Source organism: Kitasatospora sp. NPDC056184, assembly GCF_042268405.1.
Classification (GTDB): domain Bacteria; phylum Actinomycetota; class Actinomycetes; order Streptomycetales; family Streptomycetaceae; genus Kitasatospora.
Genome location: NZ_JBHJUI010000007.1, coordinates 226,092 through 337,752 on the forward strand (window position 1 = coordinate 226,092; position 111,661 = coordinate 337,752).

General features: G+C 74.4%; 101 protein-coding genes, 7 tRNA genes and 1 riboswitch (1 of these 109 running past the window's edge). Of the genes, 61 read left to right on the forward strand and 47 right to left on the reverse strand.

The window, feature by feature from the left end; all coding sequences use genetic code 11:
* The first annotated feature begins 537 nt into the window (after positions 1-537).
* On the forward strand, positions 538-744 hold the full coding sequence (bldC, locus tag ACFC0B_RS16890; protein WP_014137253.1) for a developmental transcriptional regulator BldC: 207 nt from the start codon (positions 538-540) through the stop codon (positions 742-744).
* 399 nt (positions 745-1,143) lie between these two features.
* Here the strand turns inward: bldC and ACFC0B_RS16895 are convergent.
* From ACFC0B_RS16895 to ACFC0B_RS16915, 5 genes are all read right to left on the reverse strand, one after another.
* Positions 1,144-1,217, reverse strand: a tRNA-Asp gene (locus tag ACFC0B_RS16895).
* A gap of 117 nt (positions 1,218-1,334) precedes the next feature.
* Positions 1,335-5,336, reverse strand: a complete 4,002-nt coding sequence (gene hrpA / locus ACFC0B_RS16900) for an ATP-dependent RNA helicase HrpA (protein ID WP_376086580.1) — start codon at positions 5,334-5,336, stop codon at positions 1,335-1,337.
* Positions 5,337-5,663: 327 nt separating this feature from the next.
* Positions 5,664-7,094, reverse strand: coding sequence for a lyase family protein (locus tag ACFC0B_RS16905; RefSeq protein WP_376086581.1), 1,431 nt, complete (start codon positions 7,092-7,094; stop codon positions 5,664-5,666).
* Positions 7,091-9,139 carry an FAD/NAD(P)-binding protein gene (locus tag ACFC0B_RS16910; protein ID WP_376086582.1) on the reverse strand — a complete coding sequence of 683 codons (2,049 nt, stop codon included), beginning with the start codon at positions 9,137-9,139 and terminating at the stop codon, positions 7,091-7,093. The genes ACFC0B_RS16905 and ACFC0B_RS16910 overlap by 4 nt, the downstream gene beginning before the upstream one ends.
* A 151-nt stretch (positions 9,140-9,290) precedes the next feature.
* Positions 9,291-9,725 carry a GNAT family N-acetyltransferase gene (locus ACFC0B_RS16915; protein WP_376086583.1) on the reverse strand — a complete coding sequence of 145 codons (435 nt, stop codon included), beginning with the start codon at positions 9,723-9,725 and terminating at the stop codon, positions 9,291-9,293.
* Positions 9,726-9,967: 242 nt separating this feature from the next.
* On the opposite strand from ACFC0B_RS16915, the gene ACFC0B_RS16920 reads away from it, so the two are divergent.
* The 3 genes from ACFC0B_RS16920 to ACFC0B_RS16930 all read left to right on the forward strand — a co-directional run bounded on the left by ACFC0B_RS16920 (position 9,968) and on the right by ACFC0B_RS16930 (position 11,974).
* Complete coding sequence (locus ACFC0B_RS16920) at positions 9,968-10,351, forward strand: VOC family protein (protein WP_376086584.1); 384 nt, start codon at positions 9,968-9,970, stop codon at positions 10,349-10,351.
* Positions 10,352-10,523: 172 nt separating this feature from the next.
* On the forward strand, positions 10,524-11,045 hold the full coding sequence (locus tag ACFC0B_RS16925) for a SigE family RNA polymerase sigma factor (protein ID WP_376086585.1): 522 nt from the start codon (positions 10,524-10,526) through the stop codon (positions 11,043-11,045).
* On the forward strand, positions 11,042-11,974 hold the full coding sequence (locus tag ACFC0B_RS16930; protein WP_376086586.1) for a hypothetical protein: 933 nt from the start codon (positions 11,042-11,044) through the stop codon (positions 11,972-11,974). Before ACFC0B_RS16925 ends, ACFC0B_RS16930 begins: the two co-directional genes overlap by 4 nt.
* A 43-nt stretch (positions 11,975-12,017) precedes the next feature.
* Here ACFC0B_RS16930 and ACFC0B_RS16935 read toward each other — a convergent pair whose 3' ends face one another.
* Positions 12,018-15,152, reverse strand: a complete 3,135-nt coding sequence (locus tag ACFC0B_RS16935; RefSeq protein ID WP_376086587.1) for a BTAD domain-containing putative transcriptional regulator — start codon at positions 15,150-15,152, stop codon at positions 12,018-12,020.
* Positions 15,153-15,546: 394 nt separating this feature from the next.
* Here ACFC0B_RS16935 and ACFC0B_RS16940 point away from each other — a divergent pair, with 394 nt between their 5' ends.
* The 7 genes from ACFC0B_RS16940 to ACFC0B_RS16970 all read left to right on the forward strand — a co-directional run bounded on the left by ACFC0B_RS16940 (position 15,547) and on the right by ACFC0B_RS16970 (position 25,874).
* A complete protein-coding gene (locus ACFC0B_RS16940; RefSeq protein WP_376086588.1) occupies positions 15,547-16,584 on the forward strand; it encodes a ScbA/BarX family gamma-butyrolactone biosynthesis protein in 1,038 nt (345 codons plus the stop codon).
* Positions 16,575-17,318 carry an HAD family hydrolase gene (locus ACFC0B_RS16945; RefSeq protein ID WP_376086589.1) on the forward strand — a complete coding sequence of 248 codons (744 nt, stop codon included), beginning with the start codon at positions 16,575-16,577 and terminating at the stop codon, positions 17,316-17,318. The genes ACFC0B_RS16940 and ACFC0B_RS16945 overlap by 10 nt, the downstream gene beginning before the upstream one ends.
* The gene (locus ACFC0B_RS16950; protein ID WP_376086590.1) at positions 17,315-18,940 is read left to right on the forward strand and encodes an FAD-dependent monooxygenase; all 1,626 of its coding nucleotides are present in this window, start codon (positions 17,315-17,317) and stop codon (positions 18,938-18,940) included. Before ACFC0B_RS16945 ends, ACFC0B_RS16950 begins: the two co-directional genes overlap by 4 nt.
* 8 nt (positions 18,941-18,948) lie before the next feature.
* The gene (locus ACFC0B_RS16955; RefSeq protein ID WP_376086591.1) at positions 18,949-21,309 is read left to right on the forward strand and encodes an MMPL family transporter; all 2,361 of its coding nucleotides are present in this window, start codon (positions 18,949-18,951) and stop codon (positions 21,307-21,309) included.
* Positions 21,309-22,343, forward strand: coding sequence for an NAD-dependent epimerase/dehydratase family protein (locus ACFC0B_RS16960; RefSeq protein WP_376086592.1), 1,035 nt, complete (start codon positions 21,309-21,311; stop codon positions 22,341-22,343). The genes ACFC0B_RS16955 and ACFC0B_RS16960 overlap by 1 nt, the downstream gene beginning before the upstream one ends.
* A 74-nt stretch (positions 22,344-22,417) precedes the next feature.
* The gene (locus ACFC0B_RS16965) at positions 22,418-23,599 is read left to right on the forward strand and encodes an alpha/beta hydrolase (protein WP_376086593.1); all 1,182 of its coding nucleotides are present in this window, start codon (positions 22,418-22,420) and stop codon (positions 23,597-23,599) included.
* A gap of 61 nt (positions 23,600-23,660) precedes the next feature.
* Entirely contained in the window at positions 23,661-25,874 is a 2,214-nt protein-coding gene (locus ACFC0B_RS16970) for an MMPL family transporter (protein WP_376086594.1), read from the forward strand.
* 105 nt (positions 25,875-25,979) lie between these two features.
* Here ACFC0B_RS16970 and ACFC0B_RS16975 read toward each other — a convergent pair.
* The 4 genes from ACFC0B_RS16975 to ACFC0B_RS16990 form a co-directional block, all read right to left on the reverse strand.
* Positions 25,980-26,053, reverse strand: a tRNA-Phe gene (locus ACFC0B_RS16975).
* Between the two features lie 27 nt (positions 26,054-26,080).
* Positions 26,081-26,154 (reverse strand) — tRNA-Asp (locus ACFC0B_RS16980).
* 55 nt (positions 26,155-26,209) lie between these two features.
* A tRNA-Glu gene (locus ACFC0B_RS16985) sits at positions 26,210-26,282 on the reverse strand.
* 114 nt (positions 26,283-26,396) lie between these two features.
* On the reverse strand, positions 26,397-26,738 hold the full coding sequence (locus ACFC0B_RS16990) for a metallopeptidase family protein (protein WP_376086595.1): 342 nt from the start codon (positions 26,736-26,738) through the stop codon (positions 26,397-26,399).
* 70 nt (positions 26,739-26,808) lie between these two features.
* On the opposite strand from ACFC0B_RS16990, the gene crcB (ACFC0B_RS16995) reads away from it, so the two are divergent.
* The 6 genes from crcB (ACFC0B_RS16995) to ACFC0B_RS17020 all read left to right on the forward strand — a co-directional run bounded on the left by crcB (ACFC0B_RS16995) (position 26,809) and on the right by ACFC0B_RS17020 (position 32,472).
* Positions 26,809-27,288, forward strand: a complete 480-nt coding sequence (gene crcB / locus ACFC0B_RS16995; RefSeq protein WP_376086596.1) for a fluoride efflux transporter CrcB — start codon at positions 26,809-26,811, stop codon at positions 27,286-27,288.
* Complete coding sequence (locus ACFC0B_RS17000) at positions 27,285-27,668, forward strand: DUF190 domain-containing protein (protein ID WP_376086597.1); 384 nt, start codon at positions 27,285-27,287, stop codon at positions 27,666-27,668. The genes crcB (ACFC0B_RS16995) and ACFC0B_RS17000 overlap by 4 nt, the downstream gene beginning before the upstream one ends.
* Positions 27,665-28,039, forward strand: coding sequence for a fluoride efflux transporter CrcB (crcB, locus tag ACFC0B_RS17005; protein ID WP_376086598.1), 375 nt, complete (start codon positions 27,665-27,667; stop codon positions 28,037-28,039). Before ACFC0B_RS17000 ends, crcB (ACFC0B_RS17005) begins: the two co-directional genes overlap by 4 nt.
* Before the next feature lie 164 nt (positions 28,040-28,203).
* Positions 28,204-28,989 (forward strand): hypothetical protein, encoded by a 786-nt coding sequence (locus ACFC0B_RS17010; RefSeq protein ID WP_376086599.1) that lies wholly within the window; start codon positions 28,204-28,206, stop codon positions 28,987-28,989.
* Between the two features lie 206 nt (positions 28,990-29,195).
* A complete protein-coding gene (locus ACFC0B_RS17015; RefSeq protein ID WP_376086600.1) occupies positions 29,196-31,490 on the forward strand; it encodes a DEAD/DEAH box helicase in 2,295 nt (764 codons plus the stop codon).
* Between the two features lie 160 nt (positions 31,491-31,650).
* Positions 31,651-32,472 carry a TIGR02452 family protein gene (locus ACFC0B_RS17020; RefSeq protein ID WP_376086601.1) on the forward strand — a complete coding sequence of 274 codons (822 nt, stop codon included), beginning with the start codon at positions 31,651-31,653 and terminating at the stop codon, positions 32,470-32,472.
* A 52-nt stretch (positions 32,473-32,524) separates the two neighbouring features.
* On the opposite strand, the gene ACFC0B_RS17025 is transcribed toward ACFC0B_RS17020, so the two are convergent.
* Positions 32,525-32,860: a hypothetical protein gene (locus ACFC0B_RS17025; RefSeq protein ID WP_376086602.1), complete on the reverse strand. Its 336-nt coding sequence runs from the start codon at positions 32,858-32,860 to the stop codon at positions 32,525-32,527.
* Between the two features lie 153 nt (positions 32,861-33,013).
* Positions 33,014-34,159, reverse strand: a complete 1,146-nt coding sequence (locus ACFC0B_RS17030) for a hypothetical protein (protein ID WP_376086603.1) — start codon at positions 34,157-34,159, stop codon at positions 33,014-33,016.
* Between the two features lie 57 nt (positions 34,160-34,216).
* Between ACFC0B_RS17030 and ACFC0B_RS17035 the strand changes: the two genes are divergently transcribed.
* Positions 34,217-34,669, forward strand: coding sequence for an RICIN domain-containing protein (locus ACFC0B_RS17035; protein ID WP_376086604.1), 453 nt, complete (start codon positions 34,217-34,219; stop codon positions 34,667-34,669).
* Positions 34,670-34,683: 14 nt separating this feature from the next.
* Here ACFC0B_RS17035 and ACFC0B_RS17040 read toward each other — a convergent pair whose 3' ends face one another.
* From ACFC0B_RS17040 to ACFC0B_RS17050, 3 genes are all read right to left on the reverse strand, one after another.
* Positions 34,684-35,682, reverse strand: a complete 999-nt coding sequence (locus ACFC0B_RS17040; protein ID WP_376086605.1) for a phosphorothioated DNA-binding restriction endonuclease — start codon at positions 35,680-35,682, stop codon at positions 34,684-34,686.
* A gap of 29 nt (positions 35,683-35,711) precedes the next feature.
* Positions 35,712-36,419 carry a tyrosine-protein phosphatase gene (locus tag ACFC0B_RS17045; protein ID WP_376086606.1) on the reverse strand — a complete coding sequence of 236 codons (708 nt, stop codon included), beginning with the start codon at positions 36,417-36,419 and terminating at the stop codon, positions 35,712-35,714.
* Between the two features lie 93 nt (positions 36,420-36,512).
* Positions 36,513-37,283 (reverse strand): SDR family oxidoreductase, encoded by a 771-nt coding sequence (locus ACFC0B_RS17050; protein ID WP_376086607.1) that lies wholly within the window; start codon positions 37,281-37,283, stop codon positions 36,513-36,515.
* Between the two features lie 97 nt (positions 37,284-37,380).
* Here ACFC0B_RS17050 and ACFC0B_RS17055 point away from each other — a divergent pair, with 97 nt between their 5' ends.
* Entirely contained in the window at positions 37,381-38,070 is a 690-nt protein-coding gene (locus tag ACFC0B_RS17055) for a DNA polymerase beta superfamily protein (RefSeq protein ID WP_376086608.1), read from the forward strand.
* A 58-nt stretch (positions 38,071-38,128) separates the two neighbouring features.
* Positions 38,129-38,201 (forward strand) — tRNA-Lys (locus tag ACFC0B_RS17060).
* A 60-nt stretch (positions 38,202-38,261) separates the two neighbouring features.
* Here the strand turns inward: ACFC0B_RS17060 and ACFC0B_RS17065 are convergent.
* Positions 38,262-39,983 carry an ATP-binding protein gene (locus tag ACFC0B_RS17065; protein ID WP_376086609.1) on the reverse strand — a complete coding sequence of 574 codons (1,722 nt, stop codon included), beginning with the start codon at positions 39,981-39,983 and terminating at the stop codon, positions 38,262-38,264.
* A gap of 178 nt (positions 39,984-40,161) precedes the next feature.
* Here ACFC0B_RS17065 and ACFC0B_RS17070 point away from each other — a divergent pair, with 178 nt between their 5' ends.
* Positions 40,162-40,383, forward strand: coding sequence for a hypothetical protein (locus ACFC0B_RS17070; protein WP_376086610.1), 222 nt, complete (start codon positions 40,162-40,164; stop codon positions 40,381-40,383).
* A 37-nt stretch (positions 40,384-40,420) separates the two neighbouring features.
* Here ACFC0B_RS17070 and cydC read toward each other — a convergent pair whose 3' ends face one another.
* The 4 genes from cydC to ACFC0B_RS17090 form a co-directional block, all read right to left on the reverse strand.
* Positions 40,421-42,097: a thiol reductant ABC exporter subunit CydC gene (cydC, locus tag ACFC0B_RS17075; RefSeq protein WP_376086611.1), complete on the reverse strand. Its 1,677-nt coding sequence runs from the start codon at positions 42,095-42,097 to the stop codon at positions 40,421-40,423.
* The gene (gene cydD, locus ACFC0B_RS17080; protein ID WP_376086612.1) at positions 42,094-43,791 is read right to left on the reverse strand and encodes a thiol reductant ABC exporter subunit CydD; all 1,698 of its coding nucleotides are present in this window, start codon (positions 43,789-43,791) and stop codon (positions 42,094-42,096) included. Before cydD ends, cydC begins: the two co-directional genes overlap by 4 nt.
* Positions 43,792-43,936: 145 nt before the next feature.
* The gene (gene cydB, locus ACFC0B_RS17085; RefSeq protein ID WP_376086613.1) at positions 43,937-44,977 is read right to left on the reverse strand and encodes a cytochrome d ubiquinol oxidase subunit II; all 1,041 of its coding nucleotides are present in this window, start codon (positions 44,975-44,977) and stop codon (positions 43,937-43,939) included.
* A gap of 60 nt (positions 44,978-45,037) precedes the next feature.
* Positions 45,038-46,333 (reverse strand): cytochrome ubiquinol oxidase subunit I, encoded by a 1,296-nt coding sequence (locus tag ACFC0B_RS17090; RefSeq protein ID WP_376086614.1) that lies wholly within the window; start codon positions 46,331-46,333, stop codon positions 45,038-45,040.
* 242 nt (positions 46,334-46,575) lie between these two features.
* Between ACFC0B_RS17090 and ACFC0B_RS17095 the strand changes: the two genes are divergently transcribed.
* The 12 genes from ACFC0B_RS17095 to ACFC0B_RS17150 all read left to right on the forward strand — a co-directional run bounded on the left by ACFC0B_RS17095 (position 46,576) and on the right by ACFC0B_RS17150 (position 57,172).
* Positions 46,576-47,499 (forward strand): LysR family transcriptional regulator, encoded by a 924-nt coding sequence (locus tag ACFC0B_RS17095; RefSeq protein ID WP_376086615.1) that lies wholly within the window; start codon positions 46,576-46,578, stop codon positions 47,497-47,499.
* A gap of 249 nt (positions 47,500-47,748) precedes the next feature.
* Complete coding sequence (locus ACFC0B_RS17100) at positions 47,749-48,072, forward strand: 2Fe-2S iron-sulfur cluster-binding protein (RefSeq protein ID WP_376086616.1); 324 nt, start codon at positions 47,749-47,751, stop codon at positions 48,070-48,072.
* On the forward strand, positions 48,072-49,367 hold the full coding sequence (locus ACFC0B_RS17105) for an NAD(P)/FAD-dependent oxidoreductase (protein WP_376086617.1): 1,296 nt from the start codon (positions 48,072-48,074) through the stop codon (positions 49,365-49,367). Before ACFC0B_RS17100 ends, ACFC0B_RS17105 begins: the two co-directional genes overlap by 1 nt.
* Before the next feature lie 333 nt (positions 49,368-49,700).
* A complete protein-coding gene (locus ACFC0B_RS17110; RefSeq protein ID WP_376086618.1) occupies positions 49,701-50,189 on the forward strand; it encodes a PhzA/PhzB family protein in 489 nt (162 codons plus the stop codon).
* Between the two features lie 36 nt (positions 50,190-50,225).
* Complete coding sequence (locus ACFC0B_RS17115; RefSeq protein ID WP_376086619.1) at positions 50,226-51,401, forward strand: 3-deoxy-7-phosphoheptulonate synthase; 1,176 nt, start codon at positions 50,226-50,228, stop codon at positions 51,399-51,401.
* 147 nt (positions 51,402-51,548) lie between these two features.
* Positions 51,549-52,172: an isochorismatase family protein gene (locus ACFC0B_RS17120; protein WP_376086700.1), complete on the forward strand. Its 624-nt coding sequence runs from the start codon at positions 51,549-51,551 to the stop codon at positions 52,170-52,172.
* A complete protein-coding gene (locus tag ACFC0B_RS17125; protein ID WP_376086620.1) occupies positions 52,169-54,115 on the forward strand; it encodes an anthranilate synthase family protein in 1,947 nt (648 codons plus the stop codon). The genes ACFC0B_RS17120 and ACFC0B_RS17125 overlap by 4 nt, the downstream gene beginning before the upstream one ends.
* A 158-nt stretch (positions 54,116-54,273) precedes the next feature.
* A complete protein-coding gene (locus tag ACFC0B_RS17130) occupies positions 54,274-55,110 on the forward strand; it encodes a PhzF family phenazine biosynthesis protein (protein WP_376086621.1) in 837 nt (278 codons plus the stop codon).
* On the forward strand, positions 55,103-55,768 hold the full coding sequence (gene phzG, locus ACFC0B_RS17135; RefSeq protein WP_376086622.1) for a phenazine biosynthesis FMN-dependent oxidase PhzG: 666 nt from the start codon (positions 55,103-55,105) through the stop codon (positions 55,766-55,768). The genes ACFC0B_RS17130 and phzG overlap by 8 nt, the downstream gene beginning before the upstream one ends.
* A 53-nt stretch (positions 55,769-55,821) precedes the next feature.
* Positions 55,822-56,313 (forward strand): PhzA/PhzB family protein, encoded by a 492-nt coding sequence (locus ACFC0B_RS17140; protein ID WP_376086623.1) that lies wholly within the window; start codon positions 55,822-55,824, stop codon positions 56,311-56,313.
* Between the two features lie 134 nt (positions 56,314-56,447).
* A complete protein-coding gene (locus tag ACFC0B_RS17145) occupies positions 56,448-56,993 on the forward strand; it encodes a hypothetical protein (protein WP_376086624.1) in 546 nt (181 codons plus the stop codon).
* A 23-nt stretch (positions 56,994-57,016) separates the two neighbouring features.
* On the forward strand, positions 57,017-57,172 hold the full coding sequence (locus tag ACFC0B_RS17150) for a hypothetical protein (protein ID WP_376086625.1): 156 nt from the start codon (positions 57,017-57,019) through the stop codon (positions 57,170-57,172).
* Between the two features lie 146 nt (positions 57,173-57,318).
* Here the strand turns inward: ACFC0B_RS17150 and ACFC0B_RS17155 are convergent, their stop codons facing one another.
* From ACFC0B_RS17155 to ACFC0B_RS17185, 7 genes are all read right to left on the reverse strand, one after another.
* Positions 57,319-58,521, reverse strand: a complete 1,203-nt coding sequence (locus ACFC0B_RS17155; RefSeq protein WP_376086626.1) for a hydroxymethylglutaryl-CoA synthase — start codon at positions 58,519-58,521, stop codon at positions 57,319-57,321.
* Between the two features lie 3 nt (positions 58,522-58,524).
* Positions 58,525-59,586: a hydroxymethylglutaryl-CoA reductase gene (locus ACFC0B_RS17160; RefSeq protein ID WP_376086627.1), complete on the reverse strand. Its 1,062-nt coding sequence runs from the start codon at positions 59,584-59,586 to the stop codon at positions 58,525-58,527.
* Complete coding sequence (fni, locus tag ACFC0B_RS17165) at positions 59,583-60,668, reverse strand: type 2 isopentenyl-diphosphate Delta-isomerase (RefSeq protein WP_376086628.1); 1,086 nt, start codon at positions 60,666-60,668, stop codon at positions 59,583-59,585. Before fni ends, ACFC0B_RS17160 begins: the two co-directional genes overlap by 4 nt.
* The gene (locus ACFC0B_RS17170) at positions 60,665-61,810 is read right to left on the reverse strand and encodes a phosphomevalonate kinase (RefSeq protein WP_376086629.1); all 1,146 of its coding nucleotides are present in this window, start codon (positions 61,808-61,810) and stop codon (positions 60,665-60,667) included. The genes fni and ACFC0B_RS17170 overlap by 4 nt, the downstream gene beginning before the upstream one ends.
* A complete protein-coding gene (gene mvaD, locus ACFC0B_RS17175) occupies positions 61,807-62,889 on the reverse strand; it encodes a diphosphomevalonate decarboxylase (RefSeq protein ID WP_376086630.1) in 1,083 nt (360 codons plus the stop codon). Before mvaD ends, ACFC0B_RS17170 begins: the two co-directional genes overlap by 4 nt.
* The gene (gene mvk, locus ACFC0B_RS17180; protein ID WP_376086631.1) at positions 62,879-63,916 is read right to left on the reverse strand and encodes a mevalonate kinase; all 1,038 of its coding nucleotides are present in this window, start codon (positions 63,914-63,916) and stop codon (positions 62,879-62,881) included. The genes mvaD and mvk overlap by 11 nt, the downstream gene beginning before the upstream one ends.
* Positions 63,917-64,045: 129 nt before the next feature.
* On the reverse strand, positions 64,046-64,957 hold the full coding sequence (locus ACFC0B_RS17185) for an aromatic prenyltransferase (protein ID WP_376086632.1): 912 nt from the start codon (positions 64,955-64,957) through the stop codon (positions 64,046-64,048).
* Between the two features lie 365 nt (positions 64,958-65,322).
* Between ACFC0B_RS17185 and ACFC0B_RS17190 the strand changes: the two genes are divergently transcribed.
* The 9 genes from ACFC0B_RS17190 (at position 65,323) to ACFC0B_RS17230 (ending at position 75,108) form a co-directional block, all read left to right on the forward strand.
* A tRNA-Lys gene (locus ACFC0B_RS17190) sits at positions 65,323-65,395 on the forward strand.
* 290 nt (positions 65,396-65,685) lie between these two features.
* Positions 65,686-67,446, forward strand: a complete 1,761-nt coding sequence (locus ACFC0B_RS17195; RefSeq protein WP_376086633.1) for an LCP family protein — start codon at positions 65,686-65,688, stop codon at positions 67,444-67,446.
* 98 nt (positions 67,447-67,544) lie between these two features.
* Positions 67,545-68,006, forward strand: a complete 462-nt coding sequence (locus tag ACFC0B_RS17200; RefSeq protein ID WP_376086634.1) for an SRPBCC domain-containing protein — start codon at positions 67,545-67,547, stop codon at positions 68,004-68,006.
* 177 nt (positions 68,007-68,183) lie between these two features.
* Entirely contained in the window at positions 68,184-68,969 is a 786-nt protein-coding gene (locus ACFC0B_RS17205; RefSeq protein WP_376086635.1) for a VOC family protein, read from the forward strand.
* 112 nt (positions 68,970-69,081) lie between these two features.
* Positions 69,082-69,852 carry an HAD family hydrolase gene (locus tag ACFC0B_RS17210; RefSeq protein ID WP_376086636.1) on the forward strand — a complete coding sequence of 257 codons (771 nt, stop codon included), beginning with the start codon at positions 69,082-69,084 and terminating at the stop codon, positions 69,850-69,852.
* Positions 69,852-72,263, forward strand: a complete 2,412-nt coding sequence (locus tag ACFC0B_RS17215) for a glycoside hydrolase family 65 protein (RefSeq protein ID WP_376086637.1) — start codon at positions 69,852-69,854, stop codon at positions 72,261-72,263. Before ACFC0B_RS17210 ends, ACFC0B_RS17215 begins: the two co-directional genes overlap by 1 nt.
* 137 nt (positions 72,264-72,400) lie before the next feature.
* The gene (locus tag ACFC0B_RS17220; protein ID WP_376086638.1) at positions 72,401-74,134 is read left to right on the forward strand and encodes a pyruvate dehydrogenase; all 1,734 of its coding nucleotides are present in this window, start codon (positions 72,401-72,403) and stop codon (positions 74,132-74,134) included.
* Between the two features lie 72 nt (positions 74,135-74,206).
* Positions 74,207-74,875, forward strand: coding sequence for a helix-turn-helix domain-containing protein (locus tag ACFC0B_RS17225; RefSeq protein ID WP_376086639.1), 669 nt, complete (start codon positions 74,207-74,209; stop codon positions 74,873-74,875).
* A 32-nt stretch (positions 74,876-74,907) separates the two neighbouring features.
* Positions 74,908-75,108 carry a DUF6126 family protein gene (locus ACFC0B_RS17230; protein ID WP_376086640.1) on the forward strand — a complete coding sequence of 67 codons (201 nt, stop codon included), beginning with the start codon at positions 74,908-74,910 and terminating at the stop codon, positions 75,106-75,108.
* A gap of 60 nt (positions 75,109-75,168) precedes the next feature.
* Here ACFC0B_RS17230 and ACFC0B_RS17235 read toward each other — a convergent pair whose 3' ends face one another.
* Entirely contained in the window at positions 75,169-76,689 is a 1,521-nt protein-coding gene (locus ACFC0B_RS17235; protein ID WP_376086641.1) for a PLP-dependent aminotransferase family protein, read from the reverse strand.
* 165 nt (positions 76,690-76,854) lie between these two features.
* On the opposite strand from ACFC0B_RS17235, the gene ACFC0B_RS17240 reads away from it, so the two are divergent.
* The 8 genes from ACFC0B_RS17240 to ACFC0B_RS17275 all read left to right on the forward strand — a co-directional run bounded on the left by ACFC0B_RS17240 (position 76,855) and on the right by ACFC0B_RS17275 (position 85,418).
* Positions 76,855-77,706 (forward strand): hypothetical protein, encoded by an 852-nt coding sequence (locus tag ACFC0B_RS17240; RefSeq protein ID WP_376086642.1) that lies wholly within the window; start codon positions 76,855-76,857, stop codon positions 77,704-77,706.
* A 91-nt stretch (positions 77,707-77,797) separates the two neighbouring features.
* On the forward strand, positions 77,798-78,691 hold the full coding sequence (locus tag ACFC0B_RS17245) for a sigma-70 family RNA polymerase sigma factor (protein WP_376086643.1): 894 nt from the start codon (positions 77,798-77,800) through the stop codon (positions 78,689-78,691).
* 265 nt (positions 78,692-78,956) lie between these two features.
* Entirely contained in the window at positions 78,957-79,331 is a 375-nt protein-coding gene (locus ACFC0B_RS17250) for a YciI family protein (RefSeq protein ID WP_376086644.1), read from the forward strand.
* A gap of 29 nt (positions 79,332-79,360) precedes the next feature.
* Complete coding sequence (locus ACFC0B_RS17255) at positions 79,361-80,596, forward strand: RNA polymerase sigma factor (protein WP_376086645.1); 1,236 nt, start codon at positions 79,361-79,363, stop codon at positions 80,594-80,596.
* The gene (locus tag ACFC0B_RS17260) at positions 80,593-81,243 is read left to right on the forward strand and encodes a dihydrofolate reductase family protein (RefSeq protein ID WP_376086646.1); all 651 of its coding nucleotides are present in this window, start codon (positions 80,593-80,595) and stop codon (positions 81,241-81,243) included. The genes ACFC0B_RS17255 and ACFC0B_RS17260 overlap by 4 nt, the downstream gene beginning before the upstream one ends.
* 119 nt (positions 81,244-81,362) lie before the next feature.
* Positions 81,363-83,576 carry an MMPL family transporter gene (locus ACFC0B_RS17265; RefSeq protein ID WP_376086647.1) on the forward strand — a complete coding sequence of 738 codons (2,214 nt, stop codon included), beginning with the start codon at positions 81,363-81,365 and terminating at the stop codon, positions 83,574-83,576.
* Positions 83,577-83,581: 5 nt separating this feature from the next.
* Positions 83,582-84,769 (forward strand): sensor histidine kinase, encoded by a 1,188-nt coding sequence (locus ACFC0B_RS17270; RefSeq protein ID WP_376086648.1) that lies wholly within the window; start codon positions 83,582-83,584, stop codon positions 84,767-84,769.
* A gap of 4 nt (positions 84,770-84,773) precedes the next feature.
* Positions 84,774-85,418: a response regulator gene (locus ACFC0B_RS17275; RefSeq protein WP_376086649.1), complete on the forward strand. Its 645-nt coding sequence runs from the start codon at positions 84,774-84,776 to the stop codon at positions 85,416-85,418.
* A 34-nt stretch (positions 85,419-85,452) separates the two neighbouring features.
* Here the strand turns inward: ACFC0B_RS17275 and ACFC0B_RS17280 are convergent, their stop codons facing one another.
* Positions 85,453-85,995 carry a GNAT family N-acetyltransferase gene (locus tag ACFC0B_RS17280; RefSeq protein ID WP_376086650.1) on the reverse strand — a complete coding sequence of 181 codons (543 nt, stop codon included), beginning with the start codon at positions 85,993-85,995 and terminating at the stop codon, positions 85,453-85,455.
* 181 nt (positions 85,996-86,176) lie between these two features.
* Positions 86,177-86,965, reverse strand: coding sequence for an NRDE family protein (locus tag ACFC0B_RS17285; RefSeq protein WP_376086651.1), 789 nt, complete (start codon positions 86,963-86,965; stop codon positions 86,177-86,179).
* 224 nt (positions 86,966-87,189) lie between these two features.
* On the opposite strand from ACFC0B_RS17285, the gene ACFC0B_RS17290 reads away from it, so the two are divergent.
* Positions 87,190-87,681, forward strand: coding sequence for a carboxymuconolactone decarboxylase family protein (locus ACFC0B_RS17290; RefSeq protein ID WP_376086652.1), 492 nt, complete (start codon positions 87,190-87,192; stop codon positions 87,679-87,681).
* An 11-nt stretch (positions 87,682-87,692) separates the two neighbouring features.
* Complete coding sequence (locus ACFC0B_RS17295; RefSeq protein ID WP_376086653.1) at positions 87,693-88,511, forward strand: isocitrate lyase/phosphoenolpyruvate mutase family protein; 819 nt, start codon at positions 87,693-87,695, stop codon at positions 88,509-88,511.
* Here the strand turns inward: ACFC0B_RS17295 and ACFC0B_RS17300 are convergent.
* The 9 genes from ACFC0B_RS17300 to ACFC0B_RS17340 all read right to left on the reverse strand — a co-directional run bounded on the left by ACFC0B_RS17300 (position 88,501) and on the right by ACFC0B_RS17340 (position 97,207).
* Positions 88,501-88,764: a hypothetical protein gene (locus ACFC0B_RS17300; protein ID WP_376086654.1), complete on the reverse strand. Its 264-nt coding sequence runs from the start codon at positions 88,762-88,764 to the stop codon at positions 88,501-88,503. The two genes, ACFC0B_RS17295 and ACFC0B_RS17300, sit on opposite strands and share 11 nt — an antisense overlap.
* Complete coding sequence (locus tag ACFC0B_RS17305; protein WP_376086655.1) at positions 88,761-89,027, reverse strand: hypothetical protein; 267 nt, start codon at positions 89,025-89,027, stop codon at positions 88,761-88,763. The genes ACFC0B_RS17300 and ACFC0B_RS17305 overlap by 4 nt, the downstream gene beginning before the upstream one ends.
* A 30-nt stretch (positions 89,028-89,057) precedes the next feature.
* Positions 89,058-90,155, reverse strand: a complete 1,098-nt coding sequence (locus ACFC0B_RS17310) for a cytochrome P450 (RefSeq protein WP_376086656.1) — start codon at positions 90,153-90,155, stop codon at positions 89,058-89,060.
* The gene (locus tag ACFC0B_RS17315; protein ID WP_376086657.1) at positions 90,152-91,741 is read right to left on the reverse strand and encodes a cytochrome P450; all 1,590 of its coding nucleotides are present in this window, start codon (positions 91,739-91,741) and stop codon (positions 90,152-90,154) included. Before ACFC0B_RS17315 ends, ACFC0B_RS17310 begins: the two co-directional genes overlap by 4 nt.
* Entirely contained in the window at positions 91,738-92,349 is a 612-nt protein-coding gene (locus tag ACFC0B_RS17320; RefSeq protein ID WP_376086701.1) for an ATP/GTP-binding protein, read from the reverse strand. Before ACFC0B_RS17320 ends, ACFC0B_RS17315 begins: the two co-directional genes overlap by 4 nt.
* A 16-nt stretch (positions 92,350-92,365) precedes the next feature.
* Positions 92,366-92,716 (reverse strand): DUF742 domain-containing protein, encoded by a 351-nt coding sequence (locus ACFC0B_RS17325; protein WP_376086658.1) that lies wholly within the window; start codon positions 92,714-92,716, stop codon positions 92,366-92,368.
* Positions 92,713-93,126, reverse strand: coding sequence for a roadblock/LC7 domain-containing protein (locus tag ACFC0B_RS17330; protein ID WP_376086659.1), 414 nt, complete (start codon positions 93,124-93,126; stop codon positions 92,713-92,715). The genes ACFC0B_RS17325 and ACFC0B_RS17330 overlap by 4 nt, the downstream gene beginning before the upstream one ends.
* Complete coding sequence (locus ACFC0B_RS17335; protein WP_376086702.1) at positions 93,110-94,729, reverse strand: ATP-binding protein; 1,620 nt, start codon at positions 94,727-94,729, stop codon at positions 93,110-93,112. The genes ACFC0B_RS17330 and ACFC0B_RS17335 overlap by 17 nt, the downstream gene beginning before the upstream one ends.
* Before the next feature lie 162 nt (positions 94,730-94,891).
* Positions 94,892-97,207 (reverse strand): SpoIIE family protein phosphatase, encoded by a 2,316-nt coding sequence (locus tag ACFC0B_RS17340; RefSeq protein ID WP_376086660.1) that lies wholly within the window; start codon positions 97,205-97,207, stop codon positions 94,892-94,894.
* Between the two features lie 188 nt (positions 97,208-97,395).
* Here ACFC0B_RS17340 and ACFC0B_RS17345 point away from each other — a divergent pair.
* Positions 97,396-97,469 (forward strand) — tRNA-Ile (locus tag ACFC0B_RS17345).
* Between the two features lie 72 nt (positions 97,470-97,541).
* Here the strand turns inward: ACFC0B_RS17345 and ACFC0B_RS17350 are convergent.
* The 4 genes from ACFC0B_RS17350 to ACFC0B_RS17365 all read right to left on the reverse strand — a co-directional run bounded on the left by ACFC0B_RS17350 (position 97,542) and on the right by ACFC0B_RS17365 (position 99,376).
* The gene (locus ACFC0B_RS17350) at positions 97,542-98,111 is read right to left on the reverse strand and encodes a TetR/AcrR family transcriptional regulator (protein ID WP_376086661.1); all 570 of its coding nucleotides are present in this window, start codon (positions 98,109-98,111) and stop codon (positions 97,542-97,544) included.
* A gap of 46 nt (positions 98,112-98,157) precedes the next feature.
* A complete protein-coding gene (locus ACFC0B_RS17355) occupies positions 98,158-98,802 on the reverse strand; it encodes an alpha/beta fold hydrolase (RefSeq protein ID WP_376086662.1) in 645 nt (214 codons plus the stop codon).
* Between the two features lie 5 nt (positions 98,803-98,807).
* Positions 98,808-98,975, reverse strand: coding sequence for an alpha/beta fold hydrolase (locus ACFC0B_RS17360; protein WP_376086663.1), 168 nt, complete (start codon positions 98,973-98,975; stop codon positions 98,808-98,810).
* Between the two features lie 110 nt (positions 98,976-99,085).
* On the reverse strand, positions 99,086-99,376 hold the full coding sequence (locus tag ACFC0B_RS17365; RefSeq protein ID WP_376086664.1) for a YiaA/YiaB family inner membrane protein: 291 nt from the start codon (positions 99,374-99,376) through the stop codon (positions 99,086-99,088).
* 246 nt (positions 99,377-99,622) lie between these two features.
* Positions 99,623-99,791: riboswitch (cyclic di-AMP (ydaO/yuaA leader) on the forward strand.
* Positions 99,792-99,803: 12 nt separating this feature from the next.
* Between ACFC0B_RS17365 and ACFC0B_RS17370 the strand changes: the two genes are divergently transcribed.
* Positions 99,804-100,673 (forward strand): M23 family metallopeptidase, encoded by an 870-nt coding sequence (locus ACFC0B_RS17370; protein ID WP_376086665.1) that lies wholly within the window; start codon positions 99,804-99,806, stop codon positions 100,671-100,673.
* Between the two features lie 55 nt (positions 100,674-100,728).
* On the opposite strand, the gene ACFC0B_RS17375 is transcribed toward ACFC0B_RS17370, so the two are convergent.
* Positions 100,729-101,646: a hypothetical protein gene (locus ACFC0B_RS17375; RefSeq protein WP_376086666.1), complete on the reverse strand. Its 918-nt coding sequence runs from the start codon at positions 101,644-101,646 to the stop codon at positions 100,729-100,731.
* A 43-nt stretch (positions 101,647-101,689) separates the two neighbouring features.
* On the opposite strand from ACFC0B_RS17375, the gene ACFC0B_RS17380 reads away from it, so the two are divergent.
* The 4 genes from ACFC0B_RS17380 (at position 101,690) to ACFC0B_RS17395 (ending at position 104,461) form a co-directional block, all read left to right on the forward strand.
* Complete coding sequence (locus ACFC0B_RS17380; RefSeq protein ID WP_376086667.1) at positions 101,690-102,289, forward strand: GNAT family N-acetyltransferase; 600 nt, start codon at positions 101,690-101,692, stop codon at positions 102,287-102,289.
* Positions 102,290-102,413: 124 nt separating this feature from the next.
* Positions 102,414-103,142: a sensor domain-containing protein gene (locus ACFC0B_RS17385; RefSeq protein WP_376086668.1), complete on the forward strand. Its 729-nt coding sequence runs from the start codon at positions 102,414-102,416 to the stop codon at positions 103,140-103,142.
* 100 nt (positions 103,143-103,242) lie between these two features.
* On the forward strand, positions 103,243-103,974 hold the full coding sequence (locus ACFC0B_RS17390; RefSeq protein ID WP_376086669.1) for a class I SAM-dependent methyltransferase: 732 nt from the start codon (positions 103,243-103,245) through the stop codon (positions 103,972-103,974).
* A gap of 37 nt (positions 103,975-104,011) precedes the next feature.
* Positions 104,012-104,461: a GNAT family N-acetyltransferase gene (locus ACFC0B_RS17395; protein WP_376086670.1), complete on the forward strand. Its 450-nt coding sequence runs from the start codon at positions 104,012-104,014 to the stop codon at positions 104,459-104,461.
* Here the strand turns inward: ACFC0B_RS17395 and ACFC0B_RS17400 are convergent.
* Positions 104,458-105,639 carry a hypothetical protein gene (locus ACFC0B_RS17400; RefSeq protein ID WP_376086671.1) on the reverse strand — a complete coding sequence of 394 codons (1,182 nt, stop codon included), beginning with the start codon at positions 105,637-105,639 and terminating at the stop codon, positions 104,458-104,460. The genes ACFC0B_RS17395 and ACFC0B_RS17400 overlap by 4 nt on opposite strands.
* Before the next feature lie 349 nt (positions 105,640-105,988).
* Here ACFC0B_RS17400 and ACFC0B_RS17405 point away from each other — a divergent pair, with 349 nt between their 5' ends.
* The 3 genes from ACFC0B_RS17405 to ACFC0B_RS17415 all read left to right on the forward strand — a co-directional run bounded on the left by ACFC0B_RS17405 (position 105,989) and on the right by ACFC0B_RS17415 (position 109,682).
* A complete protein-coding gene (locus ACFC0B_RS17405) occupies positions 105,989-107,758 on the forward strand; it encodes a recombinase family protein (protein ID WP_376086672.1) in 1,770 nt (589 codons plus the stop codon).
* A 738-nt stretch (positions 107,759-108,496) separates the two neighbouring features.
* Positions 108,497-108,868 carry a hypothetical protein gene (locus ACFC0B_RS17410; RefSeq protein ID WP_376086673.1) on the forward strand — a complete coding sequence of 124 codons (372 nt, stop codon included), beginning with the start codon at positions 108,497-108,499 and terminating at the stop codon, positions 108,866-108,868.
* A 160-nt stretch (positions 108,869-109,028) separates the two neighbouring features.
* A complete protein-coding gene (locus tag ACFC0B_RS17415; protein WP_376086674.1) occupies positions 109,029-109,682 on the forward strand; it encodes a hypothetical protein in 654 nt (217 codons plus the stop codon).
* 1,409 nt (positions 109,683-111,091) lie between these two features.
* On the opposite strand, the gene ACFC0B_RS17420 is transcribed toward ACFC0B_RS17415, so the two are convergent.
* Together ACFC0B_RS17420 and ACFC0B_RS17425 are read right to left on the reverse strand one after the other, a co-directional pair.
* On the reverse strand, positions 111,092-111,562 hold the full coding sequence (locus ACFC0B_RS17420) for an NUDIX domain-containing protein (protein WP_376086675.1): 471 nt from the start codon (positions 111,560-111,562) through the stop codon (positions 111,092-111,094).
* A 3-nt stretch (positions 111,563-111,565) separates the two neighbouring features.
* Positions 111,566-111,661: the 3' end of an XRE family transcriptional regulator gene (locus ACFC0B_RS17425; RefSeq protein ID WP_376086676.1), read on the reverse strand. It continues 648 nt past the right edge of the window; only the last 96 of its 744 coding nucleotides appear in the window; its start codon lies beyond the right edge, outside the window; its stop codon occupies positions 111,566-111,568.

The window sequence follows — 111,661 nt, forward strand, 5'->3', positions numbered from 1 at the left end:
CCGAGGGCCGGCCGCGGGCCGGGCTGAGGGGGCGTCACCGCTGGCCGGGGCGGGTGTCGGTGGTACCTGTAAGACGGTAAGAGTCCTATGGCCCGAGCCGTATGACCAAGGTCCTGGTTCGGGTCAATAGCTGTCGAACGTGACACTACTCACTGTTGACGCGAACTCACCCCTATGTGCAAAAATGGGACAACCAGCCCAAGTTCACGTGAGCGTGCCCACTTTTGGGTGGTTCTGGAGTCGATGCGTGCTTTGCGGGGAAACAGCGGGTCTGGTCCCCTCGTAACCTAATGTCACTATAGGGTGACCGCCCGTTATGGGGTGGTCCATCGCCATCCGTCGGGCTTGAACCCGTGAGGGGTCAATTTTGGCGGTTTGGTCGATAGGGCTGGACGGATGGTGTAGTTGTAGACACCAGGACAAGCCGTTCGTCCTATAACCGACTCGGCCCGTCTATGCCATTTCGGGCATCGCGGGCCAAGGTGCAGAATTTGAAGGATAGAACCGCCCTGGTTCGGTTCTCCGAGGAGGCCGCTCATGACCGCTCGTACCCCCGATGCCGAGCCCCTGCTGACTCCGGCAGAGGTCGCCACCATGTTCCGTGTGGATCCCAAGACCGTGACCCGCTGGGCTAAGGCCGGCAAGCTCACGTCGATCCGCACCCTGGGCGGCCACCGCCGTTACCGTGAGGCGGAGGTGCGCGCCCTGCTGGCCGGTATTCCGGCCCAGCGAACCGAGGCCTGACGGGCCGAACGTTCAAGGCTCTTTCGAAGGGGCTGCTTACCGGACTCCGCCGGGTCCGGTAAGCAGCCCCTTTGGTTTGTCCCGGACCTTGTTCCCCGCTGCCCCGCAGAGTTCGTCTACAGGCTTGTCGTACTCGCGCGATCCGCCCGGAATGTTGAACTCCGGATAACGATTTGAGGGGGAAGGGGTGGGGGGGATTTACTGTGAATAGCAGTACAATTTTACATATTAAATTAAGCCCTTCCGGGAAGGGCCCCCGAACGGCCGGTTCCCGGGAAACACGGGTGACGACCATCACACGCATAGTCACTTGTGGTCTAGACCTAGTCCGGGTAAAAGGGCCGGCCCGGCAAACGCGAAAGGCCCGGAACCAAACGGTTCCGGGCCTCTCGACTACGGCGATCCCGACGGGACTTGAACCCGCGACCTCCACCTTGACAGGGTGGCGAGCTAACCAACTGCTCCACGGGACCAGAGTGTTCCTGATCCGTCCGCTCCGCTTTCCTTCCGGGCTGCGCTGCGAACAAGACAGATCGTAGCCCATGTGGGGCCCCCAGGTCGAACCGGCTCCCGAGGGCCCCCGGCGCAGCTCAGAGCGTGGCCCTGGCCGCCTCCATGGCCTTGGCGATCCGCTTCTCCGAGACCGGTGACGGCGTGCCCAGCGACTGGGCGAAGAAGCTGACCCGCAGCTCCTCGATCATCCAGCGGACCGCCCGCACCTCGGGCGAGGGCTGCCGCCCGGCCGGCACGGCCGCCAGCAGCTCCCCGTAGGCCTGCTGGACCTGCTGCACCTTCAGCAGCTGCTGGGTGTCCCGCTGCGGATGGTTGGGCAGCGCCTCCAGCCGGCGGTCCACCGCCAGCAGGTAGCGCTTGAGGTCCGGCAGCCGCTGCCAGCCGGTCGCGGTGACGAAGCCCGGGTGCACCAGTGAGGCCAGGTGCAGCCGGATGTCGTTCACCGCGTTCAGCAGCACCGGGCTGCTCACCGACTTCAGCCGGGTCGAGGCCTTGTGGAAGGCGATCAGCGCGGTGGCCGTCTTCAGCGTGGTGTCCGCCGCGAGGTCGTACAGGTCGGCCCGGACCTTGTCGCGCAGCGCGGCGAAGGCCGGCTCGTCCCAGGCCGGACCGCCGGCCAGCGTCATCAGCCGGTCCGCGGCGCAGGCCACCACGTCCTCGAACAGGGCCGGGATCGAGCCGTGCGGGTTGTAGGACAGCGCGAGCTTGGCCTGGTTGCCCAGCCGGCCCTGGATCGACTTGGCGGGCGAGGTGGTGGAGAGCATCAGCAGCCGCCGGGTGCCCTCCCACATCGCCTTCTCCTGGGCCTCCGGGGTGTCGAACAGCCGGATGCCGACCGTCTCCCCCTCGTCCACCAGCGCCGGGTAGGCGCGCAGCGCGTGGCCGCGGGAGCGCTGCTCGAAGGTGCGCTGCAGCACCGGCAGGTCCTCCGGCCAGGCGGTCAGCCCGGACCGCTCGATGCCCCGGCCGGAGGCGGCCGAGGAGAGCGTCTCCTTGAGCTTCGGGTTGAGCCGCTGCCGCAGCTCCTCCAGGTCCTTGGACTCCGCGAGCTTCTTGCGGCCGTCCACGACCCGGAAGGTCACCTTGAGGTGCTCCGGGACCCGTTCGCCGTCCCAGGCCTCCGGAGGCACGGTGACCGCCGTCAGCCGCTTCAGGGCGTGCTCCAGGGCCGGGAGCAGCGGCTCCTGGCGCTCCTGGTGGTCCCTCAGCCCGCGCAGCGCGGCCCGGGCGAAGTCCGGGGCGGGCACGAAGTTGCGCCGCACCGCCTTCGGCAGCGACTTGATCCAGGCGGTGACCAGTTCCTCGCGCAGGCCCGGGATCTGCCAGTCGAAGCCCTCCGCGGTGACCTGGTTGAGCACCGGCAGCGGGATGTGCACGGTCACGCCGTCCGCGTCGCTGCCCGGCTCGAACTGGTAGGTGAGCGTGAAGCGGAGCGCGCCCTGCTGCCAGTGGTCGGGGTAGTCGGCCTCGGTGACGCCGTCGGCGGCGTCGTTGATCAGCATCGACTTCTCGAAGTTGAGCAGGTCGGGCTGGTCCCGGCGGGCCTGCTTCCACCAGGAGTCGAAGTGCCGGGCGGAGACGATGTCGTCGGGCAGCCGGCCGTCGTAGAACTCGAACAGGGTCTGGTCGTCGACCAGGATGTCCCGGCGGCGGGCCCGGTTCTCCAGCTCCTCGACCTCGTTGAGCAGCTTGCGGTTCTCGGCGAAGAAGCGGTGGTGGGTCTCCCAGTCGCCCTCGACCAGGGCGTTGCGGATGAACAGCTCGCGGCAGAGCTCCGGGTCGATCCGGCCGTAGTTGACCTTCCGCTGGGAGACCACCGGCACCCCGTAGAGGGTGACCTTCTCGTACGCCAGGACGGCCCCGGCCTTCTTCTCCCAGTGCGGCTCGCTGTAGCTGCGCTTCACCAGGTGGCCGGCCAGCGGCTCGACCCACTCGGGCTCGATCTTCGCGTTGATCCGGGCCCAGAGCCGGGAGGTCTCCACCAGCTCGGCGGACATCACCCAGCGCGGCGGCTTCTTGAACAGGCCCGAGCCGGGGAAGACCGCGAACCGGGCGCCGCGCGCGCCGCCGTACTCGCGCTTCTCCACGTCGTACAGGCCGAGGTGGGAGAGCAGGCCGGCCAGCAGCGACTGGTGGATCCGGTCGGCGTCCGGCTCGGCGTCGTCGTGCGCCTCCTCGATGGTGACGCCGAGCTGCTTGGCGACCGTGCGCAGCTGGGAGTAGATGTCCTGCCACTCCCGTATCCGCAGGTAGTTGAGGAACTCGGCCTTGCACATCCGGCGGAACGCGGAGGAGGAGAGCTCGCGCTGCTGCTCCCGCACGTAGCGCCACATCGACAGGAAGGAGAGGAAGTCGGAGGTCTCCGAGGTGAACCGGCGGTGCCGCTCGTCGGCGGCCTGGCGCTTCTCGGCGGGGCGCTCGCGCGGGTCCTGGATGGAGAGCGCGGCGGCGATCACCATGACGTCGCGCACGCAGCCGTTCCGGTCGGCCTCCAGGACCATCCGGGCCATCCGCGGGTCCACCGGGAGCTGGGCCAGCTTGCGGCCGAGCGGGGTGAGCCGCTTGCGGACGTCCTTCTCCTCCGGGTCGAGCGCGCCCAGCTCGTGCAGGAGGTTGACGCCGTCCTTGATGTTGCGGGAGTCCGGCGGGTCGAGGAACGGGAAGGCGGCGATGTCGCCGAGGCCGGCGGCGGTCATCTGGAGGATGACCGAGGCCAGGTTGGTGCGCAGGATCTCGGCGTCGGTGAACTCGGGGCGGGAGAGGAAGTCCTCCTCCGAGTAGAGCCGGATGCAGATGCCGTCCGAGGTGCGGCCGCAGCGGCCCTTGCGCTGGTTGGCGCTGGCCTGGCTGATCGCCTCGATCGGCAGCCGCTGGACCTTGGTGCGGTGGCTGTAGCGGGAGATCCGGGCGGTGCCGGGGTCGATCACGTACTTGATGCCGGGGACGGTGAGGCTGGTCTCGGCGACGTTGGTGGCCAGCACGATCCGGCGGGAGTTCGAGCGCTGGAAGACCCGGTGCTGCTCGGCGGAGCTCAGCCGGGCGTAGAGCGGCAGGATCTCGGTGCTCCTGAGCTTCAGCTTGGTGAGCGCGTCGGCGGTGTCCCGGATCTCGCGCTCGCCGGAGAGGAAGACCAGGATGTCGCCCGGGCCCTCGGCCTGGAGCTCCTCGGCGGCCTCGCAGATCGCCTGGATCTGGTCGCGGTCGCGGTCCGCCTCGTCGGCGTCGCCGTCCTCGTCGTTCTCGTCCACGATCGGGCGGTAGCGGACCTCGACCGGGTAGGTGCGGCCGGAGACCTCGACGATCGGGGCGTCCTCGAAGTGCCGGGAGAACCGCTCCGGGTCGATGGTCGCCGAGGTGATGATCACCTTGAGGTCGGGGCGGCGGGGCAGCAGCTGCTTGAGGTAGCCGAGCAGGAAGTCGATGTTGAGGCTGCGCTCGTGCGCCTCGTCGATGATCAGGGTGTCGTACTGGCGCAGCTCGCGGTCGGTCTGGATCTCCGCGAGCAGGATGCCGTCGGTCATCAGCTTGACCAGGGTGTCCGGGCCGACCTGGTCGGTGAACCGGACCTTCCAGCCGACCGCCTCGCCGAGCGGGCTGCGCAGCTCCTCGGCGACCCGCTCGGCGACCGTGCGGGCGGCGATCCGGCGGGGCTGGGTGTGGCCGACCAGGCCGCGCACGCCGCGGCCCAGCTCCAGGCAGATCTTCGGGATCTGGGTGGTCTTGCCGGAGCCGGTCTCGCCCGCCACGATCACCACCTGGTGGTCGCGGACGGCTTCGAGGATCTCGTCCTTCTTCTGGCTGACCGGCAGCTCGGCGGGGTAGTCGATGGCGGGCACGGCGGCGCGGCGGCGCTCGACCAGCAGCTCGGCCCTGGCGACCTCGGAGGCGAGCTCGGCGGCGATCTTCGCGCGGGCCTCGGGCTTGCGGACCCGGCGCGCGCCGTCCAGCCGGCGGCCGATCCGCACCTGGTCGCGCAGGGTCAGCTCGGGCAGGCGCGCGGCCAGCTCGCCGATGCCGGGCCCGTCGCTCCGGGCGGACTCGGCGGCGGACTGGACTGCGGGAGAACTCACGGCGGGCATCCCTCTAGGTTCGCAAGGAGATGCGGCGGAGCGCACCTCGGTTTTCGAGCGTCTCCAGTGTCACAGGGGACGGCCGTCCGCTGCCAACGGCGGTCCGCGGCGCCGACGGCACCGTCCGGGGCCGGGGGGTCGCTCTGCGTGAGAAAGGGGGTGGGCCGCCCCGCCACCGCCGGTCGTCCGGTGGGCGGCCGGCGCACCGGGCCCCGCCCGGCATCGGGCCGAGGAAGTCGCGGGCCGTCGGGACCGGGACACAGGACCAGGACCGTCATCCGCCGAGCGGGGCCGGGTCCCGGGGGCGGCCGGCCCCGGGACCCGGGGAGTCCGGGTTCAGGACCGCAGCGCCCGGTCCACCAGGGCGCCGGCCGCGCCGGTGTACCCGGCCGGGTCGCACAGCGCGGTGATCTCCTCGCGGGTGAAGCGCCCGGCCAGCTCGGCCTGTTCGCCGAGCACCTCGGCCAGCGTCCGGCCCTCCCGGTCGGCGGTCAGCGAGACCTCGGTCAGCAGCTGCTTCGCGACCGCCTTGCCCAGCTCGGGCGCCAGCCGGGCGGCGATCCGCTCGGAGACCAGCTGCCCGCCGGTGAACTCCAGGTTGGCCGCCATCCGCTCCGGGCGGACCAGCAGGCCCTCGGCCAGCTCCACCGAGGTGTGCGCGGCGCCGCCGGCCAGCCGCAGGCACTCGCGCAGCAGCAGCCACTCGGCGTGCCAGGCGCCGCCGGAGCGCTCGTCCTCGGTGACCAGGCACTGGGTCAGCCCGGCGGCGAGCACCGGCACCTGGAGCGCGGCGCTGCGCAGCAGGGTGGAGAGCACCGGGTTGCGCTTGTGCGGCATCGCCGAGGAGGCGCCGCGCCCGGCGACGGCCGGCTCGACCACCTCGCCGACCTCGGTGCGGGTCAGCGACTGCACGTCCACCGCGATCTTGCCGAGCGCCCCGGCGGTGAAGGCCAGCGCGGCGGCCAGATCGGCCATCGGGGTGCGCAGCGCGTGCCAGGGCAGCGCCGGGCGGGCCAGGCCGGTCTCCGCCGCGAAGGCGTCCACCAGCCGGTCCAGGTAGGCGCCGGCGTCGGCGTCCGGGTCCGGGCCGTCCAGCCGGGCGTACTCCAGGTAGCCGGCCAGGGTGCCGGCGGCGCCGCCGAGGGAGACCGGCAGCCCGTCCGCCAGCACGGCGGCGAGCCGGCGGTCGGCGTCCAGCACCAGCTGCCGCCAGCCGGCCGCCTTGAGGCCGAAGGTGGTGGGCACCGCCTGGAGGGCCAGGGTGCGGCCGGCCAGCACGGTGTCCCGGTGCCCGGCGGCCAGGTCGGCGAGCGCGCGGGCGGTGCGCTCCAGGTCGGCGCGGATCAGCCGCAGGGCCCGGGCGGCGACCAGCATCGCACCGGTGTCCAGGATGTCCTGGCTGGTGGAGCCGCGGTGCACGTACTCGGCGGCGGCCGGGTCCTCGGCGGCCACCACCCGGGCCAGCGCCTGGACCAGGCCGACCACCGGGTTGGCGGTCTCCCGGGAGGCCAGCGCGAGGGCGCGGGCGTCGATGTGCTCGGCGCGGGCGGCCCGGGTGATCGCGGCGGCCGCGGCGGGGGGCACCGTGCCGAGCCCGGCCTGGGCGCGGGCCAGCGCGGCCTCGGCGTCCAGCATGGCCTGGATCCAGGCGCGGTCGGCGACGGCCGCCTCGACCGGGGTGCCGGCCCGGACGGGCGAGAGCAGCCCGGAGTCGGTGTCCGCCCCGGCGGGGGCGGGCTGCTGGTCGGCCATACGGCGATCGGTCATACGACGACGCCTCTCGGTTCGGTCTCGTCGGTCTCGTCGGTCTCGCTCGGGGTGAACGTCCCGGGGGCTCCGCCGGTGCCGGCGGTCCCGTCGGCACGGGTGCGCGGCGGGAGGGGCGCGGTGGGCCACTCGGGCGCCGGGGAGAGCGCCAGCACCGCGCGGGCGATGGCGTCGGAGTCGCCCAGCGTCACCGAGTCGACGCCGGGGCGGATCCCGGCCGCGGTCACCCAGTGCACGGACTCGGTGGGGATCCCGTAGGCGAAGCGGCGCGGGTGGGCCCGGCCGCGGGCGTCCAGCAGCCGGTACGGCCGCTCCGTGACGGCGAGGCCGCCGGTCTGGTAGCCGCCGTGCTCGCCGGGTATCCGGTAGGGGGCGCACTGCTCGGTGTCCAGCAGGTGGCGCAGCAGGGGGTCCTCGGTGCGGCGCAGGTCGGGCTCGGGCAGCCGGGCCTCGACCAGCACCGAGGCCCGGACCGGCGGGCCGGGGACGGCGGTGGAGTGCGCGGTGAACGCCGGGTCGACCGGGTCGATCCGGATCTCGGTGCCGGGGCCGAGGAGTTCGACCACCCCGGCCTCGATCAGCGCGATCAGCTGCTCGATCCGCTCGGTCGGCGGGCCGATGGACAGGAAGGCGTTCAGCGGGGTGTACCAGGCGTCCAGGTCGTCCCGGTAGGAGGTGCCCTCGATGCCGCCGTGGTCGACCGCCAGCCGGATCTCGTTGCGCAGGTCGCGCAGCACGTCCAGGGCGGCCTTCAGCGGGCCGCTGAGATTGCCGGCCCGGGCCTCGGCGACGTCCTGGCGCAGGTGGCCGAGCAGCCAGCCGCGGAAGTCCGCGCGGTCGGTGAACTCCCGTCCGGCGTACGGGCGGGAGAGCCGCTCCCAGCTCCACCGCTCGTTCTCCGGGAGGCCGTACGCGTCGAGCACCGCGGCCGGGTCCCCGGCGGTCAGGAACCGGTCGGTGAACTCCGCGCGCTCGGTGCCGCGGGCCTTGGCGGTGAGCAGCGCGCCGTAGTAGACGGCCTCCACCTCGCGGGCGACCAGCGGCCAGAGGTCGGTGGCGAAGCGCACCGGCTCGCCCCGGCGGACCCGCTCGCGCAGCGCGGCGACCACCTCGGTGGTGAGCAGGCGCGGCAGGTGGCGCCCGTAGGCGCCCTTCTCGTTCTCGCCGCGCGCGTGGTACGGGATGCCGCGCCGGGAGGTGGCGTAGAGCTTCGGCTCGGTGCCGGAGGGGCGGTAGACCAGCGCGCCGTCCACCCGCTCGAAGTGGCCGCCGCGGCCGAGCGTGAACAGCGCCATGTGGTCGAAGAAGTTGAGGCCCAGGCCGCGCAGCAGGACGCTCTGGCCGGGCCGGGTGGTGATGCGGACGTCGGCGGGGTTGGCCGGGGTGACGTAGTCGAGGTGGTGGATCCGGGCCAGGCTGGCGGTGCGCGCCTCGCGCGGGGTGAGCCGGGTGGGGACGTGTCCCTGGGCGAGCACGATGGCGTCCAGCCGGTTCAGCCGGGTGCCGTCCTCCAGGCGGACGCCCTGCGGGCCGCCGGGGAGGCCGTGCGCGTCGGCCATCGCGACCGCCCGGGAGCGGTGCACCCGGACGGTCACGCTGGGCGGTGCGGCGGCGACCACGGCCCGGAAGGCGTCGTGCAGGTACTGCCCGTAGAAGGCGCGGGTCGGGTAGGTGTTCGGGCCGAGGTCGGCGGCCTCGGCCAGGGTCTGGTCGTCGTGGCGGGCCGGACGGCCGGGAGAACTGCCCTCCTGGACCAGGGAGGTGGCCCATTCGTACAGGCTGGGGCCGGGTTCGACCGGCCCCTCGATCCGTACGCTGTCGTCGGTGTACACGGTGATCTGCGAGGCCACCGTGTTCATCAGGAGGTGCCGGGACTGGTCCGGGCGCCAGACCCGGCCCGCGCCGGGGGGCGCCGGGTCGACCACGTGCACGGTGACGGTGGCCCCGGCGGGCCCGGTTCGTTCGTTGGCGCAGAGCCGTTCCAGTACCGAGAGGCCGCGCGGACCTGCGCCGATGACGCAGATCTGGAGATGACGATCGATCATGCCCACGGCTCGGTATCGTAGTTGTGGTGATCTGATGATGAATAGGTCTTGACACCGTGCATCCGGGCCACCCGCTCGGGCGGCCCGCCCTCGGAGGGCCCGCGGAGCGGCCGTTGCGGTCCGGTCGCGGACCTGGCGGATCGGCGGGCGGCTACTTCAGTTCCAGGCCGAAGTGCAGGGCGGTGACCGCCATCCGGTGCGCGTGGTAGAAGCGGTGCGCGCCGTGGTTGGCCGTTCCCGAGTCCAGCTCGATCCGTACGCAGCCGGCCGCCCGGGCGCGCTCCCGGAGCACCGCGAAGAGCCGCCCGCCGACCCCCGCCGAGCGGGCCGTCGGCGCGGTCACCAGGTCGTCGACGAAGAGCAGCCGCCCCCGGCTGGTGGCCAGCACCCGGTGGGTGGCCACCGCGAGGCAGCGCCCCCGGTCGTCGTAGGCGGCCGTGAAGACCAGCCCCTGGGTGTGCGCCTCGGCGGCGAAGGCGGCGAAGCCGTCCGCCCCGAGCGCCGGGCGCAGCGTCCGGATCAGCGGGGCGACGTCCCGGTGCAGCGCGGGCGTGTCCGGTCCGATGTCGACGACGGTCAGTTCCATGTCCCGGTCCCCCCACGGGTCGTGGCCGCCCGGGCACCCGGGCGCTCCCCGGGAGGCTACTGCGCGGCGCCGTGCACCGCGAGGAACGCCGGCACGGCGTCGCCCGCGATGTCGGCGACCCGCTCGCCCGGCACCGGGAGCGCGCCGTGGAAGGCGGGCCGGACGGCGGCGCACTTGACGTGAAGCGGGCTTGAAGTCCTACGCTCGAAGGACGTCCGCAGGCCTCAGGAGGGAAGCGTTCCATGGCCGTTCAGCTGAACCACACGATCGTCCCGGCGCGGGACGACGAGGAGACCGCCCGCTTCCTCACCGAGGTCCTGGGCCTCGCCGACCCGGTGCGCAACGAGCCCTTCCTGGTGGTCCGGCTCTCCAACGGCGTCGCCCTGGACGTGCTGGGGACCGGCGGACCGGTTCCCACCGGGCACTACGCCTTCCTGGTCGACGACGAGGAGTTCGACGCCATCCTCGGGCGTGTCGAGGAGCGCGGACTCACCTACTGGGCCGACCCGTTCCACCGCCACGCCGGGCGGGTCAACGACTGGTCCGGCGGCCGCGGCGCCTATTTCGAGGACCCGAGCGGCCACAACCTGGAGATCATGACCCGGGCCTCCGACGACAGCCGCTGACCCGGAGCCGGTGCACCGGCGGCCCGCCGGGCCCAGGGCGGTGGACGACCCCGCCCTCCTGCGGCCCCGACCTCCTGTTCTGCCCGTTCGGCCGGTCCTTCGGGGCCGGCCGTCGGCGTTCCCGGCAACGGTTCGGGCCCGGTCCGGGCTCTGGTCGGGTGAGGAGGTACTCATGAGAGCGAAGAAGGCCGAGCGGGACGCGGAGTTCAACGCGTTCGTGACCGGCGCCTGGCCGCGCCTGCTGCGGACGGCGTTCCTGCTGACCGGTGACCGCTACCTGGCGGAGGACGTGGTCCAGACCGCGCTGGAACGGACCTACGCCGCCTGGGGGCGGGTCACCCGGGCCGACGAGCCGTACGCCTACGTGCGCCGGATCGTGGTCAACGAGCACGCCCGGCGGTTCCGCCGCCGGGTGCCGGAGCACCTGGTCACCGCCGTCCCGGAGCGGAGCGGCCCGGACGGCTTCGCGCGGCTGGACGACCGCGCCGCCCTGCTGGAGGCCCTCGGCACGCTGCCGCCCGGGCAGCGCCAGGCGGTGGTGCTGCGGTACTGGGAGGACCTGAGCGAGTCCCAGGCCGCCGCCGCCATGGGCTGCTCGGTGGGAACCGTCAAGAGCCAGGCGTCGAAGGGCATCGCCCGGCTGCGCGGGCTCTCCTCACTCATCACCGTGACGAGCATCGGAGGTACGGCATGAAGCGCGACGGAACGCCCGGGGACACGGCGCTCGGGGGCGGCGAGGAGGTGGCCCGGGCGCTGTCCGGACTGGCGCGGACGGTGGAGCCCGGACCGGCGCCGTACTCCGCCGTGCTGGCCGGCGGCCGCCGGAGGGTGGTCCGGCGCCGGGCGTCCCTGGGCGGCGCCCTGGCCCTGGCCCTGGTCGCCGCGGCCGGCGGCGTCGCGGCGGTGAACGGCGGGGTGGGCCGGCCGGCGGCCGGCAGCGCGACGGTGGCGGTCTCGACCGCCGACGCCTCGGCCGTCCTGCTCCCGGGCGCCGCCCCGAGCGGGTCCCGGGGCCCCCGCGACCCGCTCGTCCCGACCCGGATCCAGGTGCTCGCGGGCACCGAGGACGGCAGGCCGTGGAGCGTCTGGGCGGCCCTGTGGCCGGCCCCGGGCAAGGAGCGGATCCTCGAACAGTCCCGGATGATCTGGGCCGAGGACGCCGCCGCCGGCTACCCCTGGCCCGCGCCGACCGAGGAGTTCGTCACCCGGTACGGGACCCCGGACGCGGACCACGTGGTCTTCTACTACGAGCTGGACGGCAAGCGCCTGGCGACTCCCGCCGAGGCCTTCGTCGCACCGCCGGGCGCCCCGGTGGGCCTCACCTCCGCGAGGGCGTCCGACGACCGCTTCTCCAAGGTCTGGCTGGGCCGGCAGGCCAAGAACGGCGAGGACGACCCGCTGTTCCACGTCCCGAAGGCCCAGGCCGGACTGATCGGCCCGGACGTCGCCCGCGCCGAGGTGCGGTGGACCGACGGCGTGTCCGCCGAGCCCGCCGTCCTCGCGCTCGGCGACTCCGAGGCCCGCTGGATCGCCGTCGCCAAGCGGGGGATCCCCGCCGAGCTCCGCCTCTACGCCGCCGACGGCTCGCTGATCGCCGCCGACGGCGCGTGGCTGGACAGCTGACGGTCCGCCGCGGCCGCGGTCCCGGAGGTCCGCGGCGGCCCGGTCAGTGCACGCCGAGCCCGGTCGGCCGCGCGGTGCGGTCCGGCACGGCCGGCAGCCGGCGCCGGATGCGCTGGGCGGCGAGCGCGAGCGGCCGGTAGCCGAGCGCCGAGGCCGAGGCGTGCGCCCGGTCGGCGTAGTCGGCGGCCCGTCCGAACCCGCCCTGCTGGAGCGCGGCCTCGGCGAGCCCGACCAGCGCGTGCAGTTCGGCCCGCCGGTAGCCGAGCCGGCCGGCCAGGGTGAGCGCGGCGCCGTACCGGGCGGCGGCGGTGGCCGGACAGTCCGTGGCCAGCGCGGCGGCGCCGGTGGCGTTGAGGCACTCGGCCTCCGTCCAGCGGTCGCCGTGCGACTCGGCCGCGTGCAGGGCCTCGCGGGCCGCGGTGTGGGCCTCGTCGGTGCGCCCGGCCTCGCCGTGCAGCTGGCTGAGGATGGCCAGGACCAGCGCCTCGGCCCGCCGGTGGTTGCCGGTGCGGCCGAGCGAGAGCGCCGCCCGCAGCGACTGGAGGGCGTTCCCGGGCCGGCCCAGCGCGGCGTGCGCCATGCCGAGTTCGACCAGCGCCATGGTCTCCAGGGCGCCCGAGCCGGTGGTGCGGGCCAGCCGCAGGCAGCGGGTGTAGTGGCGGTAGGCCTCGGGCCGGTCGCCCGAGTCGAACTCGGTCCGGGCGAGCGCGGCGAGCGAGACGGCGAGGCCGAGCGGGTCGCCGTTGCGGGTGTGCAGTTCGACGGCCGTGGTGAGCAGCGACCGGGCCTCGCCCAGGGTGCCGCGGATCCAGGCGGCGCGGCCCAGCTGGTCGAGCGCCGCCGCCTCGATCTGCGGCCGGCCCAGTTCGTGGCCGAGCGCCAGGGCCAGCCGGGCGTAGTCCTCGCCGGCCGTGATCAGGCCGGAGTTGTGCTTGGCGTCGCTGAGGTTGAGCAGCATGCCCGCCTCGGCGCCGCGGTCCCCGGCCTGCCGGGCGGCGGCCAGGCCGGACTCGGCCAGCCGGCACCACTGGGTGAGCCGGGCGTGCTGCTTGCAGAACGGCCGCAGCGCGTCGGCGAGCTGCCAGGCGACCGGGAGCGGCCCGTGCTCGGCGGCGTACCGGACGGCGGCGGTCAGGTTGGCGAACTCCGCGTGCAGGTCCCCGCCCCCCGTCCGGGAGGCGGATCCCGGCTCGGGGGTGACGACGCCCGCCTGGTCGACGCTGCGGCGCGGGGCCGGGCCGCTGACCGCCGCGGCGGCGGTCGCCACGTACCAGCCGAACAGCCGGCCCAGCGCGGTGGTCCGCTCGCCGGCCGTCAGCCGCTGGTGGGCGCGCTCGTGGGCGAAGAGCTGCAGCAGCTCGTGCGGGAACCGGTAGCGGTCGTCGACCCGCTCCAGCAGGTTGGCGACCTCCAGTTCGCGCAGCTGCCGCTCGGCCGCGGCCGGCGCCGAACCGGCCATCGTGGCGGCGGCGTCCACGGTGAAGTCCGGCCCGGGGACGAGCCCGAGCAGGCAGAAGAAGGTGCGCACACGGGTGCGCAGCAGGTCGTAGGAGAGGCCGAGCGAGCCGGCCAGCGCGGTCTGCGCCTCGTCCGGCGCGGAGAGCGCGGCCACCCGGTCGACGGCGAGTTCCCGGGCGATCCGGCCGAGCGGTACGTCGGAGCGGTAGGCCGCGTTGGCGGCGACGATCCGCAGGGCCAGCGGCAGCCCGGCGCAGAGCCGGACGATCTCGTCCACGGCGGCCGTGTCGTCGCCCTGCCCGGGCTGCAGCAGCGCGCCCACCAGCCGGTGCGCCTCGGCGGCGGGCAGCACCGGGACGACCAGCCGGTGCGCGCCCTCCCGGACGGTCAGGCTGACCAGCCGCCGGCGGCTGGTGACCAGCACGGCGCTGGCACCGCCCCCGGGCAGCAGCGGGCGGACCTGGTCGGCGTCCCGGGCGTTGTCCAGCACCACCAGCACGCTGCGGCCGGCCAGCAGGGAGCGGTAGAGGCCGATCCGCTCGTTGACGCCCTGCGGCACCCGCTCGGCGGGCACCCCGAGGGCTCGCAGGAAGCCGCCGAGGACCTCGGCGGGGCCGGACGGGGCGGCCCGCCCGTGGCCGCGCAGGTCGACGAAGAGCTGGCCGTCGGGGAACAGCGGCGAGACCCGGTGGGCGACGTACAGGGCGAGCGCGGTCTTGCCGACCCCGGCGGTGCCCTCCAGACAGACCAGCGGCAGGGTGTCGCCGGTGGGGCGCAGCAGCTCGGCGAGCCGGTCGAGCTGCTCCCGGCGTCCGGTGAAACCCCTGGGGCCGGGCGGAAGTTGGGCCGGTCTCGGCACGTCCGGCGGGTGCGTCCGGGGCCCCGGCGGGGCGGGCGGTGCGGGCGGCGGCACCGGGCCGGCCGCGGCGGCCTCCGGTGCCGGAGTCCGGTCCCGGCCCCCGGCGGGCGCGGGCGGCTCCGCCGGAGCCAGGCGCAGGACCCGCTCCTGGGCGGCGCGCAGGTGCGGCCCCGGGTCCAGGCCGTGCTCGTCGGCGAGCAGCCGGCGGACCCGCTCGTACACCTCCAGCGACTCCGCCTGCCGCCCGGACTGGGCCAGTGCCAGGACGAGTTGGGCCTGGAACCGCTCGCGCAGCGGGTGGTCGTCCGCCAGCCGGCGCAGTTCCGGGATCCGGCCGGCCAGCCGGCCCAGCTCCAGTTCCAGGTCGAAGAGGTCCTCCAGCGCGCCCAGCCTGGCCTCGGCCAGCCGCAGCCGCAGCGGCTCGATCCCCGGCCCGTCCACGCCCTGGGCGAGCGGCCCGCGCCAGAGCGCCACCGCCTCGGTGAGCGCCTCCGCGCCGCCGGCCGCGTCACCGGCGGTCCGCCGCGCCCGCCCGTCGGCGACCAGTTCCCCGAACCGCTCGACGTCCACCGTGCCGGACGCCGCGAGGACGTACCCGGCGTCCGTCCAGGCCAGGGTGGCCAGTCCGGCGAGCGCCCGGCGCAGGCCGGAGACGTACTTCTGCACCAGGTTGACGCTGCGCCCGGGGGCGTCGGCGCCCCAGACCAGTTGGACGATCCGTTCGGTGCGCACCGGGTGCCCGCTGTTGAGCAGCAGGACCGCCAGCACCGCCCGTTGCCGGGGCGGGCCGAGGTCCGCCGCGAGCTGTCCCCGTCTGACCCGTACTGGTCCGAGCACCTCGAACCACACGTCGTCAGCCAACGCTCCCCCCAAAGCCGTTGTGACGTCTCGCCCCCACGCGGACGTTACCACCGGACGTGGGCGGGCCTCCGGATCGTTACCGCATCGTTTGTGTGAGCTCCGTCCGATCCGGGCAGGGACATGACCGGTACCGGTTCCCGCCGCCCCGCCCGGCCGGCCGCCCCTCCCGCGGCCCCTCCCGCAGCCCTTCCCGGGGCCCCTTCCCGCCGCTTCCCGAACCCTTCCCGGCGCCTTCAGCGGACGGTCAGCGCGCGGCCGGACAGTGAGCCGCAGGCCGGGAGCCGCAGGGACCCCGGGTGGAGCCGGTGAGGTGACCGGACCGCCGTGCCGAGGCCGTACCGCCTCGTCGCGCCTTCCGTCCGGGAAACCGATGTCGCCCACGGGGGGATCCACCATGAACGCCACACCCGAGCTGCTGAGACTGCGGGACAGCGGGGAGTCCCGGCACGCCGGGCCCGTCGCGGAGTTGAGCTTCGACTCCACCGTGCCACGCGCCCTGGTGCACCGCACCGCCATCGCCGAGGTGTTCGTCACCGACTCGGCCCGGGTCGGCGACCCCGCCCCGGAGAGCGACGAGCACACCTTCGAGGTCGCGGCCCAGCTGCCGCGCGGCCACGTGGTCGGCGAGCGCGGCGGGAGCTACGACTTCCTGCTGCTGGTCGAGGTCCTGCGCCAGTCCGGCGTCCTGGTCGCGCACCAGTACCTGGAGGTGCCGCTGGACCGCGCCTTCATCTTCAGCGCGCTGAACCTCACCATCTCCGGCCTGGAGGCCCTGCGGATCGGGCCGCGCCCGGCGCACGCCGTGCTCTCCACCACCGTCCGCCCCAAGCGCAACCCGGCCGGCCGGGTGCTCGGCTTCGACTTCACCGGCACCTTCTGGCTGGACGGCGTCCCGGCCATCACCGGATCGGGCGCGCTGACCTTCGTCACCAACCGGGCCTTCCAGATGCTGCGGGCCGGCAACCGCAAGAAGCTGGACGGGCGTTCGCCGCGCCACCCGCAGCTGCTGCGCTCCGCGCCGTCCCTGGTCGGCCGGCGGGACGCCTTCAACATCGTGCTCACCGAGCCCTCCGTCAGCGAGTCCGGCACCGCCTCGGCGCTGCTGGTGGTGGACACCGGCCACCCCCACCTGTTCGACCACCAGCTGGACCACGTGCCCGGCAACCTCCAGCTGGAGGCCGCCCGCCAGCTCTCCGTGGCCGCCGTCGCCAAGCTGCACGGACTGCCCGCCGAGAGCCTGGTGGTCACCGCGGCGAGGGCCGAGTTCACCGACTTCGCCGAGCTGGACCTGGTGACCAGGGCGGTCGCCGAGGTCGGCGACGCGAGCTTCGACGGCGCGCTCGGCGCGGTCACCGTCCCGGTCGGGATCACCGTCTCCCAGGAGGGGAACACCGTCGCCGCCCTCGCCATCGAGGTGACCCAGTGGAGCTGAGCCGACCCGCTCCGTCCGCCGACGGCATCGACACCGTGGTCCTCGACTACGGCGGCGTGCTGACCAACCCGCTCGCCGAGACCTTCGCCGAGTTCGGCCTGCGCACCGGCCTGGACCTGCAGGCCGTCGGCACCGCCTTCGCGGCCGCCACCGCGCGCCACGGGGTCAGCCCGATGGCGGAGCTGGAGGTCGCGGCGATCACCGAGCAGGAGTTCACCGACCGGCTGCTGGCCGAGCTGCCGCCGGGCTCCGACGCCGCCCTCGGCGGCCGGCCGTTCGGCGAGCTGTGGTTCCTCGGCCGCCGGGCCAACCACGAACTCGTGGACTTCGCCCGGCAGTTGAAGTCCAGCGGCTACCGGATCGCGCTGCTCACCAACAACGTGGTGGAGTGGCGCCCGCGCTGGCGGGCCACCCTCCCGGTGGAGGAGCTCTTCGACGTGGTCGTCGACTCCTCGGCCGAACGGGTCCGCAAGCCCGACCCGGAGCTGTACCTGCGGCTGCTGGAGCGCCTCGGCACCCCGGCCCGGAACTGCCTCTTCGTCGACGACACGACCGAGAACCTCGACGCCGCCCGGCGGCTGGGCTTCCACACCGTGCTGTTCGAGAACACCGCGCAGACCGTGCGCGACGTCTCCGGGCGGCTGACCGCCCAGGTCCTGCGCGAGGTCTCCAGCCGGCTCGGCCACCCCCTGGTGGAGAACCTCGGCCGCCCGGCCGACGGGGCGCTCCGATGACGGCGCCGCAGGTGCTCGTGGTCGGGGCCGGCCCCACCGGGCTGACCGCGGCCTGCGCGCTGCTCCAGCACGGGGTGCCGGTCCGGCTGGTGGACCGCCGGGAGTGCTTCGCCGCCGAGCCCAAGGCCCTGGTGATGTGGAGCGGCGCCCTGGAGGCGCTGCACCGCCTCGGGGTGGCCGACGCGCTCGCCGAGCGGGCCCTGCCGCTCACCGGAGCCTCGTACTGGTCGAACGGGCGCCGGCTGGCCGGGGTCTCCTTCGGCACGCTGACCGGCACCCGCTTCCCCGGGCCGCTCTGCGTGCCCCAGCCGGTCACCGAGGAACTGCTCTACGAGCGGCTGCTCGGCCTTGGCGGCCGGGTCGAGTGGGCCACCCGGGCCGCCTCGGTCGAGACGGCCGGCGACCGCGCGGTGGTCCGGCTGGAGTCGGCCGGCGGCGGGGTCGAGACCGTCGCCGTCCCCTGGCTGATCGGCGCCGACGGCGTCCGCAGCACGGTCCGGGAGGCACTCGGGATCCCCTACGAGGGCAGCAGCTACGACCGGGAGTTCGTGCTCGGCGACGGCCGGATCTCCGGCGACCTGCCGCCCACCGAGGCGCAGTACCACCTGAGCCCGGACGGCGTGCTCGTCCTGGTCGCGCTGCCCGAGGGCGGCCACCGGATCTTCTTCGACCTGCCCCCGGGCAGCCGGACCGGCCCGCCGGACGACGCCGAGCTCCAGCGGCTCCTGGACGCCCGCGGCCGGGGCCGCTGGACCGTCGAGAAGACCTGGTGGACCAGCCGCTTCCGGGTGCACACCAAGGTGGCCGCGACGTTCCGGCAGGGCCCGGCCTTCCTCGCCGGGGACGCCGCGCACGCCCACAGCCCGGCCGGCGGCCAGGGCCTCAACACCGGCGTCCAGGACGGCTTCGACCTCGGCTGGAAACTGGCCGCCGTGCTGCGCGGCGGCGATCCGGCGCTGCTCGACAGCTACGACCCGGAGCGCCGTCCGGCCTCCGCCCGGGCCGTGCGCAACTCCGAACGGCAGACCAGGCTCTGGCTGCTCAAGCCGCGCCCGGCCCGCGCCCTGCGCGACCTGGCGCTCGGCGCGCTCTCCCGCAGTGGCGCCCTGGAACGCCGCATCGTTCCGGAACTCGCCCAGCTGGACCTCGATCTGACGGCCAGTCCGGCCGTCGGGCGCACGGCCGCGCCGTGCGGTCCGACCCCCGGCCGACGGCTCGGTGACGCCCCGCTCCACCCGGTGGGCGGGACCGGTGCCACCTCCCTGCACGGCTACCTCGCGACCGGACGGCACACGGTGCTGGTCGCCGGGGCCGGGCCGGAGGCCGCGACGGCGGCCGAGGAGGCCGCCACCGAGCTGACCCGGCGCGGCGTGCGCGATCTCGCCGACGTCCTGCTGCTGCTTCCGCCGGACGGGCCCGTGCCCGCCCCGGCGGGGCCGCCCGGCCACGACCTCGCGGCCGGGCGGCTGCCGGGCGGGCAGGCCGGGGCGGCGGCCCTGGCCTGCCACCTCCGTCCGGACGGGGTGGTGGCCCGGGTCGTGGCCCTGGACCGGCCCGGCCGGGTGGGCGAGCTGCTCTCCGCGCTGCCGACCGGGCAGCGCTCCGCCACCCCCGCTCCGTGAGGTTCCCGATGCTCAAGCGACTCGGCCGGGCGGTCACCGCCCGGCCCTGGTCCGCCCTCCTCTTCGTGGTGGTCTTCCTGGTCAACGCCCTGGTCGTGGGCGTCGGCGTCACCGACCGCCTGCACAACGGCGGCACCTCCGACCCGGGCTCCGAATCGGCGCGCGCCGCCGTGCTGCTGGAGCAGTCCTTCCCGGCCGGCTCGCCCAACCTCGTCCTGGAGGTCACGGCGAAGGCCGGCGGCTCGGTGGACGCCCCCGGGACCGCCCTGGCCGGCGCCCGCCTCGGCGAGCGGCTCGCCTTCGAACCGGGCGTCGTCGGCGTCACCTCCTACTGGCAGACCGGCGCGGAGGGCCTGCGCTCCGCCGACCGCGGCACGGCGCTGGTCCTCGCCCGCATCGAGGGCGACGAGAACCGCGCCCGGGACGTCTTCGACCGGCTGGCCCCCCGCTACCGGGGCAGTCCGGCCGGACTGGAGCAGCTGGACGTCCGGCTCGGCGGCACCGTCGCGGTCCGCGAGGAGATGCAGGCCACCATCGCCGACGACCTGGCCCGGGCCGAGCTGATCGCGCTGCCGATCACCCTGCTGATCCTGGTCCTGGTCTTCCGCGGCCTGGTCGCCGCCCTGCTGCCGCTCGCCGTCGGGATCTGCGCGATCCTCGGCACCAACGCGGCGCTGCGGGTGATCACCGGGTTCACCGAGGTCTCGGTGTTCGCCCAGAACCTCACCACCGCGCTCGGCCTCGGCCTCGCCATCGACTACGCGCTGCTCATCGTGCGGCGCTTCCGCGAGGAGCGCGACCGCGGGCTGGAGGTCCGCGCGGCCGTCGCCGCGACCCTGGACACGGCCGGACGCGCGGTGCTGTTCTCGGCGCTGACCGTGGCCGTCTCGCTGTCCGCGATGCTGGTCTTCCCGCTCTACTTCCTGCGCTCCTTCGCCTACGCGGGCATCTCGGTGGTACTGATCGCCGCGGCCGCGGCGCTGGTCCTGCTGCCCGCGCTGCTCACCCTGCTCGGCGGCCGGATCGACGCGCTGAAGATCCGGCTGCCCCGCCGCGCGGCGCGCTCCGGCCGGGAGCCCGGCGCGGGCTGGCACCGCACCGCCACCCTGGTGATGCGGCGCGCCCCGCTGTTCGCGCTCGGCATCACCGCCCTGCTGCTGGTCGCCGGACTGCCCTTCCTGCGCGTCCAGTTCGCCGCCGCCGACGACCGGCAGCTGCCCACCGGCTCCGAGTCGCGGGTGGTCCAGCAGACCATCCGGGACGGCTTCACCGCCGGTGCCACCGGTGTCATCGACGTGGTGGTGCACAGCGCGGCCACCTCGGCCACCCCGGCCGCCGGCCCGGACCGCGAGGAACTCGGCCGGTTCGCCGCCCGGCTCTCCGCGCTGCCCGGCGTCACCGAGGTCTCCACCCCGCTCGGCGACTACCGCTCCGGCGCCGCCTCCGGCGAGTCCGGCCCGGCCGACAGCGTCCGCTCCGCCGACGGCCTCGGCCACCTCTCGGTGGTGCCCGCCGCCGGCCGGGGCGACGTCTCCCGGGAGAACCAGGACCTGGTCGGCGCGATCCGCCGGGCCGGCGCCGACTTCCCCGCCCTGCGGCCGGCGGTCGGCGGCCAGGCGGCCACCCTGGTCGACAGCAAGCACGCCATCGCGGTCCGGCTGCTGCCGGCCGGCGCGCTGATCGTCGGCGCCACCCTGCTGCTGGTCTTCCTGCTCACCGGCAGCCTGCTGATCCCGCTCCAGGCGGTGCTGCTGAACGCGCTGAGCCTGACCGCGATGTTCGGCGTCGTCGTCTGGGTGTTCCAGGACGGCCACCTGTCCGGGCTGCTCGGGTTCACCCCGACCGGCGCCGTCGAGACCACCCTGCCGGTGCTGATGTTCTGCGTCGCCTTCGGCCTCTCCATGGACTACGGCGTCTTCCTGCTCTCCCGGGTCAAGGAGGAGTACGGCCGCGGGCGCGACCCGCGCCGGGCCGTCGCCGACGGCATCCGGCACACCGGCGGGCTGATCACCGCCGCCGCGCTGATCCTCTCGGTGGTGCTGGTGGCGATCGGGACCTCCCGGATCACCAACACCAAGATGCTCGGCCTCGGCGTCGCGCTCGCCGTGCTGGTCGACGCGACCGTGGTGCGCTGCCTGCTCGTCCCCGCCGTGATGGCCCTCGGCGGCCACGCCACCTGGTGGGCCCCGGCGCCGCTCAAGCGGTTCCAGGAGCGCTTCGGGCTGCGCGAGGAGCCGCTCGCCCCGGCCGGCGGCGCGGACCGTCCGGACGCCGGTCCCGGGGCCGGGCCCGATCCCGACCCCGGCCCGGCCCCGGACCCCGATCCCGACCCCGGCCCGGGGCCCGTCCTCGCCGCGAAGGAGTCCTGATGACCGACCAGCGCACCCCGCCGGGCCGCGTCGTGGTCACCGGCGCCACCGGACTGCTCGGCGGCGCCGTGGTCCGCGCCCTGCTGGCCGACGGCCACCGGGTGACCGCCCTGGTCCGCGACCGGGAGAAGGCCGGGCGGCTGCTGCCCGCCGACGAACGGCTCACCGTGCTGGCCGGCGACATCACCGACCCGGCCGGCTACCGGCGGGCCCTGCCCGGCGCGAGCGGCGTCATCCACACCGCCGCCTACTTCCGGGAGTACTACCAGCCGCGGCCCGACCTGGGCCGGCTGCACGCCGTCAACGTCGACGCGGTGACCACCCTGCTCCGCGAGGCCGTGGACGCCGGGGTGCCCCGCGTGGTGCACACCAGCTCGATCAACACCGTCGGCCGGGGCACCGCGGGGTTCCCCGCCGACGAGCAGACCCCGCCGCCCGCCGACTGGCAGCGCAACGGCTACCGGGCCAGCAAGGTCCGCGCCGAGCAGGCGGTCGCCGAGTTCTGCGCCCGCGAGGGGCTCACCGTCCCGCTGGTGCTGCCCGGCTGGATGTGGGGCCCCGGCGACGCCGGACCCACCTCGGCGGGCCGGCTCTTCCTCGCCGTCGCGCACGGCGAGCTGCGCGCCGTCCCCCGGGCCGGCAACCACGTGGTCGACGCCCGCGACGTCGCCGACGCCTGCGTCCGCGCGCTGACCCGCGACACCGGGCTGCGCCGCTACATCGTCGCCGGCTCCTGGTACGGCCTGCACGACCTCGTCACCGGCATCGCGGCGGCCACCGGCGCCACCGCGCCCCGGCAGATCCCGGCCGGCGCCGCACTCGGCTTCGCGACCGCGCTGGAGTACGGCGCCAAGCTGCGCGGCCGCCCGCCGGTGGCCACCCGCGAAGGGGTCCGGGTGCTGCTCGACGGCACCCGCACCCGGCTCTCCTCCGCCCGCGCGGAGCGGGAACTCGGCGTCACCTTCCGCCCGCTGGCGCAGACCCTGTCCGACGAGGCGCGCTGGTACCGCGACCAGGGGCGGCTGCCGGCATGACCCCTCCCGCACCCCCGTCCCCGTCCCCGTCCCCGACTCCGACCCCGTCCCCGGACCACGAAAGGGCCGCGACCGTGCCCCGTTCCAGGAAGTCCGCCCTGCTGACCGTCGCGGCCGCACTGATCGCCCTGACGCCCGCGGTGACCGCCGTCGCGGTCCGCTCCGACGACCCCCCGAAGCCCGGCACCCCGGCCGCCGCCGCCACCGGCCCGGCCGCCCCGGCCCCCGGTGCCGAGCAGGCCGCGGCCGACACGAAGGCCCGGCTGGCCGCCGAGTCCGTCGTCGACGTCCCGGTCCGCTTCACCGTCCAGAACGTCAACCGCACCCTGGCCGCCTGCCCGGTGGACGGCAGGACCTACCAGGTCACCGGCCACCTCACCGCGCCGAAGGCGGTCCTCGACGGCGGCGCGGGCCCGCGCGCCGTCACCCTCTACGAGCACGGCATCGCGGCCGGCGAGTGGTACTGGCGCCTCGACGCCCCCGGCTACCACCACACCGAGGAACTGGCCAAGAAGGGCCACGCCTCGCTCACCATCGACCGGATCGGCTACGGCGGCAGCGACAAGCCCGACGGCTTCGGCAGCTGCATCGGCGGCCAGGCCGACATCGCCCACCAGATCGTGGAGCAGCTGCGGGCCGGCAGCTACCGGACCGAGCAGGAGGGCCGCGCCGCCGTCCCGTTCGACAAGGTCGTGCTGGCCGGCCAGTCCAACGGCGGCCAGGTCTCCCAGATCGAGGCGTACTCCTTCCAGGACGTGGACGGCCTGGTCCTGATGGACTGGACCGACCTCGGCCTCACCCCGCAGGCCAACGCGCGCTTCTTCTCCTCCCTCCAGACCTGTCTGCGCGGCGGTTCGGCCGCGGACGGCGCGGGCGGCCCCGGCGGCTACGCCTACTACGACCTCGGCAGCGAGGAGTTCAAGGCCGGCAACTTCCACGACAGCGAACCCGGGGTGGTCGCCCTCTCCGCCCCGCACCAGAACCGCCACCCCTGCGGGGACATGGCCTCCCAGCTCGGCTCGGTCCTGGTCGACCTGCGGCACCTCAAGGACATCAAGGTGCCGGTGCTCTTCCTCTACGGGGAGAAGGACGCCCGGGTCCAGGGCGGCGCCGAACACCGCGCGCTGTTCACCGGCACCACCGACACCGAGCTGATCGAGATCCCCGGGGCGGGCCACTACATGGGCATGGCCCGCAACGCCCCCCAGGTCCACACCTCCCTCGCCGACTGGCTGACCAAGCACCAGCTGCGCTGACCCGAACCGCCGTCCGGGGGCGCCCCGCCGTCCCCCGCCTCACGTCTGGAGACCAGTTGTCATGACGCTCACCCTCGAACCCGGGGTCGACCGGCGGGTGCCGCTGCTGCGGAGGCTGGGCCGGCTGCTGGTCGACCGGCGGCGCGCGGTGCTGATCGCCGGCGCCGTCGTGCTGGCCGTCGCCGCCGCGCTCGGCGCCGGCGCGCAGAAGTCGCTCTCGCTGTCGCGCTTCGAGGCGCCCGGCTCGCAGTCCGACCGGGCGGAGCAGGTGCTGCACCGCGAGTTCGGCCACGGCAGCCCCAACATGATCCTGCTGGTCACCGCCAAGCACGGCACCGTGGACGACCCCGCCGTCGCCGCCGCCGGCCGGGCGCTGGCCGACGAACTGGGCGCCTCGGCCGGCGTCCGGACCACCGGCTCCTACTGGGCGCAGGGCAACAGCCCCGCGCTGGCCGCCACCGACCGGAGCAAGGCCCTGGTCACCGCCTGGCTGGACGGCACCGCCACCGAGTCCCGGGAACGGCTCGCCGACCTCTCGCCGAGGTTCACCCGCGAGACCGCCGACCTCAAGGTCGAGGTCGGCGGCCAGGACGAGGTCTTCCGCCAGGTCGGCGCCCAGGCCCGGAAGGACTTCCTCGGCGCCGAGGCGATCGTGCTGCCGATCGTCCTGCTGCTCCTGCTCGCCGTCTACCGGCGCTGGTCGGCGGCCGGGCTGACCATCGGCGTCGGCCTCTTCTCGGTGCTCGGCACGATGACGCTGCTGCGCGCGGTCACCGTCTTCACCGAGGTCTCCACCTTCGCCGCCAACCTGGCCCTGGTGATGGGCCTGGGCCTGGGCATCGACTACAGCCTGTTCGTGATCTCCCGGTTCCGCGAGGAGTCCGCGGCCGGCCACGACCGGCACACCGCGGTGGTCCGCGCCGTCGAGCGGGCCGGCCGGACGGTGGTCTTCAGCGGGATCACCGTGGCCATCTCGCTGCTCGCCCTGTTCGCCTTCCCGTTCCCCTTCCTGCGCTCCTTCGCGTACGCGGGCGTCTTCGTCGTGCTCACCGCGATCGTCGGCGCCGTCGTCCTGCTGCCCGCCGCGCTCGCCGCCGTCGGGCACCGGGTGCTGCGGCCGGGCGCCGCCGGAGCGGCCCGCCCGGTCGAGGACGGCCGCTGGTACCGGCTCACCCGCCGGGTGATGGCCCGCCCGCTGGTCTGGGGCACCGCCGTGGTCGCCCTGCTGCTGCTCGTCGGCGCGCCGTTCCTCGGCGTGAGGTTCGGCCTGCCCGACGAGCGGGTGCTGCCGGCCGACGCCACCAGCCGGGTCGTCCAGCAGCAGGTCCGCGACGGCTTCCCGGCGCGCGAGACCGACGCCCTCCAGGTCGTCGCCACCGGCGTCGCCGACCCGAAGGGCAGCACCGGGCCGACCGACGCCTACGCGGCGAAGCTCTCCGCCCTGCCCGGCGTCTTCCAGGTGGACACCTTCACCGGCTCCTACGCGGGCGGAAAGCTGCGCACGCCCCCGACCGCCGACTCCGCCCGCTTCGCCACCGGCTCCGGCGTCTGGCTCACCGTGATCCCCGAGGAGGCCGCGCTGGCCGGGGACATGCCCGGGCTGGTCGGCAAGGTCAGGGACGAGGCCGCGCCCTACCGGGTGCAGGTCGGCGGCTTCCCGGCCGACCTGACCGACTTCCGCTCCCGGCTGCTCTCCGCGCTGCCCCTGGTGGCCGGGCTGATCCTGGTGCCGACCTTCGTCCTGCTCTTCCTGATGACCGGCAGCCTGCTGATCCCGGCCAAGGCCACCGTCTCCAACCTGCTCAGCCTCACCGTGATGTTCGGCGCCCTGGTCTGGGGCTTCCAGGACGGCCATCTGGCCGGCCTGCTCGACTTCACCTCGGCCGGGTCGATGGAGCCCAGCATCCCGATCCTGATGTTCTGCATCGCCTACGGGCTGTCGATGGACTACGAGGTCTTCATCGTCTCCAGGATCAAGGAGGAGCACGACCGCGGCGCGGACACCGCCACCGCCGTCGCCACCGGCATCCAGCGCAGCGCCCCGCTGATCACCGCCGCCGCCGGCATCCTGGCCCTGACCTTCGCGGTCTACGCGACCGGCTCGGTCGTCTTCCTCAAGGAGCTCGGCGTCGGCCTCGCCCTCGCCGTCCTGGTCGACGCCGTCCTCGTCCGGGCGATCCTGCTCCCCGCCGTGATGCGCCTCGCCGGCCCCGCCAACTGGTGGGCCCCCGCCCCCCTCCGCCGCCTCCACACCCGCTTCGGCCTCACCGAGTAACCCCTCCGCCACCCCCACCCGCCCGGGGCGGCCCCCCTGCCCCGGGCACGACGAAGGCCCCGGAGAGCGAACTCTCCGGGGCCTTCGTGCCTTCTCAGGCTCCTGTGGCCAGGGCCGGGGTCGAACCGGCGACCTTCCGCTTTTCAGGCGGACGCTCGTACCAACTGAGCTACCTGGCCGTACTGCACCGTCTCTTGCGAGACGAGCGATCCCGACGGGACTTGAACCCGCGACCTCCACCTTGACAGGGTGGCGAGCTAACCAACTGCTCCACGGGACCTTGAAGTGGCGAACCACTCAGGTCTTGCGGCACAACACTTTACTACGGTACTGCGTGCCCCCAACGGGATTCGAACCCGTGCTACCGCCTTGAAAGGGCGGCGTCCTGGGCCACTAGACGATGAGGGCTTGCGGCCTGTCCGGCTGTTTCCAGCGTTCGGGGACGTCGAGAAGCATATGGGATGTCGGGCCGAACGCCAAAACGGGTTTCGGCCGGGCGGGCGGCGGGGTGGCGGCGGGGGGTCAGGACCACCCGAGCTCGTCGAGTTCGTGGTCGTCGAAGCCGAAGTGGTGGGCGACCTCGTGGATGACCGTGGTGCGGACCTCCTCGACGACCTGCTCGCGCTCCTCGCACAGGCGCAGGGTCGGGCCGCGGTAGACGATGATCCGGTCCGGCAGGACGCCCGCGTACCACTCGCCGCGCTCGGTGAGCGGGGTGCCCTCGTAGAGGCCGAGCAGCTCGGGGTCGGCGGGGTCGGGCTCGTCCTCGACGAAGACGGCGACGTTGTCCATCATCGCCGCGAGTTGCGGCGGGATCCGGTCGAGCGCGTCGGCGACCAGTACCTCGAATTCTTCCCGGGTCATCTCCACCGGTTCATTGTCGGGTCTGCGGTGACGGCGTGCCAGGCGGTCGGGGCCGGTGTTTCATGGGTCTGTGACGACCTCGGAGGACCTGGCCGCGGACGGTGCGGCGGTGGACGCGGTGCGGCGCCGGCCGCCGGTGCTGCGCGGGCAGGGGCCGGCGGTGGCGGTGGTGGCCGCGGGCGGGGCGCTGGGGGCGGCGGCCCGGTACGGCGCGGGGCTGCTGTGGACGACCGGGCCCTCGGCGTTCCCGTGGACGACGCTGCTGGTGAACGTGGTCGGGTGCGCGGTGATCGGGGTCTTCCTGGTGGTGGTCACCGAGGGCCGGCCGGCCCACCCGCTGCTGCGGCCGTTCTTCGGCACGGGCGTGCTCGGTGGGTTCACGACCTTCTCGACGTACGCGGTGGACGTCCGCCGGCTGCTGGAGGAGGGGCGGCCCGGACCGGCCGCGGCGTACCTGGGCCTGACCCCGGCGGCGGCGATGGCGGCGGTCTGGGCGGCGGCCGCGGTGACGCGCCGTCTGCTGCTGCGCGGGGCAAGGAGGGCGCGGTGACGGGCGCGGCGGAGCCCCGGCTGGGCGGTCCGGCGCTGCGGCTGACCGTGCTGGTCGGCGAGAACGACCGGTGCCACCACCGCCCGCTGTACAGCGAGATCGTGCACCGGGCGCGGGCGGCCGGGCTGGCCGGGGCGAGCGTCTTCCGGGGGGTCGAGGGGTTCGGCGCCTCCTCGATGGTGCACACGGCGCGGCTGCTGTCGCTGAGCGAGGACCTGCCGGTGGCGGTGGTGGTCGTGGACACCGAGGAGCGGGTGCGGGCGTTCCTGCCCGAGCTGGCGGGGCTGGCGGTGGAGGGGCTGGTGACCCTGGAGCGGTGCGAGGTGCTCCGGTACGCCGGGCGGGCCGGCGGCACGGCGGCGGGGGAGGGCGGGGCGTGAACTGGCTGCTGGTGGTCGCCGGCGCGCTGGTCGGCGCGCCCTTGCGGTACCTGACCGACCGGGCGGTGCAGTCCCGGCACGACTCGGTGTTCCCGTGGGGGACCTTCGTGGTGAACGCGGGCGGCTGCCTGGTCCTCGGGCTGGTGACCGGGGCGGTGGCGGCCGGGGCGGCGTCCTCGCACGTCCAGCTGCTGCTCGGGACGGGGCTGTGCGGGGCGCTGACCACGTACTCGACCTTCTCGTACGAGACGCTGCGGCTGGCCGGGAGCGGGGCCGGGCGGTACGCGGTGGCGAACGTGGCGGGCAGCGTCGCGGCGGGCCTGGCGGCGGCGTACGCGGGGGCGGAGCTGGCCGCGGCGCTCTGGGGCTGAGCCCCGGGGGCGCGTGCGGGGCCGGGGCGGCCCGGTGCCCGTCCGGGTGCTTCCGGCGGTCCCACCCGTGTCCGGGCGCCCGCGCCGGGCGTTGGACACCCGCAAGGGTGGCCGTGCGCGGTGGGTGGGCGGCCCGGGCGGGGCGGGTGCAGGAGAGGGACTCGGTGGCGGCGATGCGTGCGGTGCGGGTGGTGCGTGCGGTGGCGGAGCGGGAATCGGCGGTGGTCCGGAGCGCCGTGGTGCGCGGCGCGGCGGTCCTGGCGGTGGCCGGACTGGGGCTGACCGGCTGCATGTCGGTCGGGCCGGGGGCGGACGAGAAGCACGGCGTGGTGCCGGTCGGCCAGGCCGGAACACCGACCAGGCCGGGGGCGACCCCGTCCGCCTCGCCGAGCGGCAGCGGACACCCGGGGGGCGCGTCCGGGCGGTCGGATCGCGCGGCGGGCGCGCAGGCCCAGAGCGCGTCGACCGGGGGGATGAACGCGGCCCCGGGCGAGGTGGCCGGCGGCACGAACGGGGCGGCGGGCGCGGGCAGCGGCAACGGCGCGGGGGGCGTGAACGGCGCGCCCTCCGGCGACCAGGTACCGGCGGCGGCCCTCGGCGATGCCGCGCCCGGCGCGACCGGCAGCGCGGGGGGCGCGAACGCCAGCCCCGCGCCCCATCCGGGCTCCGGCGGCACGTCCACGGGCGGGTCGGCCGGGGGTGCCGCGGGCTCCGGCGGCGCGGGCGGTCCGGGCCACCCCTCGGGCGGCACCGGGACCACCGCGGGCGGCTCCGGTGGCGGCGCCGGCGGAACCACCGCCTCCGCCCCGCCGGCCAGCCCGACCGGTCACCCGTCCTCCCCGGAACCCGGCCACACCACCCCCGCCCCGAGCGCCACCGCGGCCCCGGAACCGACCCCCGCGCCGAGCAGCACCGGGCCCTCCAGCTCGGGCGTGCCGGGTGGGCACTGAGCGTCGATCCGCAGCCTGGCCAGCGCATTTGCCTCCGATCCCCAAGCTCCTCTATGGTGGTAGATCGTTCGTTTGATCCATTTGACTGGCGCCCTATTCCCATCTGGCGCCCTTGGCGCGTTCCGGCGATCCGTGGCTGACCGCATAGAGGCGGTTGTGAAACAGAACCCCGGACTTTGGCGCGTGCCACTTCCGGAAGGTTTTGCATGTCTCTCGTTGACGACGCCCGCTTCGCCATGCCCGCGAGCGAGTCCGCCGCCGATGCCACCACCGCCCCCGCCGAGGCCGACGCCGAGCTGATCGCCGCCGTCGACGCCGTCGAGGACACCACCGACGCCGCCACCGAGGCCGAGGACACGGCCGACGAGGCCACCGACGCCGCCGACGCCGAGCCGACCATCACCTTCGGCGACCTGGGCCTGCCGGACGAGATCGTCCGCGCCCTCGCCAAGCGCGATGTCACCACCCCGTTCCCGATCCAGGCCGCGACCATCCCGGACGCCCTGGCCGGCAAGGACGTGCTGGGCCGCGGCCGCACCGGCTCCGGCAAGACCCTCAGCTTCGGTCTGCCGCTGCTGACCCGCCTCGCCGACGGCGAGCGCACCCGCGCCAAGCACCCGCGCGGCCTGATCCTGGTCCCGACCCGCGAGCTGGCCATGCAGGTCGCCGACGCCCTGGAGCCGTTCGGCTCGGTGCTCGGCCTGCGCCTCAAGGTCGTCTGCGGCGGTACCTCGATGTCGAACCAGATCTACGCGCTGGAGCGCGGCGTCGACGTCCTGGTCGCCACCCCGGGCCGCCTGCGCGACCTGATCAACCGCGGCTCGGCCAAGCTCGACGACGTCCAGGTCGCCGTCCTCGACGAGGCCGACCAGATGGCCGACATGGGCTTCCTGCCCGAGGTCACCGAGATCCTCGACCAGGTGCCGGCCGGCGGCCAGCGCCTGCTGTTCTCCGCCACCCTGGAGAACGAGATCGACACCCTGGTGAAGCGCTACCTGAACAGCCCGGTCACCCACGAGGTCGACCCGTCGGCCGGCGCCGTCACCACCATGACCCACCACATCCTCGTGGTGAAGCCCAAGGACAAGGCGCCGATCACCAACGCGATCGCCGCCCGCAAGGGCCGCACGATCATCTTCGTCCGCACCCAGATGGGCGCCGACCGCGTCGCCGAGCAGCTCGTCGAGGCCGGTGTGAAGGCCGACGCGCTGCACGGCGGCATGACCCAGGGCGCCCGCACCCGGGTGCTCGGCGACTTCAAGGACGGCTACGTCAACGTCGTCGTCGCCACCGACGTCGCCGCCCGCGGCATCCACGTCGACGGCATCGACCTGGTGCTCAACGTCGACCCGGCCGGCGACCACAAGGACTACCTGCACCGCTCCGGCCGCACCGCCCGGGCCGGCCGCTCCGGCACCGTCGTCACCCTGGTGCTGCCGCACCAGCGCCGCGGCGTCTTCCGCCTGATGGAGGACGCGGGCGTGGAGGCCGGCCGCCACATCCTCGACCACGCCTTCGACGCCGAGGTGGCCCGGATCACCGGCGCCCGCTCGCTGGTCGAGGTCCAGGCGGAGAGCGCGGCCAACATCGCCGGCGCCGCCGAGCGCGAGGTCGCCGACATGACCCGCCAGCTGGAGCGCGCCCAGCGCCGCGCCGCCGAGCTGCGCGACGAGGCCGACCGCCTGTCCGCGCGGGCCGCGCGCGAGCGGGCCGAGCTGGGCATCGAGGACGAGGCCCCGGCCGCCGAGGCCGAGACCGAGGGCGAGGGCGCCGAGGCCGCCGCCCCGGTGGCCGCCGCCGAGCCGGCCGCCCCGGTGGCCGAGGAGCGCACGCCGTCGTACCGCGAGGCCCGCACCGAGCGTCCGTCGTCCGGCCGGGACCGCGGTGACCGCTCGTTCAACCGGGACCGTGACGACCGCGGCGGCCGTTCCTTCGGCCGGGACCGTGACGACCGTGGTGGCCGTTCCTTCGGTGACCGTGACCGCGGTGGCTTCAACCGGGACCGCGACGACCGCGGTGGCCGTTCCTTCGGTGACCGTGACCGTGGTGGCTTCAACCGCGACCGTGACGACCGCGGCGCCCGCTCGTTCGGTGACCGTGACCGTGGTGGCTTCAACCGCGACCGTGACGACCGTGGTGGCCGTTCCTTCGGTGACCGTGACCGCGGTGGCTTCAACCGCGACCGTGACGACCGCGGCGCCCGCTCGTTCGGTGACCGTGACCGCGGTGGCTTCAACCGCGACCGCGACGACCGCGGCACCCGCTCCTTCGGCGACCGTCCGGCCCGTTCCTTCGGTGACCGCGACCGCGGCTTCGGCCGGGACCGCGACGAGCGCGGCGGCAGCAACAACCGTCCGTTCGCCCGCCGCGACGACCACCGCTCCGGCGGCCGTCCGCAGTCCGGTGGCTTCAACCGGGACCGCGACGACCGCGGCGGCCGCCCCGGCGGCTTCAACTCCGGCTTCAACCGCGACGACCGCAAGCCGCGCTGGAAGAACTGACGCCGCCCGGCAGCTGACGCCGCGCAGCGCCTGACGCACCCGCGACGGGCCCGCTCCACTTCGGTGGGGCGGGCCCGTCGCCGTTCCCGGCGGTCCGGTTGTTCTGCGGCCGAGAATAACCGGTGGCGCGCCGACCCGGCCGTCGCCTACCGTCGGCGGCATGAGCAGCAGAATGCGTGTGGCGGCGGTGAACGAGGGCATCGCCGAACAGGGGAGCTACCGCGCGGCCGGGGGCGAACTCGTCGAGCTGGCCGAGTCGTTGGCGGCGGCCCGGGCCGGCACGGTGTCGTACGACCCGGCCGGGCTGGACGCGCTGGTCGCGGCGGGCGGGCCCGGCCCGGCGCCGGCGGGCGGCTTCGAGGTGACGGCCGAGGGCAGCGTCCAGGCGGCCCACCGGCTGGTCGAGGCGGGCGGCGGACCGGTCGGGGTGCTCAACTTCGCCTCCGCGCGGAACCCCGGTGGCGGCTACCTGCGCGGCGCCCGCGCCCAGGAGGAGGACCTCTGCCGCAGCGCGCTGCTGTACACCTGCCTGCTGGAGGCGCGGGACTACTACGAGGCGCACCGGGCCTCCTCCGACCTCCGGTACAGCCACCGGGTGATCGTCTCGCCCGGGGTGCCGGTGATCCGGGGCGAGGACGGCGGGCTGCTGGCACGGCCGTACCCCGTGACCTTCCTGACCTCGCCCGCACCGAACGCGGGGCAGCTGGCCCTGCACACGCCCGGGGGAGTGGACGTCCGGGGCGTGCTCGCCGAGCGGGCCGAGCGGGTGCTCGCGGCGGCCGCCCGGCACGGGGTGCGCACGCTGGTGCTCGGGGCGTGGGGCTGCGGGGTGTTCCGCAACGACCCGGACGAGGTGGCGGAGGCCTTCGATCGGGCGCTGGCCCGCTACGGCGCGGCCTTCGACCGGGTGGTCTTCGCGGTCTGGGACCGGACGCCGGTTTCGCCGAACCGGGCCGCCTTCGAGGCGCGGTTCGGGGCTTAGCGGGGCCGCGGGGCCGGGACCGGAGCCCCGGCCCCGGCCTCGGGCTCGGGCCTCAGGCCTTGCGGGTGACCAGGACGGACGTGAGCGCGGAGGCGGCGGTCACCACGCCGGTGACGGCGAAGACGGACGGCCAGGCGCCGATCTTCTTCGCCAGCGGGTGCGAACCGCCGAAGGCCGCCACGTACAGGCCGGTCAGCGCGGCCGCGGCGGGCGCTCCCGAGCGCCGGTTCCACTGCGCGGCGGCACCGGCGCCGGCCACGGCCAGCACGGCGCCGCCGAGCTGCCGCTTCCCGGTCCACCGGGCGACGCCGTAGCCGCCGACCAGGCCGCTCGCCGCGGTCAGCGCGGCCGGTGCGGTGCTCGCGAGCGCGTTCGGGATCCTCGCCATCGTCGACTCCACTCCTCGGCGGATCCGGTGCGGACCCGCGGCAGTACTCGGGACTCCTCGGACTTCCGACCCTAACCCGCCGTCTCCCCCGGCCCGCCCCGGCCCCCGGCCCCCGGAGCCGTCGCCCGTCCTGCCCGCGCCCCCGCCGCCCGGCTACCGCATCGCCTGCTCCAGGGGCAGCGCGGGCGCGGCGGCCGCCAGCCGGGCCGCGGCCTCCTCCGGCGCCAGGACCCGCTCCAGCCGCAGGTCGCCGGGCACCTGCTCGACGAACCGCCCGGCCGCCCAGCTCCGCTCGTAGGGCTGCGGGTCCAGCACGAGGGTCCGCACACCGTCCACCACCGGGATGTCCTCCGGCATGCCCTCGTTCCAGATCCAACCGCCGTCCGGCGCGACCAGGTTGAACGCGCCCGTCGCGATGAACCGGCGGTCGTCCAGCCACCCGGTGCGGCTGAGGGCGACCACCTCCGGGTCGGGGCGGACGCCGGGCAGGTGGCCGCCGCCGATCAGCGCCTCGGCGAGCAGCGTGTGCAACTGGAAGTTGTCGGTCAGGCCGTCCATCCGGAGCCGGTAGCCGGTGCCGCTCGGGCGGTGCAGGACGAGCAGCGGTTCGTCGTCGAGGGCGGCGGCCAGGTACCGCAGGCCCTTGAGGTCGTGCTGCTCGGACCGCTCGCGGTAGCGGTCGATCAGCTCGGTGAGGACGTCGGTCACACCGTCGGCGCGGGCCGCCCGGCGCACGGCGGCGTGCGTGCAGAGCGCGAACGCGGCCCGCTGCCACAGGTCGAGCGTCCACCAGCCGGCCACCGCCCGGTGGGCGTGCCGGGCGTCCGCCCGCCCGTCCCCGGCGATCCGGGCGTGGACCCGGCCGGGATCGTCCCGGTCGGGGTCCGGCAGGGCGTCCTCGTCGCTCTCCGCCCACCGGTCGAGCAGCAGCAGCGCACCGGTCAGGGCCTCGCGCAGCCCGGCGAGCACTCGGTCGGCGCAGGCCGCGGGGTCGGCGCCGCGCTCGACGCAGGCGCCGACCATCATCGCCAGGTGCGCGCGGGGGAACGGCGGGGTGTCCGTGAGCAGCGCGGCCAGCCGGGGGCCGACCGCCGCCGACTCCGCCTCCCCGGCGGGCCCGAGCAGGCCGCCCAGCCGGCGCAGCGCGGCGTCGAAGCGCTCACCGCCGTCCGGTCCGTCCTCCGCCAGGCCGGCCACGGCTTCCTCCAGGGAGCCCACCGCCCCGGCGAGGGCGGACTGCTGACTGACCGACGGCCCCGCGGGGCGGCCGTCCTGCGCGGAACGATCATCGAACACCATTCGCCGCAGCATAGGTGTCCGCGGGCGGCTGTCGGTACCGGGTGGGAGACTCGCCCGGTGACCGACCACGAGATCACCGACGGCCTCTACCGGATCCGCAACGCCGCCACCGGCCTGCTGCTGGAGGTGCCCGGCGGCAGCCGCCGCAGCGGCGTGAAGGTGCTGCTCGCCGCCGAGGACGGTTCGGACGCCCAGCTCTGGCGGCTGACGGCCGTTCACCCGGGCGGCGCGCTGTTCCACGTCGAGAACGTCGCCGGCGGCAAGCGCCTGGACGTCACCGGCGCCGCGACCGAGAACGGCGTGCCGGTCCAGCAGTGGTCCGCCAACGCCTTCGGCGCCCAGGAGTGGCTGGTCGAGCACCACGTCGACGCCCCGGGCACCTGCACGCTCACCAGCTTCATCAGCGGCAAGCCCCTCACCGCCCCGCCCGCCGGCGATCCGGCCGCCCCCGTCCACCAGTGGGAGGACACCGACTCCCCGACCCAGTGGTGGCACCTGGAACGGGGGTAGTCCGGCTCCGCCGCTCAGCCCGGCGGGTGCCCCTCGTGCTTGAACACCGACCGGTCGTGCCAGCGCAGGTGGTCGTGTCCGCGCGGGTCGACCGGCCGGCCGTGCGGGAGCGGCACCGCGCGGTCGTGCAGCGCCCGGACGGCCTCGCCGGCGGGGGAGTCGGTCCGGAAGTGCGGGGAGATCCGCACGGTGCGGTCCTCCGTCACCCCGAGCACCCCGAAGTCGAACAGCGCGTGGTGCAGCGAGCAGAGCGCGAAGGCGTTGGCGAGGTCGTCGGGGCCGCCCTGGCTGTGCCACCGGATGTGCGCCGCCTCGACGCCGACCGGGTGGCTCCCGAGCTTGCCGTCGTAGCCGCAGAACGCGCAGGCGTGGTCGAACGCCCGCAGCACGGCGGCGGCGAACCCGGCGGCCCGCACCCGCCGTTGGACCAGCCGGAAGGCCGGGCCCCGCGCCGCACCGGGGTCCGGACCGTCGAGCTCCGGGTCCGCGATGCCCGGGTCGGCGAGGTCCGGGTCCGCGATGCCCAGGTCCGGCAGCCCGACGCCCGCCTGCTCGCAGATCGCCGCCTCCAGGGTGGGCGTGAAGTGCAGGTCGAGCAGCAGCCGGACGGCGACCGGCCCGGCCGAGGGGTCCCCGGTGAGCAGCCGCTCGACCTCGGGCCGCAGCCGGCCGACCGCGCCCACCCCGCGCAGCGCCGCACCGCCGGCCCGCACGTCCGCCGGGCCGAGCTCGCGCCCGGCGGCGTCGGACAGCGACCAGAGGCTCCGCTCCAGGTGGACGAACGGCATCGCCGCCCGCTGCCCGGCCGTCGCCCGGCCGACCGGCGGCCCGAAGTCGTTGATCAGCCGGCTGACCGGCTCCTCGGCCTCCGTGTACGCGACCGCGCTGCTCCCGAGACGGGCGTGCCGGCCCAGCAGCCAGAGCAGCAGCAGCGGCTTGTGCGGGGCCCGCACCCCGCCGGTGTTCGCCCGCCGGAGCCGCTGCAGGGCGTCGAGCAGTTCCGCCCGTCGCATCTCCCGCCCTCCCCCGCCGGCTGCCGGGCCTACGCCGACAGGTTGGCCCGGAGGGCGTCGAGGTCGGCGTCGGTGGCGCCGTGGGCGTGCAGGTAGGCGGGGAGGGAGCCGTGCCGGTCGTGGATCCAGGCGAAGGAGGAGGCGAGCAGCTCCGCCGCGACCGGCCGGGAGAGCCGCTCGGCGCCGGTCTCGTCGAGGTACGGGGTGGGGCCGTCCAGCAGGCCGAGACCGGCGTTGGAGCGCAGGTAGTCGGCGGTGACGTCGGCCTCGGAGGCGCCCAGCAGGGACTGGACGACGGCGATGGTGAGGCCGGTGCGGTCCTTGCCGACGGCGCAGTGCACCACGGCCGACAGGGTGCCGGGGGCGCCGAGGCGGCGGATCGCGGCGACCAGCGACGGTCCGGCGGTGGCGGCCATGAACGGGTACAGCTCGGCCTGGTCCTCCGGCCAGGGGCGCTCGGTGTCCTCCCGGTTCGCGGGCAGGGTGGGGAGGTGGAGGGTCTCGTGGTCGAGGCCGTCCACCTTGTCCGGGAAGAAGCCCCGCTCCTCCGAGCTGCGCAGGTCGATCACGGTGCGCAGGCCGAGGGCCTTGAGCCGCAGCGCGCCCTCGGGGGTGAGGGCGTGGAAGGATCCGGAGCGGAACAGCACGCCCCGGCGGAGCGCACCGACGCCCCCGGCGTCACGGAAGTTGCGCACCCCGGGGATGTCGATGAAGGCGGACTGCACGTCGTCGGTCATGGCCACCACCGTACGGTCGCGGACCGTGCCAGGGGAAGGAAACGGTCCGGCTCTCCGATCTTGGCCGGAGCCGGTTCCGCCCCTGCGCCGCGCTCACCGGCCGCCGGAGACGTCCAGGAACGCGCCCGTGGTGTACGAGGAGGCCGGCGACAGCAGGAAGAGGATCGCCTCCGCGACCTCCTCGGGCTGTCCGCCGCGGCGCATCGGCAGGTCCGGCGCGACCCGGTCGACCCGGCCGGGCTCGCCGCCCAGGGCGTGGATGCCGGTGTGGATCAGGCCGGGACGCACGGCGTTGACCCGGATGCCCTCGGCGGCGACCTCCAGGGACAGCCCGCGGGTCATCGAGTCGACGGCCCCCTTCGCCGCCGCGTAGTCCACGTACTCGTTGGGCGAGCCGAGCCGGGAGGCCGCCGAGGAGACGTTGACGATGGCCCCGCCGCGCCCGCCGTGCCGGGTGGACATCCGGCGGACGGCCTGCGCGGCGCACAGGAACGGGCCGGTGATGTTGGCGGCCCAGATCCGGTTCAGCCGCTCCTCGTCGATGTCCTCCAGCCGGCCCTGCCGCTCCAGGGTGCCGGCGTTGTTCACCAGGGCGGTGAGCGGGCCGAGTTCGGCGTCGACGGTGTCGAACAGCCGGGCCACCTCGGCGCCGCGGGTGACGTCCGCGCGGACGGCGAGCGCGGTGCCGCCGTCGGCCCGGATCGCGTCCACCACCGAGGCGGCGGCGGCCTCGTCCGCCCGGTAGTTGACGCACACCCGGTACCCGCGGCGCCCGGCGAGCAGTGCGGTGGCGGCGCCGATGCCGCGCCCGGCACCGGTGATCAGAACGACGTCGGGCTGCTCGGAACCGTTCGCGGTCGACATGCCCCGCACCCTACTCGCCCGCGCGGAAAAACGGTTCGCCCGGCGTGCCCCGCGCCCGGCAGACTCCTCGGCACCGGCCGACGAGAGGAGTCCGCCCGTGTCCACCGCGCCCGGCACCGTCCTGCTCTCCGGCATCGTCGGCTCGACCGCGTACGGGCTGGCCCACGCCGGCTCCGACATCGACCGGCTCGGCCTGTTCGCCACCCCGACCGAGGGCCTCCACGGCCTGCACCGCCCCGCCGAGTCGCACGTCACCACCGCCCCGGACCGCACCCTGCACGAGGCCGCCAAGTGGTGCCGGCTGGCGCTCGTCTGCAACCCCACCGCCTCCGAGCTGGTCTGGCTGCCCGACGACCTCTACGAGGCCCGCACCCCGCTCGGCGAGGAGCTGATCGCGATCCGCCGCTCCTTCCTCAGCGCCCGGGCCGTCCGCAACGCCTACCTCGGCTACGCCACCCAGCAGTTCCGCAAGCTGCGGACCCGCGACACCGCGGACCCGGCCACCCGCGCCCGGGCCGCCAAGCACGCCCGCCACCTGGTCCGCCTCCTCGACCAGGCCGTCCACCTGCACGAGGCCGGCCACAACCTGGTCCGGCTGCCCGACCCGGAACGCGTCCGCGAGCTCGGCGAGCGCATCGCCGACGACCCCGCCCGCGCCGAACGCCTCCTCACCACCGCCACCGACCGCCTCGACCGCCCCGGTGTCCTCCCCGACCGCCCCGACGAGCGCCCCGCCGACGCCTGGCTCCGCCGCGTGCGCGCCGCCCACTGGACACCGTCCGCGTGAGCCCGACCCCACCGGGTAGGATCACGGCGGCCCGCCGCCGACACCCGGCCCGGGCCGCGGGCCGCTAGCTCAATTGGCAGAGCTGCGGACTTTTAATCCGTAGGTTCAGGGTTCGAGCCCCTGGCGGCCCACCTGGAACGAGCACGTTCCCCCCGCTCCGGGCTGCGGCGTGCCCCGGAAGGGCGACGGCCTCAGTCGGCGGCTTCGGCGACGGGGGCGCGGGCCGGTGCGAGCGCCACCGTCCGGGCCGGGAGCATCACCAGGGCTACGGCTCCCCCGTTGAGTCCCGGCCTGAGCTGGACGCGGATGTCGTGGCGTAGGGCGAGGTGGCCGACCACGAAGAGGCCCATGCGGTGGGGGACGGAGACGTCCACCGTCGGCGGGTTGGCGAGGCGCTCGTTGATCTCGGCGAGGTCGCCGGAGCCCAGGCCGAGGCCGCTGTCGTGGATCTCGACGAGCACCCGGCCGTCCGGCAGCGCGTGGCCGGTGACCCGGACGCGGGTCTTCGGGTGGGAGAACTCGGTCGCGTTCTCCAGCAGTTCGGCGAGCAGGTGGGTGAGGTCGGTGACGGCGGCGTCGGCGACCTCGGCCGGCGGCACGTCGGTGTGCTCGACGCGCTCGTAGTGCTCCACCTCGGAGGCGGCGGCGCGGATCACGTCGACCAGTGGGACGGGCCGGGTCCAGCGGCGGCCGGGGGCCGCACCGGTGAGGACCAGCAAGGTCTCGTGGTGGCGGCGCATGCGGGTCGCGAGGTGGTCCAGCGTGTGGAGCTCGGTCAGCAGTGCCGGGTCGGTGTCGCGGCGCTCCAACGCGTCGAGGAGCGTCAGCTGGCGGTGGGCGAGGAGCTGGGCGCGGCGCGCGAGGGCGGTGGACATCGCGTTGATGTTGCCGCGCAGCAGGGCCTGTTCGGCGGCGAGGGACACGAGGTCGCGGTACAGGATGTCGAAGCACCTGGCCAGCCGCCCCACGTCGTCCCGGCTGTGGATGCCGGCGGACGGGACCGTGAGCGCCGTCTCCGTCAGCCAGGCCGGGTCACCGGCGAACCTCTTCGCGAGGGCGGGAAGTTCCCGCTCGGTGAGGTGCTCGGCGTGCTCGCGGAGGGCGCGCAGGGCCGCCGACGTCCGGAGCCGACCGGAGCGGCGGACCTCGTCCACCAGCCGTTCGGCCTCCGCCTGCGCGGTGCGGCGCACCGTCTCGGCCTCGGTCCTGGCCCCCCGCAGGACGAGATCGGCCCCGTCGACCCGCTCGACCGCTTCACGGGTGGCCGCCGCGAGGACCTCGGAGGCCTCCTCCCGGATCCGCCGGGCTTCGCTCTCGGCCTCCGTGCGGACGACGGCCGCCCGCTCGTCGGCCGCGTTCAGCAGCCGGGCGGCCCGCTGCCGGGCGTCCGCCAGGAGCAGGGCGGCCTCGGCCTCGGCCGCCGAGCGAACGCCCCGCGCGTGTTCCTCGGCCGTGCCGGTCGTGGTCTCCGCCGCCCGGGCCGCGTCCTCGATCAGTTGCTTGGTGGCGTTGCGGATGCGGCTCAGCGGGGACTGGATCTGCCGGTTCAGGGCCTTGAGGTCCACCCATCGGCGGCGCCAGTGCTCGATCAGCGCCGGATCCGCCTTGTAGCCCCGGGGCTTCTCCCCGTCCACGGGGAAGGGGTTGCTGACCACGCGGACGAACTCCAGGAGGAAGTCCACCCGGGGGAGCCGCTTGCCGTTCAGGAGGTCGGCGATGCCCGCCTTGGTCAGCCTGCGGGTCTCGGAGGCACCGCAGATCTCGCCGTAGGAGCGGGCGCCGTACTCGATGTGCAGGTGGTTCAAATCGTCGACGAACACGGCCAGCCGTGCGTCATAGGCCTCGACGGTCGCGAGGTCGACCGGGTCGATCCCGGTCGGTCCGTCCGCCGCCGTGTCCAGCTGGTAGGGCATCAGGCCACCATAGGTCAGCCGGAGTTGGAACGTCCATGGACGCCCTTGAACGTTCCTGAACGCCGGTGGCGTTCAAGGACGGGGGCGCCGTGTCCGATCGGACGCCCTCGGCGTCCGGGAACCGGCGGGGGCGTACGGCCGGCTGGGCCGTCGCCGGGCCCCCTGCTCCTCTGGACGTATGACGGACGACAACTTCCCCGCTCCCCCCGCCGACGGATCCCGGGCCCCCGAGCCCGCCGAGGACCCCGCTTCCGGCCGCCAGCGGATGCTGGACCTGATCGCTCTGGTCAGCCTGCTGGTCATCGCCACCGGCGTCTATCTGACGGCGGGCAGCGGCGGCTTCTCGGTGATCACCGGGGCCGGTGTCGGGCTGTACGGGCTCTGGCGGGCGCGTCGGTGAGGACGGCCCCCACCCGCCCCCCGGCGGGCGGGGGTGGTCAGTGGACGGCGGCGAGGCGGCCGTGGTCGAGGGTGAGGACGTCGTCGACGGCGGCGAGGGCGGCGTGGTCGTGGGTGACCAGCAGGGTGGTCCGGCCGCGGGTGGCGTCGAGGACGTCGGCGAGGACGGCGGCGGCGGTGTCCGGGTCGAGGCCCTCGGTGGGTTCGTCGAGGACGAGGACGGGCGGGTCGGCGAGCAGGGCGCGGGCCAGCAGCAGGCGTTGGCGCTGGCCGCCGGACACGGTGGAGCCGTCCCCGCCGAGCACGGTCTCCCAGCCGTCGGGCAGGGACTCGATCCAGTCGAGCAGCCGGGCCCGGCGGGCCGCCTCGCGCAGGTCCTCGTCGGCGGCGTCGGGGCGGGCGAGGCGCAGGTTGGCCCGGATCGTGGTGTGGAAGACGTGGGCGTCCTGGGTCATGCCGGTGATCACCCGGCGGACGTCCGCGCCCGCGCAGTCGCGCAGTTCGCGGCCGCCGACCCGAATGCTGCCGCCCTCGTAGGGGACGAACCGCATCAGCGCCGCGATCAGCGTGGACTTGCCGGAGCCGCTGGCGCCGAGCAGGGCGACCCGGCGGCCGGGCGGCAGGTGCAGGCTGACGCCGTCGAGCGCGGCGGGGCCGTCGGCGCGGTGGCGGACCCGCAGGTCGGTGATCTCGATGCCGAGCGGGCCCCCGGCGGGGAGCGGGGCCGGGTCGGCCGGGTCGGTGACCGGCGGCGGGGTGTCCATGAGGTCGGCGAGCCGGCGGGCGGAGGCCCAGACGGCGGCCAGCCGGCGGGCGGCGGCGGGCAGGGCGGCCAGGGCGTCGAAGGAGATCAGGGCGAGCACCGCGAGGACGGTGAGCTGGACGGCGGGCAGCCGGCCGTCGGCGTGGGCGCGCAGGCCGAGCCAGGTGGCGCCGACCGTGGCGGCGGCCTGGAACAGCAGGATCACGGCGGAGGCGAGCGAGGTGGTGAGCGCGCCGCGGCGCTCCAGGGCGGCGATCCGGTCGGTGGCGGCGGAGGCCCGCCGGTGGGCACGGCCGCGGGCGCCGTACGCGGCGAGGTCGGCCGCACCCTCGGTCAGGTCGACGGTGAGCGCGGCGAGTTCGGCGCGCGCCGCCTTCTCCGCCCGCCCGGTCCGGCGGGACAGCGCGAGCACCAGGGCGGGCACCAGCAGGCCCGCGGCCGCGAGCAGCACCCCGAGCAGCAGTCCGGCGGAGGGCAGCAGCACCAGGGCGGTGCCGGTGGCGGCCGCCGCGACCAGGCCGGCCGCGGTGACCGGGATCAGGACCCGCAGCAGCAGGTCCTGGGCGGCGTCGACGTCGTCGACCAGGCGGGTCAGCAGGTCGCCGCCGCGGAACGCCGGGGCCCCGGCGGGGGCGAGCGGGACGAGCGACTCGTACACCCGGGCGCGGAAGCCGGCGACGGCGCGCAGCACGCCGTCGTGGCCGAGCAGGCGGTCGGCGTAGCGCAGGGTGCCGCGGCCGAGGGCGAGGGCGCGCACCGCGACGACGGCGACGGCGACGGCCGAGATCGGCGGCTGCTCGGCGGCGCGGGTGATCAGCCAGCCGGCGGTGGCCATCAGGGCGGCGCCGCTGAGCTCGCTGCCGGCGGCGGCGAGCACGGCGGGCAGCAGCCGGCGCCAGTACGGCAGCAGGTGGCGCAGCAGCCGGACGGTGGGGCGGGAGGCGGCGGTCACGAGTGCACCAGGCCTTCGGCGGGCGCGAGGGTGCCCGCGCGGACGGTGAGGATCCGGTCGGCGTGCGGCAGCAGGCTCCGGCGGTGGGCGACGACGATCGCGGTGCGCCCGCGCACGAGGTCCGCGGTGGCCCGGGTGACGGCGGCCTCGCTCTCCGGGTCGAGGTGGGCGGTCGGCTCGTCCAGCAGCAGGATCGGCGCGTCCTTGAGGAACGCGCGGGCCAGGGCGATGCGTTGGCGCTGTCCGGCGGAGAGTCCGGCGCCGTGCTCGCCGAGCGGGGTGGCGTAGCCCTGCGGCAGCGCCTCGGCGAAGCCGTCGGCGCAGGCGGCCCGGGCGGCCGCGCGGACCTCGGCGTCGGTCGCGTCGGGGCGCCCGAGGCGGATGTTGTCGGCGACGCTCGCGGCGAACAGGTGCGGGCGCTGCGGCACCCAGGCGACCTGGGCGAGCCAGGCGTCGGGGTCGAGCGCGGCGAGGTCGGTGCCGTCGACCAGGACCCGGCCGGTGCCGGGGGCGGTGAAGCCGAGCAGCAGCGCGAGCAGGGTGGACTTGCCGGCGCCGCTGGGGCCCACCAGGGCGAGGTGCTCGCCGGGGTGGACGGTGAGCGAGACGGCGTCGAGGGCGGGCGCGGTGCGGCCGGGGTGGTGGACGGTGACCCCGTCGAGGCGCAGCCGGGCGGTCCGGCCGTCGGGGACGGGCGCGGGGACAGGGACGGGGACGGAGGACGGCACGGGGTGCGTCGCCGGGGGCTCCTCCTCGTCGAGGACGGCGAAGACCCGCTCGGCCACCGCGATGCCCTCGGCGCTGTCGTGGAACGCCGCGCCCGACGCCCGCAGCGGCAGGTAGGCCTCGGGGGCGAGGAAGAGGACGACCAGGGCGGTGCGCAGGTCCAGGGCGCCGGCCAGCAGCCGCAGGCCGACCGGGACGGCGACCAGCGCGACCGAGAGGGTGGCGACGGTCTCCAGCACCAGGGAGGAGAGGAACGCCACCCGCAGGGTCCGCATGGTCGCCCGCCGGTGGGCGTCGGCCATCTCCCGCACCACGCCGGTCTGGTGGTGCTCGCGGCCGAACGCGCGCAGCGTCGGCAGTCCGGCGAGCACGTCGAGGAAGTGGCCGCCGAGCCGGGCGAGCAGCCGCCACTGCCGGGCGGTGCGCCGGGCGGTGTGCATCCCGACGAGCGCGCCGAACACCGGGATCAGCGGGAGCGTGACCACGACGATCAGCGCGGAGGTCCAGTCGGTCCACCACAGCCACCCGACGACCGTGACCGGGACGACGGCGGTGGCGGCCATGGTGGGCAGGTAGCCGGTGAGGTAGGGGTCCAGGGCGTCCAGGCCGCGGGTGAGCAGGGTGGCCGTCTCGCCGTGCCGGCGGGCGGCCAGGCGGTGCGGGCCGGTCTGCCGGAGGCGGGTGGCGAGGCGCTCGCGCAGGGCGCGTTTGGCCTCGGCAGCGGCGCGCTGGGCGAGGGCGCCGCGGGCCCAGGCGAGCAGGGCCCGCAGGGCGAGGACGGCGGTGAGGGCGGCCAGGGCGGTGGTGCGCGGGCCCTGCCCGGCGAAGCCGTCCGCGAGCAGGCCGGCCAGCAGGCCGGCCTGGCCGACGACGAGTCCGGCGCCCGCCAGCGCCAGTGCGGTCGAGGTGGTCAGGTGCCGTCGCACCACCGGGAGGTCGCGCCGCAGGCGGCGTTCGGCCGGCTTCATCCCGTGCTCCCTCCCGGGTCGGTTCCCGGCGTGCGGTGCGGACCGCGTCCGCGGCCCGGGCGGGCCGGTCGGGCGGCCGCCGGGCCGCGGAGCCGGCTGGAAGCCGCCGGCCGGTGGCGGTGGGCTGCCGGCCGGCGGCGGTCGGTCAGAAGTAGCTGGGGTGGCGCAGCCCGGTCCGGCCGCGGAACGCCCACCAGCTCCAGGCCTGGTAGGCGAGGATCAGCGGGAAGACCACCACGCCGAAGCCGATCAGCAGCTTCAGGGTGGCCCCGTCGGCGACGGCGTCGTCGACGGTGATCCCCGCGCCGGAGGCCGCGGTCAGCAGGTACGGGTACTGGCCGGCCCCGATCAGCAGTACCGGCAGCGCGGTCGCGGCGCAGGTGGCGGTGAACGCCAAGGCGTCGCGGCCGCGGGTGAGGTACCACCAGCCGGCCGCGAGGGCGGCGGCGACGAGCAGGAACAGCACCGCGGAGGTGGCGGTCCTCGTCATCGAGGCGCCCGCTCCGAACAGCGAGAGCACCAGTGCCAGCGCGCTCGCGGCGCCCGCCGCGGCGATCAGGGTGGCACCCACCCGCCGCGCGGTGGCGGCGAGTTCGGGCTCGGAGCGGAGCGCGATGAAGGCCGCGCCGTGCCCGGCGAAGAGCAGCGCGGTGGCCGCCCCGCAGGTCAGCGAGAACGGCGCGAACACCTCGCCGAAGCCGATGTGGAAGGAGCCGTCCGCCCGGCGGGGCACGCCGTGCAGCAGCAGGCCGACGACGATGCCCCAGCCGACGGCGGGCAGCGCGCCGCCGAGCACCACCAGGGCGTTCCACCGGCGCAGCGCCCGGGGGCTTCGGGAGCGGCCGCGCAGCTGGACCGCGGCGTTGCCGAGCACCAGGCCGACCAGGATCGCCACGATCAGCGGGTAGAGGCCGGACAGCAGGCTGCCCTCCAGGTGCGGGAAGGCGCCGAACATCGCGCCGGCGAAGGCGACCAGCCACACCTCGTTGCCGAGGAAGAACGGGGCGATCGCGTCGAGCGCGGCGTTCCGTTCGCCGGTGCCGGGCGCCTCGGCCGGGGCGGGGGCGGCGTCCGGCCCGCCGAGGAACGGGGACAGCATCTGGACGCCGTAGTCGTAGCCGCCGAGCACGAAGTAGCCGGCGAGCAGCAGGCCGAGGAGGGCCAGCCAGAGGGTCTCCAGGCTCATGTAGCCCAACCTTCCGTCACGTCAGGAGAGTTCATCTCGGTGCGGGATCCGTCGCCGGGCTCAGAAGGCCGGGACCGGCTGCTTCTCGTCGGCGCCGCCCGTGTCGGGCAGGTCGTCGGCGAGCGGGTCGCCGGCGCCGAGCTGGGCGCCGTCCGGGCCGCGCCGGGCGAAGCGGGTGATCAGCGTCCAGTTGACCGCCGCGAGGGCGACGAAGACGGCGATGAACAGCGTGCAGGACGCGATCAGGGATCCCCTGCTGACGTTCGAGAGCGCGTCGTCGACGGTCAACTGGCTGTAGACGAGCCACGGTTGGCGGCCGATCTCGCGCACCACCCAACCGCCGACGGAGGCGATGAAGGGCAGCGGGATGATCGCGGTCATCAGGTAGGCGAGCCAGCGCTTGCGCACCAGCAGGTCCTTCAGCAGCAGGAAGACGGCGATGAACGTGATGGTCGAGACGGTGTTGCCGAGGATCGACATCACGTCCATCGAGTTCTTCACCCAGCCCTCCCACGGCACGTAGTCCCCGGGGCCGTGCTCGGCGACCAGCCGGGCCTGTTCCTCGGCGACACCGCTGCCCCGGAGGACGGCGGCCTTCATCGGCTGGGTCCGCTCGATCACCGGGACCTGCAGGTTGCCGACGATGATGACGAAGAACGAGGAGAGCATGCCCACCCAGACGCCCAGCCGCAGCGAGCTGCGGAACAGCTCGGTCTCCCGGGTTCCCTTGGCGAAGTGCCAGGCGCTGATGCCCGCGACGAAGACGCCGCCGGTGGTGAGCGCGGCGAGCGCGATGTGGCCGAGCGCGACCAGGGCGTTGGCGTTGGTGATCAGCGCGGCGAAGTCGGTCAGGTAGGCCGTGCCGTCGCGCACCTCGTAGCCGACCGGGTGCTGGAGGAAGCCGTTGGCGACCAGGATCCAGAACGCCGAGGCGTACGCGGTGAGCGCGACCAGCCAGATCAGCGCGACGTGCACGCCGCGCCGCATCCGGCCCCAGCCGAAGATCCACATGCCGAGGAAGGTGGACTCGGCGAAGAAGGCGATCAGGGTCTCCAGGGCCAGCGGGGCGCCGAAGACGTTGCCGGCGAACTTGCTCAGTCCGCTCCAGCTGAGTCCGAACTGGAACTCCATGACGAGGCCGGTCACGATGCCGACCGCGTAGTTGATGACGTACAGCTGGCCCCAGAAGCGGGTCATGCGCTCGCGCACCGCGCGGGTGGCGGGGTCCCGGGTGTATGCGGCCCGGGTGTGCATGAACGCGACCATGGGGACCAGCCCCATGGTGAGGATGACGAAGAGCCAGTGGACGCTGGTGGTGGCCGCGAACTGGAGTCGGGCCAGGTCCGCAGCGCTCATGATGCGACCTTCCTGGGGGGCGGTGGGCCTCCGGGTCGGCGGACGGATGGGGGGACCGGGGGAAGAGGGAGAAGGAGGGAAGAGGTCGGGTTCCTCGCCTCGCGTGGGCAGGTGGCGGGCACTGCTGCCCGCCACCTGCTGCGACGAACCCCGCCGATGACGTTAGGCGAGGATTGCTTATGTCTTCCAAGACCGGTTCTGCTATGTGTGGATAACCCGTCAGGCATCAGCAGAGGTGAACCGTGGATTTGCTGCAACTGCGCCACTTCCAGGCCGTCGCCCGTTTCGAGCACATCAGCCGCGCGGCCGAGGAGCTGAACGTCGCCCAGCCCTCGCTCAGCCGCACCATCGCCCGGCTGGAGGCCGAACTGGGCACCCCGCTCTTCGACCGGCTGGGCCGGCGGATCCGGCTCAACCAGTACGGCGCGGTGTTCCTGCGCCACGTCGACCGCGCGCTGAGCGAACTCGACGACGGGCGCCGGGCGCTGAGCGAGGCCCGGGACAGCGGGCTCGGCCGGGTCGGCGTCGCCTCCGAGACGCTGCTGACCGTCACCCACCTGATGGGCGGCTTCCGGGCCGCCTTCCCGGGCGCCGAGGTGCGGCTCTTCCAGTCCAACGTGGAGGAGATGGACCGCCAACTGCGCGCCGGGGAGGTGGACTTCTGTGTGGCCTCGCAGCCGCTGGCCGGGCCGGACCTGGAGTCCGTCGAACTGCTCCGGGAGGAGGTGCTGCTGGCCGTCCCGCGCGGGCACCGGCTGGACGGCCGGGAGAGCGTGACGATCGCCGAGATCGCCGACGAGCCGTTCGTCACCACCCGCCGCGGCCACTGGCAGCGCGCCCTGCTGGAGCGGATGTTCGCCACCGAGGGGCTCACCCCGCGGCTCTCCTGCGAGGGCGACGAGCCGGGGGCCAGCCAGGACATGATCAGCACCGGCCTCGGCATCGGCCTCATCCCGGCGATGTCCCGGCTGGCCGGCACCGACACCCACGTCCCGGTGGCCTGGGTGCACGTGGAGGCCCCGAACTGCTACCGGGTGCTCACCCTGGTCTGGAACCGGGCCGCCTACCATTCCGAAGCGGCCCGCCGCTTCAGGGAGTTCACCATCAGCAGGCCGCTGATGACGCACCGCCGGCCGGACCTCCGGGTGCCCCGCGAGCGGAGCTGACCGCTCCGCCTCCCCGGTGATCGATCCTGGCGCGCCCCCGGGACCCCTGCTACGCTCGAAAGCGCTGCCGTGTTCCTGGCCGAGGGCGTCGCGTGTCCGAACGGCCGGTATGAGATGGCGTGTTGGCAGGGGAGTCGCTCCCCGGGCCGACCACCGGCGGCGCCGTCCTGCCTCCCCTTCGCCATGTGACCGGTGCCCGTGTTCCGGCGCGCCCTCGTGCGCGCCCGGGCGCCACCGAGGAGTTCCGCCATGCCCAAGATCACCTATGTCGCCGTCGACACGACGGAGCGCACCATCGACGTCCCGGTCGGCACCAGCGTCATGCGCGGCGCCGTCTTCAACGACGTCGACGGCATCGTCGCCCAGTGCGGCGGCAACCTCCAGTGCGCCACCTGCCACGTCTACGTCGACGAGTCGACGCTCGACAAGCCGGAGCCGATCCGGGACGACGAGGACGCCATGCTGGACTTCACCGCCTGCCCGCGCCGGCCCAACAGCCGGCTCAGCTGCCAGCTCAAGTCGACCGAGGCGCTGGACGGCCTGATCGTGCACCTCCCCGAGCGGCAGAAGTGATGGCGTACGCGACCGGCCCCGCGCCGGAGCGGGCGGCGTCCGGCCACCCCCTTTCCGTGGTCGTCGTCGGGGCCGGCCAGGGCGGGTACCGGACGGCCGCCTCGCTGCGCGAGCTCGGCTACCGGGGGCGGCTGGTGCTCATCGACGCCGAGGACGAACTGCCCTACGAGCGGCCTCCGTTGTCGAAGGCCTACCTGCACGGCGAGGTCGACGAGGCCCAGCTCTGGCTGCGGCCGGTCGGCTACTACGCCCGCCAGTCGATCGAGCTGGTCGCCGGCTCGGTGACGGCGGTCGACCCGGCCGCCCGCACCGTCCGCCTCGCCGACGGCTCGGCGTTCGACTACGACCACCTGGTCCTGGCCACCGGGGCCACCCCGCGCACGCTCGGCGTGCCGGGCGCCGGTCTGCGCGGCGTGCACACACTGCGCACCGCCCAGGACGCCGCCGCCCTGCGGTCCGCGCTCGGCGCGGCCCGGAACGCGGTGGTGGTGGGCGCCGGGTTCATCGGCCTGGAGTTCGCCGCCGCGGCCCGGCGGGCGGGCTGCGAGGTGACGGTGGTCGAGGCCCTCGACCGCCCGCTCGCCCGGGTGGTCTCGGCCCGCACCGCCGAGCACTTCACCCGGCTGCACCGCCGGGAGGGCACCCGGCTGATGTACGGCCAGGGGGTCGCCGCCCTGCACGGCGACGAACGGGGCCGGGTCTCGGAGGTGGAGCTGGCCGACGGCGGCCGGCTGCCGGCCGATCTGGTGCTGGCCGGGATCGGGGTGATCCCGCGCACCGGCCTGGCGGCGGCGGCCGGTCTGCGGGTGAGCGGCGGCATCGTCGTCGACTCCGACCTGCTGACCAGCGATCCGCACATCTCGGCCATCGGCGACTGCGCGGCGTTCCCGCAGGTGCGCTCGGGCAACCGGCTGCGGCTGGAGTCGGTGCAGAACGCCGTCGGCCACGCGGAGGCGGTGGCCGCCCGGCTGACCGGCACCGGCGCCGGCTACCGCGAGCTGCCCTGGTTCTGGAGCGACCAGTTCGCCACCACCGTGCAGATCGCCGGCCTGGACGAGGGCCACGACACCGAGGTGGTGCTCGGCGACGACCCGGACGCCTTCTCGGTGCTGTTGTTCCGGGCCGGTGAGCTGCGGGCGGTGGAATCGGTGAACCGGCCGACCGACCACCTGGCGGCCCGACAGCTCCTTGACCGGGGTGTGGTGCTGAATCCGGCCGACGCCGCGGCCCCCGGCTTCACGCTGCGCGGCCACCTCGCGAGCCGTCGCGGCGGCTCCGCGGTGCCCGTGGGCTGACCGGCGGAAGCCGTTCTCCGGTGGGCCGGCGCCCGCCCCGCCGTACCGCGGGGCGGGCCCCGGACAGCCGGAGGAAATGATTCCGCCGCCGGACAGCCGGAGGAAATGATTCCGAGAACATTGGTCCCACGCATTTCACGGGTGGGGTGCCGGATCAAGCGTTTTTAATCGCCGAGTGGTTTTCGGCCACGCCCGGACGGCGTTGTGGGTATCGAACCTTCACAGTTAGTTCATAGGTCACTGTTGCGGAAGCATCTGCCTGTGAGGCAGGATTCAAACAAGATCGCTTGCTTGCTCATTCACTCGTTCGAATAACAAACAGGGGATACGACTGTGCCTGAATCCGCGAGCCCGCAGGGATTCACCGACGAGGCCGAGCTGCGCCGCCTCAACCGCGCCACCGTCGAGCAGTACATGCACACCCTCGGGCAGGACCGGCTGCGCCGGCACGAGCTCTTCACCGAGGACGGCGTCGGCGGCCTGTGGACCACCGACACCGGCTCCCCGGTCGCCACGCACGGCCGGGACCGCCTGGGCGAGCACGCCGTCTGGTCGCTGAAGTGCTTCCCGGACTGGGAGTGGTACAACATCGAGATCTTCGAGACCCAGGACCCGAACCGCTTCTGGGTCGAGTGCGACGGCCGCGGGAAGATCCTCTTCGGCGACTATCCGGACGGTTACTACGAGAACCACTTCCTCCACTCGTTCGAGTTGGAGAACGGACGGATCAAACTGCAGCGCGAGTTCATGAACCCGTTCCAGCAGTTGCGCGCCCTCGGCATTCCGGTGCCCGAGATCAAGCGCACCGGAATACCCACCTGACAATTCAAGAAATCCACCGCCGGATCGGAGTACGTCGTGGAAGACGTCATACGGGAGATTCGCATCCGCGGGGCGTTGCATCAACCCGAATGGAGCGATCTCCTCCAGGTCAGCCGGGTGGGCGAGGCGCTTGCCTCGCGTCCCGCCCTGGTCCAGCCGGACGAGCTGGCCACCTTGCGCACCCTGTTGGGAAAAGTGGCGACCGGCGAAGCGCTGGTGCTGCAGGCGGGGGACTGCGCGGAGGATCCGCAGGAATGTACACGTCAATATGTGGCGCGGAAGTCCGCCCTGCTCGACCTGCTCGCCGGGACGCTCGGATTGCGGACCGGAAAGCCGGTCGTGCGCGCGGGCCGCATCGCGGGGCAGTTCGCCAAGCCCCGCTCCAAGCCCACCGAAGTCGTCGACGGGGTCGAACTCCCGGTCTTCCGGGGGCACATGGTGAACGGGCCGGAGCCGGACCCGGAGTCCCGCCGGCCCGACCCGCTGCGCATCCTCACCGGCTACATGGCGGCCGGTGACATCGTCGAGCACCTCGGCTGGCGCGACCGCGCCGCCGGTCGCGACGTGGTCGAGCCCCCGGTGTGGACCAGCCACGAGGCGCTGCTGCTCGACTACGAGATGCCGATGCTGCGCATGGACGACAAGGGGCGGCTGTACCTCGGCTCGACCCACTGGCCGTGGATCGGCGAGCGCACCCGCCAGGTCGAGGGCGCCCATGTCGCCCTGCTGTCCCAGGTGGCCAACCCGGTGGCCTGCAAGGTCGGTCCGACCATGGAGCCCGACGAGCTGCTCGCCCTCTGCGAGAAGCTCGACCCGTGGCGCGACCCCGGCCGCCTCACCCTCATCGCCCGGATGGGCGCCGAGGCCGTCGCGGACCGGCTGCCGAAGCTCGTCGACGCCGTCCGGGGCGCCGGCCACCCCGTGGTGTGGCTCAGCGACCCCGTGCACGGCAACACCTTCACCGCCCCCGGTGGCCTCAAGACCCGCCTGGTGGGGACCGTCGTGCTGGAGGTCGCCCGGTTCGTCGAGGCCGTGCGGGCCTCGGGCGGCGTCGCCGGCGGGCTGCACCTGGAGACCACCCCGGACGACGTGACCGAGTGCGCGTCCACCGAGGCCGACCTGGAGTCCGTGGGCGAGCGCTACACCACCAGCTGCGACCCCCGGCTCAACCCGGCCCAGGCCGTCTCCGTGGTGTCCTCCTGGACCGTCTGACCCGGTCCGCCGCACCGCGCCACCCGCACCGCGTCACCCGCACCACACCACCCGCACCGCGTCGCCCGCACCGCGTTCGGCGCAGCGGCCCCGACGCCCCGCTCCGCGCGCCCCACACACCCTCGCATCATGCAGAGAACCGGAGCCATGACCGGCATACCCCCCATTCCCGAGTACCCGTTACCGACCGAGGACGACCTGCCGCCGGCCGTCGTGTCCTGGAAGGCCGAGCCGGACCGCGCCGTCCTGCTGGTCCACGACATGCAGCGCTACTTCCTCGCCCCCGTCCCCGACCGCACCCGCACCGCGCTGGTCGGCAACGCGGCGCGGCTGCGCGACCGCTGCGCCGCCCTGGGCGTCCCGGTCGCCTACACCGCCCAGCCGGGCGGCATGACCGACGAACAGCGCGGCCTCCTCAAGGACTTCTGGGGCCCCGGCATGCGCCCCGCCCCGGAGGACCGCCAGGTGGTGGACGCCCTGGCGCCCGCCGAGCAGGACTGGCTGCTCACCAAGTGGCGCTACAGCGCCTTCTTCCGCACCGACCTGCTGGAGCGGATGCGCGACACCGGCCGCGACCAGCTGGTGCTCTGCGGCGTCTACGCCCACGTGGGCGTGCTCGCCACCGCGATCGAGGCCTTCACCAACGACATCCAGGTGTTCCTCGCCGCCGACGCCACCGCCGACTTCTCCGCGGAGTACCACCGCTCGGCGCTCGGCTACGCCGCCGAGCGCTGCGCCCGGGTCACCACGGTCGGGAGGCTGTTCCCATGACGGCCGACCCGTACGGCCCGAGCGGCGGCCCGGACCTGCTCCGCGAGGTGCTGGCGGGCCGCCCGGAGGCCTTCGCCCTGCTGCACCGGCCGGCCGCGGCCGCCGGGGGCGGGGCCGGCGGCCCGGTGGTGGAGGTGCTGACCGGCTCGGTGGCGCTGCCCGCCGCGCTGGCCGACATCCCGCTGGCCGACACCCCGCCGGCCGCGGCGCCGGGCACCGGGGAGCGGCACGAGGTGCTCGTGGTGGTCCCCTACCGGCAGCTCGCCGAGCGCGGCTTCGCGGCCGCCGACGACGGGACGCCGCTGGTGGCGATGACCGTCACCGGCCAGCAGCGGGTGCCGCTGGCCGAGGCGCTGGCGCGCCTGCCGGACGTGCCGACCACGCTCGCCGGCGGCGTGTTCGACGTCGACGACGAGGCGTACGGCGAGGTGGTGAGCCGCATCGTCCAGGAGATGATCGGCACCGGCGAGGGCGCGAACTTCGTCATCCGCCGCACCTTCGTCGCCGACATCACCGACTACGGTCCGCTCAGCGCGCCCGCGCTGTTCCGCCGGCTGCTGGAGCGGGAGTCCGGCGCCTACTGGACCTTCCTGGTGCACACCGGCACCCGCACCCTGGTCGGCGCCTCGCCGGAGCGGCACGTCAGCCTCCGGGACGGCACCGCGGTGATGAACCCGATCAGCGGGACCTACCGCTACCCGCCGTCCGGGCCGACCCTCTCGGGCGTGCTGGAGTTCCTCGGCGACCGCAAGGAGACCGACGAGCTCTACATGGTGCTCGACGAGGAGCTCAAGATGATGGCCCGGATCTGCCCGGGCGGCGGCCGGGCGGTCGGCCCGTACCTCAAGGAGATGGCCCGGGTCGCGCACACCGAGTACCTGATCGAGGGCCGGACCGACCGCGACGTGCGGGACATCCTGCGCGAGACGATGTTCGCCCCCACCGTGACGGGCAGCCCCGTGGAGAGCGCCTGCCGGATCATCCACCGGTACGAGCCGGGCGGCCGCGGCTACTACAGCGGCGTCGCCGCGCTGATCGGGCGGGACGCGGCGGGGGAGCGGGTGATGGACTCCGCGATCCTCATCAGGACCGCGGACATCACCCCGGGCGGGCGGATCGGCATCGGGGTCGGCGCCACCATCGTGCGGCACTCCGACCCGGCCTCGGAGGCGGCGGAGACCAGGGCCAAGGCGGCCGGGCTGGTCGCCGCGCTCGACGGCGGCGTACGGAAGCGTTTCGCCGACCACCCGAGCGTGCTCCGCGCCCTGGAGTCCCGCAACGACTCGATCGCCGGCTTCTGGCTCGCCGACACCGCGGCCCGCACCTCGGCCCGGCCCGAACTCGCCGGGCGCAGCGTGCTGGTGGTCGACGCGGAGGACACCTTCACCTCGATGATCGACCAGGAGCTGCGCTCCCTGGGCCTGCGCGTGACGGTCCGCCGGTTCGACGAGGAGTACGCCTTCGAGGGCCACGACCTGGTGGTGATGGGCCCGGGCCCGGGCGACCCGGAGGAGGCCGCGCACCCGAAGATGCGGCACCTGCGCGGGGCGGTCGACACCCTGCTGGCGGAGCGCCGGCCGTTCCTCGCGGTCTGCCTCAGCCACCAGGTGCTCGGCCTGCGGCTCGGGCTGCCGATCCGCCGCCGGACGGTGCCCAACCAGGGGGTGCAGAAGGAGATCGACCTGTTCGGCGCCGTCGAGCGGGTCGGGTTCTACAACACCTTCGCCCTGGTCGCCGGAGCGGAGGAGTTCACCGCGGAGGGCGTCGGACCGGTCCGGGTCAGCCGCGACCCGGCCACCGGCGAGGTCCACGCGCTGCGCGGGCCCGGCTTCGCCTCGCTCCAGTTCCACCCCGAGTCCGTCCTCACCCGGGAGGGGCCGCGGATCGTGGCCACCGCCCTGTCCGGCCTGCTCGGCCCGGCGCGGGTCCCCGACCCGGCCTGACCCTCCGGTGGACCGCCGGGCCGGCGCACCTCCCCCCGATACGCGCCGGCCCGGCTCCGCCCTGCCCCGACTCCGCCCGCCCGCGGCGCGCCGTGCCCGGCCGACGCGGTGCGGCGCCGCACCCGCACCCGCACCCCCAATGACGAGTGGGAGGACCCATGCACCAGTACGTCGTCGTCGACGCCTTCGCGCGCCGGCCGCTCACCGGAAACCCGGTGGCGGTCTTCTTCGGGGCCGACGACCTCTCCGCCGACCAGATGCAGCGCATCGCCCGGGAGATGAACCTCTCCGAGAGCACCTTCGTCCTCGCCCCCGAGCGGGGCGGCGACCACCATGTGCGGATCTTCACCCCGGTGAACGAACTCCCCTTCGCCGGACACCCGTTGCTCGGTACGGCGATCGCCCTGGGCGAGCGCACCGAGGCCGACACGCTGCGGATCGAGACCGCGATGGGCGTCATCCCGTTCGAGCTGGAGCGGGAGGGCGGCCGGACCGTGGCGACCAGCATGCGCCAGCCGGTGCCGGTCTGGGAGCCGTTCGACCGGGCCGAGGAACTGCTGCGGGCGCTGGGGGTGAGCGGGTCGACGCTCCCGGTGGAGATCTACCGCAACGGCCCGCGGCACGTCCTGGTCGGTTTCGAGAGCGTCGAGGCGCTGTCCGCGGTGGACCCGGACCACCGGGCGCTGGCCCGCTTCCCGGACATGGCGACCAACTGCATCGCCGGCTCCGGGACGGTCTGGCGCAACCGGATGTTCTCGCCCGCGTACGGGGTGGTGGAGGACGCCGCGACCGGCTCCGCGGCCGGGCCCATCGCCATCCACCTGGCCCGGCACGGTCTCGGCGCCTACGGGCAGCGCATCGAGATCACCCAGGGCGTCGAGATCGGCCGGCCCTCGCCGATGGGCGCCCTGGTGCACGGCGAGGGCGACCGCGTCGACAGCGTCGAGGTCTCGGGCCACGGCGTCATCACCATCGAAGGAGTCCTGCATGTCTGAGCACCGGTCCGGGCCGTCGAAGCGCTCCGAGTCGCTGACCGGGACGGTCGTGGTCGACTTCCCGGAGTTCCGCACCCCGCCGGCCGAGCCGATGGGCCTGCTGAACTCCTGGCTGGCCGCCGCGGCGGGCCACGGGGTGCGCGAGCCGCGCGCCCTCGCGCTGGCCACCGCCGACGCCCGGGGCCGCAGTTCGTCCCGGACCCTGGTGATCAACCGGATCACCGGGCGGGGGATCGTCTTCGCCACCCACGAGGGCAGCCAGAAGGGCCGGGAGCTGGCGGAGAACCCCTGGGCCTCCGGCGTCCTGTACTGGCGGGAGACCAGCCGGCAGATCGTCCTGGCCGGGCCGGTGCGCCGGCTGCCGGACGCCACCGCCGAGGAGCTGTGGGCGGCCCGGGCGGTGTTCACCCACCCGATGACCACGGTCTCCCGGCAGAGCCGGCCGGTGGAGGACCTCGACCACTTCGAGGAGATCCGGGCCGAGGCCCTGGAGCTCGGCCGTCCGCAGCGGCCGCTGCCCCGCCCCGCCTCCTACACCGCCTTCGAACTGGTGCCCGACGTCCTGGAGTTCTGGGCCGACGGCACCGACCGGCTGCACGAGCGGCTGCGCTACGACCGCACCGCCGACGGCTGGGGGATCAGCCGGCTCCAGCCGTGACCCCCGCGCGGAGCGCCCTCCGCGCCGACCCCTTCCCCCGTTCCGGAGATGTCATGACCTCAACAGAGCCCGCGCGGATCTTCACCGACCACCACGACCTGCGCGCCCGCAACCGCCGCGCCGTCGAGCAGTACCTGGAGACCGGCCCGGAGGCCCGGCTGCGCCGGTACACCCTCTACACCGAGGACGGCACCGCCGCCCTCTTCTACACCGACACCGGCCGGCCCATCGTGGTCACCGGCCGGGAGAAGCTGAAGCGCCACAACGAGCTCTCCCTGGAGGTCCTGCCCGACTGGCGGTGGTCCGACGTCCACCTCTACGAGACCCAGGACCCGGACCTCGTCATGGTCGAGTGCGACGGCGAGGGGACGATCCGCTTCCCCGGCTATCCCGAGGGCCGCTACCGCAACCACTTCATCCACGGCTTCACCCTGCGCGACGGCCTCATCGCCGCCAGCCGGGAGTACACCAACCCGATCGAGCACATGAAGTCGCTCGGCATCGAGACCCCGCACATCCGGCGGGACTGGATCCCCACCGACTGACCGGCCGAGGGGATCCGGGTGTCGCACGCACGCACCGAGGAGATTCGATGGAGTCCCACCCCTGTCCCAGGAACCACGGACGGGCGGCCCCCGCCGCCGCCGGTTCCGTTCTCTGCGCCCCGTGCATCGGGCAGTTGGAACGCACCCTGCGGGCGCTTCCGGAGCTGCACCGGGAGTGCCTGCACCACATCCAGGCGGAGCCCCGGCGGCGCAACCCCACCAAGGTCTCGGGGACCCGCCGCCGGGACCGGCTGAACCTGGCCGCGATCGATGCCCGCAACAACATCGTGGCGATCCTGGAGTCCTGGTCGCACTTCGCCGCCGAGCGGCTCGGCACCACTGCGGCGGTCCGCTCCGTACCGCACCTGGCGCGGTTCCTCGGCCGCCACCTGGACTGGCTCGCCGCGCAGCCGCCGGCCGCCGAGTTCGCCGACGAGATCGAGGACCTGCGGGTCGAACTGCTCAACGCGATCGACCCCGACCCGGACACCGCCGGCAGCCCCGCGCCGCCCGCCCGGGACTGCGTCGTCGACGGCTGCCCGGGGACGATCGACGCCTCACCGCAGCACCACACCGGGGGACGGACCAGCATCGGCTGCTCGTCCGGACATTCATGGGGGATACGCGAATGGCTCACGCTACGGCATCTCATGGACCAGCGGCGAAAGGCGGCGGTCTGAGCCGCCCGCCCCGCCACCGGCTCGTGCCGACGAACGTCGCCGCGCTCGCCGCCGGCGTCTCGGAGGCGACCATCCGCAAGTGGGTCAGCCGGGGGAAGATCACCCGCTACGGCACGCCGGGCCGCTCGGAGTTCGACATCGAGGAACTCACCGCGATCGCCCTGCGCCGTCGGGCCTGAGCACAGCGCCGCCGGGCCCGAGCACAGCGCCACCGGGCCTGAGCACAGCGGCACCGGCGACGACCCCGCGGATCCGCCGCCGGGCGGGCGGCAACACCGCCCGTCAGCGGATCCGCGGGTGCTCCGTGCCCGGGTCCCGGGGGCCGTCAGCGCTTCTCGTAGCGGCGCTTGTGCCCGCTGATCCCGGCCAGCCGGAACGGGCCGGTGGTCTGCTCCGGGGTCGGGTGGTCGCCGCCGTCCGCCGGGAGCGACGCCCCGTGCAGCTCGCGGTAGCGGGCGAAGCCGACCGGCCGTCGGCGCTCGACCGCCGCCCGGTGCTCCGCCGTGCGCAGGTGCGCCCGGTAGCCCGGTACGACCGTCCCGGCGAAGAACTCCGCGACGCTGCCCGAGCCGTAGCTGAGGAAGCCCACCGCCCGCCCGTCGAGGTCCTCCGCCTGGTCGAGCAGCGCGGCCAGGCCCAGGTACACCGAGGCGGTGTAGCTGTTGCCGATCACCTCGTTGTACGCGGTGGTCAGCCCCAGGGCCGCCCGGACCGCCGCCTCGTCGGTGTCGTACCCGGCGCAGTTCAGCAGGTGGCGGTGCGCCTTGTAGGCCATCCTGGTGAACGGCTGGTGGTAGCAGAAGGCGCTGAACGCCTCCAGCGGCCGGCCGCCCTGCCCGGTGTAGTCCTTCCAGGTCCCCTGCACGGCCTGGAGGTAGGCGCCGATCGACTCCTGGCCGTCGACCAGCGCGGCGTCCCGGTAGTTCGGCCGCCAGAAGTCCATGACGTCCGCGGTGAACAGGCCCGAGGGCTCCTCGATCCGCACCAGCGCCGGGTCCGCCGCCACCAGCATCGCCACCGCGGCGGCGCCCTGGGTCGCCTCGCCGGGGCTGTCCGGCTCGTACTTGGAGATGTCGCTCGCCACCACCAGGACCTTCTGCGCGGGGTCGCGGTGGATCAGCCCGAGGGCGAACTGCAGGGCGGCGGTGGCGCCGTAGCAGGCCTGCTTGAGCTCGACGACCCGGGTCGCGGACGGCAGCCCGAGCAGCGAGTGGACGTACACGCCGGCGGCCTTCGCCTGGTCGATCGAGGACTCGGTGGCGAACACCAGCGTGCGGATGCCGTCCGCGCCGTGCCGGGCGACGACCGGGGCCGCGGCCGCGGCGCCCAGGGTGACGATGTCCTCGTCGGCGGCCGGCACGCTCATCGAGCGCTGGCCGATGCCCACGTGGTACTTGCCGACCGGCGTGCCGTTGTGCTCGGCGAGCGCCGTGTGCGGCAGCACGAACTCGGTGGTGGCGAAGGAGAGGTCGTGGATCCCGACCGGGCCGCGGGTGCTGCCGGGGGCGTCGGAGGTGCTCGTGGACATGCGCTACACCCCGACCTTCTCCGTCGCGCCGCCGCGTTCCAGCTGGACGTGGGCGCGCATCAGCTCGCCCGGGTTGGTCTGCGCCGCGAGCAGCGAGAGCTCGCCGCAGAGCACGGTCGCCGCCGCGATGACGGCCAGCCGGCGGGCGTTCTCCCCGGGCGCGCGGTCGGCCCGGCAGCCGAGCCGGGCCAGGTTGGCCTCCACGAAGGCGAGCCCCTTGCCGTTGCCCACCGTGCCGACGATCAGGTTCGGCAGGGTGCAGGCGAAGTACAGGTCGCCGTCGCGGTCCTCGGCCATCACCACGCCCTGCGAGCCCTCGACGATGTTCGCCGCGTCCTGGCCGGTGGCCAGGTAGAAGCCGAGCAGCATGTTCGCGAAGTGGGCGTTGGCCGAGCGGATGCCGCCCGCCAGCAGGGTGCCCAGCATGTTCTTGCGGACGTTCAGCCGGGCGACCTTCGCCGCCGTGGTGCGCAGCACGCCGGTGACCACCTCGCGCGGCACCAGCAGCTCGGTGACCACGTTCTTGCCGCGGCCCAGGATGCCGTTGACGGCGGTCGCCTTCTTGTCCGTGCAGTAGTTGCCCGATATCGAGCCGTAGGAGATCCCCGGGACCGTCCGCAGCAGGTGCTGCAGCAGCGCGTCGGAGGCGAGCGTCGCCATGTTGTGCCCGGAGGCGTCGCCGGTGGTGAACTCGAACCGGACGAACAGCAGGTCGGCGTTGATCTCGTGCCGGACGCCGACGAGTTCGGCGAACCGGCTGCAGCCGCGCACCACCTCCTTCAGTTCCTCGAAGCGCGCCTCGATGGCGCGGGCGGCGGCCAGCGCGGTCTGCGCGTCGGTCGCCTCGACCAGCACCGAGCGGGTCATCCGCTCGTCGACCAGGGTCGCGACGATGCCGCGCTCGGCGAGCATGGAGACCTTCGCGCCGCGGCCCACCGAGGGCCACAGCGGGGACTCGTAGGTGGCCAGCGGGACGTGGGTCTCGGTGGTGGCGACGTTCCCCGAGATGCGCACCGGTCCCACCCAGCGCATCGGGACGCCGGCGACGGCGTGTTCCTCGGTCATCGGGTGCCTCCCGTGAGGTCGTCGGCCGCGGCGGCGGAGCGCCGGGCGAACTGCGCGGTGTCGATGCCGCGGTCGGCGCAGAACTCCCGCAGGGAGCCCTGGATCAGCAGGTCGCAGCGGGTGAGGTCGGCGGGGGTGGCCGCGCCGAGCATGGTCATCAGCGCCGCCAACTGGTCGAGCCAGGTGGAGAGCTGGGCGACCAGCGCGTCCACGCCCTCGTCCATCAGGGTGCGCAGGAAGGTGCCGGAGGCCCCGACGCCCCGTGCGCCGAGCGCCAGCGCCCGTACCACGTCGAGCGGGTGGCGCACGCCGCCGGAGGCCAGCACCGGCAGGTCCACGCCCTGCGCGTCCAGCAGGCAGGCGGCGGTGGACAGGCCCCAGCCCTCCAGGAAGGTGTAGTCGCGCAGGTCGCGCCGGCCGTTCTCGATCCGGGCGAAGTCGGTGCCGCCCCGGCCGCCGAGGTCGGCCACCCGCACGCCCAGCTCGCGCAGCGTCAGGACGGTCTCCCGGCTGAGCCCGAAGCCGACCTCCTTGACGACCACCGGGACGTCCACGCCGGCCGCGATCCTGCCGATCTGCGGCACCCAGGCGGAGAACGAGCGGTCGCCCTCCGGCATCACCGTCTCCTGGACGGTGTTGACGTGGATCTGCAGGGCGTCGGCCCGCAGCAGGTCGACGGCGCGCCGGGCCTTCTCCACCGAGGCGGTGGCGTTGACGTTGGCCAGGACGAAGCCGTCCGGGTTCTCCTCGCGCAGCACGCTGAACGTGCCGGCGCAGGACTCGTCCTTGAAGTAGGCGCTCATCGAGCCGGAGGCGATCGGCACACCGGTCTTCCGGGCGGCGATCGCCAGGTCGCGGTTGATCCGGCCGGTCATCTCGCTGCCGCCGGTCATCGCGTTGATGTACAGCGGGACCGGCCAGGAGAGGCCGGCGAAGGTCGTGGCCAGGGACACCCGGGGCCGGTCGGTCCCGGCCAGGGCGTGGTGGACGAACGACACCTCGTCGAACTGGTTGCGCCCGACGTGGCCGTGCTGCTGCTCGACCGCGAGCCGGACGTGGTCGTCCTTGCGTTGAGAGATCATTCCGAGTTCCCTTCCAGGGCGGGACGCAGGGCCAGGGGTCGCACCCCGGCCGCGGCCCACCGCTCCCGTAGCTGGTCGATGTCCGGCGGCGCGCCCGCGGTGTCCAGCAGGGCGATGCCGCAGTCGCCGCCCCCGGCGCCCGAGGGCTTGGCCGCACCGCCCGCGGCCTCGGCCGCGTCGCACAGCGCCGTCAGGGCGGGGGTGAAGACGCCGAGCCCGACCGCGTCGTCGAGCCGGGCCAACTCCCGGCGGGCGCACCGGATCTGTTCCAGGAGGGCCGACCGGTCGCCCCGGTCGAACGCCTCGGCGGCGGCGCGTACGCAGTCCTCGGCGGCGGCCGCGTAGTGCCGGTGGGCGGGTGTGTCGCGCGGGCCGCGCCGGTGCAGCCCGGACACCATCTCCGCGGTGGAGGCCGGGGTGCCGGTCCAGCCGACCTCCAGGGCCAGCCCGGGCACCGGCGGCAGCCGGCGCACCGCGAGGCCGGGCCAGGGCGCGGACAGCGCCTCGGCCACGCCCCGGTGGCGGGCCAGGCCGAGCACGGCGGCCCGGTCGGGCGACCGGTAGGCGATCCAGCCTCCCCAGGCGGCGGCGGCGAGGTCGCCGCCGGAGCCCTTGGGGTCGAGCCCGGCCGACGCCAGCAGGGCCAGCCGGTAGCGCTCCTCGGCCGACAGCGCCAGGCCGCCGTACGCGGCCACCGCGGCGACGGTCGCCACCGTAGCCGCGCCGCTCGACCCGAGGCCGAGCTTGACGCCGTTCTCGTGCAGCCGGCTGCTGACCGAGAGGTCCAGCGCGGGCTCCGGCAGGCCGTGTTCGGCCAGCAGCCGGCCGACCGTCTCGACCGCGGCGACGACGTGGGCCAGGTCGCGGCGGGCCCGGTCCGGGTCCGCCGGGCCGAGCGGGACGAGCCGGCCGCGGCGCCACCGCCAGCGCACCGGCGCGGCGGTGAGGTCGGAGGAGATCAGCACGCCCGGGCCGGCGGGCCCGGCGGCGGGCTCGGCGGCGGGCTCCGCGGCGGTGACGGTGAGGTGGCGGTCGACGGCCACCAGGATCGCCGCACCGCCCGGCTCCACCACCGCGTACTCGCCCGCGACGAACAGCTTGCCCGGCGCGCTCCGCACCACCGGGGGGCGGCCGCCGCTCACGCGTCGGCGTCCGGGTTCGCGTCCGGCCGTGCGTCCGGCCGCGCGCCCAGCAGCCGGGCGCCCGGCCCCGGCCCGGCGACGTGCACCGCGGCGGTGCCGACGGCCGCCCGCACCGCCGCGGCCACCCGCCCGGCGTCCGAACCCCGGCAGAGCACCTTGACGTTCGGCCCGGCGTCCATCGTCGCGTACGCCGCGACCCCGCCCCGCCGCAGTTCCAGCACGGCGTCCAGCACGGTGAGCGTGGCCGCCGACAGGTAGCGCACCGCCGGGCGGGCCGCCAGCATCGTGGCGTGCATCCCGAGCGCGTTGCGCTCGGCGATCTCGCCCACCGCGTCGAGGTCGGCGCGGCTCAGCGCCTGCTGCATCCCGATCAGGTCGGCCTGGCTGGAGGCGGCCCACGACCGGTACAGCGGCGAGGTGTCGACGGTGCGGCGCATCGCCTCCCGGCTGGACACCGACTTGGGCCCGGCGTCGACCACCGCGACCACCAGCGCCGGGTCCAGCGCGTGCACCGGCACCGCCAGCGGCTCCGCGTACGAGCCGAGGTCGGCGTCGGCGTGGCCCGGCTGCCCGGCGTGCCAGAGGGCGAAGCCGCCGAAGACGGACCGCGCGGCCGAGCCCGAGCCGCGCCGGGCCAGCCGGGAGAGCCCGGTGGCGTCGAGGCCGAGCCCGTACGCGGCGCCGGCGGCGGTGGCCAGCGCCGCGAACCCGCTGGCGGAGGAGGCCAGTCCGGCGCCGGTGGGCACGGTGTTGCGGGTCTCCACGACGGCCGGCAGCGCCAGCCCGGCGCGCTCGCGGACCAGGTCCAGGAAGGCGGCCACCCGGCGCCGCGGCTCGCCGTCCAGCGGCACGTCGTCGAGCGTGACCGCGTCCTGCCCGGCGCCGGGCGCGAGCCGGACCCGGGTGGTGGTGGGGAAGACGTCCAGGGTCAGCGAGAGGCTGTCGGTCCACGGCAGGACGAGCCGCTCGTCCCGCTTGCCCCAGTACTTGATCAGCGCGATGTTCGGGTGCGCGACGGCGGTGGCGTCCCCGGCGGCGGCGGGGTGGTCGGGCACGGTGACGGGCTGCTCAACGGCCATGTCCGGCCTGCCCCCCGAACGGCACGGACCAGGTCTGGACGGCGCCGGCGGCCAGCAGCCGGCGGGTGACCTCGGCCGCCTGCTCCGCGCGGGCCAGCGCGATCACGCAGCCGCCCATCCCGCCGCCGGTGATCTTGGCGCCGAGGCCGCCGCCGGCCAGCGCGGCCTCGACCATCCCGTCGATCAGGTCGGTGCTCAGCCCGCCCGCGCGCAACAGCTCGTGGTAGTCGGTGAGTTGGGCGCCCAGCTGCTCAGGCCGGCCCTCGGCGAGCGCCAGCCGGGCGGTCTCGGTCAGCCCGGTGGCGCGGCGCAGGAAGGCGTCCTGGGTGCCCGGGCGCTCCGCGAAGCCGCGGCGCAGCAGCTCGACGGCGTCCTTGGTCCGGCCCGCGACGCCGCTGTCCGCGACGATGAACAGGCCCTCGCAGCCGATCGGCAGCTCCTGCGCCCGCCCGGCCCGGAACAGCAGCGGGGCCGTCGCGCCGACGGCCATCGCGTCGACGCCGCTGGCCCGTCCGTGGGCCACGTTCTCCGCCGTCTGCACCAGCTCGAACGCCAACTCCGGCGTCACCTCGCGTTCGAAGAGGTCGGCCAGCGCGTGGACCACGGCCCGGGCACAGGCCGCGCTGGAGCCGAGCCCGCGGCCGACCGGGATCGCGCAGTCGATGATCACGTCGAGGTGCACGGTGTCGGGAACGCCCAGCACGGCCCGGAACTCGGCGGTCAGCCGGTGCAGTCCGTCGGAGGCCTGGGCGGCCCTCGGCCGGGCCTTGTCGCCGGTCATCGTGAGGGAGAAGTCGTCGGGATCGGCGGGCGACTGCGCGGAGGACCCGGCGGTGGCCGTGACGGTCAGCTGCGGAACCGGGAGAGCGAGCGCCGGGGCTCCGTAGACCACCGCGTGCTCGCCCAGCACGATGGCCTTGGCCCGGGCCCGGCCGGTGCCGACCGGCCGGGTCCCGCGGTGCTCCGACAGCCCCTCGGCTGCGGCGGGTAGGGACAACGCACTCAGCTCCCCGTGTCGTTTCTGCATGGAGATCGCTCATCCAGGGTTCTCGGAAGGAAGGAATCCGGTGACGGGCCGGGCGCCGGGAGGGCGAAGGGCTCGCCGGGGACCGAGGAGCGGCCCCCGGCGGGCCCGGGCGGGCACCGCCGGCGCGTCCTACTTCTCGGCGACCAGCATCTTCTCGACCGGGCGCCGCCACTGGTAGTACGACTGGATCTTGTGGTACTCGCCCTTGGGGGTGACCGTGACGCCGTAGACGAAGTCGCGGCCCTCGGTGCTGTACGGGGCGTCCTTCACCAGCCGCTCGATCTGCGGGGCGACGGCGACGGGCAGCGCCAGCGGCTCGGGCGTCTTCACCGAGTAGGTGATCCGCGAGATCTCCGGGGAGTCCCAGCTCAGCGTGGCGTACAGGACGAAGGCCTTCTCGTTGAAGGCCAGCAGCTCGTCGCTGGGCCCGGGCAGGCCGATCTCGCGGAGCATCGAGCGGACGCCGTCGGGACCGAAGGTCTCCCGGGGCACCCGGGCGCCGGCGCCGCCGCCGAAGTAGAGGTTGACCGTGCGGCTGCCGTAGTCGATGCCGACCGTGCTGACGACGTCGGACAGCCCGTAGCGGTCGAAGACGTCGAGGTGGGCGGCGATGCTCTCCGGGGCCGACGGCAGCGCCGCCACCTCGCGGACCGTCAGCAGCCGCTCGGCGGTGGGGAAGGACCAGGCCTTGGTGAACCCGGCGCGGACGCCGAAGTCGACGCCGCAGCTGTCGATCGGGAGCCCGCCGTGCACCTCGGCCAGCAGCCGGCCGACGGGGTGGTCGGTCGGCTCGGTCAGGCCGTCGGCCAGGGCGACGGCGTACGGGTCGAGGCCCCGGGGGAGCATGGTGAAGCGGCAGTCGAGGTCATCGGCGCCGAGCGGGCTGTTCTGCACCCGGAAGGAGATCACCGCGTCCTCCAGCACGTCCCGGTAGGCGGTGAGGACGGGCCGGACGGTGTCGGCCTCGAAGGGGACGTCCACCACGCGGGCGGTTCCCTCGATGGCGGCGTAGAAGTTCTCCAGGAAGGGGCTTTCCGACATTGTTCCTCCACCTGTCCAGTCGTGGCGTGCGTGTGTGGACGTCCCCCCGCGCACGCCGCGGCTCGGGCGGGTGACGGATCATCGAGGGGGGAGCCGGTGCTCGTGTCGGCCGCGGACCTGGTCCGACCTGCGCGGACCGGCGGCTGCGACACTCAACCCCCGCCCCCGGAACGGGTTTTGGGCAGGGTGGGCGTGCAGGAATAGTGACACGCGCGCCGCCGCCGGGCCAAGGCCCCGGGAAAGTGACCCGGATCACTCCCGGCGCCCGTGCCTCCGCCGCGCTCCCGTCGGACCCCGCCGGCCCGTCCGCCGGGCCGTATTCGGCCGCACGGGTCGGCCCGGTCTGGCATGATGTCCACGGTGTCGGGGTGCTAGCTCAATGGGTAGAGCAGCGGACTTTTAATCCGTAGGTTCAGGGTTCGAGCCCCTGGCGCCCCACCGGCACGAAGGCCCGGTCCGGATCGTCTCCGGCCCGGGCCTTCGCCGTTTCCGGGCCGCCGCCGACCTGCGGAACGAATCAGCCGGATCGTCGGTTTGTATGATCCAGAGGTGGGCCCACTGGGGAACGAAGGGCCTGCCGTGGGAGGCGTGGGGGGTGCCATTCCCGGGGCGTTCGTCGGTTGTTGTGACCGTCGTATGTGCAACCCGGGGGCGGCCTCGGCCGTCTCTCTGTGTGCAACGCGTCCGGACGCAGGGGGGCGCGGCGTCCGGCGGTGAAAGGTGCACGCATGTCAGGTCAGCGGAGCGAGGGTCCGGCCCGCGGTGACGACGCGCCCGGCGCGCCCCCGGCCGACGGGGCGCCCGCCGGTGCGGTGCCCGCGCCGAGGCCGGGCGGCCGCGCCGAGGCCCGCCGGGCCGCCCAGGGCAAGGCCGGTGCCGCCCAGGGCGGGCCCCCGGCCCCCGGCGGGCGCGCGGCGGCCAGGGCAGCGGCGCGCAAGCCGCAGCGGAGCGCCAAGAAGATCGTCGCCTGGTCCGCCGCCGGTGTGCTCGTCCTGCTGGCGGGCACCGGCGGGCTGATCTACTACAAGCTGAACGGCAACATCAAGTCCTTCGACGCGGACGCGATAGCCAAGGACCGCCCGCCGGAGGCGCAGGCCGACGCGGACGGCAACAAGCCGGTCAACGTGCTGCTGATCGGCTCCGACAGCCGCGGCAAGAACAACTCCGACCTCGGCGGCGGCGAGGAGGGCGGCGCCCGCTCGGACACCACGATCCTGCTGCATGTCTACGCCGACCACAAGCACGCCGTCGGCATCTCCATACCGCGCAACGCGATGGTGGCGACGCCCCCGTGCAAGCTGCCGAACGGGAAGTGGACCAAGGGCAGTTCCAGTGCGATGTTCAACGCGGCCTTCTCCACCGGCGGGAGCGAGGACGGCAACCCCGCCTGCACCCAGAACACCGTGGAGAAGCTCACCGGCATCCGGGTCGACCACACCATGGTGGTCGACTTCTCGGGCTTCTCGGCGATGACCAAGGCGGTCGACGGGGTCGACGTCTGCCTGCCGGAGGAGATCCACGAGGGCGACGTCAACCCGAACCTCGGCAAGAAGGGCGCCGTGGTCCTGAAGAAGGGCCCGCAGAAGGTGGAGGGCCAGCAGGCGCTCGACTACGTCCGGCTGCGCCACGGCCTCGGCGACGGCTCCGACATCGGTCGGATGAAGCGCCAGCAGGCCTTCATCAGCTCGCTGGCCTCCAAGGTCAAGAAGCAGGGCCTCAGTCCGACCAACCTGCTGCCGCTGGCCGACGCCGCCACCAAGTCGCTGACCGTCGACCCCGGCCTCGACAGCGCCGACAAGCTGATGTCCTTCGGCCTGTCGCTGCGCAACATCGACATGCACGACCTCAAGTTCGTCACCCTGCCCTGGCGCTACCGCACCGTCGACAAGAACCTCGACATCGTCCAGCCGGACGCCAACAAGCTCTTCGACACCCTCAAGGCCGACCGGACCCTCGACGGCCAGAACGCCACCGGCGAGCAGCCCCCGGAGGCCGCCTCGCCGACCGCCCCGGCGGCCCCGGCCACCACCACCGCCGTGTCCCTCCCCGCCTCCCCGCTCGCGTCCGACACCGCCGCCAACAAGAACATCAAGGTGTCCGTCCTCACCGGCACCACCGCCGCCGGCATGGCCGGCAAGGCGACCGAGCAGCTCAAGGCGGCCAAGTTCAACGCCACCGTGGCGGGCCGGGCGGACACCACCAAGTACACGACCACCATGGTCCGTTACGGCTCGGGCCAGAAGGCCAACGCCGAGAAGGTCGCGGTGCTGTTCCCGGGCGCGATCATCGAGGCCGGCACCGCGTCGGGCGTCACCGTGGTCGTCGGCCAGGACTTCGCGGCGGCCAACGGCGCCACGGCCGCCGGCAGCTCCTCGGCGGCCCCGTCCGCCCCGGGCACGCCCGCTCCGCTGCCCACCAGTGTCACCGCCGACGCCCGCTCGGCCGACGACAACATCTGCGACAACACCACCTACGGTTCCGGCGGCTGAGCGGGCGGGCGCTCCGGGGCGCGCCGCCGCCGGGCCCGTGCCATGGTGGGCCTGGCGGACACGCCCGGGGGGAGCAGCAGGCCCGAAAGGCGGAACCCATGGCCGAGATCGCCCTGGAGCTCGACATCGCCGCTCCGCGCCCCGTCGTCCTGGCCGCGCTGACCACCCACGACGGGCTGACCTCCTGGTGGACCACCGAGGTGCAGCGGGAGGGCGAGGTGCTGCTGCTCGACGTCCCCGGCGACCCCGAGCCCTACCGGCTGCGGCGTGAGCCCACCGGCCCCGACCGGGTGGTGTGGACGAACGCCGGGGCCTTCCCGCCGCACTGGGCCGGCACCTGGATCAGCTGGGACCTCACCGAGCGGCCCGACGAGCGGGGCGACCCCGGCCACCGCACCCGGCTGCTGCTGCGGCACGGCGGCTGGCAGCCAGGCAGCGAGGAGGGCGTGCCGCTGGTGGCCGGCACCTGGGCGCAGCTGCTCGTCCGGCTCAAGGACTACGCGCAGAGCGGCCGGGCGCAGCCGCTCTTCACCAAGGGCGGCCACCACCACGCGCCGTGACCGCCCGCGCCCCGCCGGTGACCGCCCGGCGCCCGGCGACCCGCCGGGACGCCGTCCGGTGGCGGGATCGCGGAGGCACGGCGATCGTGGGCGGTGTACGGCCGTCGGCGCCGCGCGGCCTCCCCGCCGCGCCCCCGGCGGCCCCGCGGCGGACGACCATCGCTTGGAGGCCCAGGAATGCCCGTAGTCACCGCACCGTACAAGCCCGGTACCCCGTGCTGGGTGGACCTGATGGCGAGCGACCAGCAGGCCGCGCTCGACTTCTACCGCGACCTGTTCGGCTGGCAGGGCGAGGTCGGCCCGGCCGAGTACGGCGGCTACGCCGTGTGCTCGCTGAAGGGCAAGCCGGTCGCCGGGATCATGGCCCGTAGCGCCCCGGGGGGCCAGCCGCTGCCCCCGGTCGGCTGGACCACCTACCTCGCCGCCGACGACGCCGACGCCGCCGCGCAGGCCATCGCCGGGGCCGGCGGCACGATCGTCTACCCGGTGATGGAGGTGGGCGGCACCGGCCGGATGCTGGTCGCCGCGGACCCGACCGGTGCGGTGTTCGGCGTCTGGCAGAAGCTGGAATTCATCGGCGCGGGCATCGTCAACGAGCCCGGCGCGCTGGTCTGGAACGAGCTCAACACCACCGACACCGCCGCGGCCGGCCGGTTCTACCAGCAGGCGCTCGGCCTGCGCCCGGGCACCATCCAGGGCATGGACGGGTTCTACTCGCTCAACGTCGGCGACCACACCGTGGGCGGCATGCAGCCGGTCGCCGCGTACCTGGCGCCGGACACGCCCCCGCACTGGATGGCCTACTTCTCGGTGGACGACACCGACTCCACGGTGGACGCCCTGGTCAAGGCGGGCGGCTCGGTGATCCAGCCGCCGTTCGACATGCAGGCCGGGCGGATGGCGGTGGTGCGGGACCCGCAGGGCGCGGTCTTCGCGGTCACCTCCACCCCGGACTCGCCCTGAGGGACCGGATCCGGCCGCGCACCGGTCCGTTCCGAACGAACCGCCGCCCGTTCCCGCGACGCGCCGCCGGGAATGGGCGGCACGGCGCGCGCGGAACGGTAAGACTGCACCCATGCTGGGGCTACCGGACGACATCCGCGCTTTCCTCTTCGACCTCGACGGGGTGCTCACCCAGACCGCCACGGTGCACGCCGCGGCCTGGAAGGACACCTTCGACGCCTTCCTGCGGGCCGAAGCCGCCCGCACCGGGGGGCCGTTCACCCCGTTCGACGCCGTCGCCGACTACGACGCCCACGTGGACGGGCGGCCACGACTCGACGGCACCCGCGCCTTCCTGCACAGCCGGGGCGTCGACCTGCCCGAGGGCACCGACGCCGACCCGCCGGGCGCCCGCACCGTGCACGGCGTCAGCCGGGCCAAGAACGACACCGTGCTGCGGATGATCCGCGAGCAGGGCGTCGCCCCGTACGACGGCTCGGTCGCCTACGTGCGCCGGCTGCGGGCGCTCGGCCTGCCCACCGCCGTCGTCTCGTCCAGCGCCAACTGCCGGGACGTGCTGCGCGCGGCGGGCATCGAGGGCTACTTCGACGTGATCGTGGACGGCGTCGTCGCCCGGCGCGAGGGGCTGCCGGGCAAGCCCGCGCCGGACACCTACCTGGCCGCCGCCCGGGCGCTGGGCGTCGAGCCCGCGCACGCCGCCGTGTTCGAGGACGCGCTGGCCGGGGTCGCCTCCGGACGGGCGGGCGGCTTCGGCGCGGTGGTCGGCGTGGACCGCACCGGCCAGGCCGCCGAACTGCGGCGCGACGGCGCCACCGTGGTCGTCCGCGACCTCGCCGAGCTGATCCCCGACCACCCGCAGCAGCCCGAGGAGGCGTCGTCGTGATGAGCGGCCAGGAGCAGCCCTTCGCCGTCGACCCGTGGCAGGTCGCCGAACACGGACTGGACCTCACCTCGCCGGCCCGCGCCGAATCCGTCTTCGCGCTCTCCAACGGCCACATCGGCCTGCGCGCCAACCTCGACGAGGGCGAGCCGCACGGCCTGCCCGGCACCTACCTCAACGGCGTCTTCGAGCTGCGCCCGCTGCCCTACGGCGAGGGCGGCTACGGCTACCCGGAGTCCAGCCAGAGCGTCATCAACGTGACCAACGGCAAGATCATCCGACTGCTGGTGGACGACGAGCCCTTCGACCTGCGCTACGGCGAACTGGTCAGCCACCGCCGCTGGTTGGACTTCCGGGAGGGCCTGCTGCGGCGCTCCGCCGAGTGGACCTCCCCGGCCGGGCGGACCGTCAAGGTCGACTCCACCCGGCTGGTCTCGCTCACCCAGCGGGCCGTCGCCGCCGTCGAGTACACCGTCGAGGCGGTGGACGGCCCGGTGCGGATCGTGCTGCAGAGCGAGCTGGTCGCCAACGAGCAGCTGCCCGGCGGCCCCGAGGGCGACCCGCGGGCCGCCGCCGTGCTGGAGGCCCCGCTGCTCGCCGAGGCGAACCACGCGGGCGGGACGAAGGCCGTGCTGGTCCACCGCACCCGGTACAGCGGCATCCGGGTCGCGGCCGGCATGGACCACCTGATCGAGGGCCCGGAGCGGCTGGACACCGTCGCCGAGGCGGAGGCCGACCACTGCCGGATCAGCGTCACCACCGTGCTGAACCCCGGCGAGCGGCTGCGGCTGGTGAAGTTCATGGCCTACGGCTGGTCGGCGACCCGCTCGCTGCCGGCCGTCCGGGACCAGGTGGAGGCCGCGCTGACCGCCGCCCGGTACACCGGCTGGGACGGCCTGGTCGCCGAACAGGCCGACTTCCTCAAGGAGTTCTGGGAGACCAGCGACGTCGAGATCGAGGGCGACGTCGAGCTCCAGCAGGCCGTCCGGTTCGCCGTCTTCCACGTGCTCCAGGCGGGCGCCCGCAGCGAGGAACGCGCCATCCCCGCCAAGGGGTTGACCGGACCGGGCTACGACGGGCACAGCTTCTGGGACACCGAGGCCTTCGTGCTGCCGGTGCTCACCTACTGCCTGCCCGCCGCCGTCAACCAGGCCCTGCGCTGGCGGCACACCACGCTCCCGCTGGCCCGCGACCGGGCGGTCCAACTCGGCCTGGCCGGCGCGGTGTTCCCGTGGCGGACGATCCGCGGCGAGGAGTGCTCCGGCTACTGGCCGGCCGGCACCGCGGCCTTCCACATCGGCGCGGACATCGCGGCCGCCGCCGCCCGCTACGTCCGGGCCACCGGGGACACCGAGTTCGAGCGCGAGTACGGGCTGGAACTGCTCGTCGAGACCGCCCGGATGTGGCGCTCGCTGGGGCACCACGACTCCGTCGGCCGGTTCCGCATCGAGGGCGTCACCGGACCGGACGAGTACAGCGCCGTCGCGGACAACAACGTCTACACCAACCTGATGGCGCAGACGAACCTGCGCGCCGCCGCCGAGGCCGCCGCCCGGCACCCGGGCGAGGCCGCCCAACTCGGGGTCGACACCGAGGAGACCGCCGCCTGGCGGGACGCCGCCTCCGCGATGTTCATCCCGTACGACGAGAACCTCGGCGTCCACCCGCAGGCCGACGGCTTCACCGACCACCAGGTCTGGGACTTCGAGAACACCCCGCCGGAGAACTTCCCGCTGCTGCTGCACTACCCGTACTTCGACCTGTACCGCAAGCAGGTGGTCAAGCAGGCCGACCTGGTGCTCGCCATGCAGGTCCGCGGCGACGCCTTCACCGACGAGCAGAAGGCCCGCAACTTCGCCTACTACGAGCGGCTGACCGTCCGCGACTCCTCGCTCTCCGCCTGCACCCAGGCGGTGATCGCCGCCGAGGTGGGGCAGCTCGACCTCGCGTACGACTACACCGCCGAGGCCGCCCTGATGGACCTGCACGACCTCGGCGGCAACACCCGCGACGGCCTGCACATGGCCTCGCTCGCCGGGGCCTGCATCGCCCTGGTGGCCGGCTTCGGCGGCCTGCGCGACCACGGCGAGGTGCTCTGGTTCCGGCCCCGGCTGCCGATCGGGCTGATGCGGCTCAGCTTCTCGCTGCTGGTCCGCGGGCAGCTGCTGGGGGTGCGGATCGACCACGACCGGACCACGTACACGCTGCGCCGGGGCGAGGTGATCCACCTGCGGCACGACGGCGAGACGGTCCAGGTGAAGGCGGGCCGCCCGGTCTCGCTGCCCACCACCACCCCGCCCGCCCAGGAGCGCTGCAGCCAGCCCCCCGGCCGCGAACCGGCGCGCCGCCAGGCCCAGGCCGGCCTCTCCACCGGCCGCATCACCTCCGGCCCCGACCACCTGGCCGCCGAGTAGCCCGGGCCCGGGCCCACCCAGGGGGCGCCCCGTCCGCGGCGGCGCCCCCTCACCCGTCCGGCCCACCCCGGGTGCGGGGGACCCGCCGGCGGCGGACGGTGCTGGTGTCGCGCGTCCCCGGCGTCAGGAGATCCCCCATGGTGAGCGTGGCCGAGCAACTGGTGGCGGTGCTCCGGCAGGCCGGGGTGGAACGGGTCTACGGCGTGGTCGGCGACAGCCTCAACCCCGTGGTGGACGCGATCCGCCGGGCCGACGGCATCGGCTGGGTGCACGTGCGCAACGAGGAGGCCGGCGCCTTCGCGGCCGCCGCCGAGGCCGAACTGACCGGCCGCCTCGCGGTCTGCGCCGGCTCCTGCGGCCCCGGCAACACCCACCTCATCCAGGGCCTCTACGACGCCCAGCGCAGCGGCGTCCCCGTCCTCGCCCTCGCCTCGCACATCCCCTCCGGCCAGATCGGCACCGGCTTCTTCCAGGAGACCCACCCCGAGCGGGTGTTCACCGACTGCAGCAGCTGGTGCGAGATGCTCTCCACCCCCGGCCAGCTGCCCCGCCTGCTGCGGGTCGCGATCCAGCACGCCCTCGGCGCCCGCGGCGTCTCCGTGCTGGCCTTCCCCGGCGACGTCGCCGCCCTCTCCGCGGCCAACCCGACCGGCACCAGCCACTTCCTCACCGAGCAGGCCGTCGCCGCCCCGCCCTGGTCCCAGGTGCAGGAGCTCGCGCGGGCGCTCAACGCCGCGCGCCGGGTCGCCCTGTTCTGCGGCGCGGGCGTGCGCTCGGCGCACGCCGAGGTGATGGAGGCCGCGGCCGCCCTGCACGCGCCGGTCGGGCACTCCCTGCGCGGCAAGGAGTGGATCCAGTACGACAACCCGTACGACGTGGGCATGAGCGGCCTGCTCGGCTACGGCGCCTGCCACGAGGCGCTGCACGCCGCCGACCTGGTCGTGCTGCTCGGCACCGACTTCCCGTACGACTCCTTCCTGCCCCAGGCCCGCACCGTCCAGGTCGACCACGACGCCACCCGGCTGGGCCGCCGCACCGCCCTCGACCTCGCGGTGCACGGGGACGTCTCCGCCACCCTGCGCGCCGTACTGCCGCTGCTGGAGCAGAAGTCCGACCGCTCCTTCCTGGACGACATGCTGCGCCGCCACTACCGCGCCCTGGAGGGCGTGGTCGGCGCGTACACCCGGGACATCGAGAAGCACCTGCCGATCCACCCCGAGTACGTGGCCTCGGTCCTGGACGAGGTGGCCGCCGACGACGCGGTGTTCACCGTCGACACCGGCATGAACAACGTCTGGGCCGCCCGCTACCTGCAGCCCAACGGGCGCCGCCGGGTGATCGGCTCCTTCCTGCACGGCTCGATGGCCAACGCGCTGCCGCACGCGATCGGCGCCCAGCTGGCCTTCCCCGGGCGGCAGGTGGTCGCGATGGCGGGCGACGGCGGCCTGTCGATGCTGCTCGGCGAGCTGCTGACGGTGGCCCGGCACCGGCTGCCGGTGAAGACGGTGGTCTTCAACAACGGGGCGCTCGGCATGATCAAGCTGGAGATGCTGGTCTCCGGCTACCCGGAGTCGGAGATCGACAACGGCGACGTCGACTACGCCGGGATCGCCCGCGCGATGGGCATCCAGGCCAAGCGGGTCACCGAGCCGGCCCGGGTGCGGGAGGTGCTGGCCGAGGCGCTGGAACGGCCCGGTCCGGCGCTGGTGGACGTGGTCACGGACCCGAACGCGCTGTCCATCCCGCCGCACATCACCGCCGCCCAGCTGAAGGGCTTCGCGCTGGCCGCCGGCCGGACGGTGCTCTCCGGCGGCGTCGGCCGGATGATCGACCTGGCCCGGTCCAACCTCAGGAACATTCCCCGCCCGTAGCGGGCCGACACGCACTCTTGCCCGTGAGGCAAAAATATTGCCCATGCGGCAGGCTGGGTGTCCACTGGACACATGACCACCAGCCCAGCCGGTCCGCCCGAGGTCCCCCTCGTCCCCGCCGTCCCCGTCGCCCCCGGCGGCGACCACGAGACGCAGGAGGTGGCCGGCCTCGCCGCCAGGCTGCGCGACCACCGGCTGAGCAGCCGCCTCACGCTGGAGGTCGCCGCCGCCCGGGTCGGTCTCTCCCCAGCCTACTTGTCCCGACTGGAGACCGGACGCCGGCAGCCCTCACTGCCCGTCCTGCTCGGCCTCGCCCGCGCCTACGGCACCTCCGTCTCCGGCCTGCTCGGTGAGACCGTCACCGAGCCGGACCCGGTGGTGCGCGGCGGCGCGATCGAACCAGGCCGGGCCGGCGGCTGGGGCTACCGGCGGGCCGGCGCCCCCGGCCGGGCGATGCAGGCGCTGCGCGTGCACGTCCCCCCGGGCGTGCAGGACGCCGTGGTCCGCGTCCACCCCGGTGAGGAGTGGCTCTACGTCCTCCAGGGCCGGCTGAAGCTGACCCTCGGCGAACGCGTCCACCTCCTGGAGGAGGGCGACTCCGCCCACTTCGACTCGCTCACCCCGCACTGCATCGCCGCCGACTCCTCGTCCGGAGTCGAACTGCTCTTCATGCACACCCTGCTGCAGAGCCCCGGCGGCGAACTCTGCCTCGGTGGCGGCCCCGCCGCCCCGCACCACTGACCCGCCGTCAGGAAAACCGGAGGACACCCCCGATGGCCGAGACCGCCGCCACCCCCGCCACGACCGCCGCGCCCACCCCGGACACCAACGAGGAGGGCGCCCCGAAGACCATAGACGCCGGCAAGTGGGCCAACCGCCGCGTCTACCACCGCCTGGTGATCTACACCGCCGGCGGCCACCTCTTCGCCGGCTTCATCATCCTCCTGTTCGAACTGGGCAGCCGCAACAAGTAGCCCCGATCCCCCGCCCCAGGCCGCCGAGGCCCACCCCCGGCGGCCTCCGGCCTTGCCGCCTCAGGCCGTGCGCAGCAGCTCGCACAGGGCGTCGAGGGCGGCCGGGAAGGCGCGGTCGGTCGGGGTGGCGTAGCCGACGACCAGGGCCGGCGGGGCGTCCGGGGCGAGGGCCCGGTCGGTCAGGTACCAGCCGAGTCCGGTGAGGACCAGGCCCGCGGCTCGGGCGCGGTCCGTCAGCTCGGGCTCCGGGAGGGAGCCGGGCGGCAGCTCCAGGACGGCGTGCAGCCCGGCGGCGATCCCGGTGACCCGTACCCGCGGGGCCCGGTCGGCGAGCGCCGCGACCAGCTGGTCCCGGCGGCGGCGGTAGTGCAGCCGGCAGCGCCGGACGTGCCGGTCGTACCGGCCCGAGGTGATCAGTTCGGCGAAGGTGAGCTGGTCGATCACCGGGCTCATGGTGTCCGCCGACTCCTTGAGCCGGGCGACCGGTTCGACCAGCTCGTCGGGCAGCGCCAGCCAGGCCAGCCGCAGTCCGGGCGCCAGGCTCTTGGCGGCGGTGCCGCCGTACACCACCCGGTCCGGGGCCAGCGCCTGCATCGCGCCGAGCGGCTGCCGGTCGTAGCGGAACTCGCCGTCGTAGTCGTCCTCGATCACGTAGCCGTCGTGCTCGCGGGCCCAGCGGACGGCGGCCGCCCGGCGGTCGGCGGCCAGCGCCGCGCCGGTCGGGAACTGGTGCGCCGGGGTGAGCAGCACCGCCCCCACCCGTTCTCCCGCCCGTTCTCCCCCCGGTTCTCCCGACAGCTCCGCCAGCAGGTCCGTCCGCGCCCCGGCGCGGTCCAGCGGCAGCGGCGCGAGGCCGAGCCCGGCCGCCCGCAGGGTCTCCCGCTGCGGCGGCAGCCCGTACGTCTCGACGGCCACCCGCCCCGCCCCGCGCTCGCGCAGCGCGGCGGCCAGCAGGGCCAGTCCCTGGCCGAAGCCGGCGCAGACCAGCAGCCGGTCCGGGTCGGTGCGCACGCCCCGCACCCGGGCCAGGTAGTCGGCGAGCGCCCGCCGCAGCTCGATCCGGCCCAACGGCGAGCCGTAGTCGAAGGCCTCGTGCGGGGCCACGGCCAGCGCCCGGCGGGCACTGGCCAGCCAGGCGGTGCGCGGGAACAGCGAGAGGTCCGGGCGCCCGGCGAGCAGGTCGTGCCGCCCGGTGGGGCGGTGGCCCGCCCGCACCCCGACGGCCGGTCCGGCGGGCCGGGGCGCGGCGCGGTCGGCGACCGTCGTCCCCGAGCCCTGCCGGGAGCTGAGCCAGCCCTCGGCGGTCAGCTGCCCGTACGCCTCGACGACGGTGTTCCGGGCGATCCCGAGGTCCTCGCCGAGCGCCCGGGAGGACGGCAGCCGGGTGCCGGGCGCGAGCCGCCCGTCCTGGACGGCCTCGCGCAGCGCGTCCTCCAGGGCCGCGCGCACCCCGGCCCCGGCGGCGCGCCGTTCGCCGAGGTCGAGGTGCAGATCGCCGCCGAACGCGGTCCAGGAGGCGGCGGCGCGGGCGTCGCGCGGGGCGCTCCGGGGGGCGCCGGGGGCGGTTCGGGGGCGGCTCATGGCGGGATTATCGCCGCTACCCCCGCGGGGCCCGGATGTCCGATACATTGCGCCGGACGCGCGATCGCGGTGGGGGTGGCGAACATGGCGTACCGGTACGGGAGTTCGGCGGTTCCGCGGAGAAGGCAGCGGCCCGGTGGCGGGGGCTGTCTGAAGGCCTTCTTCATGCTGCTCTTCTTCGTGGCCCTGGGCTACCCGCTCGCCCTGCCGGTCCTGATGCCCGCCCTTCTGAAGGCGCAGACCCCGCCGCAGCACGCCACCTCCGGGCAGGTGGCGATCCTGGTCGGCATCGCGTACGCGGTCGCGCTGCTGCTGGACCGGCAGGCCGGCCGGGCCCGCCGCGTCGAACTGTGGGTGGTGCCCGCGCGGGCGGCCGGGCTGACCGCCGCCTCGTCGGTGGTCGCCCACCTGGTCGGCGCGTACGTCGTGCCGGAGGTCTTCGGCGGCCAGGATCCGGCCGCCGCGAACGGTGCCGCCCTGCAGTGCGTCGCGGTCGGCGCGCTCGCCTGGGCGTGGCGCACGCGCGTCCGCGCCTGGGCCGGCGACCCGGTCCCGAGGGTGCGGACACCGGCGCGCCCGGTCCGCGGCGGTACGCGCCGCACCGCGACCGTCGCCCGCCCGGCGGCGGGGGAGGTGTGGGTGGCGATGGTGCCGTTCCGGGACCGCGCGGAGGCGGCGCGGCACTACTGCGTGGTGGTGGGCGCCCGCTCCGGGTACGCGGAGGTCCTGCAGATCACCAGCAAGGACAAGGACCACCGCGAGGACCACCTCCGGATGGAGCACGAGGGCTGGGACCGCACCGGCAAGCCGTCCTGGGTCGAGATCGGGATGGTGCCGCGCCGGGTGCCGTACGAGAGCTTCCTCTCCGACCACCCGCAGGGCCCGTGCCCGCCGCGGATCTGGCGGGAGATCCAGCGCCGCCAGGCCGCCCTGGGTGCGGCCCGCCCGCCCCGGCCGCCCCGCCCGCGCCCCTCCGGCGGCCCGGCCCCGTCCGCCCGCGGACCCCGCCGCCCCTGAGGCGGGGCTCCACCGCGCGGCGCGTCCGTGTCACGCGGACCGGTTGGCGTCCGTCAAGGAACGGACGGATCCCGACGCGAGGGTGTGACAGATGAACGGGGAAGACTTCCTGGCCGAGCGCTTCGAGGAGCACCGGCCCCATCTCCGGGCGGTCGCCTACCGGATGCTCGGCTCGCTCAGCGAGGCCGAGGACGCCGTCCAGGAGACGTGGTTCAAACTGAGCCGGTCGGACGTCGGCGAGGTCGCCAACCTGGGCGGCTGGCTGACCACCGTGGTCGGCCGGGTCTGCCTGGACCTGCTGCGCTCACGCGTCGCCCGGCGCGAGGATCCCCTGCAGGAGCAGGACGGCCGGGAGGTCCGGCTGCCCGATCCGGTCATCGGCGGGGCCCGCTCCATCGACCCGGAACAGGAGATCGTGACCGCCGACTCGGTCGGCATCGCGCTGATGATCGTGCTGGAGACCCTGGCCCCGGCGGAGCGGCTGGCGTTCGTGCTGCACGACCTGTTCTCGGTGCCGTTCGACGAGATCGCCCCGATCCTCGGCCGCACCTCCGCCTCCACCCGCCAGCTCGCCAGCCGGGCCCGCCGCCGCGTCCAGGGCGCCGCACCCGCGCCGGACGCCGACCTGGCGCTGCGCCGCGAGGTGGTGGAGGCGTTCCTGGCCGCCGCCCGCGGCGGGGACTTCGAGGCGCTGCTCACCGTCCTCGACCCGGACGTGGTGGCCCGGTCCGACGGCGGCGCGCTGCGGCCGGCCACCTTCCGGCGCGGTGCGAACGAGGTGGCGGCCGGGGCGAGCCTCTTCGGCGCGCGGTTCGTCGGGGAGTCCCGCCCGGTGCTGGTCAACGGCGAGCCCGCGGTGGCCACGTTCGTCGACGGCCGCCCGGTCTCGCTCGCGGCGTTCACGGTGCGCGGCGGCAGGATCGTCGAGCTGAACATCTTCACCGACCCGGAGCGCCTGGAGCGCCTCGGCCTGTCGGCGGCCTGACGCCGGACCGCCCGCCGCGATCGGGTGCGGACGCCGCGGCAGCCCTGGCCGCGGCTCCCCGGTGCCCATGCGTAGCTGCCGCCGGTGCCGGGAGAGCCGGACGCCGCGCTGGCGCGCGGGCGGCCTCCTCCTCCGCGACCCCGCCACCACCGTGCGGAAAGATGCCGGAAAAATCTCTCCGGCGGATGTCGAGGTCCCCGGCCCCGCTCCGACCAAGGGGTGAGAGCGCGCCGGAAGGGGCGCGCGGGACGGGAGGACACCCGAGATGAAGTACGTTGCGATGATCTACGGCAACCAGGCCAAGTGGGACTCGTTCCCGGCCGAGGAGTGGCCGGCCGCGATCGCCAAGCAGGAGGCGTTCAACGCCAAGTACCGCGAGACCGGAGAGCTGTTCGGTGCCTACGGCCTCGCCGACGCCGCCGCCGCCCAGCTGGTGCGGCGCGCGGACGGGCTCCCGGCGGTCACCGACGGGCCGTACCTGGAGACCAAGGAGTACATGGCCAGCTTCTACCTGCTGGACTGCGAGAGCCTGGAGCGCGCCCAGCAGATCGCCGCCGACATGCCGTTCGCGGACGTCGAGCCGGTGGAACTGTGGCCGATCCTGCACGAGTCCCCGGCCGCCGACGCGGCGGGCGTGTGAGCGGCGGCGAGCAGCCGGAACCCGGTGCCGTGGAGGGTCTGCTGCGCGATCTCGCGCCGCAGGCCCTCGGGGCGCTGGTGCGCCGGTACGGGCGGGGGCGGTTCGACGCCTGCGAGGACGCCGTGCAGGAGGCGCTGCTGGCGGCCGCCACCCAGTGGCCGGCCGAGGGGGTGCCGGAGAACCCGCGCGGCTGGCTGGTGACGGTCGCCGGGCGGCGGCTGGCCGACGCCGTGCGCAGCGAGGTGGCCCGGCGGCGTCGCGAGGACGCGCTCGCCCTCGCCACGCCGCAGTCGGCGCTGCTCAGCCCTCCGCCGGACGCGGCGCCCGCGTCCGGCCGGGACGACTCGCTGCACCTGCTGTTCCTCTGCTGCCACCCGGACCTGTCGGCGCCCAGCCGGATCGCGCTGACCCTGCGCGCCGTCGGCGGTCTGACGACGGCGCAGATCGCGGCGGCGTTCCTGGTGCCGGAGGCGACGATGGCGCAGCGGATCAGCCGGGCGAAGCAGACCGTCCGGGCCGCCGGGCTGCCCGACCTGCGGCTCCCGGAACGGCTCGCCGACGTCCGCCAGGTGATCTACCTGATCTTCAACGAGGGCTACACGGCGAGCAACGGCGACGACCTCACCGCGCCGGCGCTGTCCGGCGAGGCGGTCCGCCTGGCCCGCCTGCTCCTCCGACTCGCCCCGGAGGACGCCGAGACGGCCGGGCTGCTCGCCCTGATGCTGCTCACCGACGCACGCCGTCCGGCACGAACGGGGGCGGGCGGCGAACTGGTGACGCTGGAGGAGCAGGACCGCTCGCTGTGGGACCCGGCCCTCATCGCGGAGGGCGTCGAGCTGATCAGCCGCACGTTGCCGCGCGGCCGGGTGGGGCCGTACCAGGTCCAGGCGGCGATCGCGGCGGTGCACGACGAGGCGCCGGACGCGAAGTCGACGGACTGGCCGCAGATCCTGGCGCTCTACGACCTGCTGGTCCGGTTCGGCGACAACCCGTTCATCGCCCTCAACCGGGCGGTGGCGCTGGCGATGGTCGAAGGGCCACAGGTCGGGCTGGCGGCACTCGCCCCGCTGGAGGCGGACAAGCGGTTCGCCCGCCACCACCGGCTGTTCGCCACCCGGGCCCATTTCCTGGAACTCCTCGGCGACCCGACGGCGCCGGACGTCTACCGCGAAGCCGCCCGCCGCGCGACCAGCGCCCCGGAACGCCGACACCTCACCGACCACGCCCGCCGGCTGGAGGCGGGCGAAACCTGGAGGAACGCATGACTCAGCTTCTGAGGGTCCAGAACTTCAACGTCTCGGCCGACGGCATCGCCGCCGGCGCCAGTGAGGACCAGAGCCTGGAGCGGCCGTTCGGCCTCGACCACGCGGAGCGGCTGTTCTCCTGGGCCGGCGCGACGGCCAGCTGGCCGATGCGGACCGACCCGGGGGGCAGCCGGGGACTCGACGACCACCTGACCCGCGACTACCCCCGGAACATCGGCGCCGAGATCATGGGCCGCAACAAGTTCGGCCCCCAGCGCGGGCCCTGGGAGAACCTGGAGTGGCAGGGCTGGTGGGGCGACCGGCCGCCGTTCCGCACCCCGGTGTTCGTGCTGACCCACCACGTGCGTCCTTCGATCACCCTCTCCGACACCACGTTCCACTTCGTGGAGGGCGACCCGGCCGGGGTGCTCGCGCAGGCGAAGGAGGCGGCCCAGGGCAAGGACGTGCGTCTCGGAGGCGGGGTGACCACCATCCGGGAGTTCCTGGACGCCGACCTGGTGGACACGCTGCACGTGGCGGTCTCCCCGCTGGAGCTCGGGTCGGGGCTGAAGCTGTGGGAGTCCCCGGACGAGCTGCGCGACCGCTTCCACCTGGACGTCGTGCCGAGCCCGAGCGGGGTGACGCACCACCTGTTCTGGCGGAAGTAGCGCGGATGCCGTGGGCCCCGGCACTCCATGACGTCCCGCGCCGTCCACCGGTCGGTGGACGGCAGGTTCCACCGGGCGGGCGTGTCGTGGGGCGGGGCCGGTTGCGGAGGATCACCGGTATGAATCAACTCCCCGTGCGGATGGCCCGTTGGAGCGCCCGGCACGCCCGGACCGCCATCGCCGGCTGGTTCGCCTTCGTCGTCCTCTGCCTCGGCGCCGGCATCGCCGCCGGCACCGACGAGGCCACGACCGAGGACTACCGGGTCGGCGAGGCCGGGCGTGCCGAGGCGATCGCCGCCGAAGGGGGCCTGGAGCGCAGGCCCGTCGAGCACGTCCTCATCCACTCGGCCTCCGGGAGGCTGGACGCGGCCGCGGCGGCCGCGGCGGCCCGGGACGTCGCCGCGCGGATGCGGGCGCTGCCCGGGGTGGCCGAGGTGGCCGAGCCCGTCCGGTCGCAGGGCGGCGAGGCCGTCCGGGTCTCCGTGGTGCTGAAGGGTCCCGAGCTCGAAGGAAAGAAGAACGTCGTCCCGCTCCTGGAGCAGACCGCGCAGGCGCAGGCGGCCCACCCCGGGCTGATCGTGGAGGAGACCGGCTCGCCCTCCGTCAGCAAGGGCGTCAACGAGCAGCGCGGGGCGGACCTCGCGCTCTCCGAGCGCATCACCCTGCCGGTGACGCTCGTGACGCTGCTGCTCGTCTTCGGCTCGGTGGTGACGGCCTGCGTGCCGCTGCTGCTGGCGCTGTCCTCCATCGCCGCCGCCCTGGGCCTGTCCATGCTGGTCTCGCACCTCGTCCCCGACGCCGGCGTCGGAACCAACATGATCCTGCTCATCGGACTGGCGGTGGGCGTCGACTACACCCTCTTCCACCTGGAGCGCGAACGCGAGGAGCGGGTCCGCGGCGGCGGGCGGCTCGCACCGGAGGCCCTGGTGGAGCTGGCGGCCGCCACCGCGGGGCGGGCCGTCGTCGTCTCCGGTCTCGCCGTGATCGTCTCCACCGCCACCCTCTACCTGGCCTCCGACGTCATCTTCTCCTCGCTGGCGACGGGCACGATCCTGGTCGTGGCGGTCGCCGTGGCGAGCTCGCTCACCGTGCTGCCCGCCCTGCTGGTGACGATCGGCCGCCGGGCCGAGCGCCGGGCCGAGCGCGGGGCCGGGCGCCGGGCGTCGAAGGACCGCTTCGGACGCCGCGGCGCGGACGGCCCGGGCCGGGTGGTCGGCGCCCTGCTCCGGCCCGCGCAGCGGCACCCCGCGCTCACCCTCGGCCTCTCGGTCCTCCTCATGCTCGGCCTGGCGGCGCCCGCCCTCGGCCTGAGGCTCGTCGACCCCGGCAAGGACACCTTCTCCCGCGACATCCCCGCGATGCGGGTCCACGACCGCCTCACCCACGCCTTCCCCGAGCTCCTGACCAGGCACGAGGTCGTCACCCGCGCCGCCCCCGACCGGGCCGCCGAGGTGAGGCGGGCGCTGGCCGACCTCGGCCGGCGGGCCCAGGCCGACCCGCTGTTCGCCGCCGGCGCCGAACCGGTGCTGCGCGGCTCCGCCGACGGCCGGACCACCGTGCTGGAGCTGGCCGTCCCCTTCCCCGCCTCCTCCGCCGAGGCGATCGCCTCCCTCGACCACCTCCGGCGGAGCCATCTGCCCGCCACCGTCGGCTCGTTGGCCGGAGCGGAGAGCGCGGTGAGCGGGGACGTGGCCCGGGGCCGCGACTACGTGGCCCACGAGCGCTCGACGCTGCCGCTGGTCATCGGCCTCCTGCTGCTGGCCACCTTCCTGATGACCCTCTGGGCGTTCCGCTCACCGGTCCTCGGGCTGCTCGGCGTCGTCCTCAACCTGCTGTCCGCCGCGGCCTCGCTGGGCCTGCTGGTCGCGGTCTTCCAGGGGACCTGGGCCGAGGGGCTGCTCGCCTTCGACTCGCTCGGCGCGATCGCCTCCCGGGTGCCGCTGTTCCTCTTCGTGATCCTGTTCGGCCTGTCGATGGACTACCAGGTGTTCGTGGTCAGCCGGATCCAGGAGTTCGTGCGCGCCGGGATGCCGGCCCGCGAGGCGGTCCTCGCGGGGATCGGCCGGTCGGCCAGGGTGGTGACCAGCGCGGCGGTCGTGATGGTGACGGTGTTCGGGGCCTTCGTCGCCCTGCACCTCACCGAGATGAAGCAGATGGGCTTCTGCCTGGCCGTGGCCGTGCTGCTGGACGCCGTGGTCGTCCGGCTCATGGTGCTGCCCTCGGCCCTGCTGCTGCTCCGCGACACGGCCTGGTGGCCGCTGAAGCGCCCCCGCCCCGGCCCCCGTCCGCGCCTCCGCCTCCGACTCCGACTCCGACGGGCGATCGTAGGCTGACCGTCATGACTCGACCTCCGCAGTCCGAGGACCGGTTCCGGTTACGGTCGCTCCGCCGTTGGTACACGGTGGTGTGGGTCGTCCTGGGGATCCTCCCCCCGGTCGTCTCCGTGCTCGGCGACGACGGCGCCACCACGTACTGGTCGATCGGGCTGTCGGCGGCGCTGGCCCTCTGCCACGCGGGGGCCGCGGCCCGCCCCGACCGCCCGGTGCTGCCGCCGCGGGCCTTCCTGGGCGCGCTCGTCCTCGGCATGGGGGCACTGGCGCTGGTCCGGGGCGACGGCGCGGCGCTGTTCATCGTCTCCCTGCCCCAGTTCTGGCTGCTCGCCGGGAGCCCGCGCCGGGCGATCGCCCTCAGCGCCGCCGCGGCGGCGGCCACCGTGACCGGCATCGTCCGCCACCAGGCCTGGGACGCCCAGGACTTCGCGGCGGGCAACGTCGTCTTCACCCTGATCGGCTGGCTGGCGGGCGTGCTCGTCGGGCTCGGGGTGGTCCGGATCGTCGAGCAGAGCGACGAGCGCGCCGGCCGGCTGGGCGCGGAGCTGGAGGCCGCCCGGCTGCGCCTGGCCGAGGCGCACCGGCTCCAGGGCGCCACCGAGGAGCGCGAACGGCTCGCCCGGGAGATCCACGACACCCTCGCGCAGGGCTTCGCCTCGATCATCGTGCTGGCGGAGGCGGCCGGGTCCGCTCTCGCCGCCGATCCGGGCCGGGCCGCGCAGCAGTTGGCCTCGATCGAGCGGACCGCCAGGGAGAACCTCGCCGAGGCGCGCGTGCTGGTGGGTTCGGCCCCGCAGAGCGGGCCGGCCCCCGGCTCGATCGCCGGAACCCTGCGCCGGACCCTGGAGCGGTTCACCGAGGACACCGGGCTCCCCGTGGCGGCGGAGCTGGCGGAGGTCGCGTGCGACGGGCCGACCCGGATCGCGCTCCTGCGCTGCACCCAGGAGTCGCTGGCCAACATCCGCAAGCACGCGGCCGCCTCCCAGGTGTCGGTCCTCCTCGGCCCGGTCCCCTACGGCATCGAGCTGGAGATCACCGACGACGGGCAGGGGTTCGTGGTGCGGGACTCGCACGGCTTCGGGCTCAACGGCATGCGCCGGCGGCTCGCCGAACTCGGCGGCGAGCTCACCGTGACCAGCTCGCCCGGCGACGGTACCCGCGTGCTCGCCGCGGTCCCGGCCCACGGGCAGGGGTGACTCCATGGGATCCGTGCCGGGAAGGGTCCGCGTCGTCGTGGTGGACGACCACACCGTGATGCGCGCCGGGCTGGTCGCCCTGCTGTCCTCGGAACCGACCGTGGAGATCGTGGGCGAGGGCGGCGACGGCCGGGCGGCCGTCGAACTCGTCGCCCGGCTGCGGCCCGACGTGGCCCTGCTGGACCTGCGGATGCCGGTCCTCGACGGGGCGAGCGCCACCGCGGAGATCACCGCCGCCCGATCGGCCACCCGCGTGCTGATCCTCACCACCTACGACACCGATGAGGAGATCGAGCGCGCGGTCGAGGCCGGGGCCGTCGGCTACCTGCTCAAGGACACCACGCGCGAACGGCTCGTCGAGGCCATCCACTCCGCGGCCAGGGGCGAGACCGTCCTCGCCCCCCGGGTCGCCGAACGCCTGGTCGCCCGCCTGCGCCGTCCCGCCCCCGTGGCCCTGACCGCCCGTGAGACGGAGGTGCTGCTCGCCGTCGCCGACGGCCTGTCCAACGTGGAGATCGGACGCCGCCTCGTCATCACGGAGGCCACCGTGAAGACCCACCTGCTGCGGATCTTCGCCAAACTCGACGTCAACGACCGCACCCACGCCGTCGTCACCGCCCTCGACCGCGGCCTCCTGGACCGCCGCTAGCGTGCGACCGCCGCCGCCGGCGCGCGCCCGGAGCTCAGGCCTTCCGCTGCGCGGCCCACTCCTCGGCGAGGAGGCCGAGCAGCACCTGGTCCAGGAACGCGCCCAGCACCCAGGCCGAGGAGCGCAGCACGCCCTCGCGCACGAAGCCGTTGCGCTCGGCGGCGCGCAGCATCGCGGTGTTGTCGGCCAGCGTCTCGATCTGGAGCCGCTGCAGGCCGCGCACCACGAAGCCGTAGTGGCACAGGGCCGCGACCACGTCGGTCCCGTAGCCCTTGCCGCGGGTGGACGGCAGCAGCCCGAGCCCGACGTGGGCGGTCCGGTTGTGGGTGTCGATGCCCCACAGGGTCGCCGTGCCGACCAGCGCCCCGCCCTCCAACTCCACCACGGAGAAGGAGACGTGCGCCTGGTTGGTGTCGTCCCCCACGAGGCGCGGGTCCTTCGAGCCGGGGCTGATCGGCCGCCACGGCCGGCCTTCGGCCCGCGCGGAGTTGACCACGTCGTCGTAGAGCTCGGTCAGCAGGATCGGGATGTCTTCCTCGTACCGGGCGCGCAGCCCGATCTTGTCGCCTCGAAGCATGCCGACTTCCTATCCGACGGATCGTCCGTCGGCAAACGAATTAGCCCGACCGCACCTTGTCCGCGGCCCCGCTCCGGGGGACCCCGTCGACTGCGAGACAGATCCCGAAGACGCGGTCATGGCCGGTCCAACCGTTCACGCGGCCCCGGTTGTGAGTGGCGGTCGGCGCCCCGCGGTGCGGCTACAGCTCCACCCGCCGCCAGCCCTCGCAGCCGTCCGGCTCCGCGGGGACCGCGGCGAAGTCGTAGCGGACGGTCCCGGCGCCGAGGGCCAGCAGCGAGATCGAGGACGAGCCCCAGATCCGTCCGTCCCCGAACTCGCGCCGCTGGACCAGCGCGGCGGGGTCGTCGAGCGCCAGCCCGTCGCCGGCGGCGATCGGCAGCCAGCCGCCCCAGGCCTCCTCGGCCGTCGCGGGGCCGGGGCGCGGCTCCGGCCGGGGCTCGGCGGTGAAACGGGCCCGGAAGTGGGCGGCGCGGGCGGCCATCAGGGTGCGGATCCGCTCGGAGGCGGTGCGGCTCTCGGCCAGCCCCTCCGGCCCGTCGTTGAGGACGGTGCTCAGGCCGGTCGGCAGCTCCAGTTCGGCGGGCCGGCTGCCGCTGCCGCCCCAGCTCAGCACCCGCGCGCCGGACGGCCGGACGACCACCAGGTGGAACGGGTCGTAGCGGTCGAAGTCCAGGTCGCCGAGCCGGCCGCCCCGGACGGCGAGCAGCGGCAGCTCACCGCGCGAGAGCCGTGCCTCGGCCGGCGCCGGGGTGCCGAAACCGTTCAGCAGGCACGCGGCCACCGGCCCCGCATCCGCACCGCCCGGCTCCACCGCGAGCCACGTCCCGCCCGCGACCAGGTCAAGACCGCCGACCGCCGACGGCTGGGCGGGCCAGTGGCGCCCGGGCGGCGCCCACCGCCGTCCGGCGTACTCGTCCCGCACCGACAGCAGCAGCACCGGCACCGCCGCGGCCGGCTCGATGCTCACGAACGCCGTACACACGCCCGGTCCCCCTGACCTCGTCGGCACCACCCTCCCCGCGATCCTCGCACGAACGTTCGTGAACCGGGAGCGGTCCGGGCCTTCCGCGCGACCGTCCGGCCGTGTCACACTCTGCGCCCCGCCCCCGGCCGCCGCGCCCGAAGTGGCCCATGATTCCGGTGGCCGAACGTACCGGGACGGCGGGCCGCCGGGTTCCTAGGCTGGTGGTCATGACGACGACGAACGACCGCACCGAAGCCACCGAAGCCACCGTGCCCGCCCCGGCGCAGCGGATCTCCCTGCCCGACCTGGCGCCCGAGTACTACAAGGCGATGTCCGCCGTGGAGCGTGCCGCGCGGCGGGGCGTGGACCCGGTGCTCGCGGAGCTGGTCAAGGTGCACGCCTCGATGATCAACGGCTGTGCGTTCTGCATCGACATGCACTCCACCGACGCGCTCAAGAACGGCGAGCAGCAGCACCGGCTGCTCTCCCTCCCCGCCTGGCGCGAGACCTCCTGGTTCACCGCGAAGGAGCGCGCCGCGCTCGCGCTGACCGAGTCGGTCACGCTGCTGACCCAGGGGCACGTGCCGGACGCCGTGTACGACGAGGCCGCCGCCCACTTCGAGCCGGCCGAGCTGGCGCAGCTGATCGCGCTGATCACCACCATCAACGCCTGGAACCGGATCGGCGTGGCCTCCCGGCTCAGCCCGGCCGCGAAGTAGGGGCCGCCGCGATGAGCAGCGAACAGCGCGACAAGGCCCGCCGGCTGCACGAACTCCACCGCCCTGGAAGGCCGTTGGTGCTCGCCAACGTCTGGGACGCGCTGGGCGCCCGGCTGGTCGCGGCCGCCGGGGCGCCGGCCGTCGCCACGGCGAGCGCGAGTGTCAGCTGGGCGCTCGGCAGCGCCGACGGCGAGGCGGCCGACCGGGACGCGGTGCTGGCGCAGACGGCGCTGGTGGTCCGCGCGGCCGGGCCGCTGCCGGTCACCGCGGACCTGGAGAGCGGGTTCGCCGACACCGCCGCCGGCGTCGGCGGGACGGTCGCCGCACTGCTGGCCACCGGCGCGGTGGGCGTCAACCTGGAGGACGGCGCCCGGCCCGCCGCCGAGGCGGCCGAGCGGATCGCGGCGGCCCGCGCGGCGGCGGACGCGGTCGGCGTGCCGCTGTTCGTCAACGGCCGCACCGATGTCTTCCTGCGGCGCCAGGGGGCGCCGGAGGGGCGGTTGGACGAGGCGGTCGCCCGCCTGCGGGCCTACGTCGAGGCGGGCGCGGACGGCGTGTTCGTCCCGGGGGTGGCCGATCCGGCGGTGATCGCCGCGCTGGTCGAGGCCGTCCCGGCGCCGCTGAACGTGCTGGTCGGGCCGGGTTCGCCGGCCGTGCCGGAGCTGGCGGCGCTGGGCGTGGCCCGGGTGAGCCTGGGGCCGGGCCTGGCGAAGGCGGCGTACGCGGCGGTGCGGCGCGCCGCCGAGGAGGTGTACGCGGACGGCACGTACACCGCGCTCGACGGCGGGCTGGACTACGGGGAGCTGCAGGGGCTCCACGTCACCGGGTGAGCGAGCCCAGTGCGCCCACGGCGTGGTCGAGCACGGTGCCGTTGGCGCAGTGGGCGGGCCCGGCGCCGTGGCTGCCGAGCGCCGGGACGACCGCCACCTCCTGGAGACAGGCCGCGGCGGCGCTGAAGTCCCAGGCGGGCGCGGGCGCGGACCCGGGTGCGTTCGCCGGCTCGGACGCGAACGCGGGCGCCGGCGCGGCGGCCAGCGCCAGCGCGGCGAGCACGAGCGCGGCGGGCCGCCGCACGCCGGTCACAGCCCCTGCCCGATCTGGCCGCTGAGGCCCGGGTGGGTCATCTGGCCGGTGCCGATGGCCTCGATCTCGGTGGCGACCTTGCCGACCAGCGGCAGGTCCTTCGCATGGTGGATGACGAGGTCGGCGGGGGAGAGGGCGAGCCCGTTGGACAGGCCGCCGAGCGCGTCCGGCGAGTTCGCGGTGGAGGTGGCGGCGGACGCGGCGGGAGCGGCGGCGGCGAGACCGGCCAGGGTGAGGGCGGCCAGGGTGGCGAGTTTCTTCATGAACCCCCCAACGACCCGGGCCGCCCTCGGTCACCGCAGGTCCCGGACGGTCACCCGCAGCGTCCGCACGCTGTTGCTGACGAACGACCCGATCGGCTCCGGCGCCGGCCCGTCGGCGAGCGCCAGCGCGGGGTAGCGCTCGAACAGCAGCCGCAGCGCGGTCTCCGCCTCCAGCCGGGCGAGCCCGGAGCCGAGGCAGAAGTGCGGGCCGTGCCCGAAGGACAGGTGCCGGTTCGGCTGCCGGGTGACGTCGAAGCTGTCCGCGTCCCGGACGTGGGCGCCGTCCCGCCCGGCGGCCGCGTACGAGGCGAGCAGCGCCTCGCCCCGCCGGATCACCGTGTCGCCGACCGTGATGTCCTCGGTCGCGTAGCGGAGCGGGAACTGGCCGACCGGCGAGTCGTACCGCAGCGTCTCCTCGACGACCGCCGACCACGGCACCGTGCCGTCCAGCACCAGCCGCAGCTGCCCGGGGTGGGCGAGCAGGGCGCGGACGGCGTTGGTGATGAGGTTGAGCGTGGTCTCGTGGCCGGCCACCAGCATCAGCAGCAGGGTGCCGACCAGCTCGATCTCGCTGAGCCGGTCCTCGTCCTCGCGGGCGGCGATGAGGTCGGTGGTGAGGTCGTCGCCGGGCTCGGCCCGCTTGGCGGCGACCACCGAGCCGAGCAGCGCGAACAGCGACTGCCGCGCGGCGACGGCCGCCTCGGGCGTCGCGGAGCTGGAGACCAGGGTGTCGGAGAGCTCGTGCAGTTCGTCCTGCTGCTTGGGCGGCAGGCCGAGCAGCTCGCCGATCACCTCCATCGGCAGCGGATAGGCGAAGTGCTCGCGCAGGTCGAAACCGTCCTCCCCGAGGCCCTCCAGCCCGGCGATCCGGTCGAGCAGCGCGACGGCCCGGGCCTCGACGGCGGGCTGCAGCGCGGCGACCCGGCGCGGCGTGAACGCCTGGGTGACCAGGCCGCGCAGCCGCCGGTGGTCCTCGCCGTCGGCGGTGACCATGCCGGGGACGGTGACGAAGGTGATCAGCGGCCAGCCCTCGGGCAGCAGCCCCTCCCGGAAGGTCGTCCACAGCTGCGGGTTCTTGCCGACGCGCGGGTCGGAGAGCAGCTCCTGCAGCGCGTCGTGGTGGGTCACTGCCCAGACCACCACCCCGCCAGGGAGCTCCACCAGGACCGCCGGGCCGGCTTCCCGGAGCCGGGCGTTCTCCCCGTGCTGGTCGCGTCCGAGGGCGTCGAGCCGGACGGGCTCGGGCCGGACGGGTTCGGGCCGGACGGCACCGCTTCGGTCCCCTCCCCCGGCGCCGGACCGAAGGTCGGGTCCCGGTCCTCCGGAGCCGGGAGCGGTATCTGCGGCGGTGTCCATGCGGCGGGCCTCTCGGGGGCTGGCGGACGGGGCGGGGTGAAGGCGCTGTAGAGCACCGGAAGACTGACCAGGGCGCGCGACCACGGGGACGGGCGCCAGGCCAGCTCATGGGCGGGCACGGCGAGTTGGAGGTCCGGCAGCCGGTGCAGCAGGGTCTCGACGGCGGTCTCGACGATGATCCGGGCCGGGTGCTGGGCCGGGCAGACGTGCTTGCCCGCGCCCCACGCCAGGTGCGCCCGGTTGCCGCCGAGCGCGCCGTGCCCGAGCGCGCCGGGGCCCTGGGCGGCCGGGTCGGCGTTGGCCGCGGCCAGGCCGAGCACGAGCATGTCGCCCCGGCTGATGTACTGGCCGCCGAGCACGGTGTCGTCGGTGGCCCAGCGGCCGGGGAAGTTCTGCGTCGGCGGGTCGCGCCAGAGCACCTCCTCCAGGGCGTCGGCGACGGTCAGCCGCCCGCCGGTGAGGGTGGCCCGGAAGCGGCGGTCGGTGAGCAGCAGCCGCAGCGTGTTGCCGGTCCAGCAGATGGTGGTCTCGTTCCCGGCGACCATCATCACCACCAGGTGGTGCACCGCCTCCTCGTCGGTCAGCGCGGCCGGGTGGGCCAGCAGCCAGGAGGTGAGGTCGGCGCTGGGCGTGGCCCGGCGGCGCCGCACCAGGTCCACCAGGACCGCCTGGAACTCCTGGTTGGCGCGCACCGATTCGGCGCCGCTGTCGGCGATGTGGCTGATCAGCCGGATGAGGTGCGGACCGGCGTCGGCGGGCAGGCCGAGCAGCTGGGTGAAGACCAGCAGCGGCAGCCGGCGCGCGTACTGGGTGACCAGGTCGGCGGTGCCGTCCGGGCCCCAGCTGTCGATCAGCGCGTCGGCGGCCGTCTCGGTGGTCCCGCGCAGCTGCCGGTGGTCGATCTGGGCGAGCGTGTCGGCGACGGCGGCGCGCAGCCGCTGGTGCTCGGCGCCGTCCAGGTTGAGCAGGGTCGGACGCCAGGCGGTCATCGGCTGGAGCCGCGAGTCCGGGGCCAGCCGGCCCTCGGCGGGCACCCGCCAGCGGCGCGAGTCCTTGGAGAACAGCGCCTCGTTGCGGGTGAGTTCGAGCAGCTCGGGATAGCCGAGGACGATCCAGGCCTCGACGCCGGGCTCCAGCTCGATCGGCGCCACCGGGCCGTACTGGGCGCGCAGCCGGGCGTACAGGCCGTGCGGGTCGTCGGCGACGGCGGCGCCGTACAGCGGGGTGAGCGGCACCCCGGCGGGCAGCCCGTCGGGCAGGGTCCCGCGGTGGGTCAGCGCGTCGACCGGGCCGCCCGCGTGGGCGGGGCACCCCGGCGGCGGGACGGCGGCGGTGCCGGCGGGCTCGGGAACGGTCATCTCTGCAGCTCCAGGACGGCGGTGCGGTGCAGGTGGTCGACGAAGTCGATCAGCAGGTCGTACGCCGCCCGCCGGTCCCGTGCGTCGCAGTAGAGGATCGGCGCCCCGGGCAGCAGGTCCAGCGCCGCGCGCAGCTCCTCCTCCGGGTAGCTCGGCGCGTCCGGGAAGGTGTTGACCGCGACGGCGAACGGGATCTGCTGCTCCTCCAGCCGGCCGAGGACGTCGAAGCTCTCGTCCGGCCGGCGCAGGTCGACCATGGCGATCGCGCCGAGCGCGCCGCGCGACAGGTCGTCCCAGAGCGGCCAGAACCGCTGCTGGCCGGGCGTGCCGAACAGGTACAGCGCGAGCCGCCGGTTGAGCGTGATCCGGCCGAAGTCCAGCGCCACCGTGGTGGTGGTCTTGCCGGCGCGCCCGGTGAGGTCGTCCACGCCGGCGCTGGCGGCCGTCATGGTCTCCTCGGTGCGCAGCGGGGTGATCTCGCTGAGCGAGCCGACCAGGGTGGTCTTGCCGACCCCGAACGGGCCGGTGACCAGGATCTTCACCGCGCCCTGGACGGACGGCGGCAGGTACTGCGGTTCGCCGGGCGGAGCGGAGGGCGCGGCGGTCACCGGGCCGGCGAGCGGGTCAGCGGAGTTGGCGGAGGCCAACGAGCACCTCTTCCAGGAGAGTGGTGGGCAGGCGCTCGGCCTGCGGGACGGGCGGGAGCACCTGGACGGCGCCGAGGTCCCAGAGGTCGCCGACGAGCACCTTGACGACGCCGAGCGGCAGCCCCAGGTGGGCCGCCACCTCGGCGATCGACAGCAGGCTGCGGCAGAGGTCGATGATCCGCTGGTGCTCGCGGTTGAGCAGCGCGTCATCGGGGAGCTCGGGCCGCTCCGGTAAGGCGCTGACCAGGCTCTCGATCGCCAGCTCGGGGCGGGTGGAGCGGCTGCGGCCGCCGGTGATGACGTAGGGGCGGACCGGGCCGCCGCTCACCGGTGGCCCCCCGCCGCGAGGTCGGCGCGCGGCGGGCTGGTGAGATGGGTGCCGATCCGCTCGACGAGGACCTGCATCTGGTAGGCGACCAGGCCGGCGTCGACGGCCTCGCCGGTCACCACGGCCAGGTGGGCGCCGGCACCGGCGGCGACGATGAAGAGGTAGCCGCCGCCGTACTCGATGATGATCTGCCGGGTGGCGCTGTGGTGACCGCCGAAGCCCTGGGCGACGCCGCGGGCCAGCGACTGCAGGCCGGAGCAGGCGGCGGCGAGGCGCTCGGCGTCCTCGCGGACGATGCCCTCGCTGCGCCCGATCTCCAGGCCGTCGTTGGACACCACGACGGCGTGCTGGACCTCGGGGACGTTGATGATGTCGGCGAGCAGCCAGCCGAGGTCAGGGGTGGTGGTCATGGAACTCTCCGGAGCGCTGGGGAAGCTGGGGGGAAGCGGGAAGGGAAGGATCGTGCGGGGCCGGTCCCGGGGCGTGGCCCGAGGGGTGGGGACCGGCCGGGTCCTGGCCGAACGGGCCGCGGGGGCGGCCCCGGTCCGGCAGGCCGGCCTGGGCCTGGGCTTGGTGGGCCGCCTGGGACTGGGAGTTGGCCCGGGCGGCCGAGCGGCCGCTGGCGGTACCGGCCTGGAACATCGACATGAACGCCTGCGCCTGCTGAGCCGAGCGGTACGGCGGAGCCGGCGGCGGGGCGGAGGCGGCGTTGGCCGCGTGCCGGTTGGCGGCGCGGCCGCGCCGGTGGTTCCGGCGGGGCAGCGGCGGCGGGGCGGCGTCGTCCGCCGACGGGTCACCCGCCGGGGGGCCGCCCGCCGGGCCCGCGGCGGAGGGGGTGAACGGGGTGGAGGGGGTGAACGGGGCGGACGGGGAGAACGGGTCGGCGGCCGGCGGCTGACCGGCGGTCCCGGTGCGGCCGTCGGTCGTCGGGTAGCCGGCGGGCGAGGGGTAGACCGGCGGGTAGCCGGACGCCTGGGCCGGGTCGTACGGGCTCGCCGCGCCCTGGCCGGGCCGCGCCGGTGCCGCTCCGTACCCGGGGCCCCGGCCCGTCCCGGCCGGCGGCGGGCCGCCGCGGCGCGGGCCGCCGAACACCGCGTCCTCCACCCCGAGGCCCGGCACGGTCGGCGGCAGCGGTTCGGTGAGCAGCGCGTTCGGCAGCAGCACCACGACCCGCACCCCGCCGTACGGCGAGGGCGCGGAGCTGAGGGTGACCCGGAACCCGTACTGCTCGGCGAGCCGGCCGACGGCCGCCAGGCCGAGCTGCGGCACCTCGCCGAGGCGGGAGATCTCCACCGTGGAGCCGCCGGCCAGGGCCGCGGAGGCCTTCTCCACCGCCTGCTCGGGCATGCCGACGCCGCCGTCGTCGATCTCGATGACGGCGCCGTTGTGCACGGGCATCAGGGTGACGAACACCTGGGTGCTGGGCGGGGAGTAGCGGGTGGCGTTGTCCAGCAGTTCGGCCACCGCGTGGATCAGCGCCTCGGTGGCCGCGCCGATCACCGCGGTCTCGATCCGGCTGCGGATCATCACCCGCTGGAAGGGCAGGATGCGCGACTGGGCGCCGCGCACGACGTCCTCCAGCGAGACCGGTTCGGGCCAGTGCCGGCCGGCCCGGGCGCCGCAGAGCACGGCCAGCGTCTGGGCGAGCCGGGCCTGTTGGGCGGCGGCGTGGTCGGCCTTGAGCAGCCCCTCCAGCAGGGCCGGGTCGTCGTGGGTGCGCTCCATCTCGTCCAGCAGGGCCTGCTGGTCGTGCGCCATCACGAGGATCCGGCGGGCCACGCTGAGGAAGGCCCGCTGGGTCGAGGCGGTGAGCTCCTGTTCGTGCTGGACGGCGGCCAGTTCGGCGCTGCGGCGGGAGAGTTCGGCGGCGAGCCGGTCCCGGAGGGCGGCGATCTCACGCTGCTGGCCATCGGCCCGGCGGCGCTGGGTGGCGGCGACCGCGCGGTAGCGGGCGGCGGCCACGAGGGCGAGGACGGCGAGCACGCCTGTTGCCGTTGCGCACCACTGAGTCATCGTCACGCGGCGAATTCTAGGGTGATGATCCTACGAAGGTGTGACCGGATCTCGCCAAGTGACCGGATCTCGCCTATATCCTGTCAATACCGCGCCAATCCGTACTGCTTCGGACCCGATCGGACGGTCCGTGGACCTCCGATCGGTGCACCACCGGCCCCGCTAGTGCACGGGGGACAACCTGTGCAACAGGAGCAACGCGACGTCGTCCGGACGCGAACGCCGTTCGGTGACGTTCAGGGTCAGCAGATCGGCCAATCGTTCCAGCGCCGGACCGGGTTCCACCCGCACCGGACCGGCGTTGCGCGCCCACAGCTCCAGCCCGCCGAGCATCCGCTGCACCGACTCGTCGTAGTCCTCCTCGCGGTCCTCCACCAGGCCGTCGGTGTAGACGAGCAGCGTCTCGCCGGGCGTCAGGTGCTCCACCGCCAGCGGGTACGGCCGGTCCGGGGCCACCCCCAGCGGCGGGCCGCCGGGCAGCTCCAGCTCCACCGCCCGGGCGTCCTGGGAGACCCGGACCGGGGCCGGGTGCCCGGCGCGGGCGGCTCGCAGGGTGCCGTCGGCCGGGTCGAGGGTCAGATAGAGGCAGGTGGCGAACAGCTCGGTGTCCAGCTCGGCGAGCAGCCGGCTGGTGCGGGCCAGCGTGGCGGCCGGATCGTGCCCGTCGGTCGCGTAGGCGCGCAGACCGCTGCGCAGCTGGCCCATCACGGCGGTGGCCTCGGCGTTGTGGCCCTGGACGTCCCCGATCACCAGGCCGATCCGGCCGTCCGGCAGCCGCAGCAGGTCGTACCAGTCGCCGCCGATCTGCATGCCCTCGGTGCTCGGCAGGTAGCGGGCGGCGCTGGCGATCCCGGGCAGCCGGGGCAGGGTGCGCGGCAGCATCGCGCGCTGCAGCTCGGTGGCCCGGTGGTGATGGGTGTCGTAGAGCCGGGCCCGCTCCAGGGACTGCGCGAGGATGCCCGCGAAGGCGGAGTAGAGGGTGCGGTCCTCGCGGCTGAAGACCCGCTCGGTGCCGAAGGTGATCAGACAGGAGCCGACCTGCCGGCCGGAGGCCACCAGCGGCAGCACCGCCCACGCGGCCGGGGCGAGCGGGCCGCCCGCGGCCTCCGCCCCCGGTGGCCGCTCGTGGTCCCGCCCCCGTCCGCGTCTGCGCCCGCGCCGGGCCGGCTCGCTGAACAGCGGGGTCGAACGGGCCAGCGCGCGCTGCATCACGCCCTCCGACAGGTCGGCCAGCCGGGTCAGCTCGGTGCGCCGGGGCCCGCCGTAGACGGTGTGCGCGACGGGCAGCAGCCGGCCCTCGTCGACCAGGTCCAGCACGATGCTGGCCGCCCCGAACGCGGGCCGGGCGACGTCGGTCACGGCCGTGGTGACGTCCCGGACGGTGACCGCCCGGGACAGCGCCCGGGTGAGCGCCAGCAGCAGCGCCGAGCGGGCCCCGGCGGCGGAGGTCCCGTCGGCCGCTCCGGCGTTCCCGCCCCTCCGTACGAGGCGGGCGGTGGCCGGGTGCTCGCCGGGGGTGCGGCCGTGGTCGAGGTCGGCGATCAGCCCGGAGATCCGGACCGGCCGGCGGTGCACGTCCAGCATGACCTCGCCGGTCTCCTCGATCCGGATCACCCCGCCGCCCCGGCGCGGCACCCGGTAGCGGATCCGGTAGGGGCCGCCGGCGGCGAGCGCCTCGGCGAGCGCGGCCTGGACGTCCGGCAGGTCCTCGGGGTGGACGACGAGGTCGAGGTCGGGCGCGGGGGCCGGGCCGTCGTGCGGCGCGGGCCGGCCGACCAGTCGGAGCGCCTGGGCGTCCCAGTAGGTCTCGCCGGTGACCAGGTCGCGCTCGAAGGCGCCGTGCCCGGCGGCGCGGACGGCGAGCGAGAGCAGCGGGTGGGCCGTCCCGGCGGCCGGGTCGCCGTCCGGGCCGGGCCCGGGGCGCACCCCGTTCGGCGCGGCACCGCCGGGGCGTGCGGCCAGGGGCGCGCCGGCGTGCTCCAGCAGGTACGCCAGCCGGTGCGCGCAGGCGTCCGCGAGGGTCTCCAGGACGTCCAGGTCGCGGCGGGGGACGGTGCCCCGGTGGGCGAGCGCGAGGGCGAGGACGCCGATCGGCCGCTCGTCGACGGTCATCGGCAGGGCGACCACGGCGACCATCCCGGTGCCCATCCCGGCGTTCCGGTTCGGGTAGTCGACGCTGGTGCGTTCGGGGCTCAGCAGATAGGGGCGGCGCAGTTTCAGCGCCATCGCGGCGGGCAGCTCACCGGCCGGGTCGACCACGCTGTAGCGCTCGTGGGCCCAGTCGGGCAGGCCGTGGGAGGCGGTGAGCCGGAGCATGCCGCCGGGGTCCAGCCGGTAGAGGGCCGAGCCCTCGCCGGTGATCCAGCCCGGGCCCTCGGCGAGCACGGTGCCGAGCAGTTCGGCGGCGCTGGTGCAGCCGAGCAATAAGCGGACGCAGCGCATGGCACTGCGCGCGGTGGGGCTGCTGCGCGGGTCCACGGGACGGCCGGCCTCTCCGGTTCCTTATGGGGCGGTTAATTCTTAATACCTTATTTCTTAAGCGGGTGAGGCGTGGGGAGAACGACGACTCCCGGGGCACCCGCTCACCCGGTGTGCGGGCACTCTCCGCGGGTCCGGTACCCTTCTCCGTACGACGTTCCGCCGCACCGGCGGGGCGTGCGCGGTACGGGGCTATAGCTCAGACGGTTAGAGCGCTTCCCTGATAAGGAAGAGGCCACAGGTTCAAGTCCTGTTAGCCCCACACCACCCCGAAGGGCCCGGAGCGTTCCCCGCTCCGGGCCCTTCGTCGTTCCCCGGCCCCGGCCGGCGCCGCTCAGGGGCGGGGCCAGCCGCGCAGTCCGGCGGTCAGCACGGTGATCATGCGGTCCTGGGTCTCCCCGAGGTCCTCGGCGAGTTGGAAGGCGCCGCCGGTCGACAGCGCGGCGAAGCCGTGGGCCAGCGAGCGGAAGGTGCGGGCGGCGTGGATCGCCTCGGAGCCCTCCAGCCCGTACCCGCGCAGCACCGCGACGATCACCCCGACCAGTCGGCCGGCCGCCGCGGCCAGGTCCTCGTCGGGCTGCGGCGCCTGCGGCAGCGCGCCATAGCGGTGCGGGTGCTCGGTGGCGTACGCGTGGTACGCCCGCAGGACGGCGGCGACCGCGGCGTCCCCGCCGCGGCCGAGCGCGGCCTCGGCGAGCCGGTCGGCCAGCTCCTCGGTCACCCGCACGGCCACCAGCCGGCGCAGTTCGGCCAGGCCGCCGCTGACGTGCTTGTACAGCGAGGGGGTGGCGACCCCGGCGCGGGCGGCCACGGCGGCCAGGGTGAGGGCCTCGGGGCCCTGCTCGTCGATGAGGGCGAGGGCGTGGCCGACGACCTGCTCGGGGGTCAGTCCGACTCGGGGCACTGCGGTTCTCCTGGCTGAGGGGGGCGGACGGGGACGGCGGCGGAGCTCAGGCCAGCTCGGCGAGGAAGGCCAGCAGGGCGTCGGCGGTGGCCCGCGGGTGGTCGGCCATCGGGTAGTGCCCGGCGCCCTCGATCATCACCTTGTGCGCGTTCAGCGCGGCGGCCTGCCGGTCGGCGACCAGCTCCGGCTTCCCGAAGTCGGGGTCCTTCGAGCCCATCACGACCAGCGCCGGGCAGCGCACGGCGGCGGTCCAGCCGGCGGGCGAGGAGTCGCCGCGGACGTAGCCGCGGGTGGCGGTCTTCCGGCCGGGGGTGCGCATCGCGGCGACCAGCCCGGCCACGTACTCCTCGTGGTCGGTCGGCTTGGGGCCCGGATAGGCCGCCTTGCGGTGGTAGAGGCCCCAGAACGCGGGCGAGTGCACCAGCAGCGCGCCCATCGCGCCGACCACCAGGCGCTGCAGCGCGCCCGGCGGCACGTTCTCGACGAAGGCGTCCAGCAGGACGATGCCGGCCACCCGCTCGGGGGCGTCCCCGGCGGCCTTGACGACGCTGGCGCCGGTGTACGAGTTGCCCGCCAGCACGGCCCGGTCGATGCCCAGGTGGTCCAGCAGGGCGAGGACGTCGCCGGCGATCGCGGCGGGGGAGTAGTCGTCCCAGAGGATCGAGGACTCGCCGAAGCCGCGCAGGTCCATGGTGATCACCCGGCGGCCAGCAGCGGGCGCAGGTGCCGGTAGGCGGCCCGGCTGTCGAGCATCCCGGGGAGCAGCACGACCGGGGCGCCCTCGCCGTGCCCGGTGTCGTCGAAGGCGATCCGGCCGCCGGGCAGGTCGAGGTGGCGGGTGGCGGGAGCGATGGTGCCGTTCACGGGGAGCCTCCTGGGCGGGGGATCGTCAGCGAGTGTCAATAGCCATAAAGCTAAGGCTAATAGCCTTAGCCGTCAAGCCGTCGACGCCGCCCCCCGTCCGCGGGGCCCGGTCAGACCCCCTCCACCTTGAACGGGTCGTGCTCGGCCAGCAGCTTGTCGAGCCGCGCCTGGTCGACCCGGGTCACCAGCTCGGAGGTCTCCTGCCGGTCCCGGACCACCTTGGCGAGGGTGAACGTCGAGGTGATCGTGTAGAGCAGGCCGAGGGCGAGGAACGCCCGGGTCCACGGCTCCACCGGGAGGAAGGCGATCCCGGCGCCGAGGGCGGTGGCGGAGAGGGTGAAGGACAGCACGGCCTGGATGTAGTACGCGGCCGTGGTGCGGGACTGCATCGGTGCGCTCATGGGCGCCAGGATGGCCGCGCCCGGCCCGGTCGCACATGAGTAGGTGTACTCAAGTGAGGGCCCGTTCGTTGACGTCCCGACACGTTCGGTAGTGTCAGATGTCATCAAACGTCCCAAAACGCCCATCGGGCAGCGTGGTGCCCGATCCGTATCCCGTCGTCACCAACGGATGGCTTGGAATCGGGGGGCTCTCGGATTAACGTTTGATAACGCAGCGCGGTCCGCAACGCCGTACCCAGACGGCACCGTGCGCCGTCGCCTAATCCCGCCGGCCGGCCTCCGGGCAGGCCAGGGAGCCGGGGAACCACGTTCCTTGGGGTGAATCGGTCAGGCCCTGGCTCGTCCGGGCCCAGCCGTAGGAGACCTTCCTGCTCCGAACCCGTCAGCTAACCCGGTAGGCGCGAAGGAAGGAAAGGAGCGCGCCTCCGTGGCGTCGACGCACACTCCGGCACACCCGTCCGGCTCCTCGGCCGGCACCCAGCTGCTCGACCACCCGGGCCCCTTCGCCGGGCACGGCCCGTTCGGCGGCCCCGCCGACGAGACCGCCCCGCCGGCGGCGGAGACCAGCCGGCACCGGATGCCCCGCCAGGGCCGCGGCACCGCTCCGCTGCTCGGCGTCACCGCCGTCGCCGCCACCCTGGGCGCCACCGGCTTCGCCTCCGCCACCCCGGCCGCCGCGCCCGCCGTCGAGGCGCCCGACGAGCTGCCGGTCGCGCTCTCCGCCGACCCCGGCCTCGCCCTCGCCGCCCGCATCCAGCAGCAGGCCGACAGCCAGCGCACCGCGGCCGAGGAGACCGCCCGCGTCCAGGCCGCCCAGGAGGCCGAGGCCAAGCGGGCCGCCCAGATCGCCCAGCAGGAGCAGGCCGCGCGCGCCGCCGAGGAGGCCGAGAAGGCCAAGCTCGCCGCCATCAAGCTGCCGGTGAAGGACTACCGGCTCTCCGCCCACTACGGCCAGAGCGCCCGCTACTGGGCCCACCTGCACACCGGTCTCGACTTCGCCGCCGACCAGGGCGAGCCCGTCTACGCGGTCGGCCAGGGCACCATCACCTCGGCTGGCTGGGCCGGCGCCTACGGCTACCGGATCGTCGAGACCCTGCCCGACGGCACCGAGATCTGGTACTGCCACCTCTCCTCGATCATCAAGGGCTCCGGCAAGGTCGTCCCCGGCCAGCAGATCGGCAAGGTCGGCGCCACCGGCAACGTCACCGGCGCCCACCTGCACGTCGAGGTCCGCCCCGGCGGCGGCGCCCCCGTCGACCCGGAGAGCTGGTTCGAGCAGCGCGGCCTCACGCCCTGACGCTCCCCGCGGACCACGAGGGCCCCGGCCGCACGGCCGGGGCCCTCGCGCGTCCCTACGCCTCGTCCCCGTCCCCGTCCTCGTCCGCGCCCTCGTCCCCGTCCGGCTCCAGCGAGGCCAGGTAGGCGTCGATCTCCGCCTGCCCCGGCTCCGGCGCCAGCTCCGGGAACTCGTCCACCAGCAGCCGCGGCAGCCCCGGCACCGTCCACGCGCCGGCCAGCTCCAGCGCCACCCCGACCGCGGCCTCCTCGAACGCCCCGAAGTCCCCGGCCAGCTCGTCCGGCATCGGCCGGCCCAGCGCCGTCAGCTCCGCCAGGTTCCGGTAGCTGCGCCGCATCAGCCCCTGCTCCAGCAGCCGCCGCGCGCCGTCGGTGGCCATCCCGACCGCCAGCGGCCGGGCCCCGCCGTCCCAGCCCCCGTCGTCCACCGGGTCCAGCGCGCCGTCCGCCTCCAGCGCCGCGAACGCCGCCGAACGCTCCTCCCACGCCAGCTCCCGGAACCCCTCCAGCCAGGCCCGCACCGCCGCCTCGTCGCCGGTGTCCACCCCGGCCGCGCGCAGCAGCAGGGTGTACAGCCGGGGCCAGGTCACCAGGTCCGCCCGGCGCAGCAGCCCGGCCGCCAGCTCGCCCTGCCACTCGGCCTCGGCGTGCAGCCGCTCCTGCCGCTTGGCGTTCAGCCGCTTCGCGGCCCGCTGGTGGTCGACCAGCAGCCGCACCGCCGCGCCGTACGCCAGCGGGTCCTGCCCCGGCTCCGGCTGGACGTACAGGTGGAGGCGCTCGTACAGCAGGTGCTCCACCGCGGCGGAGGTCAGTTCGGGCCAGCCGTCGTGCATCCTGCCGCCGCCCAGCTCCAGCAGCGCCAGCACCGCCCGCAGCGGGGCCCCGGCGACCGGCTCGCGGCCCTCCGCCTCCGCCCAGGCGAGCAGTTCGGCGGCCTTGGTGCGCGGGGCGAGCCGCAGGTCTTCGTCTTCCATAACCACGAACCGTAACCGCTGGTCGGGGGTAGGGTCGGGAGCCATGGTTCCCGTCCGACTCACCGGCGCCCGGCTGGCCGTCCGCGAGTTCCACCACACCCCCGAGGACGTGGACGCGCTGCACGCGGTGTTCGGCGACCCGGAGGCCACCCGCTACCTCCCGTTCGCGCCGCGCGACCTCGAGACCTGCGCCGACCAGGTCGCCCAGTTCGTGGAGGAGGCGGAGAAGGAGCACCGGGAGGTCTACCGGCTGGCCGTCACCCGGCTCGCCGACGCCGACGACCCGGCCCGCGCCGTCCCGATCGGCAACGCCGCGCTCGGCCTCGTCCCGCACCGCGCCGCCCAGCTCGGCTACGCCCTGCGCCGCGACGTCTGGGGGCTCGGCTACGCGGGCGAGGTGGTCGGACTGCTGCGCGACCTCGCCTTCGGGCCGCTCGGCCTGCACCGGCTGGAGGCCCGGGCGGACGTCGACAACGCCGCCTCGATCCGGGTGCTGACCAGGGCGGGCTTCCGGCTGGAGGGCCGGGTCCGGCACGACTACCGGCGCCACGACGGCTGGCGCGACGCCTACCAGTACGCGCTCCTCGCCGACGACGCCCCCGCCGGGAACCCGGCGGCCGGGAGCGTCGTTCAGGGGGGATAACCCCACCCCCGGTTCGCCAGGGAGCCGGATGTCCCGGCCGGGCGCGCTTTGGCAGGCTGAGGGAGTCAGCAGGAGAGACCCCCAGAGCCCGACCCGCGACCGACCCGAGGGACCGAGACCGGCCATGAGCACCCACAGCATGCAGCGCAACGAGTACGACGCGTACGACGGCGGCGAGAGCCACGCCGTCACCCGCCGCATCGAGGAGCCGCCGTACGCCTGGCGGGCCCCGTTCACCTCCTACTTCTACCGCGAGATCGGCTACACGCTGACCGGCCTGCCGGTGGCGATCTTCGGCTTCACCGTCGCCGTCGTGCTGTTCTCGCTCGGCATCGGCACCTTCGTCACCGTGCTCGGCCTGCCGGTGCTGGCCGCGCTGACCACCGCCGCCCGCGGCTTCGGCGGGATGGAGCGCGCCAGGGCGCGCAGCATGCTCGCCCTGGACGTGCCCGCTCCGGCGCCGGTCCGCGCCGCCCGGCCGGGCGCCTGGGGCGCGATCACCGCCCGCCTCGCGGACGCGGCCGGCTGGAAGGCCGTGCTGTACCAGGTGGTGATGTTCCCCTGGGCGATCCTCAGCATGACGCTGTCGCTGGTCTTCCTCTGCGTCGGCTGGACGCTCGCCTTCTACCCGCTCTACCACTGGGTCTTCCCGCGCTACGTGGACTGGCCCGGCTACCGGATCTTCGACTACACCAACGACGAGGGCGTCCGGCACGTCTACTACATCGAGACGCCGCTGCAGATCGCCGGTGTGTGCCTGCTGGGGGTGCTGTTCGTCTTCGTGACCCCGCAGCTGGTGCGCGGCCTGACCAACGTCAACCGCTTCGCCGCCCGCGGCCTGCTCGGCCGCTGACCCCGGGCCCGGCGGCCCTGCCCGGCGGGTCTTGCCCCGGCGGCCCGCACCCGGATGTCTCCGGGTGCGGGCCGCCGGCGTGCGTGGTCGGATGGCCGCGATGGCCGACCGACCCGCCCGCGCCCCGGCTCCACCCGTCGCCCCCCTGGTCACCTCCCGCTCGCTGGACGAGTACTGCGAGCTCTTCGGCCTCACCCGCGCCGGGATCGCCGCCCTGCCGGGGCCGCTGCTCGACTGCCCCGGCGGAGCCGCCGCGCTGGTCGCCGAGGCCCGCCCGCTCGGCTGCCGGGTCGTCGCCGCCGACCCGGTGTACGCCTGCCCGGCCGAGGAGATCACCGCCCGGGCGCTGGCCGCCCGGGCCGCGATGGCCGCGGCGATGGCGGCCCGCCCCGACCTCCACCCGGCCCGCCGGCAGCGCCGGCCCGAGCGCTACCTGCGCGGCTGGGACCGGGCCCGCCGGCTCTTCACCGCCGACCGCGCCGCCCACCCCGGCCAGTACGTCGCCGCCGCGCTGCCCCGGCTGCCGTTCGCGGACGGCACCTTCGCCCTCACCCTGAGCGGCTACCTGGTCTTCGCCTACCCCGAGCTGTTCGGACCGGAGCGGCGGCTGGCCGCCCTGGCCGAACTGGTCCGGGTCACCGCCCCCGGCGGCGAGGTCCGGATCCACCCGCTGAACGACGGCGAGGGCCACCGCAGCACCGGCCTGGACGCCGTCCGCCACGCGCTCGGCGAGCGCCGGATCTCCAGCGAGATCCTCGTGCTGCCGCCCACCGACCGGGGCGACCGCGCCCGCCGGGTGCTCGTCCTGCGCCGGGTCGGCCACCACCTGTAAGAGATGAACCGGCTGTTTGGTCCTATACTCACCGGTCATGACCGAGATGTTGATCAAGCCGGCCGCGGCCTCGGACGCCGAGCGGCTCACCGCCCTGATCCAGGACTGCTCCGCCTACCGCGGCTCCTACGCGCCGATGATCGCCGGCCTCGGGGTGACGCCCGAGTACCTGGCCGGGCACGAGGTCCACCTCGCCGTCCGCGCCGCCGACGACCACCTGCTGGGCTTCTACGCGCTGATCACCGACCCCGCCGAACTCGACCTCATGTTCGTCGCCGACGACGCGCAGGGCCTCGGCGTCGGCCGCCGGCTGATCACCCACCTGCTCGACCGCGCCCGCGCGATCGGCGTCACCGGCGGCATCCGGGTGATCTCCCACCCGCCCGCCGAGGCCTTCTACCGGCGGATGGGCGCCGAGCGGGTCGGCACCTTCCCGGCCCGGCCGCCGATCGGCTGGGACCGGCCCGAACTCCGCTTCGCCCTCTAGGAGCCGCCGCGGTCCCCGCTCCCCGGGCCCGGTGTCGGCGCCGGCGACGGGCCCGTTCCGCCCGGGGAGCCGACCGCGGCCGGCCCGCCCTGTTGCTGCTGCGGCAGGAACACCGGCGCGTCCAGGGCCGAGAGGATCTTCTCCGCCAGCCAGCTGCGGTCCGAGCCGTACGGGATCCCGTCCGGCGCCATCAGCCGCCCCGCCACCGCCTCCCGCAGCCGCCGCGCCTCCTCGGCCGGCAGCCGGGACATCAGCCCGCGTGCCGCCAGCAGCGCGTGGTACTGCTCGAAGCCGGAGCGCGGGTGCTCGATCGCCTCCAGCACGCTCGGCAGGTCGGCCAGCGCCGGATCGCCCTGCATCAGGGCCAGCGCCTGGATCCGCCGCCCCTGCGAGCCGTCCGCGAACAGCTCCTGCACCTGGGACGAGGTCAGCGCCGACCGCCGGGCCGTCGACCGCACCTCGGCCACCACCCGTTCCGCCCCGGCCGCCCGGTCCGCCGCCAGCAGCGAGCCGGGCAGGCCCTCCGGCTTCCCGTCGCTGGCGCCGATCAGGCCCAGGTGCTGCATCGCCCGCATCCGCAGGTCGTCGGCACCGACCTTGTCGCCCTTGCGGTCCCGGTCCTGCCCGGCGAGGAAGAGGTCCAGCGCCCGGTCGGCGTCGGAGAGCACCCGCGGCAGCGCCAGCCGGGTCACCAGCCAGCCGGCCAGGAAGCCGAGCAGCAGGAAGTAGAGGACCAGCGCGGCCGCGAACGGCGCGGTGCCCGCGCCCCCGCCCAGCGCCGGGGCGAGCGCCGTGCCGAGCCGGTCGAGCCGCTCGCCGAGCGAGCCGAGCTGGGTCAGCCCGACGCCCAGCAGCACCTTGGTGAGCCAGTCCGAGACCTGCTCCAGATTGGTGTTCGGCGCGTACGAGCCGTGCGGTTCACCGCCCCCGGCACTCGGCGCGCCGCCTGCGCCGCCGCGGACCCGGGGGACCCCGAACAGGAACCCCAGCGCACCGCCGACCAGCGTCGCCGCGCAGGCCACCACCAGTCCGCCGCCCAGCGCCTGCCAGGGGTGCGGCCGGCCCAGTGAGAACAGCAGCAGGCCCAGCAGCCCCGAGCCCAGCAGCATCCCCGCCGCCGCCCGCTGTGCCGTCCGTACGACCGCCGCGCCGCCGGTCCGCCGAGTGCCCGTCGCCATCGCCCACCACCCCCAGTGCCCGCACCCCACCCCTGCGGAGCGCGCGCCGACTCTAGCGGGGATGCCCCCGACGCCGAGGGCGTGATGCCCGGCCGCGGCCGCGGACACACCCGAACGGACCGCTTCGGGAACGCAGACGGCCCGCGGGCTGCTCCTCGACCGCCGGGCCCCCGCAAGGGGCCGGGCGCCGAGGCACCGGGGATGTACCGGTGAGCCCGCGGGCCGGGTGACTGCTGGAATTTCGCCTGCCGGGGGCCTGGGGCCCCACCCTGCGCAGGCAGGGGCGGCTCTAGCGAGCAGCCACCTCACGCATCCTGATGGAACTCAAGTTCATAACATGATGCGCACTATGACCCCGTACGTGAGCCGGAACATCCGGCAGACAGAACTCGAATCCGTTCGCGCAGTGATCTACGCCCGCCAGTCGAAGCGGCGCGTCGATGAGTCGGAGACCTCCACCGAATCCCAGATCGGCAGGGGCACAGCCCTTGCCGAGGGCAAGGGCTGGAAGGTCGGTCGTGTCTTCCAGGACATCGGCAAGTCCGGATGGGACCCCGACACCGAACGGGCCGGGTTCGACGCCATGATGGCGGCGGTGCGCGCGGGCGAAGTAGACGTGGTGGTCGTCTTCTCGCTGGCCCGGCTGACCCGCCAGGGCGCTATGGAGGCCATGCGCATCAACGACGTGTTCATGCAGCACGGCGTGCGCCTGGTCTCCGTCGAGGAGCCGTTCCTTGACACCACGCACCCCATCGGGGTGGCCGTGTTCGCCCTCATCGCTGCGCTGGCTCAGCAGGAATCGGAGTTGAAGTCTGCGCACATTTCCGAGGCCAAGGCCGAGTTGAAGGCCATTGGTGGCCACGTGTCCGGCCGTCCGCCGTTCGGCATGAAGACCGAGCGGGTCAAGGAAGGGAAGCTGGTCCGCTCCCAACTGGTCCCGGACCCTGAGACGGCCCCGACCGTCCTCAAGATCGTCGATCGCGTCATGGACGGCGAAACGGTGTCGGGCATCGTGCAGAGCCTCAACGAGAAGGGTGAGCCGTCCCCCGGAGCGCTGGCGCTGGCCGCCGGTCGCAAGCGGTCCGGCCGGTCACGCAGCAACATCACGCCCGCTGACCCCGACTGCCCGCCCCTCTGGGACGTGGGGACCCTGAACACCTTGCTGCGGCACCCGGCCCTCGCTGGCTTCGCTGCTGAGTGGGTCACGGACGCTGACGGCAAGCGTCGCCGCCGGGAGGTCATGAGGGACAAGACCGGCGCTCCCATGGCAGTTCACAAGGGGCTCATGGAGCCGATCCAGTGGTACCAGCTCCAAGACGTACTCAAGGGCCGTTCCCGCGCGAGCATCCGGCCCCGAAACCCGAAGAATGATCGGACGCTGCTGGGCGGTTGGGGCGTCCTCCGGTGCGGCATCTGCAACGCGAACATGATCTACGAGGACGGCCAGACCCGGTACACGTGCCCTCGGCCGACGAACCGCCTGAACTCCCACGGCCTCACCATCCGGGCGGAAGTCGCCGACGACACGGCGGCCCGCCTGGTTTGGGCCCGGCTCCAGAACGCCAACATCGAGGACGAGGAGGACCGGGAATGGCTGACTGCCGCTGCGATCCGATTCGCCCGCCAGCGCGACGTGACCGGCCTTGAGGAGGAGCGGGCCGAGACTGCTGCGCAGCTCGAACACGTCCAGGACTCCATGACGCAGCTCTACGCCGACCGATCCGAGGGGCTGTACGACGGGGCCATCGGTCGGCAGGCGTTCAAGGACACTCTCGCCAAGTACCGGGCTCATGAGGAGGGGTGCAAGAAGAGGCTGGCAGAGATCGACGCGGAGACCACCAAGGCGATCACCATCCCATCGTCCTGGACCGGCCTGGACGGCGACGCGGACCCGATCGGCGAGGGGAGCGTCTGGGCAGCGTGGGACGTGGTGGAGAAGCGGGAGTTCCTGAGCTTCTTCGTCACCTCCTTCCAAGTGGCCAAGTCCGAGAAGCGAGGGCGCGGCGCGAACCCGGCGAAGCGCGTAACCGCAGAGTGGGTGAAGCTTCCCACCCTGGAAGGCGAGGAACTTGCCTCCTTTGCTGAGAGCGCCACGGAAGACGTTCCAGTGACCCAATAGCCTCACCGCAGGGAGCCCCGTTCGGCCGCATTTGGCCGGGCGGGGTTCTTTCTTGTTCAGGCCCCCTATGCAGTTTCGACAAGCCGCGCAGCGGCGCATAGTCCCAGCTCAAGCTGTGTTTGTCACGAATCTCTTAGGGTTTGTTACCTAGTTAGAACTACATATAGCCCTCTACCCGTGCCCTGTAGGTGAAATACGGACACCGTAACGCCTCCATGGAGATTCGTGACAGCCACCGGGGGCCGGTAGCGCTGGCAGGTCGTCCCGGGGTCTTCTTGTTAACCGCTCCGAGTCAACGACGGCGGAAGGAAAGCGGATCTGTTAGCCGCTCCGCGTAGAGCCTGCGGGGGCAGGGTTAACCGGCCGCCGTAGATCTCTGTGGAGAGACGGCCCTTACCGCCCCCCATAGATCTCACTGCCGGGTCGCGTCTTAACCGTCCCCGGTAGATCCCAGTGAGGCACCCCTTGCAACACAGGCCGGACAGGCGCTGGATATCAGACCAGCGAACCGACGGCCCGGGATCGTACCGACGCGCCCCAACAATTGATCAACTTAATATCGAACTCCGGCAGAGGGCCTAGCCTTCTTGCCGGACCCGCCGACAGAGAAGCCTCTCTTGTCGGCAGGCCCCGTGTTACGGGTGCTGCTTTCCCAACGGTCAGGTCGGAGACCGATGGATGTGCAGCGCCCGTGATGCGGGGCCATTTTTTGTTCCAGATCCGACTAGGAGTCGATCAATGGACCGACGAGCCCAAATCGCCAAGCACATCAACAACGCCAGAGCCGAAGTCGAGGCGGAGGCTGCCGCCGACGCGCGGAAGCGAGGCAATGAGCTACCACAGCCGGCCGCCGACCCTTCCGCACTGCGCCAGCAGATCGGCGCAAAGTTCTCCATCCCCGAGGCACTGCGCGACCGTCTCGCAGGATCGAACGCCGAAGAGATTACGGCGGATGCCCGGAACCTCGCTGAGCACTTCCGTTCACCCCTTCAGAACATGCCTACGCCACTTGTTAAGGGTGGCGGCGCTGTCGAGCATGACTCCGGAAATAGGGAAATCGACCCTGTAAAGCTAGCCGCTCTGATTCTTCAGCGGCGAATGGCAGGCTAGAACGGCGCCGCTAAGCCGCTTCACTCTCAATTTCTACCGACAAGGACCACGTTTAATGTCGCATATTTCTCGCAATGCCCGATCCACTCGCCTCAATTCACTGTACGACCAGGCGTCCCGGGAGGTTCCGCGCTACACATACACGTGCACGCCGGAAAGCGTGAAGCACGCCCTTGACCACTTTGAGGAAATGCTGCGCAAGCGCGCGGACGCCGACGACGCCGTGTCCTTCGCCGAGGCTGACCTTGCAAAGGCAGAGGGGCGGGATCAGCTTGCCGTCAAGGTGGCCCTCGCGCAGGGGAAGCCGCTGCCCAAGCCGACCAACCGGGGCCCGCTGGAGACACGCCTTGCGGACGCTCAGCGGGTCCAGATGGCGGCTTATGAGCTTGCCGCAGAGGCCGCTTCGGCGGTCCGCAATGCGGCTATCTCCGTGCGCGCTGAGTGGCGGGCGGAGGTGACCGGCCTGGCTGAGGACAAGCGCGCTGCCGCCGTGGTTGCAGCAACTCAACTGGCTTGTCTCATGGACGAATTGGTTACCCTGGCGGACACCGTGGAGGATCTTGACGCGGACCTGGGCAATCCGTGGAACGGGAATGAGCAGCAGTGGCGGTACATGGCGCCGCGCGGGGGAATCAACTGGCACGCCGACCGAATCGCGCTGGATCGAATTCTTACCGATCGACTGGAATTCAACGGCAACACATACGGGGCCCTTCCCGGCCGCCTCGATCCGAACGCAGATCCAGATGCCGAATTCGACCCGGCGGCCGGCCCGTCCTCTCCCGTTAACGATATGGAACCGTGGAACCAGTGACTCAAAATCCTACCGACCGGGAAATTGCTCTGCGGGCGCTGAATCGCGTCAGCCGTAATCAGGCCACCGGATGCCTGATTTCGGAAAAGCTCGACCGTAAGGGCCGGGCCACCGTCCAGTACCAGGCGCACGGACACACAAGGCGGGAGCTGGCACACCGGGCAATTTACCGTGTCCTCTTTCGGCCGCTAACTGCTGCCGACGAGCTGAGGCGAACCTGCTACGACAAAAGGTGTGTAGAGCCAGCGCATTTCGAACTGGGGAGCGCTCGGCGCTGAGGTAGTTGCCGGGGGGCTCGGTCGGTTGATCGGGTCCCCTTTTTCTCATAACTGAACATCGGAACTGAAAAGGAGAGATGTCGATGACCGTTATAAAGTGGAGCGCTCGAAGTGCTGACCATCGGACACGCCTGCAACTGGTGCGAGAAGTCTCTTAACGGCAGGAGTAACAAGCGATATTGCAACAGCGCGTGCAGGCAAGCCGACTACCGCGCTGCGCAGCCAAACAAGCACGAGGAGCGGGGACCCTGCTCGCGCTGCGGACAGAGTCATCCTGAGTTCAGAAACCAGCACGGCGTCTTCTGCGCTGACTGCATTGAGTTTAGGGCAGGGCAGAAAGACGAGGCGGAAGACGCGCGCTGGTCCGCCATCTGTCAGCTTCCCGACTGCTCCAATGAAGCTGGCTGGACTGGAATGGGAAGGGCTCGTTCCTTCTGCTCTGATGCCCACAAGGCAAAGGCTTACCGCCTGCGCCGAAAGAACATGCTCGCTGCCGCATAGCATCAGCCGGCCGCCGACCCTGGGGGGTGACCCCCTCCCCCTATCTCTGTACCGCTGTGCCTTAGCAGGAATCGACCTCTGTACGGGTCTGGGACTTTCACGTCAACCCTCCGCACCCAAGAGTTGACTGGGCCCACCCCCGTTTTGCTATGCGGAGGCGGCGGGCCCACGCGCGGATGCACATGCGGGTGCACGTGGGCGCGCACACGCGAGGGTGGCCGATCGCCAAAACACCTTCTAATCAATGCCACAGCGGACGGTGTGCGGCTTTTCAGGTGGGGGTCGGACAGACGGGGCCAGCCCTCCTGTTTAGAGCGCTCAGATTCCCGTTTCGAAACCGACGAGAGGTGTTCTTGAAGATCATCCACCCGCCATGCGGCCGGGAATGGCCCGGCCTGCGCGCACAGCATTGCCCTGCCTGCTGTGAGACCTTCGCCAGCACCCGCGCCGGTGATGCCCACCGCTCCGGCCCGTACGGTGCCCGCAGATGCCTGCCTCCGGCCACAGCCGGTCTGTGGCAGGACGCCCGTGGAGTCTGGCACCGGAAGCCCTACAAGGACCGCTGAGCGGTTCCACGCCCCCGTCTGGCCCATCGAGGGCCGGGCGGGGGCCTTCCGTCGTTTGTGCCCCCTAGCCCAGATACGGAGTTGCCCGGTGCTCAAGGAAGTGTCGAAGCCGGAGCTGCTGGGTGTGGTGCATGGGCAGGTCTTCAATGTCGTCCGGAGCTACGAACTGGAGATCGGTCGACTCATTGGACATCCGGAGTTGCCCACCGGTAATGCGAGCGGTGAAACAGACGTTGAACTGTTGCCGCACCTCGCCGTCCGAGTAGGCGATCATGTGTCGGGGATCGGTGTACGTGCCGACAAGCCCAGTGATCTCTACGTCAAGGCCGGTCTCCTCGCGAACCTCCCGAATGGCAGTCCCCGGGAGCGACTCGCCGAGATCCATCGTGCCGCCCGGAAGCGCGTACAGGCCGTTGTCGGTGCGTCGTTGAAGCAGGATGCGCCCTTCGTCGTCGGTCACCACTGCAGACGCTGCCACCACCAGCCGGTTTGGCTTGGGCGCGTTGGGATCGTCGTAGAACTCGGTGCGGGCCACGGGTCAGCTCTCCTCAACCGGTAGGGCGGCATTCCACACTGCGTCGAAACTCGCAGCATAGGTGTCGAACAGCGTGCCTGCGCCGGTCTGTCGCAGGTG

Coding starts and splice junctions, on each gene's coding strand:
- bldC (WP_014137253.1), top strand. CDS start 538: ATGACCGCTCGTACCCCCGATGCCGAGCCCCTGCTGACTCCGGCAGAG.
- hrpA (WP_376086580.1), bottom strand. CDS start 5,336: ATGCCCGCCGTGAGTTCTCCCGCAGTCCAGTCCGCCGCCGAGTCCGCC.
- ACFC0B_RS16905 (WP_376086581.1), bottom strand. CDS start 7,094: ATGACCGATCGCCGTATGGCCGACCAGCAGCCCGCCCCCGCCGGGGCG.
- ACFC0B_RS16910 (WP_376086582.1), bottom strand. CDS start 9,139: ATGATCGATCGTCATCTCCAGATCTGCGTCATCGGCGCAGGTCCGCGC.
- ACFC0B_RS16915 (WP_376086583.1), bottom strand. CDS start 9,725: ATGGAACTGACCGTCGTCGACATCGGACCGGACACGCCCGCGCTGCAC.
- ACFC0B_RS16920 (WP_376086584.1), top strand. CDS start 9,968: ATGGCCGTTCAGCTGAACCACACGATCGTCCCGGCGCGGGACGACGAG.
- ACFC0B_RS16925 (WP_376086585.1), top strand. CDS start 10,524: ATGAGAGCGAAGAAGGCCGAGCGGGACGCGGAGTTCAACGCGTTCGTG.
- ACFC0B_RS16930 (WP_376086586.1), top strand. CDS start 11,042: ATGAAGCGCGACGGAACGCCCGGGGACACGGCGCTCGGGGGCGGCGAG.
- ACFC0B_RS16940 (WP_376086588.1), top strand. CDS start 15,547: ATGAACGCCACACCCGAGCTGCTGAGACTGCGGGACAGCGGGGAGTCC.
- ACFC0B_RS16950 (WP_376086590.1), top strand. CDS start 17,315: ATGACGGCGCCGCAGGTGCTCGTGGTCGGGGCCGGCCCCACCGGGCTG.
- ACFC0B_RS16955 (WP_376086591.1), top strand. CDS start 18,949: ATGCTCAAGCGACTCGGCCGGGCGGTCACCGCCCGGCCCTGGTCCGCC.
- ACFC0B_RS16960 (WP_376086592.1), top strand. CDS start 21,309: ATGACCGACCAGCGCACCCCGCCGGGCCGCGTCGTGGTCACCGGCGCC.
- ACFC0B_RS16970 (WP_376086594.1), top strand. CDS start 23,661: ATGACGCTCACCCTCGAACCCGGGGTCGACCGGCGGGTGCCGCTGCTG.
- ACFC0B_RS16990 (WP_376086595.1), bottom strand. CDS start 26,738: ATGACCCGGGAAGAATTCGAGGTACTGGTCGCCGACGCGCTCGACCGG.
- ACFC0B_RS17015 (WP_376086600.1), top strand. CDS start 29,196: ATGTCTCTCGTTGACGACGCCCGCTTCGCCATGCCCGCGAGCGAGTCC.
- ACFC0B_RS17020 (WP_376086601.1), top strand. CDS start 31,651: ATGAGCAGCAGAATGCGTGTGGCGGCGGTGAACGAGGGCATCGCCGAA.
- ACFC0B_RS17025 (WP_376086602.1), bottom strand. CDS start 32,860: ATGGCGAGGATCCCGAACGCGCTCGCGAGCACCGCACCGGCCGCGCTG.
- ACFC0B_RS17030 (WP_376086603.1), bottom strand. CDS start 34,159: ATGGTGTTCGATGATCGTTCCGCGCAGGACGGCCGCCCCGCGGGGCCG.
- ACFC0B_RS17040 (WP_376086605.1), bottom strand. CDS start 35,682: ATGCGACGGGCGGAACTGCTCGACGCCCTGCAGCGGCTCCGGCGGGCG.
- ACFC0B_RS17045 (WP_376086606.1), bottom strand. CDS start 36,419: ATGACCGACGACGTGCAGTCCGCCTTCATCGACATCCCCGGGGTGCGC.
- ACFC0B_RS17050 (WP_376086607.1), bottom strand. CDS start 37,283: ATGTCGACCGCGAACGGTTCCGAGCAGCCCGACGTCGTTCTGATCACC.
- ACFC0B_RS17065 (WP_376086609.1), bottom strand. CDS start 39,983: ATGCCCTACCAGCTGGACACGGCGGCGGACGGACCGACCGGGATCGAC.
- ACFC0B_RS17070 (WP_376086610.1), top strand. CDS start 40,162: ATGACGGACGACAACTTCCCCGCTCCCCCCGCCGACGGATCCCGGGCC.
- cydD (WP_376086612.1), bottom strand. CDS start 43,791: ATGAAGCCGGCCGAACGCCGCCTGCGGCGCGACCTCCCGGTGGTGCGA.
- cydB (WP_376086613.1), bottom strand. CDS start 44,977: ATGAGCCTGGAGACCCTCTGGCTGGCCCTCCTCGGCCTGCTGCTCGCC.
- ACFC0B_RS17090 (WP_376086614.1), bottom strand. CDS start 46,333: ATGAGCGCTGCGGACCTGGCCCGACTCCAGTTCGCGGCCACCACCAGC.
- ACFC0B_RS17100 (WP_376086616.1), top strand. CDS start 47,749: ATGCCCAAGATCACCTATGTCGCCGTCGACACGACGGAGCGCACCATC.
- ACFC0B_RS17105 (WP_376086617.1), top strand. CDS start 48,072: ATGGCGTACGCGACCGGCCCCGCGCCGGAGCGGGCGGCGTCCGGCCAC.
- ACFC0B_RS17120 (WP_376086700.1), top strand. CDS start 51,549: ATGACCGGCATACCCCCCATTCCCGAGTACCCGTTACCGACCGAGGAC.
- ACFC0B_RS17125 (WP_376086620.1), top strand. CDS start 52,169: ATGACGGCCGACCCGTACGGCCCGAGCGGCGGCCCGGACCTGCTCCGC.
- ACFC0B_RS17130 (WP_376086621.1), top strand. CDS start 54,274: ATGCACCAGTACGTCGTCGTCGACGCCTTCGCGCGCCGGCCGCTCACC.
- phzG (WP_376086622.1), top strand. CDS start 55,103: ATGTCTGAGCACCGGTCCGGGCCGTCGAAGCGCTCCGAGTCGCTGACC.
- ACFC0B_RS17140 (WP_376086623.1), top strand. CDS start 55,822: ATGACCTCAACAGAGCCCGCGCGGATCTTCACCGACCACCACGACCTG.
- ACFC0B_RS17155 (WP_376086626.1), bottom strand. CDS start 58,521: ATGTCCACGAGCACCTCCGACGCCCCCGGCAGCACCCGCGGCCCGGTC.
- ACFC0B_RS17160 (WP_376086627.1), bottom strand. CDS start 59,586: ATGACCGAGGAACACGCCGTCGCCGGCGTCCCGATGCGCTGGGTGGGA.
- fni (WP_376086628.1), bottom strand. CDS start 60,668: ATGATCTCTCAACGCAAGGACGACCACGTCCGGCTCGCGGTCGAGCAG.
- mvaD (WP_376086630.1), bottom strand. CDS start 62,889: ATGGCCGTTGAGCAGCCCGTCACCGTGCCCGACCACCCCGCCGCCGCC.
- mvk (WP_376086631.1), bottom strand. CDS start 63,916: ATGCAGAAACGACACGGGGAGCTGAGTGCGTTGTCCCTACCCGCCGCA.
- ACFC0B_RS17185 (WP_376086632.1), bottom strand. CDS start 64,957: ATGTCGGAAAGCCCCTTCCTGGAGAACTTCTACGCCGCCATCGAGGGA.
- ACFC0B_RS17195 (WP_376086633.1), top strand. CDS start 65,686: ATGTCAGGTCAGCGGAGCGAGGGTCCGGCCCGCGGTGACGACGCGCCC.
- ACFC0B_RS17200 (WP_376086634.1), top strand. CDS start 67,545: ATGGCCGAGATCGCCCTGGAGCTCGACATCGCCGCTCCGCGCCCCGTC.
- ACFC0B_RS17205 (WP_376086635.1), top strand. CDS start 68,184: ATGCCCGTAGTCACCGCACCGTACAAGCCCGGTACCCCGTGCTGGGTG.
- ACFC0B_RS17210 (WP_376086636.1), top strand. CDS start 69,082: ATGCTGGGGCTACCGGACGACATCCGCGCTTTCCTCTTCGACCTCGAC.
- ACFC0B_RS17215 (WP_376086637.1), top strand. CDS start 69,852: ATGAGCGGCCAGGAGCAGCCCTTCGCCGTCGACCCGTGGCAGGTCGCC.
- ACFC0B_RS17220 (WP_376086638.1), top strand. CDS start 72,401: ATGGTGAGCGTGGCCGAGCAACTGGTGGCGGTGCTCCGGCAGGCCGGG.
- ACFC0B_RS17225 (WP_376086639.1), top strand. CDS start 74,207: ATGACCACCAGCCCAGCCGGTCCGCCCGAGGTCCCCCTCGTCCCCGCC.
- ACFC0B_RS17230 (WP_376086640.1), top strand. CDS start 74,908: ATGGCCGAGACCGCCGCCACCCCCGCCACGACCGCCGCGCCCACCCCG.
- ACFC0B_RS17235 (WP_376086641.1), bottom strand. CDS start 76,689: ATGAGCCGCCCCCGAACCGCCCCCGGCGCCCCCCGGAGCGCCCCGCGC.
- ACFC0B_RS17240 (WP_376086642.1), top strand. CDS start 76,855: ATGCTGCTCTTCTTCGTGGCCCTGGGCTACCCGCTCGCCCTGCCGGTC.
- ACFC0B_RS17245 (WP_376086643.1), top strand. CDS start 77,798: ATGAACGGGGAAGACTTCCTGGCCGAGCGCTTCGAGGAGCACCGGCCC.
- ACFC0B_RS17250 (WP_376086644.1), top strand. CDS start 78,957: ATGAAGTACGTTGCGATGATCTACGGCAACCAGGCCAAGTGGGACTCG.
- ACFC0B_RS17260 (WP_376086646.1), top strand. CDS start 80,593: ATGACTCAGCTTCTGAGGGTCCAGAACTTCAACGTCTCGGCCGACGGC.
- ACFC0B_RS17265 (WP_376086647.1), top strand. CDS start 81,363: ATGAATCAACTCCCCGTGCGGATGGCCCGTTGGAGCGCCCGGCACGCC.
- ACFC0B_RS17270 (WP_376086648.1), top strand. CDS start 83,582: ATGACTCGACCTCCGCAGTCCGAGGACCGGTTCCGGTTACGGTCGCTC.
- ACFC0B_RS17275 (WP_376086649.1), top strand. CDS start 84,774: ATGGGATCCGTGCCGGGAAGGGTCCGCGTCGTCGTGGTGGACGACCAC.
- ACFC0B_RS17280 (WP_376086650.1), bottom strand. CDS start 85,995: ATGCTTCGAGGCGACAAGATCGGGCTGCGCGCCCGGTACGAGGAAGAC.
- ACFC0B_RS17290 (WP_376086652.1), top strand. CDS start 87,190: ATGACGACGACGAACGACCGCACCGAAGCCACCGAAGCCACCGTGCCC.
- ACFC0B_RS17295 (WP_376086653.1), top strand. CDS start 87,693: ATGAGCAGCGAACAGCGCGACAAGGCCCGCCGGCTGCACGAACTCCAC.
- ACFC0B_RS17305 (WP_376086655.1), bottom strand. CDS start 89,027: ATGAAGAAACTCGCCACCCTGGCCGCCCTCACCCTGGCCGGTCTCGCC.
- ACFC0B_RS17315 (WP_376086657.1), bottom strand. CDS start 91,741: ATGACCGTTCCCGAGCCCGCCGGCACCGCCGCCGTCCCGCCGCCGGGG.
- ACFC0B_RS17330 (WP_376086659.1), bottom strand. CDS start 93,126: ATGACCACCACCCCTGACCTCGGCTGGCTGCTCGCCGACATCATCAAC.
- ACFC0B_RS17335 (WP_376086702.1), bottom strand. CDS start 94,729: ATGACTCAGTGGTGCGCAACGGCAACAGGCGTGCTCGCCGTCCTCGCC.
- ACFC0B_RS17355 (WP_376086662.1), bottom strand. CDS start 98,802: ATGGACCTGCGCGGCTTCGGCGAGTCCTCGATCCTCTGGGACGACTAC.
- ACFC0B_RS17365 (WP_376086664.1), bottom strand. CDS start 99,376: ATGAGCGCACCGATGCAGTCCCGCACCACGGCCGCGTACTACATCCAG.
- ACFC0B_RS17375 (WP_376086666.1), bottom strand. CDS start 101,646: ATGGAAGACGAAGACCTGCGGCTCGCCCCGCGCACCAAGGCCGCCGAA.
- ACFC0B_RS17380 (WP_376086667.1), top strand. CDS start 101,690: ATGGTTCCCGTCCGACTCACCGGCGCCCGGCTGGCCGTCCGCGAGTTC.
- ACFC0B_RS17385 (WP_376086668.1), top strand. CDS start 102,414: ATGAGCACCCACAGCATGCAGCGCAACGAGTACGACGCGTACGACGGC.
- ACFC0B_RS17390 (WP_376086669.1), top strand. CDS start 103,243: ATGGCCGACCGACCCGCCCGCGCCCCGGCTCCACCCGTCGCCCCCCTG.
- ACFC0B_RS17395 (WP_376086670.1), top strand. CDS start 104,012: ATGACCGAGATGTTGATCAAGCCGGCCGCGGCCTCGGACGCCGAGCGG.
- ACFC0B_RS17400 (WP_376086671.1), bottom strand. CDS start 105,639: ATGGCGACGGGCACTCGGCGGACCGGCGGCGCGGCGGTCGTACGGACG.
- ACFC0B_RS17405 (WP_376086672.1), top strand. CDS start 105,989: ATGACCCCGTACGTGAGCCGGAACATCCGGCAGACAGAACTCGAATCC.
- ACFC0B_RS17410 (WP_376086673.1), top strand. CDS start 108,497: ATGGACCGACGAGCCCAAATCGCCAAGCACATCAACAACGCCAGAGCC.